This window comes from Marinobacter sp. S0848L (assembly GCF_023016065.1).
GTDB lineage: Bacteria > Pseudomonadota > Gammaproteobacteria > Pseudomonadales > Oleiphilaceae > Marinobacter.
On sequence record NZ_JALKAQ010000001.1, the window covers coordinates 226,685 to 342,027 of the forward strand.

The 115,343-nt window shown below is 55.2% G+C and carries 106 protein-coding genes and 1 pseudogene (2 of these 107 running past the window's edge); 62 read left to right on the forward strand and 45 right to left on the reverse strand.

The features are described 5' to 3' along the window. From urtD to urtA, 4 genes are all read right to left on the reverse strand, one after another. Positions 1–375, reverse strand: the start of a protein-coding gene (gene urtD / locus MWU64_RS01105; protein WP_247059545.1) for an urea ABC transporter ATP-binding protein UrtD. The gene continues 450 nt to the left of window position 1, outside the view; 375 of the gene's 825 nt are visible here — the first part of the coding sequence; it begins with the start codon at positions 373–375; its stop codon lies off the left edge, out of view. Beyond that, positions 372–1,511, reverse strand: a complete 1,140-nt coding sequence (gene urtC / locus MWU64_RS01110) for an urea ABC transporter permease subunit UrtC (protein WP_247059546.1) — start codon at positions 1,509–1,511, stop codon at positions 372–374. The genes urtD and urtC overlap by 4 nt, the downstream gene beginning before the upstream one ends. Positions 1,512–1,514: 3 nt before the next feature. Then, positions 1,515–3,119, reverse strand: coding sequence for an urea ABC transporter permease subunit UrtB (gene urtB / locus MWU64_RS01115; protein WP_247059548.1), 1,605 nt, complete (start codon positions 3,117–3,119; stop codon positions 1,515–1,517). Positions 3,120–3,192: 73 nt separating this feature from the next. Next, positions 3,193–4,491 carry an urea ABC transporter substrate-binding protein gene (gene urtA, locus MWU64_RS01120; protein ID WP_247059550.1) on the reverse strand — a complete coding sequence of 433 codons (1,299 nt, stop codon included), beginning with the start codon at positions 4,489–4,491 and terminating at the stop codon, positions 3,193–3,195. Positions 4,492–5,195: 704 nt separating this feature from the next. Here urtA and MWU64_RS01125 point away from each other — a divergent pair. Together MWU64_RS01125 and MWU64_RS01130 are read left to right on the forward strand one after the other, a co-directional pair. After that, positions 5,196–5,468 (forward strand): ComEA family DNA-binding protein, encoded by a 273-nt coding sequence (locus MWU64_RS01125; protein ID WP_247059552.1) that lies wholly within the window; start codon positions 5,196–5,198, stop codon positions 5,466–5,468. A 101-nt stretch (positions 5,469–5,569) separates the two neighbouring features. Continuing rightward, positions 5,570–6,514, forward strand: a complete 945-nt coding sequence (locus tag MWU64_RS01130) for a DMT family transporter (RefSeq protein ID WP_247059554.1) — start codon at positions 5,570–5,572, stop codon at positions 6,512–6,514. A 26-nt stretch (positions 6,515–6,540) separates the two neighbouring features. On the opposite strand, the gene gloA is transcribed toward MWU64_RS01130, so the two are convergent. Continuing rightward, a complete protein-coding gene (gene gloA / locus MWU64_RS01135) occupies positions 6,541–7,089 on the reverse strand; it encodes a lactoylglutathione lyase (protein WP_247059557.1) in 549 nt (182 codons plus the stop codon). 156 nt (positions 7,090–7,245) lie between these two features. On the opposite strand from gloA, the gene MWU64_RS01140 reads away from it, so the two are divergent. The 3 genes from MWU64_RS01140 to MWU64_RS01150 all read left to right on the forward strand — a co-directional run bounded on the left by MWU64_RS01140 (position 7,246) and on the right by MWU64_RS01150 (position 10,120). Continuing rightward, positions 7,246–7,902, forward strand: a complete 657-nt coding sequence (locus MWU64_RS01140) for a GntR family transcriptional regulator (protein ID WP_247059565.1) — start codon at positions 7,246–7,248, stop codon at positions 7,900–7,902. Positions 7,903–8,073: 171 nt separating this feature from the next. Continuing rightward, a complete protein-coding gene (locus MWU64_RS01145) occupies positions 8,074–9,087 on the forward strand; it encodes a DUF6160 family protein (protein ID WP_247059574.1) in 1,014 nt (337 codons plus the stop codon). A gap of 85 nt (positions 9,088–9,172) precedes the next feature. Next, positions 9,173–10,120: a DUF523 and DUF1722 domain-containing protein gene (locus MWU64_RS01150; protein ID WP_247059585.1), complete on the forward strand. Its 948-nt coding sequence runs from the start codon at positions 9,173–9,175 to the stop codon at positions 10,118–10,120. Positions 10,121–10,198: 78 nt separating this feature from the next. On the opposite strand, the gene MWU64_RS01155 is transcribed toward MWU64_RS01150, so the two are convergent. The 7 genes from MWU64_RS01155 to MWU64_RS01185 all read right to left on the reverse strand — a co-directional run bounded on the left by MWU64_RS01155 (position 10,199) and on the right by MWU64_RS01185 (position 17,479). Next, positions 10,199–10,933 (reverse strand): DUF481 domain-containing protein, encoded by a 735-nt coding sequence (locus MWU64_RS01155; RefSeq protein WP_247059586.1) that lies wholly within the window; start codon positions 10,931–10,933, stop codon positions 10,199–10,201. Positions 10,934–10,958: 25 nt separating this feature from the next. Beyond that, positions 10,959–11,978, reverse strand: a complete 1,020-nt coding sequence (locus MWU64_RS01160) for a rhodanese-related sulfurtransferase (protein ID WP_247059588.1) — start codon at positions 11,976–11,978, stop codon at positions 10,959–10,961. Between the two features lie 299 nt (positions 11,979–12,277). Next, on the reverse strand, positions 12,278–13,009 hold the full coding sequence (locus MWU64_RS01165; RefSeq protein ID WP_247059596.1) for a thioredoxin domain-containing protein: 732 nt from the start codon (positions 13,007–13,009) through the stop codon (positions 12,278–12,280). 13 nt (positions 13,010–13,022) lie between these two features. Continuing rightward, on the reverse strand, positions 13,023–13,604 hold the full coding sequence (locus MWU64_RS01170) for an ACP phosphodiesterase (RefSeq protein ID WP_247059598.1): 582 nt from the start codon (positions 13,602–13,604) through the stop codon (positions 13,023–13,025). 40 nt (positions 13,605–13,644) lie between these two features. Continuing rightward, on the reverse strand, positions 13,645–15,075 hold the full coding sequence (locus MWU64_RS01175; RefSeq protein ID WP_247059607.1) for a DUF5666 domain-containing protein: 1,431 nt from the start codon (positions 15,073–15,075) through the stop codon (positions 13,645–13,647). Then, complete coding sequence (locus MWU64_RS01180; RefSeq protein ID WP_247059609.1) at positions 15,056–15,976, reverse strand: DUF6502 family protein; 921 nt, start codon at positions 15,974–15,976, stop codon at positions 15,056–15,058. Before MWU64_RS01180 ends, MWU64_RS01175 begins: the two co-directional genes overlap by 20 nt. 78 nt (positions 15,977–16,054) lie before the next feature. Continuing rightward, positions 16,055–17,479 carry a DUF5666 domain-containing protein gene (locus MWU64_RS01185; protein ID WP_247059611.1) on the reverse strand — a complete coding sequence of 475 codons (1,425 nt, stop codon included), beginning with the start codon at positions 17,477–17,479 and terminating at the stop codon, positions 16,055–16,057. 283 nt (positions 17,480–17,762) lie between these two features. On the opposite strand from MWU64_RS01185, the gene MWU64_RS01190 reads away from it, so the two are divergent. The 8 genes from MWU64_RS01190 (at position 17,763) to MWU64_RS01225 (ending at position 26,460) form a co-directional block, all read left to right on the forward strand. After that, positions 17,763–19,640 carry an NAD(P)/FAD-dependent oxidoreductase gene (locus tag MWU64_RS01190; RefSeq protein WP_247059613.1) on the forward strand — a complete coding sequence of 626 codons (1,878 nt, stop codon included), beginning with the start codon at positions 17,763–17,765 and terminating at the stop codon, positions 19,638–19,640. A 2-nt stretch (positions 19,641–19,642) separates the two neighbouring features. After that, entirely contained in the window at positions 19,643–20,845 is a 1,203-nt protein-coding gene (locus MWU64_RS01195; protein ID WP_247059615.1) for a cytochrome c, read from the forward strand. 64 nt (positions 20,846–20,909) lie between these two features. Beyond that, complete coding sequence (locus MWU64_RS01200) at positions 20,910–22,124, forward strand: MFS transporter (protein ID WP_247059617.1); 1,215 nt, start codon at positions 20,910–20,912, stop codon at positions 22,122–22,124. A 98-nt stretch (positions 22,125–22,222) separates the two neighbouring features. Next, complete coding sequence (locus MWU64_RS01205) at positions 22,223–22,915, forward strand: DUF3348 family protein (protein WP_247059619.1); 693 nt, start codon at positions 22,223–22,225, stop codon at positions 22,913–22,915. Continuing rightward, entirely contained in the window at positions 22,912–24,672 is a 1,761-nt protein-coding gene (locus tag MWU64_RS01210) for a DUF802 domain-containing protein (protein ID WP_247059626.1), read from the forward strand. The genes MWU64_RS01205 and MWU64_RS01210 overlap by 4 nt, the downstream gene beginning before the upstream one ends. Next, positions 24,672–25,328, forward strand: a complete 657-nt coding sequence (locus MWU64_RS01215; protein ID WP_247059628.1) for an OmpA family protein — start codon at positions 24,672–24,674, stop codon at positions 25,326–25,328. Before MWU64_RS01210 ends, MWU64_RS01215 begins: the two co-directional genes overlap by 1 nt. Next, on the forward strand, positions 25,328–25,936 hold the full coding sequence (locus MWU64_RS01220) for a DUF2894 domain-containing protein (RefSeq protein ID WP_247059630.1): 609 nt from the start codon (positions 25,328–25,330) through the stop codon (positions 25,934–25,936). Before MWU64_RS01215 ends, MWU64_RS01220 begins: the two co-directional genes overlap by 1 nt. Positions 25,937–26,013: 77 nt before the next feature. Continuing rightward, on the forward strand, positions 26,014–26,460 hold the full coding sequence (locus MWU64_RS01225; protein WP_247059632.1) for a hemerythrin domain-containing protein: 447 nt from the start codon (positions 26,014–26,016) through the stop codon (positions 26,458–26,460). An 18-nt stretch (positions 26,461–26,478) separates the two neighbouring features. On the opposite strand, the gene MWU64_RS01230 is transcribed toward MWU64_RS01225, so the two are convergent. The 5 genes from MWU64_RS01230 to tkt form a co-directional block, all read right to left on the reverse strand. After that, entirely contained in the window at positions 26,479–26,745 is a 267-nt protein-coding gene (locus tag MWU64_RS01230) for a DksA/TraR family C4-type zinc finger protein (protein ID WP_247059634.1), read from the reverse strand. A gap of 173 nt (positions 26,746–26,918) precedes the next feature. Next, on the reverse strand, positions 26,919–27,983 hold the full coding sequence (gene fba, locus MWU64_RS01235) for a class II fructose-bisphosphate aldolase (RefSeq protein WP_247059644.1): 1,065 nt from the start codon (positions 27,981–27,983) through the stop codon (positions 26,919–26,921). 221 nt (positions 27,984–28,204) lie between these two features. Beyond that, positions 28,205–29,365, reverse strand: coding sequence for a phosphoglycerate kinase (locus MWU64_RS01240; protein ID WP_247059646.1), 1,161 nt, complete (start codon positions 29,363–29,365; stop codon positions 28,205–28,207). 44 nt (positions 29,366–29,409) lie between these two features. Further along, a complete protein-coding gene (locus MWU64_RS01245) occupies positions 29,410–30,438 on the reverse strand; it encodes a glyceraldehyde 3-phosphate dehydrogenase NAD-binding domain-containing protein (protein ID WP_247059648.1) in 1,029 nt (342 codons plus the stop codon). Then, a complete protein-coding gene (gene tkt / locus MWU64_RS01250; RefSeq protein ID WP_247059650.1) occupies positions 30,438–32,438 on the reverse strand; it encodes a transketolase in 2,001 nt (666 codons plus the stop codon). Before tkt ends, MWU64_RS01245 begins: the two co-directional genes overlap by 1 nt. Positions 32,439–32,619: 181 nt before the next feature. Between tkt and MWU64_RS01255 the strand changes: the two genes are divergently transcribed. From MWU64_RS01255 to ovoA, 8 genes are all read left to right on the forward strand, one after another. Then, positions 32,620–33,621, forward strand: a complete 1,002-nt coding sequence (locus MWU64_RS01255; protein WP_247059653.1) for a metalloregulator ArsR/SmtB family transcription factor — start codon at positions 32,620–32,622, stop codon at positions 33,619–33,621. Positions 33,622–33,764: 143 nt separating this feature from the next. Continuing rightward, the gene (gene metK, locus MWU64_RS01260) at positions 33,765–34,955 is read left to right on the forward strand and encodes a methionine adenosyltransferase (RefSeq protein WP_247059655.1); all 1,191 of its coding nucleotides are present in this window, start codon (positions 33,765–33,767) and stop codon (positions 34,953–34,955) included. A gap of 27 nt (positions 34,956–34,982) precedes the next feature. Then, positions 34,983–36,389 (forward strand): adenosylhomocysteinase, encoded by a 1,407-nt coding sequence (gene ahcY, locus MWU64_RS01265; protein ID WP_247059657.1) that lies wholly within the window; start codon positions 34,983–34,985, stop codon positions 36,387–36,389. A 12-nt stretch (positions 36,390–36,401) separates the two neighbouring features. Next, positions 36,402–37,271, forward strand: a complete 870-nt coding sequence (gene metF / locus MWU64_RS01270; protein ID WP_247059659.1) for a methylenetetrahydrofolate reductase [NAD(P)H] — start codon at positions 36,402–36,404, stop codon at positions 37,269–37,271. Positions 37,272–37,488: 217 nt separating this feature from the next. Beyond that, positions 37,489–38,244, forward strand: coding sequence for a transporter substrate-binding domain-containing protein (locus MWU64_RS01275; protein WP_247059661.1), 756 nt, complete (start codon positions 37,489–37,491; stop codon positions 38,242–38,244). Positions 38,245–38,315: 71 nt separating this feature from the next. Then, positions 38,316–38,987, forward strand: coding sequence for an amino acid ABC transporter permease (locus MWU64_RS01280; protein WP_247059663.1), 672 nt, complete (start codon positions 38,316–38,318; stop codon positions 38,985–38,987). A gap of 13 nt (positions 38,988–39,000) precedes the next feature. After that, entirely contained in the window at positions 39,001–39,747 is a 747-nt protein-coding gene (locus tag MWU64_RS01285) for an amino acid ABC transporter ATP-binding protein (RefSeq protein ID WP_281496194.1), read from the forward strand. Positions 39,748–39,881: 134 nt separating this feature from the next. Further along, complete coding sequence (ovoA, locus tag MWU64_RS01290; protein WP_247059665.1) at positions 39,882–42,044, forward strand: 5-histidylcysteine sulfoxide synthase; 2,163 nt, start codon at positions 39,882–39,884, stop codon at positions 42,042–42,044. Between the two features lie 82 nt (positions 42,045–42,126). Here the strand turns inward: ovoA and MWU64_RS01295 are convergent, their stop codons facing one another. Then, positions 42,127–42,615, reverse strand: a complete 489-nt coding sequence (locus tag MWU64_RS01295) for a DUF2505 domain-containing protein (protein WP_247059667.1) — start codon at positions 42,613–42,615, stop codon at positions 42,127–42,129. 250 nt (positions 42,616–42,865) lie between these two features. Between MWU64_RS01295 and MWU64_RS01300 the strand changes: the two genes are divergently transcribed. The 4 genes from MWU64_RS01300 to MWU64_RS01315 all read left to right on the forward strand — a co-directional run bounded on the left by MWU64_RS01300 (position 42,866) and on the right by MWU64_RS01315 (position 47,445). Further along, positions 42,866–44,215 carry an adenosylmethionine--8-amino-7-oxononanoate transaminase gene (locus MWU64_RS01300; protein ID WP_247059670.1) on the forward strand — a complete coding sequence of 450 codons (1,350 nt, stop codon included), beginning with the start codon at positions 42,866–42,868 and terminating at the stop codon, positions 44,213–44,215. Positions 44,216–44,230: 15 nt separating this feature from the next. Continuing rightward, the gene (locus MWU64_RS01305; RefSeq protein WP_247059672.1) at positions 44,231–44,965 is read left to right on the forward strand and encodes a 16S rRNA (uracil(1498)-N(3))-methyltransferase; all 735 of its coding nucleotides are present in this window, start codon (positions 44,231–44,233) and stop codon (positions 44,963–44,965) included. Positions 44,966–45,102: 137 nt separating this feature from the next. Continuing rightward, positions 45,103–46,332, forward strand: a complete 1,230-nt coding sequence (locus MWU64_RS01310) for a hypothetical protein (RefSeq protein ID WP_247059682.1) — start codon at positions 45,103–45,105, stop codon at positions 46,330–46,332. A gap of 75 nt (positions 46,333–46,407) precedes the next feature. Further along, positions 46,408–47,445 carry an HDOD domain-containing protein gene (locus tag MWU64_RS01315; protein ID WP_247059685.1) on the forward strand — a complete coding sequence of 346 codons (1,038 nt, stop codon included), beginning with the start codon at positions 46,408–46,410 and terminating at the stop codon, positions 47,443–47,445. A gap of 23 nt (positions 47,446–47,468) precedes the next feature. On the opposite strand, the gene MWU64_RS01320 is transcribed toward MWU64_RS01315, so the two are convergent. Further along, positions 47,469–48,791 (reverse strand): YihY/virulence factor BrkB family protein, encoded by a 1,323-nt coding sequence (locus MWU64_RS01320; RefSeq protein WP_247059687.1) that lies wholly within the window; start codon positions 48,789–48,791, stop codon positions 47,469–47,471. Positions 48,792–48,865: 74 nt separating this feature from the next. Next, positions 48,866–49,798, reverse strand: a complete 933-nt coding sequence (locus tag MWU64_RS01325; protein ID WP_247059695.1) for a D-2-hydroxyacid dehydrogenase — start codon at positions 49,796–49,798, stop codon at positions 48,866–48,868. Positions 49,799–49,871: 73 nt separating this feature from the next. Here MWU64_RS01325 and tmpT point away from each other — a divergent pair, with 73 nt between their 5' ends. The 5 genes from tmpT to MWU64_RS01350 all read left to right on the forward strand — a co-directional run bounded on the left by tmpT (position 49,872) and on the right by MWU64_RS01350 (position 57,076). Beyond that, entirely contained in the window at positions 49,872–50,531 is a 660-nt protein-coding gene (gene tmpT, locus MWU64_RS01330) for a thiopurine S-methyltransferase (RefSeq protein WP_247059702.1), read from the forward strand. A 175-nt stretch (positions 50,532–50,706) separates the two neighbouring features. After that, positions 50,707–52,629: a PrkA family serine protein kinase gene (locus tag MWU64_RS01335; RefSeq protein ID WP_247059704.1), complete on the forward strand. Its 1,923-nt coding sequence runs from the start codon at positions 50,707–50,709 to the stop codon at positions 52,627–52,629. A gap of 20 nt (positions 52,630–52,649) precedes the next feature. Beyond that, positions 52,650–53,945 (forward strand): YeaH/YhbH family protein, encoded by a 1,296-nt coding sequence (locus tag MWU64_RS01340; protein WP_247059707.1) that lies wholly within the window; start codon positions 52,650–52,652, stop codon positions 53,943–53,945. Further along, positions 53,942–55,498 (forward strand): SpoVR family protein, encoded by a 1,557-nt coding sequence (locus tag MWU64_RS01345; RefSeq protein WP_247059709.1) that lies wholly within the window; start codon positions 53,942–53,944, stop codon positions 55,496–55,498. The genes MWU64_RS01340 and MWU64_RS01345 overlap by 4 nt, the downstream gene beginning before the upstream one ends. Before the next feature lie 144 nt (positions 55,499–55,642). After that, on the forward strand, positions 55,643–57,076 hold the full coding sequence (locus MWU64_RS01350) for a wax ester/triacylglycerol synthase family O-acyltransferase (RefSeq protein ID WP_247059711.1): 1,434 nt from the start codon (positions 55,643–55,645) through the stop codon (positions 57,074–57,076). A 3-nt stretch (positions 57,077–57,079) separates the two neighbouring features. On the opposite strand, the gene MWU64_RS01355 is transcribed toward MWU64_RS01350, so the two are convergent. Beyond that, positions 57,080–57,703 (reverse strand): TetR family transcriptional regulator, encoded by a 624-nt coding sequence (locus tag MWU64_RS01355; protein ID WP_247059719.1) that lies wholly within the window; start codon positions 57,701–57,703, stop codon positions 57,080–57,082. Positions 57,704–57,902: 199 nt separating this feature from the next. Here MWU64_RS01355 and MWU64_RS01360 point away from each other — a divergent pair, with 199 nt between their 5' ends. Together MWU64_RS01360 and MWU64_RS01365 are read left to right on the forward strand one after the other, a co-directional pair. Then, positions 57,903–59,009: a ferredoxin reductase gene (locus tag MWU64_RS01360; RefSeq protein ID WP_247059721.1), complete on the forward strand. Its 1,107-nt coding sequence runs from the start codon at positions 57,903–57,905 to the stop codon at positions 59,007–59,009. A 48-nt stretch (positions 59,010–59,057) separates the two neighbouring features. Continuing rightward, a complete protein-coding gene (locus MWU64_RS01365; protein WP_247059723.1) occupies positions 59,058–60,131 on the forward strand; it encodes an acyl-CoA desaturase in 1,074 nt (357 codons plus the stop codon). Here the strand turns inward: MWU64_RS01365 and MWU64_RS01370 are convergent. From MWU64_RS01370 to MWU64_RS01385, 4 genes are all read right to left on the reverse strand, one after another. After that, on the reverse strand, positions 60,106–61,953 hold the full coding sequence (locus MWU64_RS01370; RefSeq protein WP_247059742.1) for a 7TM diverse intracellular signaling domain-containing protein: 1,848 nt from the start codon (positions 61,951–61,953) through the stop codon (positions 60,106–60,108). The two genes, MWU64_RS01365 and MWU64_RS01370, sit on opposite strands and share 26 nt — an antisense overlap. Positions 61,954–62,064: 111 nt before the next feature. Next, positions 62,065–62,505: an Rrf2 family transcriptional regulator gene (locus MWU64_RS01375; RefSeq protein WP_247059744.1), complete on the reverse strand. Its 441-nt coding sequence runs from the start codon at positions 62,503–62,505 to the stop codon at positions 62,065–62,067. A 16-nt stretch (positions 62,506–62,521) separates the two neighbouring features. Continuing rightward, a complete protein-coding gene (locus MWU64_RS01380) occupies positions 62,522–62,884 on the reverse strand; it encodes a YbaN family protein (protein WP_247059746.1) in 363 nt (120 codons plus the stop codon). 47 nt (positions 62,885–62,931) lie between these two features. Continuing rightward, positions 62,932–63,159: a hypothetical protein gene (locus MWU64_RS01385; protein WP_247060725.1), complete on the reverse strand. Its 228-nt coding sequence runs from the start codon at positions 63,157–63,159 to the stop codon at positions 62,932–62,934. A gap of 195 nt (positions 63,160–63,354) precedes the next feature. Between MWU64_RS01385 and moaA the strand changes: the two genes are divergently transcribed. Then, entirely contained in the window at positions 63,355–64,347 is a 993-nt protein-coding gene (moaA, locus tag MWU64_RS01390; RefSeq protein WP_247059748.1) for a GTP 3',8-cyclase MoaA, read from the forward strand. A 258-nt stretch (positions 64,348–64,605) separates the two neighbouring features. On the opposite strand, the gene MWU64_RS01395 is transcribed toward moaA, so the two are convergent. From MWU64_RS01395 to MWU64_RS01430, 8 genes are all read right to left on the reverse strand, one after another. Continuing rightward, positions 64,606–65,241, reverse strand: coding sequence for a nitrous oxide reductase accessory protein NosL (locus MWU64_RS01395; RefSeq protein ID WP_247059749.1), 636 nt, complete (start codon positions 65,239–65,241; stop codon positions 64,606–64,608). A 23-nt stretch (positions 65,242–65,264) separates the two neighbouring features. Beyond that, positions 65,265–66,095: an ABC transporter permease subunit gene (locus tag MWU64_RS01400; RefSeq protein ID WP_247059751.1), complete on the reverse strand. Its 831-nt coding sequence runs from the start codon at positions 66,093–66,095 to the stop codon at positions 65,265–65,267. Continuing rightward, positions 66,092–67,024: an ABC transporter ATP-binding protein gene (locus MWU64_RS01405; RefSeq protein ID WP_247059761.1), complete on the reverse strand. Its 933-nt coding sequence runs from the start codon at positions 67,022–67,024 to the stop codon at positions 66,092–66,094. The genes MWU64_RS01400 and MWU64_RS01405 overlap by 4 nt, the downstream gene beginning before the upstream one ends. After that, positions 67,021–68,289: a nitrous oxide reductase family maturation protein NosD gene (locus tag MWU64_RS01410; protein ID WP_247059771.1), complete on the reverse strand. Its 1,269-nt coding sequence runs from the start codon at positions 68,287–68,289 to the stop codon at positions 67,021–67,023. The genes MWU64_RS01405 and MWU64_RS01410 overlap by 4 nt, the downstream gene beginning before the upstream one ends. A gap of 224 nt (positions 68,290–68,513) precedes the next feature. Next, on the reverse strand, positions 68,514–70,409 hold the full coding sequence (gene nosZ / locus MWU64_RS01415) for a TAT-dependent nitrous-oxide reductase (RefSeq protein ID WP_247059773.1): 1,896 nt from the start codon (positions 70,407–70,409) through the stop codon (positions 68,514–68,516). Between the two features lie 73 nt (positions 70,410–70,482). Beyond that, the gene (locus tag MWU64_RS01420) at positions 70,483–72,594 is read right to left on the reverse strand and encodes a NosR/NirI family protein (RefSeq protein WP_247060727.1); all 2,112 of its coding nucleotides are present in this window, start codon (positions 72,592–72,594) and stop codon (positions 70,483–70,485) included. A 158-nt stretch (positions 72,595–72,752) separates the two neighbouring features. Continuing rightward, positions 72,753–73,502 carry a Crp/Fnr family transcriptional regulator gene (locus MWU64_RS01425; RefSeq protein WP_247059775.1) on the reverse strand — a complete coding sequence of 250 codons (750 nt, stop codon included), beginning with the start codon at positions 73,500–73,502 and terminating at the stop codon, positions 72,753–72,755. A 124-nt stretch (positions 73,503–73,626) separates the two neighbouring features. Further along, positions 73,627–74,868: an MFS transporter gene (locus MWU64_RS01430; protein WP_247059777.1), complete on the reverse strand. Its 1,242-nt coding sequence runs from the start codon at positions 74,866–74,868 to the stop codon at positions 73,627–73,629. Positions 74,869–75,056: 188 nt separating this feature from the next. Between MWU64_RS01430 and MWU64_RS01435 the strand changes: the two genes are divergently transcribed. The 3 genes from MWU64_RS01435 to MWU64_RS01445 all read left to right on the forward strand — a co-directional run bounded on the left by MWU64_RS01435 (position 75,057) and on the right by MWU64_RS01445 (position 78,175). Beyond that, positions 75,057–76,910, forward strand: a complete 1,854-nt coding sequence (locus MWU64_RS01435; protein WP_247059779.1) for a histidine kinase — start codon at positions 75,057–75,059, stop codon at positions 76,908–76,910. A gap of 29 nt (positions 76,911–76,939) precedes the next feature. Next, complete coding sequence (gene narL / locus MWU64_RS01440; RefSeq protein ID WP_247059781.1) at positions 76,940–77,599, forward strand: two-component system response regulator NarL; 660 nt, start codon at positions 76,940–76,942, stop codon at positions 77,597–77,599. Positions 77,600–77,668: 69 nt separating this feature from the next. After that, positions 77,669–78,175 carry an SCP2 sterol-binding domain-containing protein gene (locus MWU64_RS01445; protein ID WP_247059783.1) on the forward strand — a complete coding sequence of 169 codons (507 nt, stop codon included), beginning with the start codon at positions 77,669–77,671 and terminating at the stop codon, positions 78,173–78,175. On the opposite strand, the gene MWU64_RS01450 is transcribed toward MWU64_RS01445, so the two are convergent. Further along, positions 78,172–79,350 carry an L-lactate dehydrogenase gene (locus tag MWU64_RS01450; protein WP_247059784.1) on the reverse strand — a complete coding sequence of 393 codons (1,179 nt, stop codon included), beginning with the start codon at positions 79,348–79,350 and terminating at the stop codon, positions 78,172–78,174. The two genes, MWU64_RS01445 and MWU64_RS01450, sit on opposite strands and share 4 nt — an antisense overlap. A 55-nt stretch (positions 79,351–79,405) precedes the next feature. After that, entirely contained in the window at positions 79,406–79,768 is a 363-nt protein-coding gene (locus MWU64_RS01455) for a DUF488 family protein (RefSeq protein WP_247059786.1), read from the reverse strand. A 204-nt stretch (positions 79,769–79,972) separates the two neighbouring features. Between MWU64_RS01455 and MWU64_RS01460 the strand changes: the two genes are divergently transcribed. After that, a complete protein-coding gene (locus tag MWU64_RS01460; protein WP_247059788.1) occupies positions 79,973–80,419 on the forward strand; it encodes a hypothetical protein in 447 nt (148 codons plus the stop codon). Between the two features lie 26 nt (positions 80,420–80,445). Here the strand turns inward: MWU64_RS01460 and MWU64_RS01465 are convergent, their stop codons facing one another. After that, positions 80,446–81,339, reverse strand: coding sequence for a U32 family peptidase (locus MWU64_RS01465; RefSeq protein WP_247059796.1), 894 nt, complete (start codon positions 81,337–81,339; stop codon positions 80,446–80,448). Between the two features lie 12 nt (positions 81,340–81,351). Beyond that, positions 81,352–82,347, reverse strand: coding sequence for a peptidase U32 family protein (locus MWU64_RS01470; RefSeq protein ID WP_247059798.1), 996 nt, complete (start codon positions 82,345–82,347; stop codon positions 81,352–81,354). Between the two features lie 239 nt (positions 82,348–82,586). Here MWU64_RS01470 and MWU64_RS01475 point away from each other — a divergent pair, with 239 nt between their 5' ends. Then, the gene (locus tag MWU64_RS01475; RefSeq protein ID WP_247059806.1) at positions 82,587–85,313 is read left to right on the forward strand and encodes an EAL domain-containing protein; all 2,727 of its coding nucleotides are present in this window, start codon (positions 82,587–82,589) and stop codon (positions 85,311–85,313) included. Between the two features lie 60 nt (positions 85,314–85,373). Here the strand turns inward: MWU64_RS01475 and MWU64_RS01480 are convergent, their stop codons facing one another. From MWU64_RS01480 to hemN, 3 genes are all read right to left on the reverse strand, one after another. Further along, complete coding sequence (locus MWU64_RS01480) at positions 85,374–85,508, reverse strand: putative transporter small subunit (RefSeq protein ID WP_227664329.1); 135 nt, start codon at positions 85,506–85,508, stop codon at positions 85,374–85,376. Then, on the reverse strand, positions 85,505–87,184 hold the full coding sequence (locus MWU64_RS01485) for a sodium:solute symporter family protein (protein ID WP_247059808.1): 1,680 nt from the start codon (positions 87,182–87,184) through the stop codon (positions 85,505–85,507). Before MWU64_RS01485 ends, MWU64_RS01480 begins: the two co-directional genes overlap by 4 nt. A gap of 516 nt (positions 87,185–87,700) precedes the next feature. Further along, on the reverse strand, positions 87,701–89,110 hold the full coding sequence (hemN, locus tag MWU64_RS01490) for an oxygen-independent coproporphyrinogen III oxidase (RefSeq protein WP_247059822.1): 1,410 nt from the start codon (positions 89,108–89,110) through the stop codon (positions 87,701–87,703). 177 nt (positions 89,111–89,287) lie between these two features. Here hemN and MWU64_RS01495 point away from each other — a divergent pair, with 177 nt between their 5' ends. The 3 genes from MWU64_RS01495 to MWU64_RS01505 all read left to right on the forward strand — a co-directional run bounded on the left by MWU64_RS01495 (position 89,288) and on the right by MWU64_RS01505 (position 92,084). Further along, positions 89,288–90,820: a cryptochrome/photolyase family protein gene (locus MWU64_RS01495; protein ID WP_247059827.1), complete on the forward strand. Its 1,533-nt coding sequence runs from the start codon at positions 89,288–89,290 to the stop codon at positions 90,818–90,820. 63 nt (positions 90,821–90,883) lie between these two features. Beyond that, positions 90,884–91,345: a Cd(II)/Pb(II)-responsive transcriptional regulator gene (gene cadR / locus MWU64_RS01500; RefSeq protein WP_247059837.1), complete on the forward strand. Its 462-nt coding sequence runs from the start codon at positions 90,884–90,886 to the stop codon at positions 91,343–91,345. A 79-nt stretch (positions 91,346–91,424) separates the two neighbouring features. Then, positions 91,425–92,084 (forward strand): cation transporter, encoded by a 660-nt coding sequence (locus tag MWU64_RS01505; RefSeq protein WP_247059839.1) that lies wholly within the window; start codon positions 91,425–91,427, stop codon positions 92,082–92,084. Here the strand turns inward: MWU64_RS01505 and MWU64_RS01510 are convergent. Next, positions 92,081–92,998 carry an AEC family transporter gene (locus MWU64_RS01510; protein ID WP_247059841.1) on the reverse strand — a complete coding sequence of 306 codons (918 nt, stop codon included), beginning with the start codon at positions 92,996–92,998 and terminating at the stop codon, positions 92,081–92,083. The genes MWU64_RS01505 and MWU64_RS01510 overlap by 4 nt on opposite strands. Before the next feature lie 189 nt (positions 92,999–93,187). Here MWU64_RS01510 and MWU64_RS01515 point away from each other — a divergent pair, with 189 nt between their 5' ends. From MWU64_RS01515 to MWU64_RS01540, 6 genes are read left to right on the forward strand one after another with little or no spacing between them, the layout of a single operon-like run. Continuing rightward, complete coding sequence (locus MWU64_RS01515) at positions 93,188–93,637, forward strand: cytochrome c (protein WP_133004614.1); 450 nt, start codon at positions 93,188–93,190, stop codon at positions 93,635–93,637. Between the two features lie 10 nt (positions 93,638–93,647). Further along, positions 93,648–95,069 carry a cbb3-type cytochrome c oxidase subunit I gene (locus tag MWU64_RS01520; RefSeq protein ID WP_247059843.1) on the forward strand — a complete coding sequence of 474 codons (1,422 nt, stop codon included), beginning with the start codon at positions 93,648–93,650 and terminating at the stop codon, positions 95,067–95,069. A gap of 60 nt (positions 95,070–95,129) precedes the next feature. Next, entirely contained in the window at positions 95,130–96,080 is a 951-nt protein-coding gene (locus MWU64_RS01525) for a 4Fe-4S binding protein (RefSeq protein ID WP_247059845.1), read from the forward strand. 14 nt (positions 96,081–96,094) lie between these two features. Beyond that, positions 96,095–97,918 carry a VWA domain-containing protein gene (locus MWU64_RS01530; RefSeq protein ID WP_247059847.1) on the forward strand — a complete coding sequence of 608 codons (1,824 nt, stop codon included), beginning with the start codon at positions 96,095–96,097 and terminating at the stop codon, positions 97,916–97,918. Between the two features lie 14 nt (positions 97,919–97,932). Then, the gene (locus tag MWU64_RS01535; RefSeq protein ID WP_247059849.1) at positions 97,933–98,508 is read left to right on the forward strand and encodes a cytochrome c oxidase subunit 3; all 576 of its coding nucleotides are present in this window, start codon (positions 97,933–97,935) and stop codon (positions 98,506–98,508) included. Between the two features lie 12 nt (positions 98,509–98,520). Next, on the forward strand, positions 98,521–98,760 hold the full coding sequence (locus MWU64_RS01540; RefSeq protein ID WP_247059851.1) for a cytochrome C oxidase subunit IV family protein: 240 nt from the start codon (positions 98,521–98,523) through the stop codon (positions 98,758–98,760). 221 nt (positions 98,761–98,981) lie between these two features. Here the strand turns inward: MWU64_RS01540 and MWU64_RS01545 are convergent, their stop codons facing one another. The 4 genes from MWU64_RS01545 to MWU64_RS01560 all read right to left on the reverse strand — a co-directional run bounded on the left by MWU64_RS01545 (position 98,982) and on the right by MWU64_RS01560 (position 101,761). Further along, complete coding sequence (locus tag MWU64_RS01545; RefSeq protein WP_247059853.1) at positions 98,982–99,356, reverse strand: hypothetical protein; 375 nt, start codon at positions 99,354–99,356, stop codon at positions 98,982–98,984. After that, on the reverse strand, positions 99,328–100,110 hold the full coding sequence (locus MWU64_RS01550; RefSeq protein WP_281496196.1) for a CbbQ/NirQ/NorQ/GpvN family protein: 783 nt from the start codon (positions 100,108–100,110) through the stop codon (positions 99,328–99,330). The genes MWU64_RS01545 and MWU64_RS01550 overlap by 29 nt, the downstream gene beginning before the upstream one ends. A gap of 79 nt (positions 100,111–100,189) precedes the next feature. Then, positions 100,190–101,362: a cytochrome D1 domain-containing protein gene (locus MWU64_RS01555; protein ID WP_247060738.1), complete on the reverse strand. Its 1,173-nt coding sequence runs from the start codon at positions 101,360–101,362 to the stop codon at positions 100,190–100,192. Positions 101,363–101,413: 51 nt separating this feature from the next. Further along, positions 101,414–101,761, reverse strand: coding sequence for a cytochrome c (locus MWU64_RS01560; protein ID WP_247059854.1), 348 nt, complete (start codon positions 101,759–101,761; stop codon positions 101,414–101,416). A gap of 216 nt (positions 101,762–101,977) precedes the next feature. Here MWU64_RS01560 and MWU64_RS01565 point away from each other — a divergent pair, with 216 nt between their 5' ends. From MWU64_RS01565 to MWU64_RS01635, 15 genes and pseudogenes are all read left to right on the forward strand, one after another. Beyond that, positions 101,978–103,702, forward strand: coding sequence for a nitrite reductase (locus MWU64_RS01565; protein ID WP_247059856.1), 1,725 nt, complete (start codon positions 101,978–101,980; stop codon positions 103,700–103,702). A gap of 29 nt (positions 103,703–103,731) precedes the next feature. Continuing rightward, on the forward strand, positions 103,732–104,196 hold the full coding sequence (locus MWU64_RS01570) for an AsnC family transcriptional regulator (protein WP_247059876.1): 465 nt from the start codon (positions 103,732–103,734) through the stop codon (positions 104,194–104,196). Continuing rightward, a complete protein-coding gene (locus MWU64_RS01575) occupies positions 104,193–104,738 on the forward strand; it encodes an AsnC family protein (protein ID WP_247059877.1) in 546 nt (181 codons plus the stop codon). Before MWU64_RS01570 ends, MWU64_RS01575 begins: the two co-directional genes overlap by 4 nt. Further along, entirely contained in the window at positions 104,722–105,222 is a 501-nt protein-coding gene (locus MWU64_RS01580) for an Lrp/AsnC family transcriptional regulator (protein WP_247059887.1), read from the forward strand. The genes MWU64_RS01575 and MWU64_RS01580 overlap by 17 nt, the downstream gene beginning before the upstream one ends. Next, a complete protein-coding gene (locus MWU64_RS01585) occupies positions 105,197–105,721 on the forward strand; it encodes an Lrp/AsnC family transcriptional regulator (RefSeq protein ID WP_247059889.1) in 525 nt (174 codons plus the stop codon). The genes MWU64_RS01580 and MWU64_RS01585 overlap by 26 nt, the downstream gene beginning before the upstream one ends. 120 nt (positions 105,722–105,841) lie before the next feature. Further along, positions 105,842–107,041 (forward strand): heme d1 biosynthesis radical SAM protein NirJ, encoded by a 1,200-nt coding sequence (nirJ, locus tag MWU64_RS01590; protein WP_247059891.1) that lies wholly within the window; start codon positions 105,842–105,844, stop codon positions 107,039–107,041. A gap of 74 nt (positions 107,042–107,115) precedes the next feature. Next, positions 107,116–107,916: pseudogene (gene cobA / locus MWU64_RS01595) on the forward strand (uroporphyrinogen-III C-methyltransferase); the annotation flags it as partial. Positions 107,917–107,982: 66 nt separating this feature from the next. After that, complete coding sequence (locus tag MWU64_RS01600; protein WP_247060746.1) at positions 107,983–109,467, forward strand: cytochrome D1 domain-containing protein; 1,485 nt, start codon at positions 107,983–107,985, stop codon at positions 109,465–109,467. 118 nt (positions 109,468–109,585) lie between these two features. Then, positions 109,586–110,287 carry a Crp/Fnr family transcriptional regulator gene (locus tag MWU64_RS01605; protein WP_247059895.1) on the forward strand — a complete coding sequence of 234 codons (702 nt, stop codon included), beginning with the start codon at positions 109,586–109,588 and terminating at the stop codon, positions 110,285–110,287. Between the two features lie 96 nt (positions 110,288–110,383). Beyond that, positions 110,384–111,061, forward strand: a complete 678-nt coding sequence (locus tag MWU64_RS01610; protein ID WP_247059898.1) for a hemolysin III family protein — start codon at positions 110,384–110,386, stop codon at positions 111,059–111,061. A 35-nt stretch (positions 111,062–111,096) separates the two neighbouring features. Further along, a complete protein-coding gene (locus MWU64_RS01615) occupies positions 111,097–112,218 on the forward strand; it encodes an NnrS family protein (RefSeq protein ID WP_247059900.1) in 1,122 nt (373 codons plus the stop codon). Positions 112,219–112,285: 67 nt separating this feature from the next. After that, the gene (locus MWU64_RS01620; RefSeq protein ID WP_247059902.1) at positions 112,286–113,023 is read left to right on the forward strand and encodes a 5-oxoprolinase subunit PxpA; all 738 of its coding nucleotides are present in this window, start codon (positions 112,286–112,288) and stop codon (positions 113,021–113,023) included. Beyond that, positions 113,023–113,715, forward strand: a complete 693-nt coding sequence (gene pxpB / locus MWU64_RS01625; protein ID WP_247059906.1) for a 5-oxoprolinase subunit PxpB — start codon at positions 113,023–113,025, stop codon at positions 113,713–113,715. Before MWU64_RS01620 ends, pxpB begins: the two co-directional genes overlap by 1 nt. Continuing rightward, a complete protein-coding gene (locus tag MWU64_RS01630) occupies positions 113,712–114,656 on the forward strand; it encodes a biotin-dependent carboxyltransferase family protein (RefSeq protein ID WP_247059908.1) in 945 nt (314 codons plus the stop codon). Before pxpB ends, MWU64_RS01630 begins: the two co-directional genes overlap by 4 nt. Positions 114,657–114,742: 86 nt before the next feature. Further along, a protein-coding gene (locus tag MWU64_RS01635) for an ion transporter (protein WP_247059910.1) crosses the window boundary here: on the forward strand, positions 114,743–115,343 show its 5' portion. 215 nt of this gene lie beyond the right edge of the window; only the first 601 of its 816 coding nucleotides appear in the window; it begins with the start codon at positions 114,743–114,745; the stop codon falls past the right edge of the window.

A 115,343-nucleotide genomic window follows, 5' to 3' on the forward strand; every position in this document is an offset into this window, starting at 1 on the left:
GAACACGGTAAGGGCTTCGAACACGGTCGGCTTCTGAAACTTGCGGCCGATGCCCAAGCTGGCGATTTCCGGCTCGTTCATGGTCAGCAGGTTGTGGCGGCTGCCAAACCACACCGAGCCGTTATCCGGGCGGGTTTTACCGGTGATGATGTCCATCATGGTGGTTTTCCCGGCGCCGTTCGGGCCGATGATGCAGCGCAGTTCGCCGTCGTCGATGGTGAGGTTGAGGTTGTTGATGGCGTGGAAGCCATCGAAGCTCACGTTCACATCTTCCATGTACAGAATCGGGCCGTGGCGCACGTCCACCGGCGATTGCGCGGGCTCCAGAAATTCAAACACCCGCTCGCGGTTGGTCAGTTGCTCGAACATGCTCATGCAGTGGCCTCCTGTGCGGCTGGCGCGTCGTCTGTGGCGCTGGCTTTCCGGTCTTTTTGCAGCAGGCCGGCAATGCCTTTGGGCAGGAACACGGTGGTCAGCACAAACAAGGCCCCCAGGGCGAACAACCAGGCATCCGGCATCACGCCGGTGAACACGGTTTTCGCGTAGTTCACCAGAATGGCGCCAATGACGGCCCCATAGAGGGTTGCGCGGCCACCCAAGGCCACCCACACCACGATTTCGATGGAGAACAGCGGCGAGAATTCACTGGGGTTGATGATGCCCACTTGCGGCACGTACAAAGCCCCGGCCACACCGGCCAGCATGGCGGATACCACAAACACGAACAGTTGCACCCGCTCTACCCGGTAACCCAGAAAGCGGGTACGGGCTTCGGCATCCCGGCAGGCAATGCTCACCCGGCCCAGTTTGCTGGTGACAATGCCGCGGCAGATCACGTAGCCGATGGCCAGCGCCACGCCGGTAGCAATGAACAGCCCCAGCCTTGTGGCATCGCTGCGCAGGTTAAAGCCGAGAATGTCCCGGAAGTCGGTCAGGCCGTTGTTACCGCCAAAACCCATTTCGTTGCGGAAGAACGCCAGCATCAGGGCGAAAGTCAGCGCTTGGGTGATGATCGACAGGTACACGCCGGTGACGCGGGAGCGGAAAGCCAGGAACCCGAACACCAACGCCAACAGGCCAGGAGCCAGCAGCACCATGATGAAGGCGAACCAGGCCATATCGAAGCCGAGCCAGTACCAAGGCAGCTCCTGCCAGTTCAGGAACACCATGAAGTCTGGCAACAGCGGGTCGCCGTATGTGCCGCGATCACCGATCTGGCGCATCAGGTACATGCCCATGGCGTAGCCGCCGAGGGCGAAAAAGGCACCGTGCCCTAGGCTGAGAATACCGAGGTAGCCCCACACCAGGTCCACAGCGACCGCCAGCAGGGCGTAACACAAATACTTGCCCAGCAAGGTTACGGTGTAGGCGCTGACGTGCAGCGCGCTGTCTTGTGGCATGAACAAGTGCAGGAAGGTGACCAGCACCAAGGCGCTGAACAACACGCCAAGGAAGATCTGGGTGGAACGTTCCTGAAACGGCCGGAACAGCCAGGTTTGTGATGAAGCCATAACTCAGCCCTCCGCGGCCCGGCCTTTCTGGGGGAAGAGCCCCTTCGGCCGTTTTTGAATGAACAGGATGATCATGACCAACACCATGATCTTGGCCAGTACCGCGCCAGCCCAAGGTTCCAGAACCTGATTGATGGTGCCCAGCGTGAGCCCGGCCACCAAGGTGCCCCAGAGGTTGCCGACACCGCCGAACACCACCACCATGAACGAATCGATGATGTAGTTCTGGCCCAGGTTCGGCCCTACGTTGGTGATTTGTGACAGCGCCACACCGGCCAGACCGGCAACGCCGGAGCCCAAGGCAAAGGTGAGAATGTCGACTTTCGTGGCTTTGATGCCCATGGAGCGGGCCATGGCGCGGTTTTGGGTAACGGCGCGTACCTCAAGGCCGAGGCGGGTTTTGCGCATGATCAGCATCAGGCCTGCGAACACCACCAAGGCAAAGCCGATCACGTACAGGCGGTTCAAGGTGAGTGACAGGGCTTCGTTGATCATGATCGAGCCGCTCATCCACTCTGGCGTGACCACCGAACGGTTCAGCGGCGACACCAGGGTGCGCACCAGTTGCTGCAGAATCAGGCTGATGCCGAAGGTGGCCAACAGGGTTTCGAGCGGGCGGCCTTTGAGGTACTGGATAACACTGCGTTCGATGGCGATGCCCGCCAGCGCCGCCACCAGGAAGCCGGCCGGAATCGACAGAATCAACGCCAAGCCCGGCTGGCCGGGAAACAGTTGCTGCATGCCCCAGGTGGTGTAAGCGCCCAGCATGATCAGCTCACCGTGGGCCATGTTGATCACACCCATCACGCCAAAGGTGATGGCTAGGCCGATGGCCGCCAATACCAGGACCGAACCGAGGGACAAACCGAAGTAGAGGGTTTCGGCAGCGCGGTTCATTTTCAGTTTTTGCTCAATGCTTTCGAGCGCTTTGACCGCCGCTGCTGCTAGAACTGGGTCGTCGCTATTGCTGGCGTTGTTGAGCGCAGCGCGGGCGTTGGCATTCAAACTGCCAGACAGGGTTTCAACCGCGCTGACGTCGCCCTGCTCTAACTGGTGAATTGCCAGAGCGGTGGTGAGCATGTCGCGCACGGCGGTGCTGTCTTCCACCTGCGCACGCTGTTCAATTTGGGCTACCAATGCGCCATCGACTTCACCCAGTAAGTCCCGGGCTGCCGCTAACCGAACGTCGGGGTTCTGGGCGGCCAGGTCAATCACTGCAAGCAGCCCTTCCACCTCTTTACGCAGTGAGTTATTCACTCGAACGGTGGCCAGATCACGGCGCGATACTTTGCCCATGTCCTCGCCGTTCAGAGCACTGGCGATGTTCCAGTTTCGGCCTACGTTGTTCAGAACGAGCACTGTGGCGCCGCTCTCTTTAACGGTAGCGAGCTTCCCCGCGGAGAAGGCTTCCAGCCATCCTCGGGCGCGCTCGTCACCGCTTTCGGAAATGTGTTTCAGAACCGCCGTTCGCTCGGCGTTGCTGGCTTCTACGAGCCTTTGCAACAGCGTTTGCGCTGCGTCGTCCTGTACTTGGGCGGTCGCCAGTGACGGCCCAAAAGCGATACACCAGGCAATGACTAGCCCGGCGAGCAATCGAAAGATGCTCATGATTCATTCCTGTTGGCGATGAAATGAAATTAAAAAAACCGGGCACGCGTTAAAGCCTGCCCGGGTATAGGCTTTACTTGGAGGCTACGTCTGCCGAGCTGCCACAGGTGCCGGTGACCACATTGAAGTTGCCGCAGCGCAACGGCGCGCGCCAATCACTGATCAGGTCTTTTGAACCCGGCAGGAAATCAGACCAGGCATCGCCAGCCACGGTAGACGGGGTTTCCCAAACCACCGAGAACTGGCCGTTGTCCTGAATCTCGCCAATCAGCACCGGCTTGGTGATGTGGTGGTTCGGCATCATGGTGGCGTAGCCGCCGGTGAGGTTGGGTACGCTCACGCCGATGATGGCGTCTTTGACCGCATCTACCTCGGCGGTGCCTGCTTTCTTGACTGCCTCAACGTACATGTTGAAACCAATGTAGTGCGCTTCCATCGGGTCGTTGGTCACGGCCGCTTCGTCACCCTTGAACTCCACCCAGGCGTCGATGAAGTCGTAGTTGGCGTCGGTGTCTACGCTCATGAAGTAGTTCCAGGCGGCGAGGTGACCAACCAGAGGGCCGGTGTCGATACCCGCCAGCTCCTGCTCACCCACCGAGAAGGCCACCACCGGAATATCCGAGGCGGAAATGCCCTGGTTGCCCAGTTCACGGTAGAACGGCACGTTGGCATCGCCGTTGATGGTTGAGACCACCGCGGTTTTCTTACCGGCGCTGCCGAACTTCTTGATGTCGGAGACGATGGACTGCCAATCGGAATGACCAAACGGCGTGTAGTTGATCATGATGTCGCTGGCCGCCACACCTTTGTCTTTCAGGTAGGTTTCAAGAACCTTGTTGGTGGTGCGCGGGTAAACGTAATCGGTGCCCGCCAGCACCCACCGTTCAACGCCGATGTCGTTCATCAGGTAGTCCACTGCCGGAATCGCCTGCTGGTTGGGCGCTGCACCGGTGTAGAACACGTTTTCGGAAGACTCTTCACCCTCGTACTGAACCGGGTAGAAAAGCAGGCCGTTCAATTCTTCGACCACCGGCAGCACGGATTTTCGGGACACCGAGGTCCAGTTGCCGAAGATGACGTCGACTTCTTCTTTTTCCAGCAACTCCCGGGCTTTCTCGGCAAACAGCGGCCAGTTAGACGCTGGGTCAACCACCACCGGCTCCAGCTTGCGCCCCAGCACACCACCCGCCGCATTTTGTTTTTCGATCAGCATCAGCATGGTGTCTTTCAGTGCCGTTTCACTGATCGCCATGGTGCCCGACAGGGAATGCAGCACACCCACTTTGATCGGATCTTCCGCCGCCATCGCGTGGAAGGAAACCGACAGTGCCAAAGCAGACAGGCCAAGCTTTACGTTTTTTTTCAGGCTCATGGTGCACGTCCTTTTCGTTGGGTAATGAGTCGTTAATCGAATCTGACCTTTGCACCGGCCGTTCCAACCCACCAACAAACCAATAAAAAACAGACACTTATGATTTATAAGCCTGAGATTACCTATGTTTTAACCTCGGATGCTTACGATTTATGGCCTACTTTTGGTGCCATCCCCGGCGACCTCGCTCTAAGCTGGTGCACACCGATTTCGGGGTTTCGCTCTGCTCTGGTGCATACCTGCCAAAGCTGTGCATTTACGGTTCATCGGCACCAAAGAATGAATATCCATTCACCGCGAAACGCACACGTTTGTGAGATATATCGCACACGGCGGGGAGATTCTGTCCGATTCTTAATATACCGACCCTGCGTAGACTGGTTGTTGTCAGGGATGACAAGCCAGCACGGACGTTGGCTCAGGGATGGAAACTCAAGGATTTGAGAGTTGCCCGAAGGATTAGGGCGTACAGGGAAGAACCAGGGATGACGTGCTCAGGATGACGCACAGCCTGACGGATCAGGCAGGGGTCAGCCACGGAATTTCAGGGGGCACACGGATTGTGTCCTCTTCCGTGCATCAGTCCATCTGCTTTTCTCACTTTCTGCTTCCACGAAATACCAGCCACTTTGCAGCGCCAGCAACCTGCGGGTTGTCTCACCTGATTGATCGATAAAAACAGCCTCTACAATCAGGAATCACCCATGAAACACACCTCTTTTTTCGCTGCCCTTGTTCTGCTGTTCAGCTTGGTAACCGGCTTTGCCCACGCCAATGAGCCAACCGAAATCAACATCAATGCGGCAGATGTAACTACTCTGTCTGCTTTGAGCGGGATCGGCCAAAGCAAAGCCGAAGCCATTGTGGCTTACCGTGAAGCCAACGGCCCGTTTGCCTCCGTTGAAGATCTGGCCAATGTAAAAGGTATTGGCGCCCGCACTGTTGAGAAGAACGCTCAACGTCTTGCTGTAAAATAAGCCATTCCGGGGGGCGCCCTGCCCCCTTCCATTCGCCTATAGCGAAGTGTGCCTGCCACTGTTAGTCTGCTCGGTTGATTCTCTGTGGCTTGGCAAGCTTTATGATTCAAGGCGTTCTGTTAATTGCACTGGCGTCCCTGCTTTGGGCGACCACCAGCATTGTCGCGAAATTCCTATTCGGCGGCTCTGATCTCGCACCCATTACCCTCGCCTTCTTACGCTTGGTTGTGGCGCTGCCGTTTTTCTGGGTTTTAATGCGCCGGGAGCAGCGTCAACTTCGCCGGGATAATCCTGACGGCAATGCGGTGGGCAGTTCGCTGCGTTCGCTGAGCTGGAAAGCACTCCTGCCGTTAACCGCACTTGGGCTGTTTCAAGCCCTATACCAAGGCAGCTATCTGGTTGCGGTCGATTTGTCCGGGGCGGGTATCGCCACTCTGATTTCACTTTGTCTGCCGCCCGTCTTCGTCGCCATTCTGGCCGCCCCAATCTTGGGTGAGCGGCCAACACTCACCACCTGGATTGCCGCGCTGGGCGCGGTTATCGGCACCGGCATGCTGGTGCTGGGCGACATAGATACCACCGGCACCCTTCGGCTTGCCGGCATTCTTATGTCACTCTTGGCGGCTGCGGTGTACACCGGCTTCACGCTGACCAGCCGTTACAACTCGGTGGGCACACCCGCCTTCACAACGGCGTTTATCTGTTTCTTCACCGCGGCTCTGTTGTTGCTGCCAGTGGTGCTGCTCACTGGTGGCTTCGCGGCGCTGGAAACCATGGCACTGAAGCACTGGTTGATGGTGTGTTACATCGGCGTGGTGCCCACAGGCATTGGTTACCTGATGTTTTTTACCGGCATAAAAAGCACGCCGGCAACCCTGTCTAGCATTGTGGTTACGCTGGAGCCTTTGTTTGTCGCGCTGTTGGCGTGGCTTATTCTGGGGGAAATGCTGGGTACGGTGGGCGTGGCAGGAGCCATTGTGTTGGTGGTGGCGGTGATTGTTGCATCGCGCAGCAACACCGCGGCCGGAACCAACCAGAACGGTTGATTCCGGCACTCGGCGCGGGGTGAGGCTTAGCCGCCCTTACGCTGCTTTTCCAGCATGTTTGGCTGCAGGATTTCGATCCAGTAGCCATCCGGGTCTTTGATAAACGCCAAGCCTTTCATTTTGCCGTCGTCCGGGCGCTTCACAAACTCGACACCCAGTTGCTCGAAGCGTTCACAGGCACTGTAGACGTCCGGCACGGCAACGCCGATATGGCCAAAGCCTTGCGGCTGATCGTTACCGTTGTGGTACTCGAAATCGGCATCGTCTTCGGTACCCCAATTGTGGGTCAGCTCCAGCATGGCTTCGCGGCCGAAGGTGTAGGTTGTCCGGTGACCGTCATCAGCGGGCACCCGCTCGGCTTCGGCATCGTCCAGATACGCCAGAAAATACAACGTGAACTTCATTTCCGGGAAGTCCAGTTTACGCACCAAACGCATGCCCATCACTCGGGAATAAAAGTCCAGAGAACGCTCCGGATCTTTAATTCGCAGCATGGTTTGGTTAAACACGTAACCTTCGGTTTCGGGAACCGGCGCGTCATGCAGGCCAACGGCCTGTTCGAAATGCTTTGGCATAATGGGTCATCCCAATGTGGTTCAGACTTGAACCAAAGTATATGCGTGCATCCGGCGGCCTTTTCAAGCCCCCACGTGCAGTTACTTAGCCTATGTTAAGCTGTAGTGTTGTTAGTCCAAGCCAGCTTCGCAACCCGATTTAAAGAGTTTTCAACCATGGATTTTCAAGCCCCAAATACTTTGGCCGAACAGATTGCCGGCTACCTGGCCAAGCGCATCATGACGGGGCAGATTCAGCCGGGCGAGCGTATTCAGGAAGCCAATCTGGCAACCGAACTCAAGGTAAGCCGGGCGTCGGTAAAGGAAGCACTGTACACCCTTGAACGCTGGCATCTGGTTGAGATCACCCCGCGCAAGGGTGCATCGGCAACGCAGATTAACGCCGAGTATGCCGCTGAACTGTACGATGTGTACATGCACTTGCTGATCATGCTGGCCACCCGTTTATGCGAACGCTGGCAAGAAGAAGACAAGCCTGTGGTGATGACGGCTGTGCAACAGGTGATTAATCAGATTCAGAATCACGGGCGCGACTTGACCGCGGTTGTTGAAGCCAGCTTTGGCGTAATGGAAGCCTGCTGCGAGGTGGTGGGTAATCCCTACCTCACCGAATCTCTGTCTAACTTTAAACCTGCAGTCAGCCGAGCGTATTACCTGAGTGCCCAACGGTATCGGCAGGGGCTCGCACAAACCCGCCGCTTCTTCAGCGAATTGCAGCCCGCCGTGTTGGCCCGTGACACCGTTAAGGTGCGCGAGCTGATTGAAATATTCGCCGAGCACCAGAAACTGCTGATCCAGCAAGCTTTGGCTTAACGCCTTCTGTCACATTGCGACAAGCGTCACAGTTTGCTGGCGCCTCTCGCCCTACAGTATATCTGTTCAAATAACGTTCACCGCAGCCTTGGTTTTGTTGTCCCTGCGGGCAATCAGTTGGCGTTTTCGCCGCTGCTATAACAAAAACAAACCGTCTCAACCGGGGCCAACATGTTTACTCGTATTCCTCTCTGTCAATTTATTACCGGCTTGTGCTTTGCCAGTGGAGCCGCACTCCCGCTGTCTGCCTTCGCTGATTTCAAGCCGTTAACGGACTCCACCTTGTCATCGGTTACCGGACAAGCCGGTGTGACCATTGAGCTGGAAACCAAGCTTAATATCGATCGCATCACCTGGACCGACGAAGGCGCCCTCAGCGTTAATGGGTTTCGCTTATCGGGCCACAACGACACCACCCTCGACAACTTGAAGCTGACCGTCGATATCGCTGGCGACGGCGAAGTACTGGAGTACGGGTTTTCAGAAATAGCCCGCCGCGCCGCCGCGGGCCAACTGGATACGTCTAACCCCGATGTTGCTGACGCGCTGGCCAAATACTCGGTGGGCGGCAGTTTCGGCAAAGCCTTTAACAGCGGAGACATGGTGATTCATCTGGGCGCTACCGATTACGGTGACCCCGCCAACCTGAACGATTACCTGCGAGCGGTCGATTTTGAATTGGGCATAGACAGCCTGACCACTTCCGGCTCCGAAGGCAGCGCTAACCTGTTCTCGAACATTCTGTTGCAAGGCTACGTCGGCCCTACGGATCTGATCATTCGTAACGGCGGCACCTCTACCCGCACACTTGGCAACGGCAATACGGTGTCGGGCTCGGAACTGCAATTGGATACGCATTTTGAAATCACCAACGGAAGCCTGGATTGGGATGCCGCTGACCTGATCTTTATTTTCAATTTTGCTGCGGTGGGCATTGAAGGTTTGCAGATTCATAATCGCCGGGGTAACGACACCCTTGGCCACTTCGGTATGGCCAGCGCCACCGCAAAGCTGTCTCAGGGCACCAGTGCCGGTTCGGGCAAAAGCGGCCTATCCATTCACGATGTCGAGTTCCGAGCCGACATTGATATGCCTGTTTTCAAAGTGGGTGGCACCAGCATCGGTTCCGTTCAGTTCACCGACTTTGCCATTAAAAACACAACGATGATGGTTTACGGCCACTAACTGCTGGCAGTTATTATTGATCGGTTTACACTGTAATGACGTACTTTCTACGCCAGTTACTTCGGCGCAGCATAAGGAGCATTCAGTGAGCAATATTCCCGTTGGCATTAGCACTTGCCTGCTAGGCAAGGAAGTTCGCTACGATGGTGGCCACAAACATTCCCGTTATTGCACACAAGTGCTCGCGCAGCACTTTGATTTTCGCTCTATCTGCCCCGAGCTGGAAGCCGGTTTAGGGGTACCCCGCCCCGCGATTCACCTGCGCGAAAAAGACGGCGAACTGCGCCTGATCGATAACAAAGGCACCGCCGACCATACCGAGGCAATGGATGACTTCATTCAACAGGTGATGCCGTCGTTAGCAGATCTGCGCGGTTATATTCTGATGGCCAAATCGCCCAGCTGCGGCATGGAGCGCATCAAAATTCACGACGCCGATGGCAAGGTTATGAACCGGGATGGCCGGGGCTTGTTTGCCGAGGCGCTGATGAAAGCCTACCCGTTGATGCCGGTTGAAGAAGAAGGCCGCCTGAACGACAACGTGCTGCGGGAAAACTTCATTGAGCGGGTGTTTGCGTACGACGACTGGATGCTGAACGTGGCCGGCGACAAGCTCACCAAACAGTCCCTGCAGGATTTCCACAGGCGCTACAAGTTTGCCCTGTTGGCTCATTCCGAGAAAGTTTACCGCCAGCTGGGGCCCATGCTGGCTGATCTGAAATCCGAACCTTTGGAAGACATTGCCGAGCGTTACATCCACGGGTTTATGGAAGCCATGACCCAGCGCGTCAGCCGAGGCGCCCATGTGAACGCTATGAATCACCTGTTGGGTTATCTGAAAGATGATATGAGCGCCGCCGACAAAGCCGTGCTGCTGGAACAGATTGAGGCCTATCACCGGGAGGAAGTGCCTTTGGTGGTGCCGATGACGCTGTTGCGTCTGGCTCAGCGCCGGGAGCCTGTGGACTATTTAAGTACCCAGAAATACCTCACACCCTACCCTGACGAGCTGGGCTTGCGAAACAACGTATAAGCCCGGGGTTAAACGCAAAAGGGGCAGAGAGTTGTACAACTCTCTGCCCCTTTTTTATCCGCACACGGTTAGCTTCGCTTAGAAACCGTAGAGCAGTGATACCGCCAATTCGGTGTCGGTGCTTTCCGAATCATCAGGCGCATCCGATACGTGCTTGACCCGGTACGCAACCTTCATGGACAGGTTGTTCATAATGGAGCTTTGCAACGAGGTTTCCGATCTGGAGATCGTGTTGTTGTCATCCAGACCGATTTCCGTGCTCAGTTTCTGCCGGAACAGGGAGTTTTCCGACAATCCGTAGTCGAACTGGGCAGCTAGCCGCGCAATGGCGTCTTCTTCCACGTCGCGCCCGGTATCCGGATCAACTTCCATGCGCTTGTTGTAGCGATAACCGGCACCCGCAGAGAGGTCGAGGAACGAGCGCTCACCGGCTCGCCAAACCCGATTTCCATAACCGGTGGTGACCGACGATTCGAACTCGTAACCAGAGAAGCGGTCGTCTTCCCAGTTACCGCGCAAGAACCAGTATTGCTGTTCATCGAACTTATAGTTGGTTTCCAGTGCGGCTCTGTACTCTTCAGCGGTGGTTTCGTCGTCAGCTTCGGTGTACTTGGTGCTGAACTCACCGCTGTTGCGCCAGAATTCCTGTTCATTGATCAGGCCCAGGCGGCCGTTTATCTTGGTTTCGTCGGTGTTGCCTGACGTCATCAACACGCCCAGCTCGGCCTCGCCTTCCCAGTTTTCACTTTCTTGAGCTTGCACCAATGGTGCAAAGGCCAGACAAGCGATAACGAGCGGCTTCCTGATCAACATACTATCTCCTTAGTTTGGTTTAATCTTACGATGACGCCGATTTACGGGCGCGCTCGCCTTCCAGACTTTTCCGAGCCTGACGTTCACGCTCTGCCTGTTTGCGTGCTTTCCGTTCGGCAATAATTCGGGCTGCTTCGCCACCTACGTGGGCTTCACCACGTTGTTCCGCCAGGCGCATTTGGCGTTCGCGCTCTTTGAAGCGGGCCTTCTGTTCTTCCGTCAGTGACTCGATGCACTGATGGCAGCTCACCCCTTGTTCATACTCCGGGCGTAGCTTGTCGTCTTCAGTAATCGGGCGACGGCACGCGTGGCACTGGTCATAGTCTCCCCGCTCAAGATTGTGATTAACCGTGACCCGATCATCAAATACAAAACATTCACCTTTCCACAAGCTTTGCTCTTGAGGCACCTCTTCCAGATACTTCAGGATGCCGCCTTTCAGGTGGTAAACCTCGTCGAAGCCCTGCTCTTTCAGGTAGGCGGTGGACTTTTCGCAACGGATGCCGCCGGTGCAGAACATGGCGACCTTTTTGTGTTTGGCCGGGTCGAGGTTTTCTTTCACGTAGTCCGGAAATTCACGGAAGGTGTCTGTGGCGGGGTTTAGCGCGTTCTGGAAGGTGCCGATTTCGACTTCGTACTGGTTGCGGGTATCCACCACCAGCACTTCAGGGTCTGAAATCAGGTCGTTCCATTCTTTGGGATCTACGTAGGTGCCCACCACCCGTTTGGGGTCGATGCCTTCAACGCCCATGGTGACGATTTCTTTCTTAAGTTTAACTTTGGTGCGTTTGAAGGGCTGGAATTCTACGAAGGATTCTTTGTAGTCGATGCCGTCGAATCGCTCGTCGCTAGCGATCCAGGCTTTGACGGCGTCGATGCCTTCGCGGCTGCCGGCGATGGTGCCGTTGATGCCTTCACGGGCCAGCAACAGTGTGCCGTGCACGTCTTTTTCCAGCATCAGGTTTAGCAGTGGGTCGCGTAGGTCTTTGTAATCGTTAACAACTGCGAACTTATAGAGTGCGCAGACAACTACGTTGTTGCTCATGTTTTTCTCCTGCGGGCCGGATCGTAAATCCGGAGCATGATTGATGGTTTTCGCGGGCTTGGTACCAGCTTCGGGGGCGATTTTAACGCACTTTTGGTTGGGTTCAAGGTAGGGGTTACCGTGGACGGGTGCCTTGGCGCCGCCTTGCACGGGGGAGTCCCTTCCAAAATACGCTGTGGATACGTCCTTGTACGCTCGGCTCCGCCATCCATGGCTGCGCACGATTTTGGAAGGGACTCCCCCGCACAAGGCTACCGTTGTGCTAAACCGGGCCGCTGTTCGCAAGCCCGTCAGAAGCCTTAGTCTTCGGCTTTATTTAGTTCACGCTCTACCACTGCCGACAGCTGGCCCCAGCCGGGGCGGGTCAGTTGGATATTATCGACTAGCACCGTTGGTGTGCTGGCTACGCGCAGTTGCATGGCCACTTGCAGGCTTTGCTCGACAGCTTCTTTGTGCAGTTCTGTGGTCATGCAGCGGCGGAAGCGGCGCTCTTCAAGGCCTAGGTCGTTGGCGTAGCGGGTGAAGGTGGCAACCGGATCGTTTGAGCCGCTCCAGGCGGATTGCGAGCCGTAGAGTTTGTCGTGCATGGCCCAGTATTCACCCTGGTCACCGGCACAACGTGCCGCTTGGGCTGCGGGCATGGCGTTCGGGTGCTGGCGTAGTGGCAGATCGAAGTAGACGAAGCGGACTTTGCCGGATTCGACGTATTCTTTTTTCAAACGCTGGCTGGCTTCGGAGAAGCGGGCGCAGGCCGGGCACTGGTAGTCGGCGAATTCACGCACCACCACAGGGGCGTCTTCTGCACCGACCGAGGTGCCGTATTGATCGAAAATAGCCGGAAACTCGTCGGCGTTCTCGGCGGCCACCGGCAGGTTGCTGGAGGTAGGCGCAGGCGGCGTGGTCATGAAGTAGACCGCAGCAATCACAGCGACAACAACCACTGCAGCTATTGCGATATAAGCCGGTTTTTTGTTGCCTTGGTTACGCGGCGCAGGGGCGCCTGTTTGTTTGCGTCGCTTTGCTTCACCCATTTGGGGCTCCTTGTCAGGTGTCCGGATACTGGCGGGCGAAGGTTTGGAGTTCGGGGAAGAACTCCAAGAAATTCGCCTCTAGCACCCGCTCATTCTCCCGAATTTCATCAATTATTCCAGTAAATTGATTGGGAAAACGAATACGTTCGGCTACCCGATCCAGGGCGAATCCGATGTTGTCCAGTTCCTGATAGGCACTGAACCAGTCGTGTTCCACCATGCGTCGGGTAACCCTGATCATGGCCGGTGGCATGACCGGCTCTTGGGCGCTGAGTTCCCGATATACAGTGTGTATGAACGCGGTTTGTTCGAAATCGCTATAACGATGCCAGTGCCGCAACAGGAAGTGGTCGTAGAGGATATCCAGCGCGACACCGGCAAAGCGCCGGCGCTGTTTGGAGAAGAGCTGCTTGCTGGCCAGCACCTGTGGGTGTTGGTCGGTGAAGTTATCCACCGCCAGGTGGTGGCGGACGCCTTCCAGAACCGGTTTCGGCAGCCCTGCCCAGTCGATGCCTTTGGTGAAGTCGCCGAGAATGCTGCCCACACGCGCCTCGGCGGAATCCGGCGCGAGAAACGTATGGGCAAGATGGTTCATGGGTTAGTGCTCCCTCGGGCTAGTGCGAAATCACTTAGCCTTAATCATCGCATTCGATTCCGGTTGCCTGAAACCCGTCGGTGACTTTTTGGTATTCGACGCTTACAACGGCACAGTCGCGCCAGCCTTCGTTTTCACTTCCTACGTTTTGATCGTAGGTTATCTCGACGCCCAGGACAGTAAGTTTTCTGGAGCTTGGGTCGTCCGCGGTTAACTGCCCGGTTAGCTCATACTCACCGCTGTCATCAGACTCGATTTCAATGTTGAGCGCTTCGAGATAGCTGAAAACGCCATTCGCATCTTTTTGTTCGACACCTTCCACTTCCAGAAACTTCGCTTCAGAGAGCGGCGTTTGGTCGTCATCGTCTCTGTCGATCAACGTACTATTGGTAATCCGAACCCGAACACCTCCGACCTTCAACTCGTTTTCTGCCGAACCTTCAAAGGGGGTCAACACTGCAGCTTCCACTTCCGCATTGCCTTCGAACAGTTCAATTTCTTCGGCATACAGTCGGCCAGACTTGATCTCGCCCTCCACCTGAACCAGCAGGCTATCGGCGATGCGTGACCGGGCGAAATCGTCGAACTCGGTGTTGTCGTCATAGACAACCTGAATGCCGTTCAATGCGAAGGTTGAGCCGGACACGTTCAGGGACTGCACCGGGCCGGTCATTTCTATTTCGCCACTTTCATCTGAGAGGAAGCGGCGGTCGTCCGAGGCACGGATTTCGGCGGCGGTGACATCGCCGCCCTCGGAGAGGAAGCGGCCTTCCACCTCAACCAATGCTCCTTTCACTATGTCATTGATCGTGAGTTCACCGGGGTAGCTGACGTTCTGGCCACCGCGAATCCATTGATCGCCAATCCGGAACTTATCTAACTGAACCTCGTCGATTCGCCCTTCCAACTCCAAGGGGTAGTCAGAGCCCGTGGTTACACTACCTATATAGCTGGCTCGGTATCCATCAGCCGTGCGCCAGGCACTGACTCGAACCTTCATGCCCTCGGTAAGCTGGCCACTAGTAACACGCATCACCGTGCGGCTGTCGTAGCTGATACGTTGCCCCAGAACACGGAAGCTGCCCGATTTGCCTGCACTTTTGTCTGGCAAAACAACATCCGTCACCGGCCCGCGGAAGGTGTCGTCGTATTTCAGCGCTTCGGCTTTGCCGGAACCGTCTTTGTTCCACTCCCCTTCGATCCTTAGAATCATGCCTTTTTCAAGGTCGGCTTCGGTCGAAATATCGTCGTTGCTCTCAACACGCTGATTGACGATGTCGCGGGTTTCAAACTTCACGCCGTTTACAAACACGCTGCCAAAACCCGATACCGGACCGACACTGGAGCCCGTGCCTCGAATACCGCCATCCGCAATGCTGGTGCCACCACCGCCTCCGCAAGCGGCCAAAATGCCGAGCGCGATCGGCGTAAAGACTAGCGTCAGGCGTTTTTTAATGGATACCGGATTCATTAGGGTCTCCTGCCAGCGGTTCAGGCTGGTGATGGTCATCAGATAAAGTGGAATCCGCAGCGCTGCGCGCCTGAATCGGATCTTCAAAATAAAATACCCCCACACCAGTGCGCACCCGCTCTCCTGAATGACTGGAGGAAGGTTGCGAAAGGTCCTGGTCATACGGCGCCAGCCATTGGTCCAGCTCTTCCAGCAATCGCTGCGACCTCTCGGCCGCAAACTGGTGCCAGCGTGCGATCACTTCCGGGGGGATGTTGTCGTAGGTCAGTGTTCTTTGAAACAGCGGCGCACGGCCAGACTGGCTGTCGGTAAGGTTATGGTCAATCGTCGCGACGAGATCCGACACGTCTTCACCGAAGATCTGCAGCATTTCTTCACTGTCGCCTGCGGGCACGTAGGCGCGTTTCTGAAGGTGCAGTTTGCCGGTTTGTTCATCCGCGGAGACAACGCCTACCCGAAACAATTCGTCCAGAACGGCTCGAGGCGGCATATCGCCGCTGTATTTGCGCACCAGATCGGTGAAGCTGCCTTCACCTTCAAAGGGCAGCATGGCTGGCTGACCATCAGCCGATTGAAAGGCAGTATCCCGAACCCAACCAGACACCACACGGGACGCGCGGTTGGCGTGGGAGCGGCCTTCAGAGCCGGAATGTTCACCGGCCAGCAAATCACGCTGACGTTTCACTTCTTTACGGGTGAGCCCCGTCATCACGGCGGCTCGGGAATCGGTTGGTTTGCGTCGCCCATCGGTAAAATCTTCAAGGGCCGCTTCCACATAAGCACGCTTCACCAGATCAGCAAATTCGCTGAACGGAATACCATTGCGCAACAGCAATCGGGCCAGAGGTCGAAGGATGCGATACAGCGCTTTGTGGAGAGGATTGGTATTGGGTGTCGTCATGTTTGGGATTGTATTCCCATAGCTAGCCTGAAAGCCAGAAGGGGCTGCCTTTCGGCAGCCCCTTTCGTATCTGAGCGATTATTCACTCAGATCGCCGATCAGTACGAAGTCACCACCTGTGTTCTGGGTGTACTCAACTTCTACTTCGTCACCTTTGCTAATGCCCGTCACGCTGTGTTCGTTGAACAGAATCTCCAGGTTCATGATGGTGAGGGAAGTTTCCCCAATCGCATCAACACGCCCTTCGATCTCAGCCACATTACCCTCGTCATCGTCTTCACGCTCGATGGCAAAGGCTTCCAGGTAGCCGCCATCAGTATTGCGTTGGCGGCCTTCCACTTCCACGTAATCGCCTACCTGAAGTGCGTTCAGATCGTCTTCCCGGCTTTGGCGCTTGTCTGAATCGGTTTCGATGAGCGTGTTGTCGGTCAACCAGACTTTGACACCACTGACGGTCAGAATTTCGTTCTCGCGATCGAATTCCTCAATTTTACCACTCAGTTCAGCATCGCCTTCCTGACCTTCGATCTCCTCGGCGATGAGCACACCGTTACGGAACTCGCCTTCTACCTTCACGTAAGTGCCGTCCTGAAGGTTGCCGCTGTCCATGTCGTCGAATTCGGTGTCGTCAGAGAACTGCACTTGCACGCCGTTGATCATAAAGGTGCTGGCAGATTCATCGAATTCGAAGACATCACCCGAGATTTCAACTTCGTCGTCGTCTTCGAACAGGTCGTCTTCTTTGTCGATCTCTTTGGCCATCAATACGTCACCCTGAAGGTAACCTTCAACTTCAACCGCCATGCCGTTCTCGAGATCGGCCAGATCAAAGTCGTCGTCGCCGCTGGCCAATTCGTAGTTCACGCTGTAACCGCCGATGGTGAAGGTCTGCGCTATTGCATCAAGGCCCGCCACAATGCCTTCGAGTTCTGCTTGGTTGCCGTCGTCGTCAAATTGAATCCCGATTTTCTTGGCGCCTACGTAACTGGCACGGAACTGACCGTCATCGGTGCGCCAGCCGCTCACACGTACCCGGTAGTTCGTCGGGTTTGCGGCCAAATCACCAACGGCTGCGCCCCGGAATACGGTTTTGCCGTCAAGGGCGACATTCTGCCCCAGTAGAGTGAGGTGACCGGTTTTAGCGGCGCTATCCCAACTGGCTTCGGCAAGTGGGCCGCGAAGCGTGTCGTCGTAGGCGACCTCGCTGGCTTGGCCCTCTCCTTTACCATTCCAGCTGCCGCTGACTTTCAGCACCATACCTTTGTGCAGCTGATCTTCCCGTTCCAGGCCATCGTTGCTGGATACGGTGCCATCAGTTTTGAACCGAGTGCCATTGACATAAACACTGCCAAAGCCGGTAACGGCACCCACGCTGCGCCCCTCAGGGCCGGCACTTGCAGATGAACTGCTGCCAGAGCCAGAACCGCCACACGCGATCAGAGAACCAGCCACTGCACCCATCACGATCATCTTCACTGCTACGGAAAGTCCATTACGCTTCATCTCAATTCCCCTGTTTGCTCAGCTTTGTCACAAAAAACTTTATATGGGATTATTTTCCCAAAATCAATAATGGGAATTTAATCCCAAACTGGCAATTTAGCAAGCTCCTTCTGCTTACGTTTTGTAAATGTTTTAAGCCAAGCGACGAAAGTGAGAAAAAGTATCCGAAAAAACCGTGGTAACGCGCGTGACTAAAAGCAATTATCATTAGCAACCCAACCATTACTCACTCATCCACCCTGGTTGTATTTTTCCACCCTGGTTGTATTTTTGGAGACACTTGATGGCTATTTCCCGCCGGGACTTTTTAAATGGTGTGGCGCTTACAATCGCCGCCAGCATGACACCCCTCAGCATGCTCAGAGCAAATCCGGCGGCGGAGTATTTGTACCCTCCCTTACGCACAGGCATGCGGGGGAATCACCCGGGCTCCTTTGAAGCTGCTCACAAGCTGGCTCGCGAAGGCCACCGATTCGCCCTTGGCGGATTAGCGGTTAAAGAAACCTACGACCTCGTTGTGGTGGGTGCGGGCATCAGCGGCCTGGCGGCTGCCTGGTATTACCGCCAGCGTCATCCAGATGCCTCCATTCTGATCCTGGATAACCATGATGATTTTGGCGGCCATGCCAAACGCAACGAGTTTCACGTGGGTGACAATACGCTTCTCACCTACGGCGGAAGCGAATCCTTTCAGTCTCCGGAAGCCCTGTTCAGCGAACAGGTGAATTCGCTGCTCGAATCCCTGAATGTGGATATTGAAAAGTTCAAACGATATTTCGACCAGGACTACTACTATCGACAGGGCATGAGCCGGGGTGTGTTCTTCGATAAGGCTCATTTCGGGGTCGACAAAGTAGTTGGCGGTAGCCCTGAGATGGGTGTTGCAGACGATCTTCGGCCAGACCTGCTCAATGCGCGCTCTCTGGAGGAATACATCCGGGATTTCCCTCTGCCGGAGAGTGACATTCAGGCTTTGCTGACGCTGCACATCAACCCGCCACACTATCTGCAAGAGATGTCTGTTGACGACAAGGTGGAATACCTTAGTACGATCAGCTATCTGGACTTTCTGAAGAACATTGCCGGGCTTAGCGATAGCGCTTTGCTGTATTTCCGCTCCACCAGCACCGAATTTTATGGCTATGGTATCGATTCCATAGCGGCCATCGACGCCCATGAAGTCGGCTATCCGGGCTTCACCGCCATGGGGCTGCCCGAACCGGGCGAAGAAGTGGAAGCAGAACTGAACGAGCCGTACATCTACCACTTCCCGGATGGTAACGCGTCCGTCGCTCGGCTACTGGTACGGGATCTTATTCCCGAAACTGCCAGCGGCAACACCATGGAAGACGTGGTGATGGCTAAATTCGATTATCACAAACTGGACCTCGCCAGCAGTAAAACCCGGCTGCGCCTGAACAGCACCGTGGTCCGGCTGGACAACCCCGACGGCCCGGTCGACATTGGCTATCTGCAGGACGGGGTGTTGCATCGCGTGCAGGGGCGCCAGTGCATTCTTGCCTGTTACAACATGATGATTCCATCCATGGTGCCTTCCCTGCCAGCAGCCCAGAAAGAGGCGCTGCACCAAAACGTGAAAGCACCACTGGTTTACAGCAAGGTCGTGTTGAAAAACTGGCATGCTTTCAAGAAAGTCGGGGTGCATTCGCTGTATTCCCCAACAGCCCCCTACAGCTTGGTAAAACTCGATTACCCGGTCAACATGGGCGGTTACCAGCACGCCAAAGGCCCGGAAGAGCCGATCGTCGTTCACATGGTTCAAGTGCCCACCGCGGCCAATACCGGCCTGGACGTGCGCCAGCAATTACGCATGGGCCGAGCCGAATTGCTGGGTCGCTCTTTCGCGGAAATGGAGCAGGAAATCCGCGCTCAGCTTTCGGCAATCCTCAACCTGTCTCCGGGCGATCTGGACGGATTGATTGAGGCCATTACCATCAATCGCTGGTCTCACGGCTACAGCTATGAAGAAACCAGCCTGTTTGATACGGAAGAATCCACCGAGCGCACCATCCATCAGGCACGCCAGCGCCATGGTCAAATCTCTATTGCCAATTCAGATGCGGCCTGGAGCCCCTACATGCACGCAGCGATTGATGAAGCCTGGCGTGCTGTGAACGAACTGACCGGTCAGGAGATTTGAGCATGTCTATATCAAGAGCATTGGCCATCACCGTTGGCCTGTTCAGCACCCCGTTATTGGCGGCGGATGCGGACCTGATCGAGAAAGGTGAATATCTGGCCCGCGCCAGTGACTGCGTGGCCTGCCATACCAAGCCCGGAGGCAAGCCCTTCGCCGGGGGGCTGGCTATGCCCACGCCGGTCGGCGAGATCTACACAACCAACATCACGCCGGACCCGAAAACCGGGATTGGTCACTACAGTCTCGAGCAGTTCGATGCCGCCCTCCGCAAGGGTGAATCGCCAGACGGCCCTCTGTATCCGGCAATGCCGTACCCAAGCTACAGCAAGATGACGGACGACGATGTTGCCGCCCTGTACGCCTATTTCTTGAATGCCGTGCAGCCGGTACACCAGGAAAACACCGCGCCGGATATCCCCTGGCCGCTGAACATGCGTTGGCCCCTGAATATCTGGCAAAGCGCATTTCTTGAAGAGGGCGTCTTTCAAAAAGATCCAGCCCAGTCAGAGCAGTGGAACCGTGGCGCCTATTTGGTGCAGGGTGCCGGACACTGTGGTTCCTGCCACACCCCAAGAGGCATTGGGTTTCAGGAAAAAGCACTCACCGAAAAAGGTGACGCATTCCTTGCCGGTGCCGAGCTGGATGGCTGGTGGGCAACCAGTCTGAGAGGCGACCGACAGAACGGTATTGGCGCCCTCTCGGCACAACAAATTGCCGATCTTCTGAAAACAGGGATGGCGGGCCAGATAACGGTATCAGGCTCGATGGGGGAAGTGGTCAGCCACAGTACTCAGAATCTGACCGATGAGGATCTGATGGCAATTGGCGTGTACCTGAAATCTCTGTCGCCATCACCGGAAACATTTGTCACCAACGTTGAGCAACCAACCCTCAATGGCGCCGAGTTGTACAACGAATACTGTTCGACCTGTCATGGCCAGAACGGTGACGGGTTTGAGGGCGTAACACCTGCGCTTGCCAGCAACCCCACGGTGGTTTCCCGGAATCCGAGCTCCGCCATCCGCGTTGTTCTAAACGGCACAACCACGCCGGTCAGTGGCCCGGGACACACTCAACGAATCATGCCCGGATACGGTTGGCAGCTAAACAACGACCAGATTGCCAACCTGCTTACGTTTATGCGCACGCGCTGGGGCAACGATGCGCCGCCGGTTTCCGCAGAGGACGTAGAGCAACACCGGTAAGACATCGGGGCGATGAGCGTGCGGCCATCGCCCCTTTCCAATTCAACCTGTCCAAGAGGCCAGAATGCGCGCCCCAACTCACACCCCACCCTCCAGGTTTTCTACGTTCTTAATCGTTTTTGCGCTGGCCATGGGCGGATTTGGTATCGGTACTGGCGAATTTGCCATCATGGGTCTGATGCCGAACGTCGCGGCAGATCTTGGTATCTCCGAACCGCAAGTAGGCCACCTGATCTCGACCTATGCCTTGGGGGTTGTGGTAGGCGCTCCCTTGCTAGCCATTCTTGGCGCCCAGCTATTCCGGCGCCAACTGTTGATTCTTCTAATGATCTTCTACGCCCTGGGTAATGTTGCCAGTGCTTTGGCCAGCAACTACCAAACGCTTTTGTTCTTTCGTTTTGTTTCCGGCCTTCCTCATGGCGCCTATTTCGGGGTTGCCGCCTTAGTCGCCGCGTCACTGGTATCACCGGACCATCGGGCAAAAGCTGTTAGCCAGGTGATGATGGGGCTATCTCTGGCGCTATTGATTGGTAATCCCCTGGCAACTGTGCTCGGGCAATCCATGGACTGGCGCTATGCGTTCGGCTTCGTTGGCGCCATTTCCCTGTTAACAGTCGTGCTGGTGGCCTTATTGCTGCCGAAAGATCCGAGCGAGCAACGACACAGCGCTCTGAGCGAACTTCGAGCCTTCAACAAGCCAGACATCTGGCTTGCACTGGCCATTGGCTCCATCGGATTCGCTGGCATGTTCGCCGTGTTCAGCTACCTGGCTCCCACCTTGCTGCAAGTCACTCAGGTTGATGAAAGCTGGATTCCCGTTGCCCTGGTGGTGTTCGGGCTGGGCGGTTTTGTTGGCAATCTTCTCGGGGGCTGGCTGTTTGATCGCCTGCAATTTCGCGCCGTAGGCGTGGTGCTGATTTTCAGTGCCGTTATCCTAAGTGTGTTTCCATCAACCACCAGCTACCTACCCGCATTATTGACCGCCTGTTTCCTGACTGCGTTGATGGTTGCGCTGGGGCCGGCACTGCAGACTCATCTGATGGATGTGGCCGCTGGCGCTCAAACACTGGCGGCCGCCTCTCATCACGCTGCCTTTAATCTGGCCAATGCTCTGGGCCCTTGGCTGGGAGGGCTGGCTATCACCGCAGGATTTGGCTGGCAATCCACCGGATACGTCGGCGCTGCCACGGCGCTGGCCGGGTTATGTATTTTCCTGATAGCGTGGCGGCGGTCGGCGCCGGAATCCAGGGCCGAACCACAAACCGATGCAGCGGTTTAGGTAACCATTATGATTCGGCCCGGTTAGGCAGTAGAATAGCGAACTTTAATAAATATTCGTTCGTTATTCTTCCGATACCCTGACCCGGTGCGCCGCCTATGGATCCAATGGCCTCTGTACAATCCGGCAGTACTCATGCCCGGCTGTTGCAGCTTCTGGCCACCGGCGATGCACCTCGAAAACCTGACAACCTGCCCTGCTTCGCCGAGCGACTGAGCCGTTTATTCGGGCTTGGAGATACCATGTCATTGGATGCGGCGACCGCGTTTCGAAGCCGCCAGCCCGGCATGAATCAGGAGGCGGTTTTCGAGCAACTGACTAAAGAGTTGAGCAACATCCGGCGGGCATTGCGGCGCAAAATCGGACGCTACGGTGAGGAAGTCGAAGCCAGCGATAGTGTCACAGCCGAAACCTACCTGAATGCCTGGCTGGTGCTGCAGCGCAAGGTGGCGGCCTCCAGCCGCCAACTCCGGGACAAAGTGCGCAAGGCGATGAAAGAGCACAACCAAGATCTTGCTCGCCTGGCGGAACTGGATTCGGTTTTCGACCACACCATGGCCAGCTACACCAGCCAGTGTTTTTCTCATATTTCCAAGGTTCTGGAACAGCGATTCCACAGCCTGCAACCCTCCTCTGATTCACCCCCTAAAACCGGCCACACGCCGGATGACTGGCTCCACCGTTACTGCGAAGACGCGCAGAATCTTTTACTCGCTGAACTGGATGTTCGGCTGGAGCCGGTATTGGGGTTACTAGAGGCCTGCCACAACGAGGTAAATCACTCTCCATGAGCAGACTTTTCTTCTTTCTCGCATTCGTTACCGGTTTGGCGGTAACCGGCTGGATTGGCCAGCGTTTCATCCATTCCGACCTGCTGGCGCTGTCTGTCACTATGATCATTGCCGTGGTGTATACGCTGGGCTTTGTGGAGTTGATGGGCTTTCGCAGCACCACCCGAAAGCTGGCCGATAAACTGACTACGACTCCAGAGAACCGCGAGCAACTGTCGGGGTGGCTAGCCGGCCTGCCGGAGCAAGTACAGTTTGCCGTGCAGCGGCGTATTGACGGTCATTTTGCGGCCCTGCCCAGCCCGCAATTTACCCCTTATCTTGTCGGCCTGCTGGTTATGCTCGGCCTGCTGGGCACCTTTGCCGGCATGATCGTGACGTTGAGCGGTGCCGCGTCGGCCCTGGATGGCAGCACCGAGCTCAGCGCTATTCGCAGCGCTTTGGCTGCGCCCATTGCCGGACTCAGCCTGGCCTTTGGCACCTCCATTGCCGGTGTGGCAGCTTCCGCCATGCTGGGGCTGGCCTCAACCCTGAGCCGGCGTGAACGGTTACAGGTTTCCCGCCAGCTGGACAACACCCTGCGCCGGCGCTTGCACCATCTGTCCGCAGACTACCAGCGCCAGCAAGCGTTCAATGCGCTGGAGTCGCAAGCCGACGCCCTGCCGCAAATGGCCTCAGCCATGGAAAGCATGACCGCCCGTATGGAGCAGCTGGGCCAACAGCTGGAACAATCCCTGACCCAAAACCAGCAGGAATTCCACAGCACGGTGGGCAGTCACTACCAGTCGCTGGCAGACTCCGTGGCTGAATCGCTGGAAAAAGCACTGGAGTCCAGCACGCGCGTGACCGCAGAACGGATTGAACCGATTGTCGCCGACGCCATGACCAACTTGCAGTCCAGCGCTGGAAAGCTCCATGAGCAGTGGGCGGCCACCACTCAGCAGCAACTGGCCGGTTTGCAGAACACCTTTCAGGAATACCAAACGCAGTTCCGAAACGAGAGCGCCGGGATTGCCAGCCAACAGCAGCAAGGTTTGGATACACTGATCAACCGCATCACCGAGCAGCTTACGACGCTGCACGAACAAGAAGTCGCCCGTGGCGACGCCGCGCACAACCGGTTGGCGCAGCTGGAAGCCACCGTGACCAAACACCTGACAGAGCTGGGTTCGGGGCTGGAAGCGCCCATGACCCGCCTGATCGAAACGGCCTCGGAAACACCGAAAGCGGCGGCGCAGGTGATTGCCCAGCTGCAATCCGAGATGGCCCGCAACAGCGAGCGGGAAAACCAGTTACTGGAAGAGCGCCAGCGCTTGGTGCAAGAGCTGGACACTCTGCTGGAATCCCAGCGCAGCAATGCCGACAGCCAACGCCAGGCGGTGGATTCGCTGATCAGCGGTGCCGGCGATACGCTCTCGGACATCAGCGAACGTTTCAACCTGTTGATGGGGGAACAAAGCCAGCAGCTCAGCAAACTGGGTGAAGACCTCACTGGCAGCAGTCAGGAAGTGGGTGCGCTCAGCGAGGCCTTCCTCAAGGCGGTCGAACTGTTCAGTGCATCCAACGAGCAGCTTCAAGACAGTCTCGGCAACATCCAGAAAGCCTTGGATACCGCCAGCAACCGCCACGACGAGCAACTGGCCTATTACGTGGCCCAAGCCCGCGAAGTGATTGACCTGTCCGTCAGCTCCCAAAAGGATGTTATTGATGCCGCAGCAGCGCTTCGCCGCGGCGAGCTTGAAACCAGCGGAGCCGAGTGATGGAACATCTGGAGGACAGCGAACAGCAGTCCACGCCGATCTGGGCCATTTTCTCGGACCTGATGGCGGCTTTGGTGGGCATTCTGGTGCTGATACTGGTGTGGGTCATTGGGGTGCAACTGGAACTCAGCCAGTCTCTGGCGGAAGAAAAAGCCAAGCGGGAAGCCGAAGAAGAGCGCCGTATTGCATTGGAACAAGCGCTGGAAGACCCGCTCACCAAAGGTTTGGTGACTTTCAGTAATGGCCGCATTGGCATCAGCGGCAACGTGCTGTTCCAGTTGAACTCGGATCAACTGCAAGCCGATGGTGTTGAGGTGTTGGAATCGCTGGTGACCCCGCTGAAAACCTATCTGACCCAGCACGATGAATTGTTGATGGTCAGCGGCTTTACCGATGACTTGCCGATGCACCGGGGCAACCGGTATCAGGACAACTGGGGACTGTCAGCGCAGCGTGCGCTCACCGTGACCCGCACGCTGATGGAATTGGGGCTGCCGAACGATCGTGTTTTTGCGGCCGCGTTTGGCCCGCATCACCCTGCCGTGCCGAATGTAGATGCGGAATCCCGCGCCCAGAACCGGCGGGTGGAAATCAGCACTGTGCCCCGAGCTTCAAGCAGCCCCGCAGCCGACTCTCAACCGGACACCGAAATCTGATGTCTGGCCTGGCTGAATCGTCTCTGCTTGCTCCCCTGCAAGCCGCCGGCGCTGACCAAATAGATCCGGTGCGCTTTCACTATTTAGCGACACTGGAACAACGCCTGCGTGCGAAAGGCCTTCAGGGCAGCGCCCATTGGCACAAACTGGAGCAGGCCGTCGCTGAGTTACAAACCACAGAGCGGGAACAGGCCGAGCAATCTTCGGAGGCGGAGCCCCGTTCTCGCTCTCCCCTGCTCGAGTTGATCGACAAACTCAATCAAGCCGCAGGAAACACTCCGGCACAAGCGCCCCGCTCCCCGATCGAACAACTGATTTTCGGAGCAGAGGAAGAGCAAGAGTTTGAAGGTTCACAAGCCACACCAGAGAACCCGCAACCGTTAAAAGCCATGGCCCGCGCAACGGCTGACCACGGCGTGCAAGCCCTTCAAGAACGCATTCAACACGCCATCGAAGATATCCCTCAAGATGCCGGTCCAATGAATGCCCATCGACTAGTCAGCCGGGCTATTGCCGAAATGCAGCGACTGTCACCGGAATATCTCAACCGCATGGTGAATTACACCGACACGCTGATGGCGCTGGAAAAACTGGGGCGTAAAACCTAGATTAACAAGCAGAAATACAGCCTACCCGATTGTGTTCTACACTTTCCTCAGTGTTCAAGCTGATAAGGAGAACCATAGTGGACGTGTTCGAAGCGTTGAGACAAGATCACGACGTACAACGGGAATTATTGGAGCAACTGGCCGACACCTCAGGTGATGAGCAAGTTCGCCGGCAGGGGTTCGCACAGCTCAAAACCGAACTGACGGAACACGCGGCGGCTGAAGAAAAGCATTTCTACGCCCACCTGATGCAACACGAACAAACCCAGGACAAAGCCCGCCACAGCGTTGCCGAGCATCACGACATTGATGAATGCATCGAGCAGCTTGAACAAACCGATTATTCCAGCCCTCAATGGCTCCAGCTATTCAAGGAGCTGCAACACCTTGTCAGCCATCACCTGGAGGAGGAAGAACAGGAAGTGTTCCAGATGGGCGGCAAGGTACTGACCGATCAGCAGAAAGAAGATCTGGGCGGCCAGTACCGCAATGAGATGGAAAAGCGCAGGGGCACTTCTAACTAATCGAACTGGCCAGCTGACTTACCTCAGCTGGCTGTCTTTACTGCCACGCCGGTTAATGCCGCCGGTACTACTGTCTTTCGCCTCCAGTTTCGACTGGCAAGCGACGCACAGCTGTACACCGGGAATGGCTTCGCGCCTTGCTTCCGGGATGGGTTCATCACACTCGATACAGAACTCAGCGCTTTCTCCAGAGTGAAGGTTGCTACGCGCTTGTTCGACTGCATCTTCAATCGTGGCATCTATCTGATCTTGTACGGCTCCGTCTCGAGTCCAACCGCCGGCCATATCATCACCTGCTAGTTGCTATCTTTTACAGAAACACTTTGAAGCGTATCGGTATTGATTATAGCCGAGAACTCGTTCTCTGTTTACAGCGCGAGGGTGATGAAGAAACTTTCAGGAGGCAGGGACGAAACTAAATGCCCCGGATGATTCCGGGGCATTGTGCTACTGCAATCTTACTTTACTTTCGGGTCCAGCTCGCCAGCGTCGTAACGCTCGAACATTTGCTCGAGGTTCAGCGGCTTGATTTTGCTGGCCTGGCCGGCACAGCCGAAGGCTTCGTAGCGAGCAACACAGATGTCGGTCATCGCTACCATGGTGGCCTTCAGGAATTTACGCGGGTCAAACTCGGCTGGGTTCTGCGCCATGAAGCGACGAACCGCACCGGTGCTTGCCAGACGCAAGTCGGTGTCGATGTTTACTTTACGCACGCCGTGCTTGATGCCTTCAACGATTTCTTCAACCGGTACACCGTAGGTTTCCGGGATTTCACCGCCAAATTCGTTGATTACTTTCAGCCATTCCTGGGGTACAGAGCTGGAGCCGTGCATGACCAGGTGGGTGTCCGGGATGCGCTTGTGGATCGCTTTGATCTGCTCGATCGCCAGGATGTCGCCCGTTGGTGGACGGGTGAACTTGTAGGCGCCGTGGCTGGTGCCGATGGCGATGGCCAATGCGTCTACGTGGGTTTTTGCCACGAAGTCTGCCGCTTCTTCCGGGTCGGTCAGCATCTGGTCCATGTCCAGGGTGCCTTCAGCGCCAATGCCGTCTTCTTCACCGGCTTGGCCAGTTTCCAGAGAGCCCAGGCAGCCCAGTTCGCCTTCTACGGAAACACCGCACGCGTGCGCCATTTCGACTGTGCGACGGGTTACGTCTACGTTGTATTCGTAGCTGGTCGGGGTTTTGCCGTCTTCACCCAGTGATCCGTCCATCATGACGGAGCTGAAGCCAAGCTGGATGGAGCGCTGGCATACGGCCGGGCTGGTGCCGTGGTCCTGGTGCATTACAACCGGGATGTGCGGCCATTCTTCGATGGCGGCCAGGATCAGGTGGCGCAGGAAGGGCGCGCCGGCGTATTTACGGGCACCGGCGGAGGCCTGAACAATAACCGGGGAGTCGGTTTTGTCGGCGGCTTCCATGATGGCGCGCATTTGCTCGAGGTTGTTTACGTTAAAGGCTGGCACACCGTAACCATGCTCGGCGGCGTGGTCCAGAAGTTGCCGCAGCGATATCAGGGCCATGGGTTGTCTCCTTCATTAGACTATTAATGTTTGGAGCAGACTGTTATTCAGGAGTCTGCTGCGGAGGGAGGGGGCACGGTTTCGCGGAACCGCTACGAGCACATCCATGTGCGCTTCTCTCAGGCCATCCTTGGCCTTCGAAATTCCGCGAAACCGTGCCCCCTCCCTCCTTGCGATTCTTACTTGTTTCTAGGCTGTCCTTTATTCAGTTCTGACTGAAATCAGGCGCCTCTTTCTTCCAGTACAGCGACTGCCGGCAGGGTTTTGCCTTCTACGAATTCCAGGAAGGCACCGCCGCCTGTCGAGATGTACGAGATCTTGTCAGCTATATCGTATTTGTCAACGGCTGCTACAGTGTCTCCGCCGCCGGCCAGTGAGAAAGCGTCGCTTTGGGCGATGGCTTCAGCGAGGGCTTTGGTGCCGTTGCCGAACTGGTCGAATTCGAACACGCCGACCGGGCCGTTCCAGAGGATGGTTTTGGCGCTCTTCAGGAGTTCGGCGAACTGGCCGGCAGTCTCCGGACCTACGTCGAGGATCATGTCGTCGGCGGTTACGTCGGAGATGTTTTTGACGGTAGCAGTTGCGGTTTCAGCGAATTCGCTGGCAACAACTACGTCAACCGGCAGCGGGATTTCTACTCGGCTGGCGATGTCTTTTGCGGTGTCGATCAGGTCGTGCTCGCACAGGGATTTGCCAACCGGGTGGCCGGCGGCCGCCAGGAAGGTGTTGGCGATGCCGCCGCCTACGATGATCTGGTCGCACACTTTTTCCAGTGCGTTCAGTACGTCCAGCTTGGTGGAGACTTTGGAGCCGCCAACGATGGCTACAACCGGCTTGGCCGGGTTATCCAGCGCTTTACCCAGTGCGTCCAGCTCAGCCGCCAGCAGCGGGCCGGCGCAGGCTTCGGGGGCAAACTTGGCCACGCCGTGGGTAGAAGCCTGGGCGCGGTGTGCGGTGCCGAAGGCGTCCATCACGTAGATGTCGCACAGGGCCGCATATTGCCTGGCCAGGTCTTCGTTGTCTTTCTTTTCGCCTTTGTTGAAGCGAACGTTTTCAAACAGAACCACTTCGCCGTCGGCCACTTCCACGCCGTCGAGGTAGTCTTTAATCAGTCGTACGTCCTGCCCCAACATGGAGGACAGGTGGTCGGCGACCGGTTTCATGGAAGAGGCTTCGTCGTACACGCCTTCTTCCGGGCGGCCGAGGTGGGACATCAGCATGACTTTCGCGCCGGCGTCTTTCGCTGCTTTGATGGTGGGCAGTGAGGCACGGATGCGGGCATCGCTGGAGACTTTGCCGTCTTTTACCGGTACGTTCAGGTCTTCACGAATCAGAACCCGCTTGCCGGCGAGGTTCAGGTCAGTCATTTTTTTGATGGCCATAATCAAGGTCCGTAGTTATGGATTCAGTCGTATCTATCTGGAGATCAGGGTTTGCTTAGCCAGGCCTGGCTGACATTCAGCATTCGGTTGGCAAAACCCCATTCGTTATCAAACCAGCACAGCACCTTTACCATGGTGCCGCCGGTCACTCGTGTTTGTCCGCCATCAACCACCCCCGAATGGGAATCGTGGTTGAAGTCGGAACTCGCCAGCAACTCATCAGTATAGTCAAGGATGCCAGCAAGGGGGCCTTCAGCAACGCTTTTCAGGAGCTGGTTTACAGCCGTTACATCGGTGCGTTCACGTACATTCACCACCATGTCGATGGCCGACACGTTGAGCGTTGGCACGCGAATGGCCACCGAGCTGAAACGGCCTTCCATGTGCGGCATTAGCCTCTCGATACCGCGCGCTAACCCGGTATCAACGGGCACCATGTTGTGGAGAGCGCTTCGGGTGCGGCGCAAATCCTTATGGTGATAGGCATCAATCACGGGCTGGTCGTTCATCGCGGCATGAATGGTGGTGGTGCTACCCTGCTCCACTCCGAAAGCGTCATCCAGCACTTTGATCACCGGCACCAGGCAATTGGTGGTGCAGGAGCCGGCGGCCACAATCACTTCATCTTGCGTTAACGCCTGATCGTTGATGCCGTAAACCACAGTACGGTCTACATCGGCTTCGCCCGGCTGCGAGAACAGCAACTTCTTGGCCCCTGAGGCGATATGCTTTTCTGCGGTCGCTCGATCAGTGAAGGAGCCCGAACATTCGAGCACCAAGTCCACGTCCAGCAAGCGCCAGGGTAAATCATCCGGGTCCGGGTGGCGCAGCACCCGGATGCGATCGCCGTTCACGATCAGATCATCACCTTCCACCGCCACCTTGCCGTTGAGCCGCCCGTGGGTGGAATCGTATTTGGTCAGGTGGGCGATGGTGTCGATGTCTGACAACTCGTTAATCGCGACCACCTGCAGGTGGTCGCGAAAGCCGTTCTCATACAATGCCCGCAACACGCACTGGCCGATACGGCCGTACCCGTTGATAGCAATTCGATAAGGCTTTGAGTTGCTCATCAAGCGTCCAGAAGTTCAGCGGCCACTTCCAGGATGTTTTCGACGGTGAAGCCGAATTCCTTAAACAGTTCACCGGCCGGTGCAGACTCACCAAAGGTGGTCATGCCCACAACCCGTCCGTCCAGGCCAACGTACTTGTACCAGTAGTCTGCGATGCTGGCTTCGATGGCGATGCGGTTAGTCACTTCCAGCGGCAGAACTTGCTGCTTGTATTCAGCGCTCTGGGCATCGAATACATCAGTAGAAGGCATGGACACCACACGTACGGCTTTACCCTGCTCGCGCAGCTTGCCAGCAACGTCTTGTGCCAGACCGACCTCGGAGCCGGTGGCAATCAGGATCAGCTCAGGCGTGCCTTCGCTGTCGGACAACACGTAGCCACCTTTGGCCACGTTCGCCAACTGCTCGGCGTTACGGTCTTGATGCGGCAGTCCTTGACGAGAGAACACCATGGCCGTCGGGCCGTCGTTACGCTCAAGAGCAGACTTCCACGCTACCGCGGATTCAACGGCATCGGCCGGGCGCCAGGTGCTCATATTCGGCGTGGTGCGCAGGCTGGCCAGCTGTTCGATGGGCTGGTGCGTGGGGCCGTCTTCGCCCAGACCGATGGAGTCGTGGGTAAATACAAAGATGGAGCGCTGCTTCATCAGTGCCGCCATACGCACGGCGTTACGGCAGTATTCCATGAAGATCAGGAAGGTGGCTCCGTACGGAACAAAGCCTCCGTGCAGGGCCATGCCGTTCATGATGGCGGCCATACCAAACTCGCGCACACCGTAATAGATGTAGTTGCCGGAGGCGTCGTCTTTGGTCACGCCTTTACAGCCAGACCAGATGGTCAGGTTGGAACCGGCCAGATCGGCAGAGCCGCCCATCAGTTCCGGCAGCATGGGACCATAGGCGTTCAAGGCATTCTGGGAAGCCTTGCGGGAGGCGATGGTGTCGCCTTTGTCCTGGCATTCCTGAATGTAAGCCTGAGCCTTTTCAGCGAAATCAGCAGGCAGCTCGCCAGCCATACGGCGTTTGAATTCAGCAGCCAGTTCCGGCTCGGCTTGTTCGTAGGCGGCAAACTTATCATTCCAGGCTTGCTCGGCCGAAGCGCCTTTTTCTTTGGCATTCCAAGCGGCATAGATGTCGTCAGGAACTTCGAAGGCACCATGGTTCCAACCCAGCGCTTCACGGGTCAGAACGATTTCATCGTCACCCAGCGGGGCACCGTGGCAATCTTCTTTGCCTTGCTTGTTCGGAGAACCGAAGCCGATGATGGTCTTGCAGCAAATGAGTGTCGGCTGCTCGGTGTTTGCATGGGCCGCTTCTACGGCGGCACGAATCGCGTCAGCGTCGTGGCCGTCTACATTCGGGATAACCTGCCAGCCGTAGGACTCAAAACGCTGCGGAGTATTGTCGGTGAACCAGCCTTCCACTTCGCCGTCGATGGAAATGCCGTTGTCATCGTAGAAAAACACCAGTTTGCCCAAGCCCAAAGTACCGGCCAGAGACGCCACTTCGTGGGAAATGCCTTCCATCAGGCAGCCGTCGCCCAGGAAGGCATAAGTGTAGTGGTCAACAATGTCGTGACCCGGGCGGTTGAACTGAGCCGCCATCGCTTTTTCTGCCAATGCGAAACCGACGGCGTTGGCAATGCCCTGACCCAGCGGCCCCGTAGTGGTTTCTACGCCTGGGGTATACCCGTACTCAGGGTGCCCCGGAGTCTTCGAGTGCAGCTGACGGAAGTTTTTGATGTCTTCAATCGACACGTCGTACCCGCTTAGGTGCAGCAAAGAATACTGCAGCATGGACCCGTGACCGTTAGACAAGATAAAGCGGTCGCGGTTGGCCCACTGCGGGTTAGCCGGGTTATGGCTCAGGTAATCGTTCCACAATACCTCGGCGATATCTGCCATTCCCATGGGCGCACCCGGGTGGCCGGATTTGGCTTTCTGAACCGCATCCATGCTCAGCGCGCGTATGGCGTTGGCGAGATCTTTACGAGACGGCATTGACAATTCTCCAGTGTTTTTCAGGACAAGACTTCAAGCTGCAAAAACTGCTCAAAAAGAAGGCGCGTATTTTCGCCGATTAGGGTATCCGGGGGCAAATTTCAAACAAGAATAAATCTATATCAAAAAAATTTGATATGCCTATTGATCGATCAACCGAACCCCCCTAAACTCTTTCGCCATGACATCACTCAACACGCACGCCCCCGAAACCTCATCCGTAGAGGCTCTGGCACCGATCTTCAAAGCAAGCGGGGATCCTTTACGCCTTGAGATTCTGCGGGTGCTGCGCCGGGACACGTTTGGTGTGCTTGAGTTGAGCCAGCTGTTCGATATGCGCCAGTCCGGCATGAGCCACCACCTGAAGGTGATGCACAAAGCGGGCTTGCTGGAACCCCAGCGTGAAGGCAACGCGATTTTTTACCGCCGCCCACTGCATCTGGACAGCGTGAAACTGGCGGACCAGGCCATTCGGCAGATATTTGCAACGGTAGACCGGGTGCCTCTGCCCATCGCACTTAACGAAAAGATTGAGGCCATTCGGGCACAGAGGGCCGAGCAGTCGCAGGCGTTTTTCTCACGCCACTCGGCGCAGTTTCGGGAACAGCAGGAATTGATTGCCGCGTTTGATCTGTATGCCGACCCGACAGCGGAGCTGATTCGCAAACGAGTGAGCCAACAGAACTGGCAGAGCGTATTGGAGATTGGTCCGGGCGAAGGTGGCTTTCTGCCTGTTTTATCAGAGCTTTTCGAGCACGTAGTCGGGCTGGACAACAGCAAAGACATGCTCGCCAAGGCGACCCGAACGTGCATTGAAGAACGGCTGAACAACGTTGATTTGATAGAAGGCGTCACCGATACCGTACTGGCCAGCGGTGATGCGTTTGACCTGATTGTGGCCAACATGGTGCTGCACCATGTGCCCAGCCCGGCGGACATCTTTCTGGATGCCGCCGCCCTGATGAACAACGGCGGCTGTTTCATTATCAGTGACCTCTGCAGCCACGATCAGGACTGGGCCAAAGAAAACTGCGGCGATCTTTGGCTAGGCTTCGAGCCCGAAGAACTGACCGCATGGGCCGCCGACGCCGGGCTCAACGCGGGCGAACAATTATTTATCGGCTTGCGAAACGGCTTCCAGATTCAGGTTCGAGAGTTCTGGAAAACCACAAAAAGAGCCTAAAACGCACGCAGATCACGGAATATCTAAAAAAATTGATATAGAAGTAAGTACTAATACTTACACCCCGAAAACACAAAAAGAGCCGGTAGGTCATCCCTGACAGTGCCGGTACGAATTTGACAACGCTCACAGAGGACACACGTATGTCTGACTACAACATCTTTACCTCCGAATCGGTCTCTGAAGGCCACCCGGACAAACTGGCGGATCAAATCTCTGATGCGGTCCTGGACACCATCCTGACCGACGATCCGCACGCCCGCGTAGCCTGTGAAACTATGGTAAAGACCGGTGTTGCCATTGTCGGCGGTGAAATCACCACCAGCGCCTGGGTTGATCTGGAAGACCTGGTTCGCGGTGTGATCAAAGACATCGGCTACACCTCGTCAGACGTAGGTTTCGACGGCAACACCTGCGGTGTAATCAACATCATCGGTAAGCAGTCGGTCGAAATCGCCCAAGGCGTTGACCGCCAGAAGCCGGAAGACCAGGGCGCCGGCGACCAAGGCCTGATGTTCGGCTACGCCAGCAATGAAACCGACGTACTGATGCCTGCACCGATCACCTTCTCGCACCGCTTGGTGCAGCGCCAGGCTGAGGCCCGTAAAAGCGGATTGCTGCCGTGGCTACGCCCGGATGCCAAGAGCCAGGTCACCTGCCGCTACGAAAACGGTAAAGTGGTCGGTATTGACGCGATTGTACTGTCCACTCAGCACGATCCGGACGTCAGCCAGGCAGACCTGAAAGAAGCCGTGATGGAGCTGATCGTCAAACACACTCTGCCGGCAGAGCTGCTGCACAAAGACACCCAGTTCCACATCAATCCGACCGGAAAGTTCGTTATCGGTGGCCCGGTGGGCGACTGCGGCCTGACCGGCCGTAAAATCATCGTAGACACTTACGGCGGCATGGCGCGCCACGGTGGCGGCGCTTTCTCTGGCAAAGACCCGTCGAAGGTTGACCGTTCTGCCGCTTACGCTGGCCGTTACGTTGCCAAGAACATCGTTGCTGCGGGTCTCGCCGACAAATGCGAGATTCAGGTGTCTTACGCCATCGGCGTGGCGCAACCTACCTCTATCTCGCTGAACACCTTCGGCACCGGCAAGCTCAGCGATGAGAAAATCGTTGATCTGGTACGCGCACACTTCGATCTGCGCCCCTACGCCATCACCAACATGCTCGACCTGCTGCACCCGATGTACCGGGAAACCGCAGCTTACGGCCACTTTGGCCGTGACCCATACGAAATGACCGTTGGCGGTAAAACCTTCACCGCCTTCCCTTGGGAAAAGACCGACCGCGCCGCTGCACTCAAAGACGCTGCCGGCATCTAAACCATTTTCAGGCGCATGAACAATCTCATGCGCCTAAACAGAACAAACCGGAGAACACCTATGAGCAACTTCGACGATTACAAAGTACACGATATTGCCCTCGCCGATTGGGGCCGCAAAGAGATTCAGATCGCCGAAGGCGAAATGCCCGCACTGATGAAACTGCGTGAAAAATACAAAGCCGAGCAGCCGCTGAAAGGCGCCAACATCATGGGCTGTATTCACATGACCATTCAGACCGCCGTGCTGATCGAAACACTGGTCGAGCTGGGCGCGAACGTGCGCTGGTCTTCGTGCAACATTTTCTCTACCCAGGACCAAGCCGCTGCGGCCATCGCTGCGCAAGGCATTCCTGTTTTCGCCTGGAAAGGTGAAACCGACGAAGAATACGAATGGTGCCTGCACAAGACCGTTGGCGCAGACGTAGACGGCTGGGAACCCAACATGATCCTGGACGACGGCGGCGACCTGACCGAACTGCTGCATAAAGAATACCCTCAGATCATTGCCAACTGTCACGGTGTTACCGAAGAAACCACCACCGGCGTTCACCGCCTGCAGGAAATGCTGCGCGACGGCACCCTGAAGATCCCGGCGATCAACGTGAACGATTCCGTGACCAAATCCAAGAATGACAACAAGTACGGCTGCCGCCACAGCCTGAACGATGCCATCAAGCGCGCCACCGACCACCTGTTGTCTGGCAAGAAAGCTTTGGTTATCGGCTACGGCGACGTAGGTAAAGGTTCTGCCCTGTCCTTGCGCCAGGAAGGCATGATCGTAAAAGTCACCGAAGCGGACCCAATCTGCGCCATGCAAGCCTGCATGGACGGCTTTGAAGTGGTTTCTCCGTACATCGACGGCATCAACACCGGCACCGAGCAAGGCATCAACGCCGACCTGCTGGGCACCACCGATCTGCTGGTTACCACCACCGGTAACGTCAACGTGTGCGACGCCAACATGCTGAAAGCTCTGAAGAGCGGCGCTGTGGTGTGCAACATCGGCCACTTCGACAACGAAATCGACACCGCTTACATGCGTAAGAACTGGGAATGGGACGAGGTTAAGCCGCAGGTACACCTGATCTACCGCGACAAGGCTACCAACGACCACCTGATCCTGCTGTCCGAAGGTCGCTTGGTGAACCTGGGCAACGCAACCGGTCACCCGTCACGGATCATGGACGGCTCCTTCGCCAACCAGGTGCTGGCTCAGATGTACTTGTTCGAACGCAAGTTTGCCGACCTGCCGGAAGACGCTCGGGCCAAAGGCATCTACGTTCAGGTACTGCCCAAGCAGCTGGATGAAGAAGTGGCTCGCGCTATGGTTGAAGGCTTCGGTGGTGTGATCACCAAGATGACCCCGGACCAAGCCAAGTACATCGGCGTGCCGGTCGAAGGCCCGTACAAGCCAGAAACATACAGGTACTAAGCGGATAGAATCATGCAATCCCAAAAACAATTCAAACGTCGCTTCAGCTTCGAGTTTTTCCCGCCTAAAACAGATGCGGGAAAAGAAAAACTTCAGGTTGTCCGCGATCAGCTCGCCGAGGTGAACCCGGATTTTTTCTCGGTCACCTTCGGTGCAGGCGGCTCAACCCGTGACCGCACGATTGAAACCGTGCTGAACCTGCATCAGCAGGGGATCTCCACAGCGCCGCACCTGTCCTGCGTGGGCGGAAGCCGCGCCGAGATCGGCGAACTGCTGGACGAGTATAAAGCCAACGGCATCAACCGGATCGTGGCCCTGCGGGGCGACCTGCCCTCTGGCATGGGTGCTTCCGGCGAACTGCGTTACGCCAACGAGCTGGTCGAGTTCATTCGGGAACACAGTGGCGATCACTTCAACCTCGAAGTGGCCGCCTACCCGGAATTCCACCCGCAGGCTCGCAGCGCGGAAGATGATCTGAAGAATTTTGCCCGCAAGGTACAGGCTGGCGCCAACAGTGCGATCACCCAGTACTTCTTTAACGCGGACAGCTACTTCTATTTCATCGATCGTCTGGAGAAGATGAACATCACCATTCCGGTGGTGCCGGGCATCATGCCCATCGTCAACTTCTCCAGTCTGGTGCGTTTCTCCGACATGTGCGGCGCGGAAATCCCGCGTTGGATCCGCAAGCAGCTGGAAGCTTACGGCGACGACACCGTCAGCATCCGGAAGTTTGGTGAAGAAGTGGTGACCCGCATGTGCGAAGATCTGCTCAAGGCCGGCGCACCCGGATTGCACTTCTATACCCTGAACCAGACCGAACCCAGCCTTTCGATCTGGAAGAATCTGGGCATTACCGACCGGGAAAAGATCTCCTTCTGATCTTTTTTCAATCGACTCTCTCCCACCCCGGGAGAGAGTTTTTCTTTTAAATTCTGCCGAATAATCCTCCCTGATTACCTGAAACCCCTCGTTTTTTAGTCTAAAGTGTATCTGATGCAATCCCATTTACGTTCCCCGTGATGCGCAAACACAACCCTGCGTCATCGTGGTCTGTCTTACCGGGCAGAAGGAACCATAACAAGACTTAGGAGAAAGCATGAGCAGCAAATGGCTAAAAACACTGGGCGCAGGTTTGGCACTATCCGTGGCCGCATCGTCGGTCAGTGCAGAGACTCTTCGAGTCGTTACAGACCCCAGTTTCGTTCCCTTTGAAATGATGGATCAGGAAACCGGCGAAATGGTCGGTTTCGACATGGAAATCATCGCCGAGGTGGCTGAACGGGCAGGCTTTGACTACGACCTGAACACCATGGATTTCAACGGCATTATCCCCGCCCTGCAAACGGGCAACGTAGACATCGCCATCGCGGGTATCACCATCACCGAAGAGCGCGGCGAGATCGTTGATTTCTCCGATCCGTATTACGACTCCGGCCTTCGAATTCTGGTTCGTACCGACTCCGATATGGACGAGATGTCCGATCTTGAAGGCAAAAAAATCGGTTCGAAAATCGGTAGTACCAGTTACGACTACCTGATGAAAACCCTCGACGACGATGACGGCGTAACGCCCTACCCCGGCAGCGCCGACATGTACATGGCGCTGATGTCGCGCGCGGTTGACGCGGTTTTCTACGACGCGCCGAACGTCGGCTACTTTGCCAGCACCAAGGGTAAGGGAAAGGTCAAAGTTGTGGGCCCACTTTACGAAGGCCAGCAGTACGGCATTGCGCTGAAGAAAGGCAGCAAATGGGTTGGCCCGGTCAACGAAGCGTTGGCCGAAATCAAAGACGATGGCACTTACAAAACCATTTATGAAAAATGGTTCGGGCCGATGCCTGAAGACAAATAACCCTCCACTCGTGCCGGTCAGGGCGCACAACGCCCTGACCGGTTACTCCCAACTCAACGGAGACACCTACTGTGGAATTCCAGTTTCAATTTGACTGGCAGGCAGCAATACATTCCATCCCCTATCTCGCCAAGGGTATCCCTTACACTCTGATGATTTCCTTCGGTGGCCTAGCCATCGGGTTTGTTCTGGGCATCATTTTCGGCTTGTTGAGTATCAACAAGAATTGGTTTCTGCGCTGGCCGGCCACCGCTTACATCGAGATCTTTCGCGGTACGCCGATTCTGGTGCAGGTACTGTTCATCTTCTACGGCTTGCCCGACTTGGTCGGCGGCCCTATCGACCCACTCACAGCCGGTATTGCCGCCATTGCTCTGAACTCCGGCGCGTACATTTCGGAAGTGGTTCGTGGCGGCGTACAGTCGATCGCCAAAGGCCAAAGCGAAGCGGGCCTGTCTTTGGGCTTGTCACGTACCCAAACGTTCTGGTCGATCATCTGGCCGCAAGCCTTCCGGCGTATGATCCCGCCGCTCGGCAACCAGGCCATCGTGAGCATCAAGGACACGTCCCTGTTCTCGGTCATCGGTGTCGGCGAACTGGTGCGTCAGGGTCAGGTTTACATCGCCAACACCTTTACCGCATTTGAAGTTTATTTTGTGGTGGCGCTGATGTATTTGGCGATTACCTTGTCCTTGTCTCTGGTTCTGCGGCTAATGGAACGCCGCGGCCTTGCATCCGTCTGAAGGAATCCGAACCATGACTCAGATAGTCACGATGAAGGGCATGAACAAATATTTCGGCAAACTGCATGTCCTTAAAGATATAGACCTGACCGTTGAACAAGGTGAAGTGGTGGTGATCATCGGTGCCAGTGGCTCCGGTAAATCCACCCTGATCCGCTGTGTCAACGGTTTGGAAGAGTACGAATCCGGCTCATTAAGTGTTGATAACCAAGCTTTGGCCCCCAAAGGCGGCAACCAGAAAACACTGGCTGAGATCCGCAAAGAAGTGGGCATGGTGTTCCAGCAGTTCAATCTGTTCCCTCACCTGACCGTGAGAAAAAACATCATGTTGGCGCCAATGAAAGTAAAAAACACCTCCCAGGTTGTCGCCAACGCTACCGCCGAGCGGCTTCTTGAGCGCGTCGGCATTGGCAACCAAGCCGACAAATACCCAAACCAGCTATCTGGCGGGCAGCAGCAGCGAGTCGCCATTGCCCGGGCGCTGGCCATGGAGCCCAGGCTGATGCTGTTCGATGAACCAACATCGGCGCTTGACCCGGAAATGATCGGTGAAGTGCTGGATGTAATGCGGGAGCTGGCCAAAGAAGGCATGACCATGATGGTGGTCACCCACGAGATGGGCTTCGCACGTGAAGTGGCTGACCGGGTTATTTACATTCACGAAGGGCAGATTGTCGAAGAAGGCAAACCGTCAGATGTGTTCGACAACCCGCAAAACGAAAGGACGCAAGCGTTCTTATCCCGGGTATTGGCGCATTAGAACCCAGCGGCCAAAGAAAGCCCGTCAACATTGATCCACCGGTCTCAAAAGCTCGTAAATCAATGAGGCCGGGGGTTTTCTCCTGTGAATTCAAGAATTGAATAAATGGCATCAACAAACAGGACGAGTCCTAAATGAGCAAGCCCCCACACGAAGATCTTTCAGCAGCAGGCTCCCCTGAATCGGAAAAAACTTCCTTATCGCTGCTCCGAACACCCAAGCTCGATGGACACGATGTCGAGCAAAAACGACTGGAAATTGCACAGTACTTTACCAATACCTTTGATATTTACACCCGACTGTTCAACTGCTTGGCGGACGAATCTGCTTTCTACCAAAAACCCATTCCGCTGCGGCATCCACTCATTTTTTACCTGGGCCACACCGCCACGTTTTTTGTGAACAAACTGGTCTTGGCAAAGCTTTTACCTGAGCGGATTGATCCCTACATGGAGTCTGTTTTTGCTGTAGGTGTTGATGAGATGAGCTGGGATGACTTAGACGAAGATCACTACGATTGGCCTAGCCCCTCAGCCGTTTTTGAGTATCGTGCCAAGGTACGTAGCACCGTACTCAACCTGATCGAGACCCTACCCCTGAACATCCCTGTTGCCTGGGACACCCCTTGGTGGCCCATCGTAATGGGCATCGAACACGAACGAATTCACCTTGAAACAAGTTCGGTTCTAATCCGCCAGCATGAACTGGACAAGGTTCGGCCTCAAGCAGAATGGTTACCGATTCGCGAAACCGGAGAAGCGCCGGAAAACAGCTTGATGACGGTTCCCGCCGGCACAGTAGATATCGGTAAATCCCATGACGACGTCTACTATGGATGGGACAACGAATACGGGGAACATCATGCTGACGTGCATGAGTTCAAAGCGAGTCAGTACCTGGTCAGCAACCAGGAGTATCTGGCATTCGTAGAAGACGGTGGTTACGAGGAAAGTCAATACTGGACGGAAGAAGGCCAAGCCTGGCGTCAGTTTAGCCAAGCCAAGCACCCGACTTTCTGGCGCTGGCGGAATCGTTGGCACCTGCGCCTGATGACTGAAGAAATTGAAATGCCTTGGGATTGGCCAGTCGAAGTGAACTATCACGAGGCCAAAGCCTTTTGTAACTGGAAGAAAGAGCAGACTGGCCAGCCCATTCGGCTGCCCACCGAAGACGAGTGGTACCGGCTATGTTCAGAAGCTGGCGTTAACGAAATATCAGAACGGCCAGCCAACGCCAATCTGCATCTTGACCACGGCGCGTCTTCATGCCCCGTCACACGGTTTCGCCATGGCAAATGGTTCGATGTAGTGGGCAATGTCTGGCAGTGGACTGAAACGCCGACTTATCCGTTCGACGGCTTCAAAGTGCACCCCCTTTACGATGACTTCACCACCCCCACGTTTGACGGCCAACACAACCTGATGAAGGGGGGCTCTTGGGCTTCGTGCGGTAATGAAGCACGCTTGTCCGCCCGTTACGCTTTTAGAAAGCACTTCTTTCAGCACGCGGGCTTTCGTTATGTCTCGTCCGACACTGAAGTCGCGCAACCCGATGCCTACTATGAAAGCGACCGTTTGCTAACCGAATACGCTGAATTCCACTTCGGTGATTCCTGGCACGGAGTTCGCAATTTCCCCTTGGCTCTGTCTGAGCGTGCGCTCGAAGCCATGGCGGGAAAGCCTGCCCGAAAAGCCTTGGACCTGGGCTGTGCCTGCGGTCGCGCCAGCTTCGAGTTAGCCAAACATTTTGATGCCGTGGATGGTGTCGATTTTTCGGCCAACTTTATTCGGCTAGGCACTGAGATGGCCGAACAGGGCTCCGTGCGCTATGCACGAACGGAAGAAGGCGATCTGGTCAGTTATCATACCCGCTCCCTTAAAGACCTGGGGCTGGACAAGACCGCAAACAGAGTGTCCTTTCAGCAAGGCGATGCCTGTAATCTCAAGCCCCACCACACGGGGTATGATCTCGTATTGGCAGCAAATCTCATCGACCGGCTCTACAAGCCGAAACAATTCCTATGCAGTATCCACGAACGCATTAATGACGGTGGTGTTCTGCTGATCGCCTCACCTTATACCTGGATGGAAGAGCACACTCCGAAAGAAGAGTGGATCGGGGGATTCAAAAAAGACGGTGAAGATTACACCACCTTAGACGGTCTGAAAGAGTTATTGACCCCGAATTTTCGACTCATACAGGCGCCAGAGAAGGTGCCCTTTGTGATCCGCGAGACCCAGCACAAGTTCCAACATACCTTATCGGAAGTGACCCTTTGGGAACGACGGCCGCGGTAAGCGAGATTGGCGGGCCAGGCCTTCCGGCTCGCCAATACATGATGAGCCTGCCCCTATAACGGAGGCAGGCTCAATATCGCCTTCAAAGCAAAGACACTATGGCCTCGTGCTCCTCATTGATCTTGGTACGGGTGTCATCCGCCAGGAAGCGCGCAATCTTTTTACCTAGAAAAGGCACATCAGATTTCACCGTAAGGTTGATGTGGTTGATACAGCGTTCACCGTTCCCCTTAACCCGCATAACACCTTTGATCTTGGCCGGTACCCCTTCCACTTTCACCCGGAACTCGCAGTGCCACTCGTCATCATCTTTTTTGACCCAATGCTCTTCCTGACGGATTTCGTTCCACTCTCGGTGAAAACTCGCGAGCACTCCCGGCACCTGAGTTGACGCTGTCATTTCACGCTCGACAACCAGCTTTCCAGCGGCATCGTCTTTTTGCGCATCAACAACTTTTACGTTGCGAGCACCCAGTTTTTCGTTCTTGGCTAGAATGAGGTCCTCTGAAAAAAAGTGACTGATCACGTGATCCACGCCAGCATCGTATGAATGCTCAAGAGTCAGTTCCATAAATCCTCCATCGTATGATGACGCTATTGTTGCGACACGCGCGGCCTACAGCATTGGCCCAGAGGGCGGCGCGCTCTGGCAAGGAGGCCAGAGCGATCAGATCACATTTTAGCGATTTATTGCTGGCCTCTCTGCCAATGCTCTACCACGTTTGGCGGTGGCCAGTCGCCGCCGTTAACTGTATTATCTCTTTTGGTTAACAGCCGACAAATTTGATCTTACAACGACTGCCCTACTGGAGCCCCGCCCTATGCGTAATGCTGATCTTGTCGCCCGCGGCCTCAAATCTGTGTGGCACCCCTGCACTCAGATGAAAGACCACGAAACCCTGCCACTGGTGCCCATCAAGCGTGGTGAAGGTGTTTGGTTGGAAGATTTCGAAAACAATCGGTTTATAGACGCGGTCAGTTCATGGTGGGTCAATCTTTTCGGCCACGCCAACCCCAGAATCAACGCGGCGATTCAGCAGCAGGTGAGCGAGCTGGAGCATGTCATTCTTGCCGGTTTCACCCACGAACCGGTCGTGAACCTTTCCGAACGGCTTATTGAGGTAACGCCGGAAGGGCTCAACAAATGTTTCTATGCCGATAACGGTTCATCGGCCATCGAAGCGGCGCTCAAAATGAGCTTTCACTACTGGAAGAACCTGGGTAAGCCGGGCAAAAAGAACTTTGTAAACCTGAGCAACAGTTACCACGGTGAAACCTTGGGGGCTTTGGCGCTCGGCGATGTTGGCCTCTATAAAGACACCTACCAACCGTTGCTGATGGAAGTGATCACGGCCCCGTCTCCGGATGCTTACCACGCAGAGCCCGGCGAAACCGACGAAGAGTACGCGTTGCGTCAGTTCGAGGCGATGGAAAAGCTGTTGGCTGAAAAACACGATGAAATCTGCGCCGTTGTGGTGGAGCCGCTAATTCAGTGTGCCGGCGGCATGCGCATGCACCACCCGATTTACCACACCAAGTTGCGTGAGGCCTGTGATCGCTACGGCGTGCATTTGATAGCCGATGAAATTGCCGTCGGATTTGGCCGCACCGGCACTATGTTTGCCTGCGAACAATCCGGCATCACGCCTGACTTCATGTGTTTGTCCAAAGGCCTGACGGCTGGCTACCTGCCGCTCTCGGTCGTGCTGACCACCGATACCGTCTACGATGCGTTCTATGACGACTACGAAACTCTGAAAGCCTTCCTGCACAGCCACAGCTACACCGGCAACCCCATCGGCTGCGCCGTTGCTCTGGCCACGTTGGACATTTTTCGGGACGACAATGTCATCGAAAAAAACCGTCAGCTGTCTCGCTGCATGGCCGAATCCGTCGCCCATCTGGCCGACCATCCTCACGTTGGCGACATCCGCCAACACGGTATGACGCTGGCCATCGAAATGGTCAAAGACAAAACGTCCAAAACCCCGTTCCCGTGGCAAGAACGCCGTGGCCTGAAAGTGTACCAACACTCTTTGACACGCGAGGCCCTGCTACGACCATTAGGGAACGTGGTATATTTCATGCCCCCTTATGTCATCACTGAAGACCAGATTCGTCATTTGGCTCAGGTGGCTACTGAAGGCATCGACATCGCCGTAAAAGGCTAAGGAGCACCGAGCCCCATGCGTATACCCAGAATTTTCACCGACAGCCCGCTGAACGTAGGCAGCCAGTGTGAACTCGATGAAAACGCCGCGAATCACGTTGGCCGGGTACTGCGCATGCAAGGGGGGCAAGAGCTTCGGCTTTTCAACAACGATGGCTGCGATTACCGTGCGACCATCATTCAGGCCAGCAAAAAGAACGTCACGGTCGAAGTCTCGGGCCAGGAAGACAATTCAACAGAATCGCCACTCAAGATCATCCTCGGGCAAACATTGTCGAAAGGTGATCGCATGGACTACGCCGTTCAAAAGGCCGTAGAAATGGGCGTTACCACCATTGTGCCGCTCAGCACCCAACGCAGTGATGTAAAGCTGAAAGGCGACCGCGAGGAAAAACGCCTGCGCCACTGGCAGCAAGTGGCAATCAGCGCGGCGGAGCAATGCGGCCGCGCCAAGGTGCCGGACATCCTGCCAGTTATGTCAGTGCAAGAATGGCTGGAATACAGCCAATCCTGCGACCTGAGACTGGTACTACACCACCGCACGGAACAATCTTTGAACACGCTCGACAAGCCCGCCAACGTCGCTCTGATGATCGGCCCCGAAGGCGGATTAACCGCCGACGAGATTGCCCAAGCGGAACGAAACGGGTTTCTCCCCGTCGCACTTGGCCCCCGGGTTCTGCGCACAGAAACCGCTCCGGTAGCGGCCATGGCCCTGTGTCAGTGGTTGTGGGGAGACATCGGCGGTTAATCCAAGCATGGCCGTGGCACGCAATTTCAGCGGCAACTCAGTCATTGACAGAACCTGCCGTGCTCCACATCATTCATAGCTTATCGAAAGCCAGCCGAAACCCTTCTGGCAATAACAACTGACGATGCGAGCTCAGGATGACAGATTTATTTTCGACCCCGGAATTCTGGCAGTACCTCAGCATTCCTGTAATCGCCGCTATGATCGGATGGGGTACCAATTGGTTGGCTATCAAGATGACGTTCTATCCTTTGGAATTCATCGGCAAGCCGCCCCGGCTCGGCTGGCAGGGCATCATTCCCTCGAAAGCCAGAAAAATGGCTGCCATCAGCGTTGATGCCACTATCTCCAAAATCGGCACCGTTGAGGAGATTTTCGAGCAAATAGACCCGAACGTTCTCGCTGCCCACATCATCTACACCGTCGAACCGCGAGTTGAAGAATACGTCGACGAACTCATGCTCAGAGAACATCCCACCTTCTGGGAAAACTTGCCATCGTCGGCACGCAAACTGGTTTACGACCGAGTTAGAAAAGCCGCCCCGAAGCTAGTGGACAACCTGGTTCAGGACATCGCCAACAACATCGAAGACCTGCTCGACATCAAAGGCATGGTGATCGACCGTCTGGCCAAAGATAAACGGCTGCTGAACCGCATTTTCCTAGAGTGCGGAGATGTCGAATTTCGGTTCATCATCAACTCTGGCCTCTACTTTGGCTTTCTCTTCGGCCTCATCCAAATGGCCGTCTGGTACTTTTATCCAGCGATCTGGGTACTCCCTGTGTTTGGCCTGTTGGTGGGCTGGGCGACCAACTGGATTGCCCTCAACGTGATATTTCGCCCTTTGAAACCGCACAAAATTGGGCCGGTGAAGATCCAGGGACTGTTCCTCAAGCGCCAGCCGGAAGTGGCGCAAGCGTTCTGCCACATCGTCACCCATGAGATCCTTACTGTTGGCAACATCATCCAAGGGATACTTGAAGGCCCTAAAGGCGACCGTGCTCGCAACATGGTGAAGAAGCACATCAAGCCGCTGGTCGATGAAACAGCGGGTATGGGCAAAGCGTTTACACAAATGGCCTTTGGCCCCACCGGCTTTGCGGCACTGAAAAATCAGGTCGGTGAGAAAGCCATTAGCATTTCGCACAGTTCTTTCGACAACCCGGCCTTTGAAAAAGACCGGGCTCGCGCCGTTGAATCCATCATGGTGGAAAGGATGATCGCTCTTTCATCCGAAGAGTTTCAGGATCTACTACGCCCCTGCTTTCAAGAAGACGAAATCAAGCTGATTCTGGTGGGTGCTTTCCTCGGTATGGCAGCCGGTATCGGCCAGTTGGTCTTTATTTTCGGGGATACGCTGCTTTAAGACTGTGCATAGAAGCTGCACATATCTATACTCACGGGATACACCACTCAAGACATACCCGTTCGGAGGCATTGGATGCCGGGATTTTTTTCTTGGGTTTCCGGCTTGTTCTCGAAAAAACAGCCCGCGCGCCATGCGCAAGAAACTCGCCTGTTCAACCACGCGCCAAAGAGCTTGGCCGCCAGCGAAGAGACCGCAGCCAAACCTCCCCCCCGCTTGGAAGAGCATCTGTTTTGCTGGTTGCTGAACACTCAGCCGGCCCGGTTAAACAAGAAGCCATCCGGCTCTGACAAAGTTCTGGCCGAGTTAGAACGCCGCTTGCAAACCAACACCATGGAAGAGCTGCCACGCAAACCCGGCACCTTACCGATGCTCATGCGAGCGCTGTCTGCGGAAACCACCGACCGGAAGCACATCACCGACATCATCCTGAGTGACCCGTCCCTGACCGACCAGCTGCTTCAGGTAGCCAACAGTCCGCAGTTCAAGCCGGGAGACTATCTGATCGAATCGGTTGACCAAGCGGTTTTTGTACTCGGCTTGAACGGCATCCGTAACGTGATTGCAGCGGCGGTAATGCGCCCAATGATGGCAGCGAGAAACAGCTCGGAAGCGCTCTTCGCACAAAGGGCATGGCGTTGGGGCCTGACCTGCGCACGCTCCGCAGAGATGATCGCAAGAATTCATAACGAAGACACCAGCGCCCATTTCATGGTGGGTTTACTACCTTCTTTGGCCTACATCACGATTCGTCGTGAGATTGCCGCCATCTGCAGAGCCGGGAATTTGGATAGCGAACCGGAACCTGCGTTACTCAGGCTGGCTCTGGCCAGGCATCAATGGGCCACGTGCCAGTTGCTGGCCAACGTTTGGGCATTGCCGCCTAAGTATCACGCGTGGCTGCTATCGGCCGAGCGGCCAGCCCCTAAACAAGACAACTGGCCATTACTGGATGGGCTTTTGGTAGGCACCCGGGAAGTTCTTCGTCATGCCCGGCAGCGCAACCTGGCGGAGGAAGATCTGCTGAAGACTGTGCACATCTCGCCTCAACAACTTGACCAGGTTCGAGCCGCTGTGCTGTCCATGCTCAAAGAAGGCGGCAACGAACACTAGCCGCCGTTACCGAACGCGGCGGTCTAGTTCGCGTCACGGTCGGACGGCTGGCCAAGCAGCTCCGCAAAACTGACATCGTCACGCCCGCACGACACATCAATCAGCTGCGTGGGCAATGCGTTCGCGGGCAAGCGGTCAACCACCCGATCTTCATCGCGGCGCACCACCTTCAGAACCATCTCGATGGTGATCAGATCGAGTGCACGCCCGGGCACCAGTTGGTCGCCATTGCGCCCCGCCAAACTCAGTACTCCGGCCCGGATTAATTTGTCACTGACACGCCGGGTAACCTCACCGGGCACTCGCAATTCGTGTTCTAACGATTCCTGTTGTGGAGCGGGTTCACCCTGACTGAACGGCTTAGCCACCATCCACATCAAGGCCAGAGCGACCCGCTCTTGCAGTTCGGGCGCCATTTGCACGTTTCGTTTTTTGGCAACCGAGCCGGGATTTTGCATATAAAACGCTAAACTGGCTCCCAACAACAGAATCATCCAGTTCAGGTAGATCCAGATCAGCAAAATAATCCCGACCGCAAACCCTGAATAAATGGCTGCGTATTTGGCCGAACCCGCCACGAAAGACGCAAAAAGCATCCCGCCAGCCTGCCAGGAAATACCCGCCAGCAGGCCCGCGATAAAGGCATAGCGGAACTTGACGCGGGTGTTGGGGATGAAGATGTATACAAAGGTGAACGCAGCCACAACCAGAAAGAAAGGCGTAAAGCGGGTGGCTATGACAATGAGCGAGCCAAACGGCTCAATGGCTAATAGCGTTTGCACGATATCCGACGACAACACCGTGGCGGTTGCCCCCACTGCAGACACCATCAGCAGTGGCCCCACCATAATAACGCTAAGGTAGTTGCTGAATCGCTGTGCCATGGAGCGCATATCCGGCACTCGCCAGATCATATTGAATGATCGCTCGATCTTCTGGACCAGCGAGATCACGGTATACACCAGCATTGCCAGCCCCACCGACCCCAGCACGCCAACTTTGATGTTATCGACGAATCCGAGAATCTGCTCCGCGATCTCGATGCCTTGCGGCCCCATCGGCTGGAAAAACTGATACAGGAACGGTTCCATGCGCTGATGCACACCCAGTGCCTTCAGCACCGAGAAACTCAGCGCCAGCAAAGGCACAATACTCAGGAGCGTGGTATACACCAAGCTCATGGAATGCAAAGTCAGCTGACCACTGATGACATCCCGAACCAGGGCATACAGAGACCGGCCAGACTTATACAGCCAGGTCCACGGCCAGGACTGAGGAGGATTAGGGTTGGAAAGAATCCAGTCTTCTGCGGCCTGAAGCCGCTCCTTAAATTGTGTAGACGCCACGTAGAACCCTACTTTGTTGGTCTTTTCTACAGCTTATCAGGCAGATGGCCGTAAACAACCCGCTGTTCCTCATTTTAAACCGCTTTCAGGTTTTTCGCGGTAATGCCCACAATCCGCTGCCGGGCCTCTCGACTGGCCCAGGCGGAGTGAGGCGTCACGATCAGATTCGGAATATCCTCAGCCAGCAGCGGGTTACCGTTGCGCGGAGGCTCTTCGGTTAAGACATCGAACCCTGCCCCGGCAATTTGCCCCTGCCTCAACGCATTTGCCAACGCACGTTCATCAACCAAACCTCCCCGGCTGGTGTTTATCAGCAACGCTGTCGGCTTCATCAGCCCCAGCTCTCGCTCACCGATCAAGTTTCGGGTTTCTTCCGTTAGCAAACAATGCAGCGATAACACATCGGCCCGTGCCAACAGCTCGTCCAACGGAATACGCGGATAACCATCCACACTTCCCGCTTCCTGCCCGGGGCGGCACCCCAGAACAATGTTCATGCCAAACGCTTTCGCCCGTTCAGCGACACCCTGCCCCAAATCGCCGTACCCCAAAATACCCAGCGTTTTGCCTTCAAGCTCCATGATTGGATGGTCCATCAGGCAAAACATGTCGCTGCGTGCCCAAGTACCGTTGCGAGCATCGCGGTTGTAATCCAGAAGCCGTGTGGCCAACGCCAGAATCAACGCCATCGTGTGCTGGGCCACGGTGGAGCGGCCGTAATGGGTTACATTGAGCACCGCTATACCGTGTTCTTTAGCGGCGTCCAGATCAATATTGTTCAAACCGGTTGCCACCACCGCGATGGTTTTTAGTTCCGGGCACGCTTCAAAGTGCTCTCGCCCCAACACCACCTTGTTCACTAACACGGTGTCGAACCCGCGAATACGGCTCAAGATCTGTTCCGGTGCGGTGCGTTCATGGCAGGTTAATCCGCCCGTCACCGCCTCGATGGGGGACAAATCCACATCATCCCCGATTGTTTTGGCATCCAGAAAAACGGCTTTCATACTTTTCTCCTGTCTCAAGCGATGAACAGATTAAGCTAGACTGAAACAAATTGATCAATCCCGGAGGCGCACTATGGAACACGAATTCTGGCACGAACGCTGGGCCAAAGAGCAAATTGGCTTTCACGAAGGCACCGTCAACCAATACCTGTACGACCACTGGCCGGAACTGGCCGGCTCAGGAACCGAGGCGGTGTTTGTACCGCTGTGTGGCAAAGCCCACGACATGTGGTGGCTAAACGACCGGGGCCACCCCATCATTGGTGTCGAGCTCAGCGACGTGGCGTGCAAAGACTTCTTCGAAGAAGCTGGCGAAAAAGCCATGGTCAGCCCCGGCGAACCTTTCACCACATTCACTCACGGCAATCTGCAGCTTTGGTGCGGTGACTTTTTCCAGCTGGTACCACAAGACCTCAAACACATCCGTCTGGTCTACGACAGAGCTGCTCTTATCGCCCTGCCGCCGGAAATGCGCCAAGACTATGTCAATCACCTGACAGCCGTCACACCGGAGAACCTCACCGTACTACTGATCACCCTCGACTACGACAATCAGGAGATGAAAGGCCCTCCTTTTAATGTCAGCGATGACGAAGTTCGCAAGCTCTTTTCTGAAGACTACAACATTACGCTGATACACACGCAAGACATGGCACACGACAGCCCCTTCGCGAAGCGAAAAGGACTGAGCAAAGGAGCCACGGAAAGCGTGTTCAAACTCACCAAAAGATAATTTTAATGAACCCTTTCTGCACTCGGCCTGTCCAACCTCACGAGTCTGAACTAAGCTCAAATTAAACAACCCATTCAACCATTCACACGGCCCCGGATCACCACTGCCGGGGCACTGCGGAGACACTGCGTGAGTTAGAACTGTCCATAACAAGCGAATGTAAGCGAGGGTATCTATGAGCATTCTGCAGCATTTCAAAGACCGGTATGCACAAACTCAGGAAGAAGAGTTCTCTCTTGAGGAATACCTGGAGATCTGCAAAAACGATCCAACAGCCTACGCCACCGCCGCGGAGCGTATGTTAATTGCCATCGGCGAGCCGGAACTGATTGACACCTCTCGAGACCCTCGCCTCTCACGTATTTTTTCCAACAAAGTCATCAAGCGTTATCCGGAATTCGACGAGTTCTACGGCATGGAAGAAGCTGTAGAAAACATCGTGTCGTTTTTCCGGCATGCAGCCCAAGGCCTGGAAGAAAAGAAGCAAATTCTCTACCTGTTGGGCCCGGTCGGTGGCGGTAAATCGTCTCTCGCTGAAAAACTGAAAGCGCTGATGCAAAAAGTGCCTTTCTACGCCATCAAAGACTCGCCGGTGAACGAAAGCCCGCTGGGCCTTTTCAACCCCGACGAGGATGGTCCGATTCTGGAAGAAGAGTACGGCATCCCGGGCCGATACCTGAAAAGCATTATGTCGCCTTGGGCGGTCAAACGGCTGCACGAATACGGCGGCGACATCAGTCAGTTCCGGGTGGTGAAACGCTACCCATCCATTCTCGACCAGATTGCGGTTTCGAAAACCGAGCCCGGGGACGACAACAACCAGGACATTTCCGCACTGGTCGGTAAGGTCAACATCCGCATGCTGGAAGATTTCTCGCAAGACGATCCGGATGCCTACAGCTTCAGCGGCGGCCTGTGCAAAGCCAACCAAGGCTTGCTGGAATTTGTCGAGATGTTCAAAGCTCCGATCAAAGTGTTGCATCCGCTGCTGACGGCCACCCAGGAAGGCAACTACAACACCACCGAAGGCATGGGATCTGTGCCCTTTGACGGTGTGATACTGGCCCACTCCAACGAATCCGAGTGGCAAACCTTCCGCAACAACAAACACAACGAGGCCTTCCTCGACCGGGTGTATATCGTCAAAGTGCCCTACTGCGTACGGGTCACCGAAGAGATCGAGATCTACCGCAAATTGCTGAAGAACAGCTCACTATCGGGTGCACCTTGTGCCCCGGACACCTTGGACATGCTGGCCCAGTTCTCGGTGCTATCACGCATCAAAGACCCGGAAAATTCGAGCATCTTCTCGAAAATGAAGGTGTACGACGGCCAGAACATCAAAGACACCGACCCGAAAGCCAAATCCATTCAGGAATATCGCGACGCGGCCGGTGTGATGGAAGGCATGGACGGTTTGTCCACCCGCTTCGCGTTCAAGATCTTGTCGAAAGTCTTCAACTTCGACACCACGGAAATCGCGGCCAACCCGGTTCACCTGCTGTACGTACTGGAAAAACAGATTGAACAGGAACAGTACGCCGCGGATACCCAGGAAAAATACCTGCGCTTCATCAAGGAGTATCTGGCACCGCACTATGTCCAGTTCATTGGCAAGGAAATCCAGACAGCCTATCTGGAAAGCTACAGCGAGTACGGCCAGAACCTGTTCGACCGCTACGTCACCTACGCCGACCTGTGGATTCAAGATCAGGAATTCCGCGACCCGGAAACCGGCGACATTCTGGACCGCTCGTCCATCAACGACGAACTGGAGAAAATCGAGAAACCCGCGGGCATCAGCAACCCGAAAGATTTCCGCAACGAGGTGGTCAATTTCGTACTGCGGGCCCGTGCCAACAATCACGGCGAAAATCCGTCTTGGCTCAGTTATGAAAAACTGCGCAGCGTGATCGAGAAGAAAATGTTCTCGAACACAGAAGATTTGCTGCCGGTTATTTCGTTCAACCCGAAAGCCAGTCAGGAGGATCAAAACAAGCACAAACAATTTGTCGAACGCATGGTCGATCGGGGGTACACCGAGAAACAGGTCCGCTTGCTTGCCGAGTGGTATCTGCGTGTGCGTAAGTCCCATTAACGACCAGCGGGAGCAGTAACATGGGCATGACCCACATAGTCGATCGACGACTTAACGGTAAAAACAAGAGCGCGGTGAACCGGGAACGGTTCCTGCGCCGCTACCGGCATCACATCAAGAAAGCGGTTTCGGAAGCCGTACAGCGCCGCTCCATCACCGATGTGGAGCGGGGCGAGAAGGTCAGCATTCCCTCGAAAGACATTCAGGAACCCATCTTCCGACATGGCGCCGGTGGGCGCCGTGATGCCGTGCATCCCGGCAACCAGGAATGGGTGGCGGGCGATACCATCGCCAAACCCGAAGGCGGCGCCGGTCAAGGTCAAGGCCAGGGGCAAGCCAGCCCCGATGGTGAAGGCATGGACGAGTTCGTATTCCAGATCACTCAGGAAGAGTTTCTGGAATTCCTGTTCGACGATCTGGAATTGCCAAACCTTGCCCGTAAGAAACTCAAAGATACGGAAGCGTTCAGTTTCGTTCGGGCGGGCTTTACGAGCCAGGGCGTTCCGGCAAAACTGGACGTGGTGCGCTCCTTGCGTGGTGCCCACGCCCGACGGCTGGGTTTAAGCGGCGCTCGCAAGAGAAAAATTCGTGAGCTGGAGGCACAACTGCAGGCACTACAAACTGCGCCCGATGATCTGGACCCGGCGTTCAGCCACGAAGACCAGATCAAGGCGTTGATTGACGAAATTGCCGAGCTGAAAGCCAATGTCAGGCGCATCCCGTTCATCGATGAAATCGACCTGCGCTACCGGCAGCACCAAAAGCAACCGAAACCCGCGACCAGTGCAGTGATGTTCTGCCTGATGGATGTGTCTGGCTCAATGACTCAGATGCACAAAGACATCGCCAAACGCTTTTTCATTCTGCTTTATATGTTTCTGAAAAAGAACTACAAGAAAATCGACGTGGTGTTTATTCGCCATCACACCAGTGCGAAAGAAGTTACCGAAGAAGAGTTCTTCTATTCCCGCGAAACCGGCGGCACCATTGTTTCAAGCGCCCTGAAGTTGATGCGGAAAATTATCGAAGCCAGGTACTCTCCTGCCGAGTGGAACATTTACGCTGCTCAGGCTTCCGACGGTGACAACTGGAACGATGACTCCCCCACCTGCGGCAAGCTGCTGGCTGAAGGCATTTTGCCTCAAGTGCAATACTACTCTTACATCGAGATCACACCGCTGGATCATCAAACCCTCTGGTATGAATACGAGAAATTGATGGCAGAACACCCGCAAAGTTTTGCCATGCAACAGATTGCTGACCCAGCGGACATATACCCGGTTTTCCGGAAGCTGTTCGAGAGGAAAGCTGCATGAATGAATCCATTGATCGGCCCAACGATCTGGACGGCCGTGAACCCAACGTCGGTACCCCCATTTCGACCAGCTCGGAATGGACCTTCGAGCTGATCCAAAAATACGACGAAGCCATCGCGGAATGTGCCGCCGAATTTGGCCTGGATACCTACCCCAACCAAATCGAGGTGATCACCGCAGAACAGATGATGGATGCCTACAGCTCGGTGGGCATGCCGGTGGGTTATAACCATTGGTCGTTCGGCAAGCAATTTCTACAGACATCCAAAGGTTACCAACGAGGCCAGATGGGGCTGGCCTATGAAATCGTGATCAACTCCAACCCCTGTATCGCCTACCTGATGGAAGAGAATACCTTACCCATGCAGGCGCTGGTTGTTGCTCACGCCAGCTATGGCCACAATTCTTTCTTCAAGGGCAATTACCTGTTCCGTACCTGGACCGATGCCAACGCTATCATCGATTATCTCGTGTTTGCCCGAAACTATGTATCTGAATGCGAAGAACGCTACGGCATTGATGCCGTGGAAGAGATTTTGGACTCCTGCCATGCCTTGATGAACTACGGCGTAGACCGCTACAAGCGGCCGTCCCCTATTTCTGCGGAGGAAGAAATTCAGAGACAAACCGAACGGGAAGAGTATCAACAGCGTCGGATTAACGACCTGTGGCGTACGATTCCAAAACCGGAAGAGGACGACCCGGTCAAGCGCAAACCGCGATTCCCCTCTGAGCCACAAGAAAACCTGCTGTACTTCATCGAAAAGAACGCGCCTTTGCTGGAAACCTGGCAACGGGAACTGGTGCGTATCGTGCGGAAACTGGCGCAATACTTCTACCCGCAGCGCCAGACTCAAGTGATGAACGAAGGCTGGGCCAGCTTTTGGCACTACACGCTGCTGCACCGTTTGTACGAAAAGGGGTTGGTGAACGATGGCTTCATGCTGGAATTCCTGCAAAGCCACACCTCGGTTGTTTACCAACCTCCGTTCAACAGCCCTTGGTATTCCGGCATTAATCCCTACACGCTCGGGTTTTCCATCTACACCGACTTACGGCGGATGTGCGAAAACCCCACCGATGAAGACCGCGAATGGTTTCCGGAGATCGCCGGCACCGACTGGCTGGAAACCCTTCATTTTGCCATGCGAAACTTCAAAGACGAGAGTTTCATACTGCAATACCTTTCACCCAAAATCATGCGGGATCTCAAACTGTTCGCCATCGAAGACGACGACAACCAAAACCACTACACGGTAACCGCGATTCACGATGAAGCCGGCTACCGAACGCTTCGCGAAAAACTGGCCGCACAATACAACCTGAGCTATCGGGAACCGAACATTCAGGTTTGGAACGTGGATGTGCGGGGCGACCGCTCGCTCACGCTCAGACATATTCCGACTGACCATATCCCTCTGGGCAAGGAAACCGATGAAGTGCTGAAACACGTTCACCGGCTTTGGGGTTTCGACGTTTTCCTCGAAACGGTGGACAACGGCAAGGTACAAAACACACACCGCTGCCCGCCGCTCTCTGTCGATGACGATTAAAGAAGGCTCCCGCTCCTTAGCTTATAGCTTAAAACACTAAAAAAGAGCGTTCTCAACGGAACGCTTTTCATCGAGGTGTCGCCTTCTAGTCGGTATACTAACGCTCATAATTAGAAATAACACATTGACGGAGAGTACAAAGGAATGGCACGCCTCAACACCCTGGATGCGTCTTGGTTAGCCGTAGAATCTGAAGACACCCCCATGCACGTGGGCAACCTGCAGATTTTTTCATTACCCGAAGGGGCACCTGACACCTATCTGCGAGACATGGTTCTTCGCATGAAGGAATCCCATACTGTGGCGGCCCCCTGGGGAGACAAACTGGCTTGGTCCGGTTTTCTCGGGCGTGTGATTGCGCCCACGTGGAAAAAAGACAAAGACATTGACCTCGATTATCACGTCAGACATTCGGCGCTCCCCCGCCCCGGCGGCGAGCGGGAGCTCGGTATTCTGGTATCGCGCCTTCACTCCAACCCGCTGGACTTTTCCCGCCCCTTGTGGGAATGCCATGTTATTGAAGGGCTGGAGAACAACCGGTTTGCGCTGTACACAAAAATGCACCACTCGATGATTGATGGCATCAGCGGAGTGCGCTTGATGCAGCGGGTGCTGACAACCGATCCGGATCTTCGGAACATGCCGCCACCCTGGTCGGTTCAGCCGAAAAAACGCAGAGCCCACAAAGGTGACCGGGAGGCCAGCGTACCCGGCGCTTTCTCTCAGGCTTTGGATGCTTTGAAGCTACAAGTCGATATGGCACCGCGGCTATGGCAAGCCGGCAATCGCCTGGCGCAATCTGCCTTGCACCCGGAAGATGGTCTGACGGCACCGTTTACCGGGCCGGTATCCATTCTGAACCACCGGGTGAAAGGCCAGCGTCGGCTTGCTACCCAGCACTACCCGGTGGACCGTATTAAAGCTTTGGCGCACGCTTCCGGCGGCTCGCTGAATGATATCGTTTTGTACCTGTGTGGAACCGCTTTGCGCCGCTTCCTGCTTGAGCAGAACAGCCTCCCTGATACGCCGCTGACAGCGGGCATCCCGGTTAACATCCGCCCGGCCGACGATCAGGGAACCGGCACTCAGATCAGCTTTATGATTGCCTCACTGGCAACCACCGAGGCCGACCCGCTGAATCGTCTTCAGCAAATCAAAGAGTCCTGCCGCCGTGCGAAGGAACACTTGCAGAAGTTGCCAAAGAAAGCATTGACGCAATACACCATGCTCCTTATGTCGCCTTACATTCTGCAGCTGATGTCAGGGTTGGGTGGGCGCATGCGCCCGGTATTCAACGTGACTATTTCTAACGTTCCGGGGCCGGAGGAAACCTTGTACTTTGAGGGCGCAAAACTCGAGGCAACCTATCCCGTTTCGCTGATTGCTCATGGCGGTGCTTTGAACATCACCTGCCTGAGCTATGCGGGCACACTGAACTTTGGTTACACCGGTTGCCGGGATACGCTTCCGAGCATGCAGAAAATTGCGGTGTTCACCGGCGAAGCGCTGGATGAACTGGAAGCACTGATTCTGCCCCCAAAGCCCGGGAAAGGCAGCGCTGGCAAGAAAAAGCAGTAAAGCCTAGTCACTTTGCCAGTGGCCAGCCCCAATCAGGATTAGCTGCAAAAATCGGGTGGTGCGCTTGCGCACCTGCTCGATTTGGTAATCGTCTTCTGGCGAAATACTGAGAATATCCGTCAAGCTGAAGGCGACTGTCCGCACCACCAGATCGCAGGTCATATCGAGATCCGAATCACTCAGATGCTCCAGCAGTTTAAGCCGACGTAAATCGTTGGCCAACTCACTGGCAAAAAACCGCATTTCACTGCGAATTCCCTCCTGGACAGCCCGGCTTTCGCCCGCCAACCCTTGTGCCATAAACATGAAGAAATTGCGGTTGGCTAACGCATGGGCGACAAAGATACCTACCGATTCTTCTATCAACTTATCAGCTTGCAGCACGTTTTCCCGAGCTTCACGCATCATCCGGCGTAACACCAACCCCAGCTCATCGACCAGCTGTAAGCCCAGATCATCAACACTGCGAAAGTGTCGGTAAAAGGATGTGGGCACCACACCTGCCTGCCGGGTCACTTCCCGAATACCGATGCTGGCAAAATGCCGGCCTTTGCCCACCAACGTCAACGCTGCCGTCATCAGCTTTTCGCGGGTTTCTCCCGGCCGTCGTCTTTGTCCACCTGCCATAGCTTTATCCGCACCTCATAGTCAGGTTCACAAGTGTACACATTCAGCTGATAAAAAACCGTTCCCGCTTGTCATTACGTGCCAGCTTGCCATCCAAGCCATTGCTCGGCCAAAGCCTAATGTGTACAGTCGTACACATCTAGTGAACAACTGTACACATTGAAACCAATTGATCGCCTTGCATTCTTGGAGACTTACCATGCTGGCAACGATTACACGCTCCAAAGCGGCGCACTGGCTAGGCCGGCAATTGCTGAACCGCGAAGACCCTAAAGCATTTTTCGACCCTCTGACCACAGCCATCAACCCCATGTGGGTACAACAGTACACACCGGCTCGGGTAGAGCGCATCACCGAGGAAACCGCAGATACCAAAACCTTTGTGCTGAAACCCGCCCGCCGCTGGGGCGGTTTTCAGGCGGGGCAACACTTGAACGTGCGCATCGACATCAACGGTGTCCGGCATACCCGAACCTTCAGCCTGTCCAGCTCTCCCGCCCTTTGGGAAGATAATGGGCTTATCACCTTAACGGTTAAGCGTTTACCGGGAGGGTTGGTCACGAACTGGCTGCACGACGAGTTGAAATCTGGCGATGTCATCGGGCTGACAGAAGCCTTTGGCGATTTTCTGATCCCGAACGGGAAGAAACCGGTTCTCTTCATTGCCGGCGGCAGCGGTATTACGCCTATTTTGAGCCAACTCGACACTATGGCACGGGAACAGTATCCAGAGCCCATAACGCTGCTCTATTACGTACGAACGCCAAGCGATGTGATCGGAGAACAAAGGCTGACAACGCTGAAAAATCGCTACCCCACTTTCTCATTGCATATCATCACCACCCACGAAAACGCCACACCTCGCTATTTGAGTGATCAGGATTTGGACTCTGTCCCCAATCTGGCCAACCGGGAAATCTTTCTATGCGGACCTAAAGGCTTGATGGACCTGGCGACCGAAAAACTTGGCCAACGCGGCCTTAAGGACGAACAGCTGCACAGTACGTTCTTTGCCCCACCCGCTCCGGTTCGGCTTTCATCTTCTGACACAGGCGGTGAAGTCACGTTTAGCGCCAGCAACCTGTCCGTGGATTCAACAGGCGACACCAATCTGCTGGAGATCGCAGAAGCCGCCGGCCTGTCGCCTCAGCATGGCTGCCGGATGGGCATTTGCCACCAATGCACCTGCAGGAAAACCAGCGGAACAGTCGTAAACCGGCTGACGGGCCAGGTATCCGGAGCCGGTTCCGAAAGCGTGCAGCTATGCATTTCTGTCCCCCAAGGCCCGGTGGCTTTGGCGCTATAACCCTTTTTGTTTTGCACTGCGGCCAAAGCGGCCGCCAGGAGTACACCAATGAATACGCTCAATGAACAACAGCTGAACGAGCTGCAAACTGACCTGGATGCCATCCGCGACGAGGTCCTGGCCGATTTAGGGGAGCGAGACGCCACCCACATTCGCAACATGGTTCGCCTGCATCGCAAACTGGAGATCGGCGGGCGGGTGTTGATGCCCTTCGGTTTCATTCCACCCGTTTTTCTGGCCGCCACGGCCTCTTTGGGGCTGGCCAAGATTCTTGAGAACATGGAAATCGGCCACAACGTAATGCACGGCCAATACGACTGGATGAACGACCCCAGCCTGAACTCTCAGACCTACGAGTGGGATACCGCCTGTTCCAGCGAATCCTGGCGCCGTACTCACAACTTTGAACATCACACTTATACCAACGTGATTGGCAAAGACCGGGATTACGGTTACGCGGTGCTCCGGTTGAGCAACGACGAGCCTTGGCGGCCCCGTCACACCTTCCAGGTTCTGAACTATGCGGCGTTAAGCGTATTGTTCCAGTGGGGTGTCGCGCTGCACGAACTCGAGGCGGAAAAGCTAAGCAATGGCAAAAGTCATCTGAAAGAGAAACGCGCGTTCCTGAAACTGGCCGCCAAAAAAGCGGGCCGTCAGGCGTTTAAAGACTATATTTTCTTCCCTGCTCTGACCCTGCCCGTGGCCCCGATCGTGCTTGCCGGCAATGCCGGCGCTAATCTGATTCGCAACCTTTGGTCATCGACGGTGATCTTTTGCGGGCACTTCACACAGGATGCCGAAACCTTCACCGAAGAAGAAGCGGAAGGGGAAAGCAAAGGCCATTGGTATCTGCGGCAACTGACGGGGTCGTCCAACTTTACCGGCGGGAAATGGCTGCATATCATGAGCGGGCATCTGAGCTTTCAGATTGAACACCACGTCTTCCCGGATCTGCCCGCTCATCGCTATCCGGAAATATCTGAGAAGGTTCAAACCGTGTGCCGTAAACACGGCATTCACTACAACACCGGCAGTTTTGCAAAGCAGTACGGCACGGTACTAAAACGCATCCTTCGCTACTCGTTGCCGGAGCGGATTACTCGCCGGCCAGCTGTGGCTTAACGCCGGTTACATCCGCCGAGTGGCCGCTTACTTGCAGAGCGGTCACTCTGTTCCGACCCCGAGTTTTGGAGGTATAAAGCGCCTCGTCAGCTGCCGCCACCACCGCGTCCGGCTCCACGGTTGTACCGGTTCCAACCACGGCCACACCAATGCTCACGGTGACTGACTGTGGCTCACCTTCCCATTCAAACCAAAGATCCGATTCAGTTCCCGCCCGAATTTTCTCCCCGACCTGCTTCGCGCCGGCCAAATCGGTGTAGGGCAAGACGATTGCAAACTCTTCGCCGCCATAACGACAAATGATGTCGGTTTCGCGCTGGACAAGGCTGATCAGTTTGTCCGCCAACTTGCGCAGGCACTTGTCCCCGGCTTGATGCCCCAGGTTGTCGTTAACCGCTTTGAAATGGTCAACGTCCAACAGGATGAGCGCCAACGACCCTCTGCGCCGGCACCGAAACACTTCTTTTCGCATGTGCGTATCGAAATAACGTCGATTGAACAATCCGGTTAGCCCATCGGTTGAGCTCAGCATTTCCAACTGACGGTTGGCAGATTCCAATTCGGCTGTACGCTCTGCAACGCGGGACTCAAGCACCGTATTCATTTCACGTTGAATTCTTTGCGTTTTTTGGGCCATGTGCCGCAAACGGTCTGCCAGTGCGATTGACAGCAAAATAACCTCGAACGCCGAACCAATCTGAATGGCATATTCAGTCACCACGTTGGTGGGTAGCACGCCAAACGTTTTGAACAAATACAGCAACATGCCCGCCAATAAAGCCGTCCACGCCAACATAAAGTAGCGCGCTGGCCGGTAATTCCGGTACAGGCACAAGCCACCGGCACAGATCACCAATATGGCTGCCAGAACCGCAAAAAAGCTGTTAAAGCGGATCACAGGCGCGTAGTTCGGCGAAATGATCGGCGCGACCGCCGCGAGCGCGAAGATTCCCATCATGACAAGGAAAGTACGATTCAAAACCGGCGCATTGGTTTTCAAAGCCAAAAATGAGCGGGAGAACCCCAACACAAAAACCATGCCCGAAGCGATCAAAACAGCGACCGAGCGGTTATTCCACCACGGAGAATCTGGCCACAGATGCTCGAAAGCCAGGCCGTTCAAGCTAAATTGCAGGATGCCGTAATTGAGTATGTAGCCCGAATACCAGAGATAGTTGGTGTCGCGAATGGATAAAAAAATCAGAAAACTAAAAACCAGCATCGCCGCCAGCAGGCCATAGAATAGACCAAGAACAAACCGCTCTTGGTGATCGGCGTTGCTGAAGCGGTCCAGACTCCAGAGCTTGGTCCGCATTTGCACGGCACCGCTTGTTTTCACACGGAAATACAAGTCGACGCTTTCACCCCGACTCAAGTTCAGATCAAAATTGATGTTGTGATGATCTATGGCGCGCCGGTAAAAGGGTACGGAATCACCTGCGATCTGACGTTCCATAGGCCCGGCGGCACGGACAAGGTATAACTCCATTTCATCAATGATCGGGTACAGCCCTTCAATCACCCATTGCTCGTTCGGGCTGGAGACGTTCTCAATACGGGTATGAAACCAATAAGTCGAGTCGGTGAAACCGAAGTTGTACGCTTTTTCGGGTATTTCCTGAGAGCCAAGTTCTTGCCAGTGCTGTTTGATATCGTAAATCGTAAGACTGGAAGCAGGGTCTTCATAGAAGGAGAGTTTTCGGGAAATATCAATTGCTTCGCTTGTTCTATCCAGCTTAACAAACGCGTGATCGATAGCCCCTGCAGCCATTGTCTGCAAAGAGCTCAAAACCAGCATTGTGATTAAAAGCAGACGAATCAAACGGACTCCGAGTCAAAATAAGGTTCAAAGGTGCGAACCTAAATAATAGCTGACTCGGAACGCATTAAGCGTAAGGAATGGCGTTTGTTCGTTACTATGTGTATCGCGCTACTACACAACCTGTAGCAAGCGAAGCAATTTCGGCCGGTCCTTACTTTGAACGATATCTGCAAGCGTGTACTTATCGAGTACATGAAGAAATGCCTGCAGCGCTTCATCAAAGATGTTTTTCAAACCACACACCGGCGTGATCGTACAAGCACCCTCCCCTGAGAAGCATTCGACAATGTCGAGGTGTTGCTCGGTTTCACGCACTAGGGCGCCGATATTGATATCGTTAGGCGCCCGGTATAAACGCATTCCGCCGTTTTTTCCGCGTATTGTTTCTATGTACTGTTTTTTGTTGAGCTGGTGCACCACCTTCATCAAGTGGTTCTTCGAAATCCCGTAGCTGTCTGCGATTTCCTGAATCGTCGCTAACCGGTCTTCTTCCAGAGCCGCCAGATAAATCAGTACCCTCAGGGAGTAGTCTGTGTAGCGGGTAATGTGCATGCAAGGCTCCAGAGCATTAGTAGGAAGGACGGGTAACCATGTAGGTAGCAACACCCAGCAGGCATAAGCCTGAAATTGTCAGGACCATAACCGGAAACCCCGCCAATAACAAAATAGTCCAGCTTACGGCCATCATACTGCAAGCCAGTATTTTTGCCCGGGCGGGTATCGCACGCCGGTGTCGCCATTGTTCGATAGCGGGTCCGAAACGAGGATGGCCCTCAAGCCATTGGGCAAAGGCCGGGGACCCCTTACTGGCAAAATAGGCGGCCAACAAGACAAACGGTGTTGTTGGCAGTAGCGGCAATACCACGCCGACAACCGCGACCGCAGCCGAGAGATACGCAAGAACACGAAACCCGGTTCTGCCTAGTTGCACCGCTATTGCTCCACAATAGTTTCCACTTGCACCTATTATACCGTGGTTCAGTGGACAGGTCTTCCCAGCTTGCTAAGGAATGTCAGCCTTGCTACGTAGGAGACTTTCACGCCCACTGCGAAAAACAAGGTTCCCATATGGGCCATGATCTGGATCCCCAGCGAGAACGCATTTGCCAATGGGTAAGCAATAAGAACGGTTAAAATTAACCCTCCGATGGAGGCCAGTATGCTGTTATTCGCTACGGACAACCATTTCTCATATTGTTCCATCATCACAACCTCACCTCATAACATTTATTTCACATCTATGTTATAGGGTGCCACGGTTCCGGTTACAAGGAGCACAGATAATTTAGATCAACTGGCGCTTTGCTCAATTATTGATCCGGGCGGGTATCGAATTGCCCGCAGGCTTTGCCATAATGATCGCAAGGGTCACAACTCATCTACGCTGTAGAGGTGTATGCAATGTCGCAATCCGTGCTGACAGACCGTTTTGGTCGCACAGTGAATTATGTTCGCCTGTCGGTGACGGACCGCTGCGATTTTCGGTGTGTGTACTGTATGGCGGAAGAGATGACGTTTCTCCCCCGCGCCAAGATCATGTCTCTTGAGGAGATCGCTCAGGTAGCCCGGAACTTTGTGTCACTTGGTACTCAGAAAATTCGTCTGACCGGTGGTGAGCCTCTGGTTCGCAAGGGCGTTGTGGATCTGGTTCGGGAGATCGGCAGTTACGGTTTGCGTGATTTTGCGATGACCACCAATGGCAGTCAGTTGCCTGCGTTGGCGGAGGATTTGCGCAAAGGCGGGCTGGACCGGCTCAATATCAGTCTGGATTCTTTGGATGCGGAGAAGTTCAGTACGATCACGCGCACCGGGAAGCTGAGCCAGGTTTTGGACGGTATTGATGCGGCAAAAGAGGCTGGGTTTAAGCGGATTAAGCTCAATACGGTGGTGATGAAGGGCCGTAATGAGGAGGAGATTCCGGAGCTGGTTGAATTTGCTCGCGGGAAGGGTTTGGATATTACGTTCATTGAGGAGATGCCTCTCGGGGAGATTTCCGAGCATGATCGTGGCTTGGCTTTGTGTACGAGTGAGGAGGTTCGGGCGATTATTGCCCGGCATCATGAGCTTGAGCTGACGGATGATGATTCTGGCGGGCCTTCGCGTTATTACCGGATGCAGGACAGTGCTTCGCGCATTGGGTTTATTTCTCCGCATTCGCATAATTTTTGTTCGACGTGTAATCGGGTTCGGGTGACGGTGGAGGGGCGGCTTTTGTTGTGCCTCGGGAATGAGCATTCGGTGGATTTGTTGCCGTTGTTGCGGGAGCATCCGGGGGATGATGAGCGGCTTCGGGAGGCGATTATTGCGGCGATGGATTTGAAGCCGGAGCGGCATCATTTTTCCAGTGATGGGGAGGTGGAGATTCTTCGGTTTATGAATATGACTGGGGGGTGATTACTAGCTACCTCACCAGCCTTCATTTTTGGAATTATTATCCGTGGCTCCGAGCCAGATCCGCTGAGGGAATCCCTTCCAAAAACCGCTCCTGCGGCACATCCATGTGGCGCTTCTGCTCCGCCATCCATGGCTCCGCACATTTTTGGAAGGGATTCCCTCACCGGCTCTTTCTAACCTCGGAGTAGCCGCCGACAAACAGGCCTTTAGAGCCGCACTCAAACCCTCTTCCGCATCATAAAGACCTAAATAGCAGTCTTAATGCTCCATACCGTGACCATCATGGCTTTGATCCATGATCTCGCTCTCCGTCATTTGGCCCATTTCATGCCCCTCGTGCATTCCGTCCATGGGTTCCATGCCACCCATGTGATGCGCACTGTCCATCGACATGCCGGTATTCAGGTGATCCAGAGTGATGTCTGCGAACGCGATTACTTGGCCGCCGTATTCCGCTGCGAAGTCGTTGGCACTGCTTTGGTTTGCGAAGGAAGCCAGAGTTGGGCCCATGGCGCCGGTGCGGGATGAGCCGGCTACGTAGTAGGCTTCTCGGGCGTCGATCAGGTGGGCATCTTCAGGGTGTTCCCATTCGGTTTGGGCCATGTCGTGTACGTAGAGGGTGTGGTCTCGGTTTTCGTTTTCGGGTTGCAGGAACCACGCGAGCATGTCTTTGGTTGAGCAGAATTTGCGGATGTTTTGTTCCCGTTCGGTGAAAGCTTGGCCTTTGGGGCCCGGGAAGTTGGAGATGGCCATGCCGCAGACGTGGCATTCGTCGCCGGATTCAAAGTGGACCGGGTCAGGTTTGGCGAGTACTTGCTGTTCGGCATCGGAGCAGCCGGTGATTGCGATGGCGGCCAAGGCAGCGAGTAGCCAGGCTTTGGTTGTGTTTACCATGTTTGGTGTGTCTCCGGTCTGGGTCATATTTTTCGGTTTCTAAACAGTAACAGCGCGCCGGTCAGCGGGATGGCGCACCATAGGCCGAGGCCTAACCACAAGCCGCCGGTGCCGATGGGCAGGTCGGAGCCGAGGCTGAGTACGCCGCTGAGTTGGGTGCTGTCGCCGAAGGCGACGATGTTGAGCAAGCGGTAGATGTCGGTGGGGTTCAGCATCAAGAGCCACGGCAATAATTCAGGGTTGAGCTTGCCTTCGCTGGCCACCAGTGCGCCCAGCAACACCAAATCAAAGATCAATACAAAGAAGAACCAGATGGCCAGTGCCATGCCGGCAGCGATAGGTTTTTCGCTCACTCGCACGCTGACCAGATAGGCCAATGCAATAAAGCCCCACCCCAATAAGATGGTTGATCCAATGAATCGACCCATGGCTATCGCCAGCGCACCGACGGCCACGCCGTCTACCAGTACGGCAATGGCAATACCTGCAACGCCGAAGCCTATCAGCGTTGCCAAGGCCAAAGTGAGGCCGTGGCCAAGGAACTTGCCGAGCAGCAGCTGGCTTTTGCTGAGTGGATAGGTCATGAGCAACAGTAATGTGCCGCCCTCTTCCTCACCGACGATGGCGTCGTATGCCAGTAGCAATGCAATCAAAGGAATGAGGAAGATGCCCAAGCTGGCGAGGCTGGCGATGGTGGCCGGTGTGGAGCCGTAGCCCACTTGCCCGGATGCGGCAGCACCAAACCAGGCGATGCCGAGTGCCAGTGTGGCAAACACCAGCGAAATAGCTACCAACCAGCGGTTGCGAAAGCTGTCACTGAGTTCTTTTCGAGCGATGGTCCATATTGAGTTCATTGGCTGCCTCCCCGATGAGCCAAGCCGCCCGAGCCGATAAAGTGAACGTAGATATCCTCGAGGCTGGGCTGGTGAATGCCGAGGTCAGCCACTTCGCCGGATTGGAGCAAGGTTTCGATTAACGCCATTTTGTCGCTGGTGCGCACGTCCACTTGCAGGGTTCCGTGGACGTTTTTCATCATTAAGCCGGTACTTTGTTTTGCTTGGTCAATCACTTTCTCCAACCCCAGTATATTGCCGGCTGGCTTAACGGTGAGCGTCACAGGCATGTTGGCTTGGCGCCGCAGTGACGGCAGGTCGCCCGCTGCTTTCAGGGAACCGCCGGTGAGAATCGCCGCGCGGTCGATGTAAGGCTCGACACCGGGCAGCACGTGGGAACACAGCACAATGCCGGTGCCTTCGTCCCGTAGATCACGCAGCAAACGGTACAGATCTGCCGTAGCAACCGGGTCCAGCCCTACGGTGGGTTCGTCCAGCATTAACAGCCTGGGTTTCCCCAACAACGCCTGAGCCAGCCCCAAACGCTGGCGCATGCCTTTGGAGTAGGTTTTGGTACGGGCGTTCATGGCATCGCCCAAGCCCACTTGTTCCAACAACTTGGGCACTTGGCTCAAAGGCGCGCCTTTTAGACGGGCAAAATGGCTCAGAATCTCACGCCCAGTCAGTTGTGGGTAAAACATTACGTTCTCAGGCAAATAACCAATGTGCTGACTGACGTGAGGATCACCGGCTTCGCCGCCCAGCACCGTCACCTTGCCTTCGCTTGGCTTCATTAGCCCTAGTATCAATTTAATCGACGTGGTTTTACCCGCCCCGTTGTGGCCGAACAACCCAAGGATTTCTCCCGGGTTCAAGCGCAGATCAATACCACGAAGCACCGTTGTCTTGTCGTAACGGTGGCTGACATTCTCAAGCTGAAAACAGTTCATCGGATCTCCGATTGCAGATACTCGGGAATTCGCATCAAGGGATGGGGGTCGCTCACCCCGGCGGATTTCACCACCGGGAAGGCATCTTGCACCCAACGCAACACATCAACCGACGGGCTGAACATCAACACCTTCGCTTCCGGGTACTTCCAAAGCAGCCGATCTACGTTGTCATTGGGTTCATAAGGCACATCGCCCAGACCGTCCTGATCCCGATCCCAGCCCAGGTAATCACTCCAGAAATTCCCTCGTCCGTCCTTGGCCCAGGACTGAGTGCGCGTTGCCACGTACTTCACCTGGCGCTCGTTATTCACGAAGGCATTGTTAAACACCTCGTTGTCCTCTGAACCTGCGGTCAAGTGAATGCCAATATTGCTGTCCGCAAACAAATTACCTTCAAACACGTTGTACAAGGAGTTATAGATAAACACCGCCTTGCCTTCGCCGCCTGAAATCATCACCCGACCGGTCTGCCCTTCCGACACCCCGATCACCACATTGCCCCGCAGCGTCGAATTGGTGATGAAATTCATCAAAATGCCGTAGTTCTCATCATTTTCAGAGCGGTTATTAATCACCTTCAAATACTTGCTCTGCATCAGCGCATACCCCGTACGGGTGCCGCGGGTAACATTCCCTTCAAGCAGATTGTGCATCGAATACATGTAATGAATGCCGTAACGCAGATCCGTCATCACATTGTTGCGAATCTCGTTCTTATTCGCCGTCTCGATATAAATCGCATCCCGGGTCTGGGAAATGTCATTCCCTTCAATCAACGCCCCGGTGGTATTAAACAAATGAATACCATTACCCCGATCCTGCGACCGAATACTCACCTCACCCCGAATATGATTGTTCCGCACCGTCACATCCGGCGTCGCATCCAACCAAATACCAAACGCCGGCCCCTGCAACCGGTTATCCGCAACCACCGATCCTTGCGCCTCCCGGGCGATAAAAATCCCGGCATCCAACTGATTCAGATCCTTGCCCCAATTCCGCACGGTACAACCTGAAAAAGTCACCTTCTCGGCCAAAATATCCACCGCATTACCCTGCCCACCACCATCAATCACCGTCTCCGGCGAACAGGACACACTTACCCCGGGCACCCGGATAGCCAGAGGCGATAATGTTTCTGGTGGCAGTTCGATGGACGAACCCGGCTGCAGGTTATCAAGCCGTTCTTGCAGATCCGCGTTGGCTGCGAGCGATAAAAGAGCGACTGACAGGGCCACCCCATAACGCAATATTTGGTACATCTATGATTCTCTAAAAAGTGAAAACCGAAGGCACGCAACACTGTGCGGCAATCCAAGCGGAAAGCCCTTTCCAAAAATGTGCGCAGCCATGGATGGCGGAGCAGAAGCGCCACATGGATGTGCCGCAGGAGCGGTTTTTGGAAAGGGCTTTCCGTTTGGGTTGCTACTCCCAAGTAAAGATACAGGGGCCCCAAAAACGAGGCCCCAATCGAGAGAAACGCTAATTAAGCCTTCTCTACCAACATACGACCACCCATCTCCATGTGCAGCGCATGGCAGAACCAGTTGCAGTAGTACCAGTACACACCAGGCTTACCAGCAGTAAAGGTCACAGACGAAGTCTGCTGCGGACTAATCTCCATACTCACACCATGGTTCACCATACAGAAACCGTGAGTCACATCCTCGATGGTATCAAGGTTGGTTACACACACAGTAACCTCGTCACCTTCCTTCACCTTGAACTCAGTAGTACCAAACTGAGGCGCAACAGAAGTCATGTAAACACGAACCTTATTGCCATCACGGATTACCTTGTTATCTGCCTCCAAAGTAACGCCGTCTTTCTTGGCCTGCTCCACCGTTGCAGCAAAGTACGGATCCTGACGATCATAAATCTTCTTAGTCTTGATCTGATCACGACGGACCAAAATACAGTCGTGCGGCTCCGCGAACGTCGGACCATCGTGAACCAGCTTCATCTCGTCACCGGAAATATCGATCAACTGATCGTTCTCCGGGTGCAGAGGACCAACCGGCAAGAAACGGTCCTTCGAGAACTTCGACAGAACCACCAGCCACTTACCATCCGCATCACGCGACTCCGTCAACGACGCATGGTTGTGACCCGGCTGGTAATGCACATCCAGCTTCTGGCGAATGTAATTCACCTTCTCGCCGTTGTAGTGCTTGATCGCATCCGCAATGTTCCACTTACACACCTGACTGTCGATAAACAGCGTGGTGTAAGCGTTGCCACGACCATCGAAGGTAGTGTGCAGAGGCCCAAGGCCCAGCTCTGGCTCCGCCACAATGGTGTCACGCAGCTCAATCTTGTCGTCAAACAGATCGTCCAGTTTGTCGATCGCGATGACAGAAGCCGTCGGAGACAGCTTGCCGTTGGCAATGAAGTACTTACCATCCGGAGAAGTGTTTAGCCCGTGCGGGTTCTTCGGAACCGGGATGTAACGAGTGAACTCGGACTTACCACGGCCATCAACAACCGGAACTTTGGAATCGCCAATTGTCTTGAACTTACCGGCCTTAACCGCGGCCGCGATGCGCTCAATGTTGAACACAACCACCCAGTCGCGGTCGTTGCGCATAGTACCCGCCAAATCCAACGCACGTTCGGAGTTGTAACAGGTAGAAGCAGCGTACTTGCCGGTGTAGTCAGCGTCGGTGTTGTCCAGGTTGCCGTCTACCAGCACCTGCCAGGCTACTTCCATAGTTTCCGCATCAATCGCGCTGAACATGGTGTAGCTGTTTTCCAGGCTGTATTCACTGCCATCGTTTGGCTGTGGAATCACAAACTCGGCGTTGCAGAAAACATAGTTTGTGCGAGGCACTTTCTGCAGACGCAGACCGTGAATCGCCTGAACGTTTGGTACGTGCGTAATCTTATCCGTCTTCATGATATCCAGACGAATACGCGCTACACGAGTGTTGGCCTTGTCGTTGATGAACAGGTACTTACCGTCGTAACGACCGTCTTCCATGGAAATGTGCGGATGGTGACAGTCGCCATTCAGGTACTGCTGGTCGCCGCCAAGAATCGCCTTACTTTCGTTGGTAATACCCCAGCCGGTCGCAGAATCTACGTTAAATACCGGGATACGCATCAGCTCACGCATGGACGGCACGCCGAGAACACGCACCTCGCCTTGGTGACCACCACTCCAGAAGCCGTAGTACTCATCCAGCTCACCGGGCTCGATGTGAATCTTGTTCTTCGCTTCCTGGGCGGCGGCCGCAAACGCTTCACGGCTCATGATCGACGTGCCAAGGCCGGTTGCACCTGCAACGCCCGCCAAAGCGGCAGCGCCCATAAAACGACGACGGCTCAGACCACTTTCAGGGACCTCGGCGGTGTCCTTGCTCAGTTCATCTCTTTTCTTCATAGCGTCCAACTCCATTATTGGTATGGCGGTTTTGCTTCTCATTCCGTCCGGAACATCGTGACGGCTCCGGTACTTACTCGTGCACCTGAACGACTGGAATTTCTTCCGGGCGCCCGGGGGCGTTTCGGCCTCGACGTTTACCACGGCGCTTCACAATCAGCGGCGGGCACTTGTGGTCGTCGAAATACGTCATCTGGCAATCCAGGCAGTAATGGCATTCCATGTAGTTAATGTGGCCATCCGGATGGATCGCCTGCACTTCACATTCGTGGTCACACAAGCGGCAGGGGTTACCACACTCCTTGCGCCGCTTGAGCCAATCGAAAACCCGCAACTTGGTGGGCAGCGCCAGTGCAGCGCCCAGCGGGCACAGGTAGCGGCAGTAAACTTTGCGTGTGAAGATATTCACGATCAGTAGCAACACGGCGTAAGTAACAAATGGCCAGCTGCGATCAAAACGCAAAGTAATGGCCGTTTTGAACGGTTCCACTTCCGCCATTTGTTCAGCCGTACCCAATGACTCAAGCGACACACCAAACAGCACCAGCAAAATGATGTATTTGATCGCCCATAAGCGTTCATGCCAGGCAAAGGGCACGGTGTACTGAGGCACTTTCAACTTGCGGGCAATTTCATTAATTAATTCCTGCAAGGCTCCGAACGGGCACAGCCAACCGCAGTAAACCGCACGCCCCCAAAGCAAGACGATGCCCGCGACCACCGACCAAAGCACAAACAGCATCGGGTCGATCAGGAAGGTTTCCCAGGTAAAGCCAGAGATCAGGCTGTTCACAAAGGTCAGCACGTTCACGATGGACAGCTGGCCCAGCGCATACCAGCCGATAAAGAACAGGGTGTACGTGAGAAAGGCATGGCGAATCCAGCGCATAACTCTCGGCTTTTTCACCAGCCAATCCTGGAAGAAAAGGATGAACAACAGCACGCCAATGCCCAACGCCAGGAAGATGATCTGGAATTCTTTCTGGTACCACACCTGCACCCATAGAGGCTGCTCTTCCAACCACTCTTCCTCGGACAGTTCCACCTCGGCACGGGTGTAATACTGTTCCGGCAACTGGTACTCCAGCGGTACCACCGCGAACTCACTGTCCAGCGGACCGGTCTGACGTTTGATGGTCAATTCCAGTGACCAAGGCGTACCGGGGTCAAAGTTGTACTGCTGGCGAATAATGTAGATGGCCATTTCCGGCAAGCGCGGCATACCTTCAAGATAGACATCGCTCAAGCGGTGATAGTCGAGATCACGGAAGTTAAAGGTGTCGCCAAACTGACGGATCTGAACCCGGTCAAAAATTCCACCGCGCACATAGCCTGAACCCCGGAAGGAATAGGTACCTTTGGCCATAACGGCGATGGCATGTTCGCCGTCTTTCAGTTCCGACATCAGCCATTCATATTGGCTGTCGCCCAATAGATTGCGGCCAATGGTGGGCGCATCCAGATAGGCGGCGTACAGGTCAATGAAGGTATCGTCACGTTGCTCAGGGGCTGCCGTTTCAATGCCCTCGGCCGGGCCACCTTTGAAGGCATCGTCCACCATGCCCCGGGTCAGGTGCATCCGGCGGATCGAGCCATCTCCGGTGAGTTCTTCCCAGGTTTTTTCTTCAAACGCGTTTTGATCAACCTCGGCCAGTGGCGGCCGCTTGCTGCCGGTAGTAACCTCAACCAGTCCCAGTTCACCGCCCACCCGGTGGGCGGTTTTCATGATGACTTCGTTGATGACCATGACCGTGACCGTGGCACCGGACAAACCATCCACCGCCACCCGGCGTTCCGATGATTTTCCGCCTACTGTGACACGCTGGTCTGCTTTCAAACCAGTGTATTGGTCGGTAAAGAGGTGCATTTTGGCTTCTGGAATACCGATCAGAAGAATCGGTTCGTCGTGGTGAATCACTCGGGCACCGGCAATTTCGCCCTCGGTATCAAGCACCACCATGGCATTGATTGGTTTTCCGGAATAGGCTGGGGTTTGTACAAAATCCAGGGTCTGGTAGGCATACCCAACCAACTCGTCGCCCGCGTAGAGTTCCTGGATGGCGCGATTCGATTCACGGGGCTGAATATCCGTGACTACAGGCATCGCTTTTTGGATGACCTGACGGCCCGAAACGGGCTCATAATCTTTCAGAGGCATCGCCATCACCGCTGATGACACCGTCATCAGCAAAGCAAAACAAACACGTAAAACGGTAGTCACTTAAACCCCCAAATTCTCAACGAATACAGCACAGGGTGGATCAAAAATGAGAAAAATCAAATACCTCTAGTTGAATAGCTCTAGAGGAGCGAGCCACCTGAACCCACTGAAATCTCAGGTCATTAATGACTGGTTTCGATCAAACGCTGGGGGTCAGCGATAAACAGCCGACTCCGGTTTACCCGTACCAGGCCACTGGCTTTCAAATCCGCCAAAATGCGTGAAAAGGTTTCCGGCTGCATGGCAAGACGAGACGCCACCAAACACTTCGGCAAAGGCAACTCAATCTCTCCACCCTTTGAAACACCCTCCGGAAGCAGGTCGATGAGGTAACGGATCAACCGCTCGCGCGCGCTCTGGACGGTCATGATTTCAAGGTCATGAAAACGAGTCACAGCTCGCATGGCGAAGTGGCGCAATGCTGCTTGCGCATAGGCCGGTTTTGCATCCAACAACGCTTTGTAGGCCGAAACGGGAATCATCAAAACATCGCTGGACTTGAGGGCTTCGGCGTAACAGGCGTACTCAGCCGGGTCTGCGTAAATCATGGTTTCCGCAAAACAGTCGCCCGGCGCAATGCTGTCTAAAGTTCGGTCCACGCCAGAAGAGTCCAGCCGATACAAACGAAGGCGACCGGAGATCACGAAAAAGAAGTGGTGAGCGGGCATACCCTGACGATACAAAAGTTGGTGATGACCCAACCGGATACGGCGTGACTGCTGAATTAAGGCATCCACATCATCCGGCTGCATTGACCGGAACAGCGTATGGGCTCGCAGAGCTTGCGTGCCCTGTTGCGCATTAATGGAATTATTTACAGCAACCAATACCGGCTTTTTTGTTCGATTAACGGCGGCTTGCGTTATCACCATGGACTCGTCCTCTGGGCGCATTCATGCATTCAAAATCTTGTTTTAGATGTTAGGAGCATGCCAGCCGAAAATCGCTCCCTCTATGGGGGTAGTTCCGCGCATCCTTGCGGCCATTTGATTTAACTCAATAGTTTGCAAAGCGATGTAGATTTTTGACCAGCAGGATCAGGCTGGCGCTTAATAGCAGCAGGAGAATCGTAAATACCGCCCCCGAAGCGCCCAACCACTGGTAAATTGCTGCAAAGACAACCAGCAAAACGAAAGCAACTGAACAGGCCGCTACCAGCAGGAAACCAGCGAACAAAGCTGCTTGGTCCCGGTTTGCAAGGATAACCTTTCGCTGAAGTCCTCCCATGGCACAGCCCATCGCAATGCCCAAGATGACCACCATCAGACTTTCCAACATCAGGGGCAGCGCAAACTGCATGGCCACCACACCCTCGCCCCCCGAAACGAACAATGTCGCGGAAGGCAAAGCCAGGCCTGCAAGCGCCAATAAGCAAAGGGTCAATGACCGTGTGACGACTTTCACACTACCGTAAATATCGGACAAACCGCCCCCGGCGATTTGCGCTAACGCTCCCGGAATCACGAACCACTGCGCTAAGCCCGCGCCAGCTCCCGGATCCACACGAAGCTGTGCCGATAGAAAATCCGGTAACCAAAGAGCCAATGAGAAAAAGCTGCCAGCCACCACGCCAAAATAGAGGCAGAACCACAATGCTTTGCCTTGGCGCAGCATCAGGAGCAAGTGTTGTAACGGGGGGATTCGCGCAGATTCCTGACGATCAGCTTCGGTGACAAGCACCAACAACGTGATCACCAACAGCAAAACAACAAGGTAAGCCAACGGAACGCCTTGCCAGGTGTACGCGTAATGAAACAGAGGAACGAGGTAATAGCTGAGTCCGGCGCCAGTCACTCCGGATCCGAAAAGGCCCAAAACGAGTCCCATTTGCCTCGTCTCACAATGACTGGTTACAAACTGCAAACCCGCGCTGTAGAAGCCCCCGGCCAGTCCTAGCCCGCTGGCGACAATCAGGTAGCTGATAAAATGATTGGCAACCAGGAATAGCACCATGCACAACGCAAGGCCCGTCAGGCACGCAAGCATCACCGCCCGGGCGCCATACCGCTGGGCAGCCAAACCGGCTGGTATTGCCAACAAGGCACCTGAAGCCATTGGTGCCGCCAGCAAAATGCCAAATTGCACACCGGTTAACGCCAGCTCCGCCCTTAGATGGACACCCACCACCGCAAACAGGGTCCAGCACCCCGCGGCGACGATGAATCCGGTTACCGCCAATGGCAGAATAATAGCGAGCGAGGCGCGTTTTTCTTCATCCCTTTCTTGTTGTTCAAGCATCTGGCGACCCTTTTCCATGCCATTCGCTAGTTTCAGCTTTTTGCAGTTTTCGGGTCAAAGGCTATGATGGGATACAGCCTGTTGAGGTAATTGACTATCCTCAAAGAGGTATCGGGAATCCGGTTTTAGAGTCATACTCTAAGACTGTCGCGCTTTTTTAAGATACAACACGGCCCCAGTTTCTAATCATGGTAAAAAGCCCCTTAGTAAACCGGATTATTCTGGCTGTCAGTGCCATTGTATTGACCTCCATCGTCAGCATGAGCGCCACGCTCGCCATATCGAAAAGCATTGAGGGAAGCGCAACGGCCATCAACGCAGCCGGTGCGTTGCGCATGGGGGCCAACCAAATGCTGACCCGGCTGAGTGTTTTACCGACGCGGCCTGACGCATCGCAAAACGCCAAACTCTTTAACGCGTATGAAAATCAGCTCTCTGGCAGAGCCATCACTTCATTAATACCCGCTGGCAGCGAGCACCCCCTGACACAGCAACATCGCCTTATTATTAAGCTCTGGAAAACCAACCTGCTACCCATGATGGAAGCCCATCCGCAAGGCTCGCAGATAACCGCTCAAATGATTGCCGAAGTGAACCGTTTTACCGAAGAAGTCAATAAACTGGTACTCCTGCTTGAAGAGCGAACCGAAGCACGGATAGATCTTCTGCATCTGATCCAAATCACCAGTCTGGTGTTCTCTGTGCTCATCGTGATTGCACTTTTTCTCGACCTCAAAAATCGGGTTTTACGGCCGCTTCGAAAACTGGTTCGAGTCGCCAGCGCGGTTGGTGATCAAGATTTCACTCAACAAGCTAATCTGAAGGGCTCTGATGAACTGGCTCAGCTTGGCCAGGCCTTTGACCAGATGACCAGCGAACTGGCTTTGACCTATCAGGAACTGGAAGACCGTGCACGGGAAAAAACCGAAGAGCTGGAAGTAAGCCACACCGCGCTGCAGGTGATGCACGCCACAAGCCGCAATCTGTTTGCCAACCACGACCTGTGCAGCGGCTCGATCCCGATGCTGCAGGAACTCGAGAAACTCTTACGCATTGGCCCGATCAAACTGTACCTGCACGACAAAGAAACCGACGAGCCCGTGGAAGCAGTAACAACCGCCAGTCAAAAGCGCCCGTTCTATTGCCGTGACCACCACTGCAATGCTTGCCTGGTCACACCCGAAGCGTTTGACGACCTGCCCGCCCAAGATAATGACGGGCGGAGACTGCTGTTGCCGATTCGAATACCCGGGCAGATTCTTGGCACACTGGAAGTGTGGTACCCCGCCGGCAAAAACTTGCCTGCTACGACACGCCGATTGCTGGAAACCCTCACGGACCAACTGGCCACCGCCATTTTCCTCGAAAAACAAATCACCGAAGAGCAGCAGCAAACACTGGTGGAAGAACGCACCGTGATTGCCCGGGAGCTGCACGACTCCCTCGCTCAATCACTGTCCTACCTGAAAATGCAGGTAACGCGGCTTCGCAGGCTTAATATTACCGGGGAACATAAAGCAGCCCATGACGATATCCTGCATGAATTCAGCACCGGCCTGAACAGCGCTTATCGCCAGTTACGGGAACTGCTGGCCACCTTCCGGCTAAAACTGGACACGCCAGACCTGGCCACTGCCCTGAACAAGACCATCGATGAATTTTCCGAGCGTTTGGGCAAGCGAGTGGAATTTGAATACACGCTCCCACCACAAACCCTGTCTCCAAACGAAGAGATCCATTCTCTGCAGATTGTCCGGGAAGGTTTGGCGAACGCCGTCAAACACGCGAACGCTACCGAAATTTCAGTGCACATCACGTTCGAATCCCCGGAGGTCAGGGCCTTCATTCGAGACAACGGCAAAGGGCTGCCCGACGACAATCAGCCTATCAACCACTACGGCCTTATCATCATGGCTGACCGGGCCCGTACTTTGGGCGGCGATCTCAAGGTACAAAATCGAGCTACCGGTGGCGTTGAAGTTTCCTTAACATTTATTCCGAAAAGTCGTAGCCTCATCCCGAGCCAAACAAGCTACGCCTGAAACCAGACAGACTTTCAATGAGACCCTCTATGGCTGAAACACCTGCAAGCATTCTTTTGATTGATGATCACCCGCTGTTACGCCGGGGCATCAAACAGTTAATCGAGCTGGAACCCGACATGAACGTAGCCGGTGAAGCCAACAGCGGCGCTGAAGGTATTGAACTGGCGTTAAAAATAGAGCCGGATCTGATCCTTATGGATCTGAACATGCCGGAAATGGATGGCATTGAGGCTCTGAGAAAACTGCGTGAACACAACATCAGTTCCCGCATCATCATGTTTACCGTATCGGATCAGGAAGACGACGTGGTGGCCGCTTTACGTGCCGGTGCCGATGGTTACTTGCTGAAAGACATGGAGCCCGAAGATATGATCGCCCAACTGCACCAGGCTGCGGTTGGTAAACTGGTGATCAGCGATCGTCTGACCACTCTGCTCGCAGAAGCTTTGCGTTCAAACAAACCGCATAAGTCGTCTCGCCCGGACTACGACAGCCTGACACCACGCGAAAAAGACATCCTCAAGCTGATCGCTGAAGGCCTGTCAAACAAAATGATTGGCCGCAAACTGGACATCAGCGACGGCACCGTAAAAGTGCACGTGAAACACCTGCTAAAGAAACTGAACCTGCGCTCTCGCGTGGAAGTTGCCGTGTGGGCTGTCGAAGAAGGTTTGCACCGGGGCTGAGTTATATCAAATCGATCAGGCACGTGTTCGGATATTCTGCACCGGTCAAATCTACCGATGGAGTTCGACATGCGCCTGAGCCTGCCCCGGTTCCCTACCCCTTCAAGTTTACCGCCACTCCCGGCGCGCGACTTGGTCGCGTTAGTTCAGGAATATCTGCCCTCTCCCAGCCCCCTGCTCGGTGCCGTCGACAACGCTATTCCAGTGCCAATCAAACAACTGGTTGCTGAAGCGCCGCTGAACCGGCTGTTCGCCGATGCGATAGCAGAGGGGGAATTTGATGAGTTTGAAGGCCGACGAATTCGCCTTGAAATAAACGGGGGGCAACCGGGTATCACCCTTGGGTTCTGGGCAGGCCGTCTGCGTGTCATCGATGGTGCTGGCGAAGCCACCATTCGCGGCTCAATTTCCGCGTTCAGAACCTTGGCCGAACGAAAGCAGGACCCAGACCAACTGTTCTTCCAACGTCGTTTGGTGATTGAAGGGGACACCGAACTGGGGCTTGCGCTGAAAAACCTGCTCGACAGCCTGGAGTGGAACCTGCGGCTGCGGGAGCTTCTGTTGCGAACACGCTAAACACCGCTCACCGACTGCACTTCGGTCGGCGACAGTAAATCTGAACGGCTGAGTTGACTGATCGACGTTTTGCCCATGAGTGACAGGGTAAGTTCGGTTTCCAGCCGGATATTGTGCAACAGGTTTTCGACTGCGTTCTGCCCGCCGGCTGCCAGCGCATACCCCCACGGCCGCCCCATCAAACAACCATCCGCACCCAGACACAACGCACGCACCAGATCCTGCCCGGTTTGAACACCACCATCGACCAACACCTGGCATTTGCCCTCAACCGCTTCGGCTATCGTCGGCAACACATTCAAACTGGCCGGCGCGCCTTCCAGTTGTCGACCTCCGTGATTGGAAACCACAATGGCATCGGCACCAACCCCAATGGCCGCGCGCGCATCGTCGCTTTCCATAATGCCTTTTATAACCAACTTACCGGGCCAGTTTTCGCGAATCCAACCCAGATCATGCCAAGTCACCGAAGGATCAAACTGGCTTTCTACCCACGCCTTGAAATCCTCCGGTTTGCGGCCGGATGGCACCACACTAGCGAGATTGCCGAAAGTCAGCGGTTTTCCGCCGATGGCAACATCGGCCAACCAACGGGGATGGCTCACTAAATCCAGAGCTTTACGGAGTTTTGCGGGCACCGACAGATTGCCATTCATGCCGTTCCGGACATCACGATAACGCAGCCCAAGGCGCGCCAAATCTACCGTAAATACCAACGTTTTAAAGCCCGCTTGCCAGGCACGGGCCAGCAAGTCTGCGGAGAAGCCCCGGTCTTTCAACACATAGAGCTGAAACCAGAGGTTGGCATTCGGAGCCTCCCGAGCCACTTCTTCCACTGAACAAATGCCCACGGTACTTAAACAAAAAGGGATGCCTGCACTCGCACCTGCCTTGGCCGCCTGAGCCTCTCCGCGCTTGGCTAACATACCGGATAACCCCATCGGCGCCATGACCAAAGGCAAGCTGACTGGCGCGCCGACTAACTCCGTAGCGGTATCAACCTGAGCAACATCGGTCATTACCCGCTGGCGAAAATACCATTGGTTATAGGCCCGGCGGTTGTCCGCCAAAGTCTGTTCAGAGAAGGCACCGCCGTCGAGATAATCAAACAGCATGCGCGGTAGCTTTCGCCTGGCCAACAAGCGATAGTCAGAAACAGATGCGGGAGCGAGCATGGCTGGCACTCTTATTATTGGGATTACAGTCCGTTGTTTTTAGTAGAGATAACGCTTACAGCTTATCTTCTTGCACAAAGGCTTTCAGAGCAACCGCATTATTGTGCTCGGTGTCTTTTGCAGCAAAGACTAAAGTGATGCGTTTCTGTTCCGCCAGCAGGTTTTTAAAGGTTTTAAGATCATCAGAGGCTTCGTCTGCCTTTAACTCTTTGAGGTAACGCTTTTGAAATTCGTCCCATTTGTCGGGATCGTGATCGAACCATTTCCGCAGCTCGGTAGACGGTGACAGTCCTTTTAACCAATGGGCAATGTCCGCATCCTCTTTCGAGACACCTCGCGGCCAGATACGGTCAACCAGAATTCGTGGGCCGTCTGAGCGAGCAGCTGCGTCGTAGGCTCTTTTTAGTCGAATATCCATAACAGGCTCCAAACTAAAAACACAGCCCAGAGACTACTCCGTGCGCCGCCTTGTTTCAAAATTCGCCCCGAACCGCACAACCCCAAGACTGGCCCAAGCTGACTATTATCAGCCTACCCGTTCTGATAGATTTCAAGCTTTAAGAACGCATAACAACCTACCTCGCCACGATGCCCTCATGGCCCCATGCAAGGACTGAGTTCAATGAGTCTGGCCGAAAAGCTTTGTCTCACCGCCGCTTTTATCTTTTTTATGACAGGGTTATTAACCGGCATCTGGAAATACTGGTGCATGGCCACCAGCCCGAAAGCCGCCGCGCCAAGATACGTGGACATCGCGCACCGTAGCTCGCTGATGTACAGCTTTGCCGCCCTGCTACTGGGGTGGTTCGCCAGTTATAGCGTGTATGCAGATTGGGTGAATACTCTGGCAGCTCTTGGCGCTCTGGGCTTTTTCAGTTTGGCCATTGGCACCTACATCATTCACGGCATTTTAAGAGACACCAGCAACCAACTGCGCAAGCCCCACAAACTGGGCCAATCAACCCTGCCGGGGTGGCTGGTTCACGGCTTCATGATTGCATTGGTTGTTGCCGAAGTGGGTGGGTCGTTCGTGCTGGGCTCCGGTGCTCTGCTCGGGGTCTGGCAATAAAGCCAGCCCCTGTAGTAAAGGCTGCGTCAGCGTCTGACCTGATCCATGCCGGGGCGCCCGTACCAGTAACCATCGCAGGGCGGCGCTTCCACCAGCTGCAACGGATCCGTGTCTGGCATCCCGCCTCGCCGAACCTGATCGAAACGCTTCACAACCTCATCCATTCCTTGATGTTCCGGGCTCAACCGAACCGTTGACACCCCCATCCGCTCCATCTCGGGCAGTTCCCGCATCAGGTCGTAGCGTGCCCCGGACAGTGTGGAAATGCCGTTCAAACGGAAGAGCTCCTGACTCTCTCGGGAGCGCAGCTCCATGCCATCCGGGTGTTCCAGGCACCGAAATTCGCAGTTGTCTTTCGGCAAGTTGTAATGCCGTGCCGTAAAGCATCGAGACGACCAAGCTAATGGCAGGAACCCCCACGAGAAGACTTCCGCAGGTAAATCCAGCCCTTCCTGCTCCAGCTCACAAATCAGTTCGCCCAGTGTGTCCCGGCCTAATTCAACCGGCAGATTCCAACCTTGCAGGCCCTGATTGGCCAGAATCTTCAACGTGGCCGTGTTGTAGATATTCATGGAAGGCCCGGTGACAAACGGTATGCGATTCCGAACCGCCACCTGCAAGGCGCTTTGGTCATTGGCTTCCACCATGAATTCGCCCTGCTCGCAAAATCGGCGTAGCCGTCTCAAGTCGGCTTCGGACTCAATCAGCGTCAGGGTTGAGAGCACCACGTCTTTGCCGCAGGCTTTTAAATCCCTGGCAAGATCAATCCAGTCATCCGGTTTCAGTTCTCGCCGTCGGGAGCAAACGACTTCCCCCAGATAAATCGTATCAACCGGCCATTCCGCCGCCTTGGCATAAAAATCAAAGACACTTTGCTTGGACCAAAACCAAAGAATCGGGCCCAGAGATAGTTTCATCATAATCACAGCCCCTCATTTCCATTTTCGATGGTAAGCACCAATGGTGGTCAAGCCTCCTTCGGAAAGGCCAGACAAAGTATTGCGCCATGCAGGGTCAACCGTAAACATATCGGGGTGTGTATCCAGCCCATCTAAAGCCTGGCGCCAGGTACGGGCCACATCGGCAATGTAAGCCGGGCTGCGTTGCCGCCCTTCGATTTTGACCGCGCTGATGCCCAACGTCTTCAAGTCGGGCAGCAAATCCATGGTATTGAGGCTGACCGGCTCTTCGATGGCATGGTAGACACTGCCTTCAACGTCAAACCGGCCCTTACACAACGTCGGGTAGCCGGCCGATTCGCCCGGGCCATAACGGTCAATCAAAACGTCGTTGAGCCGCGATTCCAGGCCTTCACCGGTTTCTTGCCAACGCACCGCTTTGGCAGGCGAACAAGCACCGCGGGTGTTGGGAGATTCATCGGTCAGGTAGGACGACAGATAGCAGCGCCCTTCTGCCATGATGCACAGACTGCCAAAGGCAAAAACTTCCAGTTCAACAGGGCTATGCTTAGCCACGCCCCGAACCTGATCCAGCGAGAGAACCCGAGGCAACACCGCTCGGCGGATATCGAAATTGTCTTTATAAAACGAAAGCGCTTCGTAACTGGTGGCAGAGCCCTGAACCGAAAGGTGCCGTGGTATGTGCGGGTATTTATTCGCGGCGTAGTCCAGCAACCCCATATCCGCCAGGATTATGGCATCCACCCCCAGACTGGCCGCGCGATCCACAGCCGATTTCCACTGCTCCCACCCATCGGGTTGGGGATACGTGTTGATTGCGCAAAAAACTCTGCTACCTTTCGAATGAGCGTATTCGATTCCTTCACCGGCACGCTTGTCGTTAAAGTTAAGGCCGGCGAATTGGCGAGCGTTGGTGCTGTCTCGGAAACCGAGATACACCGCATCTGCGCCATGATCCACTGCGGTTTTCAGAGCGGGCAGACTTCCGGCGGGGCAGACAAGTTCCATGGCTTTCTCCACTGAAAAACGTTTCGGCACAGTAGCGTCGCATCCGCGAAATCACCTTGACCGATATCAGCGAGCCCCGCGGAGTACGTAAAGGTACGTACAAGAGATCGGTTAATACCAAAGATATCCACGATATCGGTGACCCGAATCGACTGAATCCGTACCATTAACCACAAATTAAAAATGGTTATTGAAACAACTGTCACGTAATTCACGTTGGGCTCAGGGTATCCGGATACATGTTCTTCAGACACTGCATTGAAAAGGCGATCCGGCGGTTCGACAAACTCCCCTTGGCGACCCGTGCCTTTCTGACGTTTACACCGTTGTTTATCGCCGTGGCGTGGTTATCGCTGACCAATGGTTTAGCGCTTTATCAAAGCGCTCAAAGGCTTGCCGCGCTTGAGGAAGATACCCAACACGCTGTAGATGCTGGCTTTTTGGTGAGTGCACTGCAAAACGAACGTGCCGCAAGCAGCGTCTATGTTGCAAGCGGAGGAAAACTTCACACCGAGAAAGTGATAGAAGCGCGCACAATTACAGACCAGAAGCTGGTGACGCTTAAAGCCGCTCTGGCTGAGCCCGGCCATTCCTCAGCGGAATCGAATTTTAAAGACAGCCTACAACGCCGGGCGAAAGCGCTGGCACTCTTGCCAGGCTTCCGGCAGCGCATCGATTCACTGAGCATTTCCAGCAGCGAGGTCCGTAACTACTTAACGCACCACGTTGACGCGCTGAACGAACTGATCAGCCACCTTTCAGAACAAACCAGCTTGAATCACGTTGGCCGGAAACTGCGGGCTTACTTCCTTGTCAGCCGATTAAAAGAGCTTGCCGGGCGAGAGCGTGTGCTTATTTCTGGCGCCCTGATCAGTCATTCAATTAACGAGAGTCAGTTTCAAGAGCTAATCTTTAACGCAGGGCGTCAGTTCAGCGCTCGCATGATGCTGGATACACAAACGGATTCGAGCGAGAGCCTGCAAGCGCTTTCCATTACTCCTGAAAGCCTACAATTCCGCGATCAACTGATCAAAGCACCGGACAAGACCGCTGTTTTGAAAAGCGCATCACTGCAGGATTGGATTAGCCACCAAAACAAGCGTATCGCCAATCTCAGCAAAACCGAATCCGCACTCGCGCAGGATATTCTCCAGGAAACATCACGCATGCGCGCCAATGCTCAGCGGCATTTGTGGCGCTACATTATCTTGTCGCCGCTAATTTTGGTGGGCAGTCTGGGCTTTGCGTATCTGGTATTCCGGCACATCAAAACCCAACTGCAACTCGCTGAAGCAATCTTCGATCACAGCCATGACCGAGTGACGATCGCGGATCGAAACGCCAACATCGTTGAGGTAAACAAAGCCTTTACCGACATTACCGGCTACACCCGGCGCGAGGTTCTGGGCAAAAACTCCCGGATTCTGCAGTCCGGGCGGCAAGACAAGGCTTTTTACAAGCGCCTGTGGGAACAACTAACACGCACCGGCAGCTGGCAAGGCGAAATATGGAACCGCCGGAAAAACGGTGAGTTTTACGCAGAATGGACCACCATCAGTGCCGTTAAAAGCCGAAAAGGCATCACAGATTATTATGTATCGGTGTCTTCAGACATCACGGAAAGAGCCCGGCAACACGAGGCACAACTGGAGTTCAGCGCCTACCACGACCCCCTTACCAAGTTGCCCAACGAGGCCCTGATTCGAGATCGCCTGAGGCACGCCCTGAATCTATCGTCACACAGAGGAAAAGGAGTGGTTGTGGCGGCGCTGGATATCGACCATTTCAGACAGATCAACGAACGCCATGGCCACCATGTGGGCGACCAGTTGCTCGAGATCGTTGGCGAACGCTTGCTGGCCAATTTACGCGAGGTCGATTCCCTGGCACGTACCGGCGGCGATGAATTCCTGCTGGTGTTGGAATCCGTTAGTAACATTACACTGGTCGGTCAGATTCTTGAGCGTGTCCAGAATGATCTTGCCAAACCCATCAACCTCGACGGTCAGTCAATTTCGGTGGGAAGCAGCATTGGCGCCACCTACTTTCCGGAAGACAGCTCTGACGGCGACGCCCTCATCCGTCATGCCACTCAAGCTCTGCATGATGCAAAGCGAAACGGTCGCGGGCGCTTGATCTGGTTTGACTCTGAAAAAGAGCGAAGCGAAAGCGCCTTATCCAATCTCTTAGAACAGCTAGAGAATGCACTGGAAAACGATGAACTCATTTTGCACTTCCAGCCCAAGGTCAATATGCAAACCGGTGACGTGCTTGGTTTCGAGGCCCTGCTCCGGTGGCAAGACCCCAACCGGGGATTGGTACCGCCCGGGGAGTTTCTTCCTCACATTGAGCAGCATCCGATTTCCATCACCGTGGGCAATTGGGTCATTCAAACGGCTATTGCCCAGATCGAACGTTGGAAGTCCGAGGGCATACGCACCTCCGTTAGCGTAAACATCAATTCTTTGCAGTTGCTGGCTCCGAACTTCGTGCCGCTACTGGAAGAGCAGATTCAAAGCCATCCGGGGTTTGACCCCGCAGGTCTCGAGCTCGAGATTCTGGAAAGCGCCGCAATCAACGACATTCAGCTTGCCAGCAATGTGCTTGAGCAGTGCCGGGCACTGGGCATTCGCGCCTCATTGGATGATTTCGGGACGGGCTATGCGTCGTTGAATTATTTGAAGCAGCTTCCGGCTGAAACCCTGAAAATCGACCAGTGCTTTGTCCGCGACATGCAGCATGAGGCGGGTAGCAAAGCGATCGTACGAGGCATTATCGGGCTGGCGGATGCGTTTGGATTTCAGGTCATTGCAGAAGGGATAGAAACCGAGGAACAGGGTAAAGAACTGGTCGCACTCGGTTGCCTTGCCGGACAAGGCTTCGGTATTGGCCGGCCCATGCCTGCTGCGCAGGTTCGCGAATGGCTGGCACGCTGGCACAGCGCTCAAAGCTGGTTTGATAAATAGTGGGTGTAAAAAAAAGCAGCCCCGAAGGGCTGCTGTGTCGTAACGACTGCCTGATACTAATCAGATCAAATCTTCATCCGATTTGCGGCAGTTACGGGCATCCCGCGCTACTGCGCCACAGATAACCGCCAGCACGCCTAACGTCAGAGCCGGCCATACCAGGATATACGCGCCATAAACCAATTCGTTTGTCATTTTGCACCCTCCGGGATCATATCAACAGTTTCGTCAGTGTCTGCTTCGTCGTAGCAACCGACCCGTTTTTCGATCAAATCAAAGTCAAAACGCTCTTCTTTGCTGAGCAGTGTCATTGCTGTGCAAACCACAGCGCTGGCACCGTATGCGGTGAGCGATGCCACCAATACCATGTAGTCTCGCAGGAAGCCGGTCGCAAAAATCAGCATTAGTACCAAGGTGATTGCACCCGCAATCAATCCGGCCGCACGGCCGAAGAAACCGAACACCATCATGCCGATCACCACAGCGCCGCCTGCAGACGCCAGAACTTCAAACAGCAGCACGGTCAGCCCTGTCATCTCTACCAACTCGAAACGGGCAATGCAGAAGAACGCCATGGCCACCACAACCGACCAGGTGAAGGCCGCGTTGGTGACCCGGTCCCAGAAGCAGCTGACGATGACCGGGAATACAATTGCACCCCACAAGGCACCCACAAACACCAGCATCACCAGAATATCCAGCGAGAAGCTGGCGAAAATCAGGCCAGCAACCGTGGCCACGATCATGGTGATCCGGCCAACCATCATCATGATTTTCGGGTTAGGGTTGTTCTTGGCGATATTCTTGCCGTAAACATCGGCCATCATAATGGTGGACAGCGCCGACAGGTCGGAGTCCGCCGTTGAAGACAGAGAACCGATTACCAGCACAAAGAACAGCGCCACGAAGAACGGCGACAGATAAGTGGACACCATCTGCGGAATCAGGTTGTTCATTTCGCCATTTAACGGCTCAACACCCACCGACAGCGCCATCAAACCGATCATGCCCAGCCCGATCACAATGGCACCGTAGCCGATCGTTGCGGTTACAAACGTCGATTTGATGTTCTTCTCACGCACCGCAAACAGGCGCTGGGAAATGGTCTGGTTACCAATGGCATAAGCCAATACGGCCACGAAGAAAGGCGCGCCCTGATTCATGATCGCGTCTACCGAGAACAAGCTGGCCTGCTCGTCGGTCATGCGGCTCAGGCCTTCTACCATCACACTTGGGCCACCCGCGGAAAACAGCACGGCCGGAATGATCACGACAGCGATGGCCATCAATGCCACCAGCTGGGCAAAGTCGGTAAACACCGAGGCACGGAATCCAGAGGTCAAGGTGTAAGACAACACGCCCACGCCTGCCACCAGCACACCGATTTCAAACGATAAGGGCGACAGCACAGACACCAGAGCACCTGCCGCTGTGAAGTTCACCATCAAACTGATAATGCTGCCCAACACGTTGGAGCCGGCCAGAATCAGCTGACTGGAGGAGCCGTGACGGGCATGAATAAGCTCGCCCAAGGTATGTCCGCTAGGGGCTAGTTCGCGAAAACGGCGACCGAACGGATAGATGAACAGAATCATCAGCGCGCCCCAGAAGCCGTAGTGAATCGGCCCCGACACGCCGTAGGTGTAACCAGACGTAGCCGCCGCGTAGAACGACGCAGCCCAGATCCAGGTGGCGGTCATACTGGCCGCACCCATTCCGAAACCGACCTGGTGGCCTGCCACCATAAAGCCGGACGTATCTTCCTTGTCTTTGCGGATGAGCAAAGTCAACAAGTAGGTACCGCCATAGAAGGCAGCAAGCAGTAACAGCACGGTTACTGTAGAAAACTGGGTAAATCCGTTCTCGTTCAAGACTCAACCTCTTTTCGAAGAAACAAAAATCCGCTGTCTGCCCGAACGTTTAATTTCGGTCGCCAAGAATCGAGCAGGGAGCTGTAGTTTCCGCTCAAGCGGGGCTGTTGCTTGGGGCAACAGGACGCGGGCAAAGGTGCCCGGTAGCTAAACGTAGCTAAGGAATACTAAGGCGAGGCAAAAGCTCAGAAAATTCTTTAGATGTCATGGTATTTTCAATCCTTTTAACCAGAAGCAAAACAAACTGACGACCGTTTCGGAATCCAGAGGTTGCTCTGTCTCTTGAAACGAACGCCTTCTATGTATTGAGTTTCAGGTTAATCACATAGAAGCCCAGACGTGAGGCCCAAAAACCATACGCATTTTACGGCACATTGTCTAGTCTGTAGAGGGCAGAATATTAGTGTACGACACAAACACTAACTCATATTCTTTTCCAGACTGTTCAATGGCCCAACGCAAACAGGGCCACCCGAAGGCAGCCCTGTTTATTGATTAACATCAGGTTTGTTGTGTTCAGATGATCCGGGAAAATCGCTGGCTGGCACCCTCTTTCCGGTACAGATCGAAAATCTGACAAATAGCACGAATTAACAATCTTCCTGCTGGCTGTACCTGCAAAACAGAGCCGTCGTCGGCAATCAGTTCGTCCTGGATCATGGGCTTTAAGCGCGCCAGTTCATCCGCGAAGTAGCGGTCGAAGTCTTCATTCCATTGGTCGGAAAACTGTTTGCGATCCAGGCGGAACTGGCAAATCAGTTGGCCGATAACCCAGCGACGAATACGGTCGTCCCGGCTCAGCCCCACGCCGCGTACGATGGCCAACTGCCCGGCATCAATCGAGGCTTCCCAGGACGGCAGATCATGATTGTTCTGGAAGTAAGCATCGTCGGTTTGACCAATGGCCGACACGCCTAACGACACCAGGTCGCAATCGGCGTGGGTGGTATAGCCCTGGAAGTTCCGGTGCAGCCGCCCCTCGCGCTGGGCAACCGCCAAGCTGTCATCAGGTTTGGCAAAGTGGTCCATGCCGATGTATTCGTAACCCGCTTCGAGCAACCGGTTGATGGTGTTGTGAAGAATGGTCAGCTTTTGCTGAGGGGTCGGCAGGGTGTCGGCCAGTATCCGGGTTTGCGGATAGAAGCGATCCGGCAGGTGTGCGTAGCTGAATACCGACAGCCTGTCTGGCGACATATCGATCACCGCCTCCAGCGTTTCGGCGAAGCTTTCCGGCGTTTGGTGCGGCAATCCGTAGATCAGGTCCAGATTGATTGAACGGAACCCAAGGCGGCGCGCTTCATTCAGCACACCCTCGGTCATTTCCCGCGGCTGAATGCGGTTAACCGCTTTTTGCACTTCCGGGTTCACGTCCTGCACGCCCAGGCTGATTCGGTTGAATCCCAGTTTCCAAAGGGTTGGCAGAGTGTCTTCGTCGACTTCACGCGGGTCAATTTCAACGCTGTAGTCCCGGTCGTCCCCGGACTGCAGGTTGAACAGCTCACCATAGCCTTCCATCAGATGCTGCATCACATCTTTCGGCAGGAATGTCGGCGTGCCTCCGCCCCAGTGCAGCTGTTGCACTGGCCGGTTGGCACCAAACAACTTCGATTGGATAGCCGCTTCTTTCAGAACACGCTCGACATAAGGCATGGCTTTGTCGCGCTTTTTGGTGATCACTTTATTGCAGGCACAGTAGTAACAAAGGTGCGCACAAAACGGCAGGTGGGTATACAGCGAAATCGGCCCGCCCGCAGCTTTACTGCGACCGGCAGCCTTCACCATGTCTTCGATAGAGTATTCCTGCGTAAACTCCACCGCCGTTGGATAGGATGTGTATCGCGGGCCACTGAGATCGTAACGACGAATCAGCGCCTCGTCCCAAATAAAGGCGGGCAGGTTGCTGTCTGCAGAAATCGATGAAGCCATAGTGGTCACTCTAACGTCAGGTAAAGCGGTAAACCGGAAGACAGGGATTATGCCTCAGCGGCCCGTTGTATCTATTGATACGGATCAGTGAAGCTTATCACTCGGCGTTTTAAACCAAACTTGTGCTCATGGCGTAGTTCATCTACCCCTTAAGGATAAACTTTGCCGGAGAGCCCTATGGCCAACCTCATTTTGATTCTTGGTGATCAGCTCACGACAACCCTGTCTGCCCTTGAAGGCGCTGACCAGGAAAACGACCTGATTGTGATGGCCGAGGTTCATGATGAAGCCAGCTACACCAATCATCACAAGAAAAAGCTGGTGCTCGTGTTCAGTGCCATGAGGCACTTCGCCCAGGTGTTAGAAGAGCACGGTTGGCGGGTTCAGTATCAACCCTACCACCCGAATAACCCTGCGCAGTCTCTGCAACAAGTCATCGCCACTGCGGTGCAACAGCACCAGCCGAAGCGCCTGATTACCACCGAATGCGGTGAATGGCGTTTACATCGCCAAATCAGCCAGTGGCACAAAGCTCTGGGCATTCCCGTCGAAATTCGTCCGGACACCCGGTTTATCTGCAGCCACAAAGAGTTTGCCGAATGGGCGGACGGCAAAAAACAATTGCGCATGGAATTCTTTTATCGGGAGATGCGCAAGAAAACGGGCCTTTTAATGACGCCAGACGGGCAACCGGAGGGCGGCCAGTGGAATTACGATGCAGACAACCGCAAGAAGTGGACCGGCAAGCCTCCCGCCCCCGGCCCGTTTCGGGTCGAACCCGACGACATTACCCAAGCCGTTATCAAGCAAGTGAATGAGCACTTTTCAGACCATTTTGGCACAACCGACGATTTTCACTTTGCCGTTACCGCTGATCAGGCTCAACAGGCACTCGCGCACTTTGTTGACTTCGCCCTGCCCTGCTTCGGCGACTATCAGGACGCAATGTCGGATCAGGAAGACTGGCTGTTCCACGCCATTCTTTCGCCTTATATCAACACCGGATTGCTGGCCCCATTGGATGCCTGCGAAGCCGCCGTTCGCGCCTGGCACTCCGGCCAGGCTCCATTGAACGCCGTTGAAGGATTTGTGCGTCAGATTCTTGGCTGGCGTGAGTTTGTGCGCGGAATTTACTGGCGCTTAATGCCCGATTACGCCCGTGAAAACCGCTTGGGCAACACCCGCTCGTTGCCATGGTTTTACTGGACCGGTGACACAAAAATGCGGTGCATGCACAAGGCGATCGATGCCACCCACCGAAATGCCTATGCCCACCACATACAACGCTTGATGGTCACCGGCAACTTCGCTCTGCTGGCCGGGGTCAAACCCGAGGAAATCTGTGACTGGTATCTTGCCGTCTACGCCGATGCCTACGACTGGGTGGAGCTACCGAATGTGCTCGGCATGGTGATGCACGCTGATGGCGGATATCTGGGTTCCAAGCCCTACGCAGCCAGCGGCAAGTACATCCAGCGGATGTCAGATCACTGCCAGAACTGCCACTACCGCGTTCAGGATGCCACAAGCGAAGATGCCTGCCCGTTTAACAGCCTGTACTGGCATTTCATCGATCGCCACCGGGACGATTTCGCAAACAATCATCGCATGGGCATGATGTATCGGAACTGGGACAAACAGAAACCGGAGCGGCGCGAGGCGCTGATAAAGCGGGCTGATTGGATTCTGGAGCACATAGAGGAGATATAGCGATGGTTTACCTGACGCATAAAGTGGGTAACAGTAAGCCCATTATGGTGAACGAGGTATAACATGAAAATCGGCGCACTTTCCCAACAGGCCAACGTGCCCGTCGAAACCATTCGCTACTACGAAAAGATCGGGCTCATGCCAGCCCCGGAGCGCGGGGAAAACGGATACCGAAGTTACGCCAAAGCACACCTGGAACGCCTGCTGTTTATCCGGCGGTGTCGCAATCTGGATATGGCGCAAGAAGAAATTCGTGAATTGCTTCGGCTGGCCGAAAAGCCCACCGCCGACTGTTCGGAAGTCGATGCGCTGCTCGCAAGCCACTTGTCCCATGTGCGTGCCCGCCTGAAGGAGCTGACCAGCCTTGAACAAACTTTGGTAAGCCTTCAGCGTGCCTGCGCATCCCCCGGGGCCATCAGCGATTGCGGCATTCTTGACGGCCTCAATACCGAGTTGGACAAACTCTCCGATGCGGAGCCTCACAATCATGTGCCGGGTACTCATGGGGCCGGTAACGGTCACTAAGCAGACCGTTGTTTAAAGGGCTTGACCCTGTAGCAACTACAGGGTTTTAAATAGTGACATTGATTCATTGGAGGTCACTATGGCTTGTTCCTGCTCTGCTCCTACACCCAAAACACCCGCTCCCGGCTTTCGTCGCGCTTTGTGGTTTGCCTTGTGGGTGAATCTTGCCATGTTCCTGGTGGAAGGCGTGGCCAGCCTTTCGTCCGGTTCAGTTTCACTCATGGCCGACGCCATCGACTTCTTCGGTGATAGCGCCAACTACATTCTTTCGCTTACGGTTCTTTCAATGGGCATGCTGTGGCGTGGCCGTGCGGCCATGGTCAAAGGCATTACCATGGCCCTGTTTGGCGCAGTCGTCTGGGCCCGGGCACTGTGGGTGCTGGAGGCAGGCACCACACCGGAACCTTTCACCATGGGTAGTGTCGGTTTCCTCGCACTGGTGGCCAACGTTTGCGTGGCGGTTGTATTGTTCAAGTTTCGGGAAGGCGATTCCGATATGCGCTCGGTGTGGCTCTGCAGCCGTAACGATGCCATCAGCAACATCGCCGTTATGGGCGCGGCACTGGGCGTGTTCGGCACCGGCACCGCATGGCCGGATTTAATCGTGGCCGCGATTATGGGCACCTTAGCCATCACTGCGGGGATCAGCGTGATGCGCCATGCCAAGAAAGATATTACAGAGGCCCGTGCTGAGAATCTGGCGCACGAGGCGGCAACATCGCCCTCACACAGCCACTAAAACACCCATGAAACCATCACCGGAATGAAGCCAAGGGCAAATAATGTACTGAGCAGTGTGGTACCAGCCGCCTGCTGGGGTGATGCGTCCAGCAGCGTGGCAATGACCACGGTATTGGCTGCAATCGGGGTGATGGAAATCAGAAAAATCGCCTGATGTACGGCTTGGTCGTAGATGCCCAGCACACTGGCATCCAGCCACCAAAACGCCAGTGCCAGCACCGGCCAGGACACAAACTTGCCGAAAAACGCGAGCCCGGTAAACACCGGGTTTCCGGCCAGCCCTTTGAAGCTCAGGATACTCATCCCGATAATCATCATGCCCAAGATGCTGTATGCGCCCCGCAGGTTATCAAACAGCGGCACGAACGGGTCGGGAATCCCCATCCCCGAAAGGTTCAAACCTACCGCCAGCAGAAACGCATACACCGATGGCAGTTTGGCAACACGAATCAAGGCATCGCGGATGCTGTATTTGCCCCGGGCCGCCAGATAAAACCCCACGGAGTTTTCGAACAACGTCGTGCCCAGCATGCAAACGATATAGATCGCCAGCCCATGCTCTCCAAACAGCAGAAGCGCAACCGGGATACCGAAATAGCCGGTATTACCAGTCCCCACCGTCAACGGTATGACCGCTTCACTGCCATCGTTCAGAATCTTGCGAGCGAAAACCATATGCAGCAAAGCAGTCAGCGTGCAAAACCCCATCACCAGAAACGGTAACAGAATCACCTCTGCAGACAGCGGGGCTGCCATCACCCCCGAGAACACCACAGAGGGTGTCACGATGTACAACATCATGCCCGCAATGTGCCTGCCACTGACCTCCAGATAGCGCCCCGCCACCCAGCCAAGAGCCACCGTTACGTAAAGGGGTAGAAGTTTTATAAACAGGGCCAGCGCTGCTGCCATCGTGCCTCCCGGGCAAACACAAACGAATACTACAAGCGGGGCAGTCTACCACCTACCCATGTGGAGGTAACTCCCCGGCGCAATAGAGAAACTGCTGGTCATCTTTGATAATGATCAACAGCATCACAAATACATCTTTATATCCTAGTGCCGCAGTCAGTTATTTCTAACAACCAAGGAGAGAAACCCATGGCCGAGCGCTTTACCAAAAGCATGGCCAGGAACATATACCTGGGAGGAAGTGCATTCTTCATCCTGTTGTTCTTGGCCCTGACTTTTGACACACAGCTTCGGGCTATGCCCGAGCGGGATAACCGCGACCAGATCACCGAGCAAGTCGTACACGGCAAACACATTTGGGAGACCAATAACTGCGTGGGCTGTCATTCGTTGATGGGTGAAGGTGCATATTTTGCCCCCGAACTTGCGAACGTGTTTGACCGCCGCGGCGCTAGCGATACCGAAGTATTCAAGTCTTACATGCGCGCGTGGATGAACGCGATGCCGACGAACATCCCCGGCCGCCGCCAAATGCCGAACTTCAATCTAAGCGATGAAGACATCGATGCTCTGGCCGCGTTCCTGGAATGGACGTCCAAGATCGACGACAACAACTGGCCGCCAAACATCGAAGGCTAAGGAAGCAGACATGAAATACGAATCTCAACGGGTAGCGATGCCCTACTTCATTTTTGCCCTGGTTCTGTTTGCCGGTCAGATCCTGTTCGGCCTGATTCTCGGGCTCCAATACGTTGTTGGCGACTTCCTCTTTCCGGAAATCCCGTTCAACGTCGCGCGGATGGTGCATACCAACCTGCTGATTGTCTGGCTGCTATTCGGTTTTATGGGCGCAACCTACTACATGGTCCCGGAAGAAGCTCAAACTGAATTGCACAGCCCGCTGCTGGCCTGGATTCTGTTCTGGGTATTTGCCGCTGCCGGTACGCTGACCATTCTGGGCTATCTGTTTGTGGACTACGCCACTCTGGCGGACGTAACACTCAACAAACTGCTGCCTACCATGGGTCGGGAATTCCTTGAACAGCCCACTATAACCAAGATCGGTATAGCGGTTGTGGTCGTGGCGTTCCTCTACAACATTGCCATGACAGCCCTGAAGGGCCGTAAAACCGTCGTCAACATCGTGCTGATCACCGGTTTGGTCGGTTTGGCAGTACTGTGGTTATTCTCTTTCTACAACCCGAGCAACCTCACCACAGACAAGTACTTCTGGTGGTTTGTTGTTCACCTGTGGGTTGAAGGCGTGTGGGAGCTGATCATGGGTGCCATTCTGGCCTACGTTCTGATCAAGCTCACCGGTGTAGACCGTGAAGTCATCGAAAAGTGGTTGTACCTGATCATCGCCATGGCACTGATCTCCGGCATCATCGGTACCGGTCACCATTTCTTCTACATTGGGCCGCCCGAGTACTGGCTGTGGCTGGGTTCTGTGTTCTCGGCAATCGAGCCTTTACCGTTCTTCATGATGGTGGTGTTCGCTTTCAACATGATCAACCGTCGGCGCCGGAACCACCCGAACAAAGCCGCCACTCTGTGGGCCATGGGTACAACGGTTATGGCGTTCCTCGGCGCGGGTGTTTGGGGTTTCCTGCACACGCTTGCTCCGGTGAACTACTACACTCACGGTAGCCAGATCACGGCAGCTCACGGCCACATGGCTTTCTACGGCGCCTATGTCATGATCGTGCTGACCATCATTTCATACGCGGTGCCCATTATGCGTGGCCGTCCTTACGGCAATAGCAACACTGCACAAATCGTTGAAATGTGGGGTTTCTGGTTGATGACCATCTCCATGGTGTTCATCACTTTGTTCCTGACCGGCGCTGGCGTACTGCAGGTTTGGCTGCAACGCATACCGGAAAGTGGCAGTGCTATGTCGTTCATGGCAGGCCAGGATCAGATTGCCATTTTCTACTGGATGCGTCTGGTGGCTGGCTGCTTCTTCATGGCTGGTCTGGTGGTGTACCTCGGCAGCTTCTTCATCAAGGGTCAGGCTGGCCCGGCCGAAGAGGTCCGTGGTGCGGTACCGTCTCCAGAAGAAGCCTGATAAGGCATAACCGCCGGGGTCTTCGGACCCCGGCACTCACATCAACTTCGGACCAATTCCGTGCATGCGCAAACCTTCAACCCTGAAGACACCCTCCAGCAGAAGCGCCTGATAACCCGCGGTGCCTTTTTCCTGCTCTTTTTGCTTGCGCCTGTACTCAATATTTTCCGCTACGACCTGACCGAAACCCATTTTGTTCTTTTCGGTTTTCCGCTTTCGTTTAATCTGCACCTCGATTGGGTGGCGCAAAGCTCGCCCGCCGAAGTCGCCGGGCAGATTCTGTTCTGGTTCATCCTGCCCATTCTTGTGTTAGTGCCCCTCGCGCTCTGGATCGCGTTCAAATGGGGTCGTTTGTACTGCGGCTGGCTGTGCCCACACTTTTCGGTGGTTGAAACCATTAATAGTTTAATGACTCGCATTACCGGCCGCCCAACTCTGTGGGAAGCCCTGAACAAAGGCCGTACCGGCAAAGCCATTCACTGGGCGGGCCTGACGCTGGTATGTGCGCTTATCGGTTTTTCATGGGCCTTGGCGCTGCTGTCCTATCTGTTGCCTCCGCTTCCGTTGTATACCGATCTGGTAACCGGCCAAATCGATTTGTATCCGGCTATTTTTCTCGGCGTAGCCACCGCAGCCTTCACGTTTGATTTCCTGTTTGCACGCCATTTGTTCTGCAAATACGGCTGCGCCGTCGGTCTGGTACAGAGCATTGCCTGGATGGCCAACGGCAAAGGCAAGGTCGTGACCTTCGATACCAAACGCGCGGCGGCTTGCCGTGACTGCACCAAGGCCTGCGACGAAGCCTGCCCTATGCGGCTGCCTACTCGCAGCCATAAACGCGCCAAGTTTTCATGCACGCAATGCCTGCAATGCGTGAGTGCCTGCCGCGAAGTGCAGAAAGACAATCCGGAAGGCTCCCTGTTGACCTGGGAGCCCGGAATACCGGGCAAGCAAACGGTATTAATCCCGGTGCGAGAAATTGAGACCAAGCCGCGTCAACCGCGAGCCTGAATTAAGGAGTCGATATGGAAGAGTGGGTCGGATTAAAGTGGCACGATTATGTGACCCGCCAGGCCATGGGCGAATTCCCGGAATACGCCGTACACCTGAAAGACGAAGCCCGCACGCTGGGCGTGCTGTTCCGCGCCATGGGCGGTGACCCGGCGCTGAGTCTGGTAACGGCAGAGCCCCGTCATTTTCAGATTCGCCGTAAGTTCCTGCAAAAACTTGCGGGCACTCACCGTAAGTTCGAACTGGCCTGGCGGGATGACGAAAGCTTGCGCTTGCCCGACCAACTGGGCCTGTTTCCTTCGAAAAAACTCAACCGGGAGCTTTATCTTTGGCTGGCTGCTTTGGCTTCGTTAGGCGAGGTCAGCAACTACAGCTGGCTTAAAGGTAATCAGGCTATGGTGCTGGAATTGCTAGCCCGTTGGCCGGGCCTTGAGCCTATGTACCAGAGGCTGGTAAAGCACACCCTGCAATGGCGACCCACCCCCGAGAGCCTGTCAGGCAATGAGGCCAAGCGTGAATCAGCGATTCGACAAGCCCTGATTCACCCCGGCAGCGTGGATGAGCTGCCGGACGCGCTCACCGACCCCTGGCCTGTAGTGCTTTGGCTATACCCGGTTCTGGGGCGCGGCAAAGTAACGGGGCAGATTCTGGGCGACGACAACACTCAGTCCAAATCCGGTGGTTTGGCCAAAAAACGCAAGCGCCGCCGCGCTGAACGCGTGGATGCTTTCGATAAAGATCAGGGAATCATGCTGTTCCGGCTGGAAAATCTGTTTACCTGGTCTGAATTTATTCCCGTTGATCGAGCCGGTGATGACAGCGACGAAGACGATGCCGATGCGGTGGCGGAAGACATGGATATGATTTCGGTATCGAAAGACCGGCGCGAGGCTTCGTCTGCGATCAAGTTTGATCTTGATCTGCCATCGGAAGAGAACGACGATCTTTACCTTGGCCCCGGCATTCATCTTCCCGAATGGGATTGGCGCCGCCAGGCTTTTCGGGAAAAGTTCTGCTGCCTGCAACCTATGCTCAGCAAAGAGGCGGTTCCGTCTCCGTTGCCCGAACACTTGATGCGTTCGGCGCAAACGTTGCGCCGCCAGTTCAGCGCACTGAAGCCCTTGCGCCAATGGGAGCGCAGGCAGCTAGACGGTGAGGAGCTGGATTTGGATGCGTGCCTGGATCGCACTGTTCAGATCCGGCGTGGGAGCGGTGAAGTGGACCAAAAGCTGTTTCGCCAGTGCAAACACAACCAACGTGATCTGGCATGCCTGGTGCTGACCGATGTGTCCTTGTCTACCGACACTTACATCAACAATAACCAGCGGGTCATCGATGTCGCCCGGGACGGGCTTCAGTTGCTGAGCGAGGCTTTAACTGCCAGCCGCGATCCGTTTGCCATTTTTGCGTTTTCGTCGCGCCGCCGGGACCATATCCGGTTCCATCACATCAAGTCGTTTGACGAACCCTACAACGATACAACCCGGGGCCGAATCCAAGCTCTGGAGCCGGGCTACTACACGCGCATGGGCGCTGCGATTCGCCAGTCTGTCAAGCTGCTGCAGGGCCGGCCCGAGAACCAGAAAATTTTGCTTCTGCTAACCGACGGCAAGCCTAACGATTTGGATTTGTACGAAGGCCGATACGGTGTTGAAGACACACGCATGGCGGTTCAAGAGGCCCAGAAAGCGGGGATTACGCCATTTTGCGTGACCATCGATGAAGAGGCCAACGAGTACTTACCTTATGTGTTTGGCAGCGCGAATTTCGTGGTGATCAAAGACCCGACTCAGCTTCCGGCCCAGCTGCCCAAGCTGTATCTGAATCTGACACGTTAACGGAGTATTTAATCATGGCGGATGGTCTGGCCGTTCGTAATCGGCATTTACCAGGAGATATTGCTGTCTGGTTCTTTATTTTTGCGGAACTGGCGGTGTTCGGCATTATGTTCATCGGCTTCGGCGTTGCCCGAAGCATGGACCCGGCCACTTTCTCTGCGGGCCGAGAGGCGCTTCACCCTTGGACAGGTCTGGTGAATACCATTGGTCTGATCACGGCCAGTTATTTTGTCGCTTTGGCGGTGCATCGTTTCCGTGATCACCGGGCGGGCACGGCGGGGCTGTTGTGGTGGGCGGTGGCGGCTTCGTCTATTTACACGTTCGGGAAGGTTTGGGAATACGCGCAGCTTTATTCTAACGGCTACAACCTGGGAACCGATGCGTTCTTTATGTTCTATTTTTTTCTGACGTTTTTTCATTTTATGCATGTGGTGTTGGGTCAGATTATTTTGGTGGTGTTGGCGGTTAAGGTGAAGAAGGGTGAGTACACCGGCGATGATATGAATGGTATGGAATCTGGTGCCTCGTATTGGCACATGGTGGATTTGGTGTGGTTGGTGTTGTTTCCGATGCTTTACGTTTTGGCTTAAGGAGTCTGGCTGATGTTGGCGGTTTATATCATTCTGATGCTGTGCACCATGGGGCCGGTTGTGGCTATGCAGGCGGGTGTTGAGCCAGGGATTTTGGTCTGGATGGTGTTTGGTTTGGTGTTGGTGAAGGCGGTGCTGTTGGTGGATCACTTTATGGAGATGAAGCATTCTCCTTGGGGGTGGAGGCTGGCGTCTCAGGGGTGGGCTATTGTTGTTGTGGCTGTGTTAGCTGGGATTCATTTGGCGGGCTGATTGTTTGGAGTTAGGCAAGTGGGACGGTTGTTCCAAAAACCGCTCCTGCGGCACCCCTTCGGGGTCCGGCCCGCAATCACAGATTGCGGTCGTTCGGCTGTCGCATGAAGCTTCGCTTCATAAGCGCTCGGCCGAACCCATGTGGCGCTTCTGCTCCGCCATCCATGGCTGCGCACATTTTTGGAAGGCCGCCCCCACCTCTGTGCTCTAAACTCTGATCGTTACATCAACTTCTTCGGAAAATACGGCGGTTTATTGCCGATCGCCTGCGCCAAGGCGATCATGCCCCACAGCACGAACGATGTGTGCAGAACGATGGCCCACACGATGGCGAAGGTCCAGAAGTTACCGGTGTTGCCGAACATCATCCAGGATATGCCCACACCTGAGCCGATCAATATTGCGCCGAGAATGGACATGTATACGGCGGCTTTGCTGTGGGCTCGCCGTAACGGGCTGGCGTCTGCTGATTTCAGCATGATGCCGAGCAGAACCAAAAAGCCGATGATCGGCAGGGCCAGCAAGTTCAGCAGGTACCACGCGACCGGAGCAATGGCTCCGGGGGATTCACTCTTCCGACTGCCCGAATAAGGCATACACCACCTCCATGAGCGCATTTACTGTGACCGCGTCGTCCGACAACGGTTCGATCATCGCAGCTCGACAGGCTTCCACAGCGGGCATTCCGGAATGAATCAGGTAAGCCGTGTGGATCAGTAGCCGTGTTGAAGCCGCTTCTTCCAAATCGTGATCTTTGAGTTTCCGTAGAGAAGTCGCCAAATCCACCAGTTGCTTGGCCAAGGCACTGTCACAACCGGACTCTTTTTGCACAATCACTTGTTCGACTTCCGGTTCCGGATAGTCGAAGCTCATAGACACAAAACGTTGCCGGGTGCTTGGCTTCATGCCTTTCAGCAGGCTCTGATATCCCGGGTTGTATGACACCACGAGCATAAATCCGGGGGCGGCTTGCAGGAGTTCGCCGGTGCGTTCGATTGGCAGTTCTCTTCGGTCATCCGCCAGCGGGTGCAATACAACCGTGGTGTCTTTTCTTGCCTCGACCACTTCGTCAAGGTAGCAGATGGCACCTTCTCTAACGGCTCGCGTAAGCGGCCCATCCTGCCAATAAGTGCCTTCCGGGCCGATCAGGTGGCGGCCTACAAGATCAGATGCGGTGAGGTCGTCGTGGCAGGCTACGGTGTAAACCGGGCGCCCCAGCTGCTCGGCCATGTAGCGCACGAAACGGGTTTTACCGCATCCTGTCGGGCCTTTGATTAGCACGGGCAAGCTGTTTTCAGCGGCAGCACGGAACAGCTCTACTTCGTTTCCTGCTGGTTGGTAAAACGTCATGGATAAGATTCCTTATGTCTCTTGGCTTTGGGAGCAACACAACACCACGCCATGGCGCACGATGCCACTTAGCCTTTATTTACAGCCCCAGCGCATGAGCCCGGTTGGTAAAGAAGATGCCGCTGGGTTTTTGTGCTGACAAGGTCTTCACTTTTTCTAGCGTGCGGGTGTTGTAAACGGTAATGCGATTGCTGTCCCTTGAGGACACCCAGACTTCCTCGCCGCGGGGGGTGAACTCCATGTGCAACACAGATTTACCCGGTTCCAGGGTTCGGATGATTTCGCGGCTCTGGGAATCGATAACCTGCACTACGTTGTTTTTCGGGTGGGCAAAGCTGACCCATATCTGGCGATTATCCGGGCTGGCCATCACAAACACCGGCTGGCCCTGAACGGGTATGCGCTGCACCATGCTCCAATCGCTCATGTCTGCGACCAGCACTTCATGTCGGCCCACCGCGGGCACAAATGCGTGGCCATCGGCAATCGCCCAACCTTCCAGATGCGGCATTTTGTACACAGGCAAGCGTTGTTCACCTTTGCCATAACCCGGAAGGATGGTTTTGGCGCTCTGTTCCGGGTGCCATAAATCCATCATCGATAAACCATCTTCCCCGAACAGCCCGGCAATGTAGTAACGGCCATCCGGGGTAATCAGGGAATCGTACGGCTGTTTACCGGCATCGAAGCGTGTGACCTCCGGCGGCGTTGCCATCATGTCTACGGTCCAGATTTCACCCGCTTCAAACAGGCTGAAGACAAATTGATTGCCCGGTGCGTCCACCAGGCCGACGGTTTTGGATTGGTCTTTTTCACCCTGCTCATTGATGTAGTACGCGGGTATTTCCAGCACGGTTTCGAGGGTTTCACTATCGAAGACGTTCACACCGCCGGGTTCGTAGTTGGATACCGCCACATAGCGCCCGTCCTGAGAGATGGCGCCACCAATGCTGTTGCCGGACTGGATCACGCGGTTCGCGATTGTCATGGTCAGTAAATCGACTTTGGTCAGCCCGCCATCGCGACCGAACACATAGCCATAACGGGCATCCCGGGAATACACCACGGAAGCGTGAGACAAATCCCCCAGACCTTCCACACGCCCCAGCACATCGCGTTCGGAATGATCGACCACCTGAACAGAACCGGTGGCCCGCTCGATGATCAGCCCCAAATCTCCGGTACCTCGCAGAGGCAGATTCTGCTCAGGTTGCAGCGCCTGACAGCCGACCATCGCAACCGCGGCGATCATGGTCACTACCCGAAACATCAACTTTGTCATGGTCAATCCTTGCTCATTTAATTAGCGGGTCTTTTCAAGCAGCGCGCCGGATTTCAGCTGGCGGCTAATCCACGCCATGTCGTCATCGGTCAGCAACGCTTTCCAGGGAGGCATGGCCGTTCCGGGCACACCTTCGCGAATAATCGCTTCGATCGCAGCCACTGGCAGCTGCTCGATATCGGAAGGTCGCAACGGCGGCCCCAGACCACCTTTGAACGTTAACCCATGGCATGAACCACAATCCTGAACAACAAAGTTACGAAGCTCGGCCTCCGTTTTCGTTTCTGCAGAATGGGCAAAAGCCGGCCATAGGGTCAGCACGACCATAAGCAGCAAATACCTGAACGTGTCACCCATCCTACGAGCCATTCGAAAACCTCCGGGAACCTGCAATGGCATGCTGAAACGCCTACAAAATCTCAGCCTTGATATTGCTTAAATTCTGCAGAGGTAGCTAGTGATCTTTGGGCATACCCATGGGGAGGTACTCTCTTGCATAACCTAACTTTTCTGACATAAATCAATGTCCATAAGTCCTAATAAGAGAACCCTAGCAGTACTCGCAAAGCCCAAGGAGAGAACCCGATGAGAGTGACCAAAATGATTATGAAACCACTGGCTCTGGCCGTGGCCGTTACGTCGCTCGGCGTAATGTCTGCCCACGCAGCCGAGAAGCACGTGGAAGGTACCTCCCTCGCTTATGAGGGAACTGCTAGCGCCGTTGACGCGGATTCCGCGAAAGTTGTTCGCAGCCCCGGCGCGCCGGATCTGACCGATGCCGAGTTTGAAAAAGCCAAGGAAATTTACTTCCAGCGCTGCGCCGGTTGTCACGGTGTTTTGCGTAAAGGCGCCACCGGTAAGCCGCTGACCCCGGATATTACCCAAGAGCGCGGTATCGATTACCTGAAAGCGTTTATCAGTTATGGCTCACCGGCCGGTATGCCCAACTGGCTGACCTCCGGTGACTTTGATGAAGCAACCGTAGAGCTGATGGCCAAGTACATCATGCACGAGCCACCACAGCCTCCCGAGTTCAGCCTGGCTGACATGAAGAACACCTGGGAAGTGATCGTGGCACCGGAAGATCGCCCCACCAAGCAGATGAACGATCTGGATCTGGAAAACATCTTCAGTGTCACCCTGCGTGACGCCGGAAAGATTGCTTTGATCGATGGTGATTCCAAGGAAGTCGTGAAGATCATCGACACCGGCTACGCGGTCCACATCTCCCGGATGTCTGCCTCTGGTCGTTACGTAATGGTGATCGGCCGTGACGCCCTGATCAACATGATCGACCTGTGGATGGAAGAGCCGCAAACCGTTGCCAAGATCAAAGTAGGCATGGAAGCGCGCTCGGTCGAAACCTCCAAGTACAAAGGCTGGGAAGACAAGTACGCCATTGCCGGCACTTACTGGCCGCCCCAGTTCGTGATCATGGATGGCGACACCCTTGAGCCCAAGAAGATTGTCAGTACCCGTGGCATGACTGTAAGTAACCAGGAATACCATCCTGAGCCACGTGTTGCTGCGATTGTTTCTTCCCACGAACACCCCGAGTTCATCATCAACGTAAAAGAAACCGGCAAAATCCTGCTGGCGAACTACGAAGATCTGGGCAACATGAACATCACCTCCATTGATGCAGCAGAATTCCTGCACGATGGCGGTTGGGACGGCAGCATGCGTTACTTCATGTCTGCGGCCAACAACTCCAACAAGATTGCAGTGGTTGATGCCAAAGACCGTAACCTTGAAGCCATGGTTGAAGTGGGCAAGATCCCTCACCCGGGCCGCGGTGCCAACTTCGAAGACCCCGAGCACGGGCCTGTGTGGGCTACATCTCACCTGGGTGACCAAACCATCCAGATGATTGGTACCGACCCGGAAGGCCACCCGGACAAAGCCTGGAAAGTGGTACGCACCGTTGATGGCCAAGGTGGCGGTTCACTGTTTGTGAAAACCCATCCGAAGTCCACCAACCTGTGGGTAGACACTGCTCTGAACCCCTCTGAAGCGGTCAGCCAGAGCGTAGCGGTATTCGACATCAACAACTTCGATGCTGGCTATGAAGTGCTGCCAATTGCCGAGTGGGCCGAGCTGGGCGAAGGGCCTAAGCGTGTGGTTCAGCCGGAATACAACAAAGCGGGCGACGAAGTCTGGTTCTCTGTCTGGAACACTTCTGACAAGAACTCCGCCATTGTTGTAGTTGATGACAAAACCCGCGAGCTGAAGAAGGTCATCAAGGGCGACTTCATGGTTACCCCGACCGGTAAGTTCAACACTTACAACACTCAGCACGACGTGTACTGATCCGGCCCCGGCCCGGAGGAGATCGCCTGATGCGACTGGACACTGTAGACAAGCAACTGATCGATCACTACCAGCGTAACCTGCCGGTGTGTGAGCGCCCTTACCTGGAAATGGCCCGTAGCCTGGGCATTTCCGAGGACGAAGTGATCAGCCGGCTGTCTTCCCTTCAGGAGCAACAGGTGCTCAGCCGGGTTGGACCGGTGTTTGAACACAGCCGGGCAGGTGCAAGCCTGCTCGCTGCCGTGGCTGCCGACCCCACCGAAATGGATGCGGTTGCAGCCCGGATCAACGAAGCTCCCGGCGTAAATCACAATTACGCGCGGGAGCACCCATTTAATCTCTGGTTCGTGATGACCGCCCCGGATGAACACACTCTGAACGAGCGGCTGGACGAACTGGAGCAGCGCTTGAAGTTGCCCATACTCAGGCTTCCCATGGTTGAGGGTTATCACATCGACCTGGGCTTCGACATCGACTGGGACGCACTATCATGAACACCCCAGCCCCACAGCCGAACCTCCAAACCGGCAACTTTCTGTTTAACACCGAAGCCTTCAGCGCCTGGGGGTTATTACGGCTGCGCCAGCATCTTGAAGAAGGCCTCCCGCTGACACCGCGCCCCTATCTGGAACTGGCTCAACGAACCGGCCTGACCGAGCAACAGGTGCTGGGTGCGGTCGAACACTGGCAACAACAAGGCCTGATCAAGCGTAACGGCCTGATTGTGAAGCACCGCACCCTTGGCTATACCGCCAACGCCATGGTGGTGTGGGATGTTCCCGACGAAAACGTGAGCCAACTCGGAAAAACACTGGCCGCGGTCCCCTTCGTGACCTTGTGCTACCAGCGTCCAAGGCGATTGCCAGACTGGCCCTACAACCTGTTTTGCATGATTCATGGCGTTAACCGGGAGCGTGTATTGGGGCAGCTTGAGCAGATGATCGAAACACACGATCTGGGCGACATTCGCCACGCCGTCCTGTTCAGCAACAAAGCTTATCTTCAACGGGGAGGGCGCTATGTCAGCAATCGCTGAGCCATCCAACCACCGAGACACGTCGTCCGACACTCCCGAATTCACCAGCACCGAACGGGCCGTTATCAATCGCTTGCAATACGGTCTGCCGCTCACTCCGGCACCCTACCGTGATGTTTCGGAAGAACTCGGCATCAGCGAGCACGTGCTGCTGGACACCCTGAAAGCGCTATTAGCCAACGGCACGTTGACTCGATTTGGCCCGATGTTTCACGCCGGCGAAATGGGTGGCGGCCTGACCCTGGCCGCCATGCGCATTCCGGCCGAAGCGTTTGACCGAGTCACGGAACAAGTGAACAGCTTTCCGGAAGTGGCCCATAACTACCGCCGGGAACACGAACTGAACATGTGGTTCGTGCTGGCAACGGAAACCCCCGAAGGCATTACCGACACCATCCAGCGTATCGAAGCGCTCACGGGCCACCCCGTTTACAACATGCCCAAGGAGCAAGAGTTTCATGTCAACCTCCACTTTGAAGTCTGAGCAGACTCTCCTCACGCAGCAAGATCGCGAACTGATCATGGCCACACAGGAAGGGTTGCCGCTGGTTTCAGACCCTTGGGCCGAACTTGGCCGCCAGCTCAATATGGCCCCCGAAGACGTGCTGGCCCGGTTTCAGGAAATGCAAAACAGCGGTGTAATCCGGCGCGTCGCTGCGGTGCCCGACCATTACAAACTGGGCTACCGCTACAACGGCATGACGGTTTGGGACGTGAACGATGAAGCCATCGCGGAAATGGGCCAGCAAGTCGGTGACCTGCCCTTCGTCAGCCACTGCTACCGACGCCCCCGCCACCTGCCTTATTGGAGTTTTAACCTGTTTGCCATGGTGCACGGCACCAGCCGCGAAGAGGTTGAAGAAAAAGCACAACGGATAAAAGCGCTGCTGGGCGATACCTGTTCAGGCAACACCATTCTTTACAGCTCTGCGATCCTGAAAAAAACCGGATTACGGTTAAGAAAACAGCAACCTACCCCTTGAAGTACTCCATCAAAGGTATAGATACCACCGGCACCAGAGGGGATAGTGAACAGTATAGAGAGCCGCTAACGGCCAGCCCGGAGGGCCCGCAACGCCCCGCCTGATGAAAGAGAGAATTTTATGTTCCGCATGACCCGTTACATCAAAACCCTGATGAACCCGACTCCGGTCCGCGCGATCCCTAAGCCCAGCGGTCCGGTGGTAATCTGGAACCTGATCCGACGCTGCAACCTGACCTGCAAACACTGCTACTCGATCTCCGCCGACATCGATTTCAAAGGCGAGTTAAGCACTCAGGAAGTCTACACCGTGATGGACGACCTCAAAGCCTACGGTGTGCCGGTTCTGATTCTGTCGGGCGGCGAACCTCTCATGCGACCGGACATTTTTGACATCTCGCACCGGGCCAAGGAAATGGGCTTTTACGTGGGGCTATCCACCAACGGCACGTTGATCACCGAAGACAACATCGACAAGATCAAAGCCGTTGGTTACGACTACGTGGGCATCAGCATTGACGGTCTTGAAAAGACCCACGATGAATTCCGCCAGAAGAAAGGGGCCTTCCGTGAATCCATGCACGCGGTGGCGCTGTGCAAACAAGCGGGCATCAAAGTTGGCTTGCGCTTCACGCTGACTCAGGACAACTACCCGGAACTTCCGGCCATGCTGGAAATGCTCGATGAACACGACATCGACAAATTCTACCTGTCGCACCTGAACTACTCCGGCCGCGGGGGCCGAAACCGCAAGCGCGATGCCTGGTACGACATGACGCGCGACGCCATGAGGCTGCTGTTCAACCATTGCCACAACGAACTTCAGCGCGGCATTGAGCGGGAATACGTCACCGGCAACAACGATGCCGACGGCCCGTTCCTGATTGAGTGGGCGAAAGAGCATTACCCGGATCAGGTCGATGCACTGACCGAACGCCTGACCAACTGGGGCGGCAACTCTTCCGGCGTGAACATTTCCAACATCGACAATCTGGGCACCGTGCATCCCGACACCTTCTGGTGGGACTACAACCTCGGAAACGTGCGGGAAACGCCGTTCTCGGAAATCTGGTCCGAAACCAAAGATCCGTTGATGCAGGGTTTCCGCCAATACCCTCGCCCGGTCAAAGGTCGCTGCGCCGAGTGCAAGTTCCTGAACATCTGTAACGGCAACACCCGGGTAAGGGCATACAACATGTCCGGTGATTTCTGGGAAGAAGACCCTGGTTGCTACCTCACCAACGAAGAAATTGGTGTTGTAGAAAGCATGCCTAGGCGGGTGGCTGCAGGGGCTATCGAGATTCCGGTCAACAATCTGTAAGGAAAGACACCATGAACACAGCTCCACGACAAAAGTGCCTGGTGGAATTCCAACTGGCCGAACAACCTCTTCGCCCCGGAGAAGTCGCCATTGTTGGCGCCGGCCCCGGTGACCCGGGCTTACTCACACTCAGAGCCTTAATGCTGATCCAACAGGCCGACGCCATCGTTTACGACCGGCTGGTGTCGCCCCAGATAATGGAGCTGGTAAAACCCGGAGCAGAACGAATCCACGTTGGCAAAGCCAGCGGTTGTCACTTTGTGCCACAAGACGAAACCAACGATTTGCTGGTGAAACTGGCCATCCAACAGCGTCGCGTCGTTCGTCTGAAAGGAGGCGACCCGTACATCTTCGGGAGAGGCGGTGAAGAAGCCGAGTTTTTGGTGGAAAACGACATCGACTTTCTCGTGGTACCGGGCATCACCTCCGCGGCCGGATGCTCGTCTTACTGCGGCATTCCCCTGACCCACCGGGACTACGCCCAAAGCGTCACCTTTGTTACCGGTCACCGCAAAGCCGATCATGCCCTGGAGCTGAACTGGCAGGTTCTGGCCGCACCGGGACAAACCCGGGTGTTTTATATGGGCTTGCACAATGCCCCCACCATCGTGCGTGAACTGACCGCTCATGGGCTTGACGGCAACTGTCCGGTTGCTCTGGTTGAGCGCGGCACCACCCCCCTTCAACACATGACAGTGACCACGCTGAACGACCTCGTGGACACCATTGATCGTGAAGATTTCCAACCGCCAACACTGATTATTGTGGGTGAAGTAGTCCAACTGGCAGAAAAGCTCGCCCGTCCGGCGCAAGCTGGCTGGCACAGCGCTCTGACCGACCGCACAGCAATAACCGGCAGCCGCTTACCTGCCTGAAACCGACCTACATAGCCTGACCGGGAGCCTCTGCTGGTGATGTGTTATCAAACCCGAGCAAACCTGATGAAAAGCCTGCTGCTGGCAGGCGCATTTCTTGCCTTGCCGTGGCAAGCCGCTAATGCCGAAGATTCCGGCACCGAGACGCTCTACCTTCAACAATGTGCCGCATGTCATGGTCCTGACCGCTTGGGTGGAATGGGCCCGGCCTTGTTGCCAGAGAACCTTGGGCGCTTGAAAAAAACCGAAGCCGAGCGAGTGATTCGCGAAGGCCGGCCAGCTACCCAGATGGGCGGCTACAAGGACATTCTCAACGACCAGCAAATCGCTGATCTGACCAAATACATCTATCAGCCGCCGAGCCACGAACTCAAATGGGGCCGCCCTGAAATCCGGAATAGTCAGATTGTGAATCATGCCGCCGGCACACTGCCGGATGACCCGGTCTTTGAAGCAGACATGATGAACCTGTTTCTGGTGGTCGAAATTGGCGATCACCATGTCACCTTGCTGGACGGTGACAACATGGAGCCAATTCACCGCTTCCCCAGCCGGTTCGCATTGCACGGCGGGCCTAAATACAGCCCGGATGGTCGTTTTGTCTATTTCGGATCCCGGGACGGCTGGATCACCAAATACGACATTTACAATCTGAAAGTGGTTGCCGAGGTTCGTGCCGGTATCAACATGCGTAACATCGCCGTCTCTGCGGATGGCCAATATGTCATGGCCGCCAATTACCTTCCCCACACGCTAGTGCTGTTTGATGCCGACAATCTCGATCTTCTCGATTTCATTCCGGTAGAGAACGCTCAGGGCGAAAGCTCGCGAGTCAGCGCGGTTTATACCGCTCCGCCCAGAGGTAGCTTTATCGCAGCCCTAAAAGACATTCCCGAAGCCTGGGAAGTCACGGTGCAAGACAACAAAGCCCAACTCCGCCGGATGACCACCGACACCCTGCTGGACGACTTTTTCTTTGACCCCGGCTACCAGCACCTGATCGGCGCAGCACGAGACGGCAAGCACGGCGTGGTGATTGATCTGGACACCGGAAAGACAACCGCCGAATTGCCATTGCCGGGCATGCCACATCTGGGGTCAGGCATTACCTGGGAGTATCAAGGCCGACGCGTGATGGCCACCCCGCACTTCCGTGCCGGAGCCATTTCCATCATCGACATGGACACCTGGGAGGTTATCAAAACCCTGAAAACCGAAGGCCCCGGGTTCTTCATGCGCAGCCATGAAAACTCTCGCTATGCCTGGGCTGATGTGTTCTTTGGGCCCAATGCCGACAAGGTGCACATTATCGACAAACAGACGCTGGAAATCGTCAAAACCCTGCAGCCTGAGCCCGGCAAAGTCGCGGCACACGTGGAGTTCGATCGATACGGCGAGAAGCTTCTGTTGAGTGTCTGGGATAACGACGGCGCGATCATCGTGTATGACGCGGACACCCTGGAAGAAGAAAAGCGTATTCCGATGAAAAAGCCCTCGGGCAAGTACAACGTATGGAACAAGATCAATTACGAAGAAGGCACCAGTCACTGACCGATGAAGGCCCCGCGCCTTCATCGGCCGAATGAAATTCCTTTAACCATTAAAGTCATTTGGAATATTTGTTCTATGGTAGGATAATTGATCTAAGTCACTTCAAAGGGGTTAGAAAATGAACAGCAGACTCAAGCCGCCACTGGCATCTGCCCCCTGCCTGCTAGGCGATGATGATCCGGAGATAATTCATCAGGATGCGGCACCTTCGGAAGTCGCCCTGTTGAACGGACTGAGTCGTGCCTTTGGCATCTGTCTTAGCGAAAAACAGAACACCAACGAAGCGCTGTTTCTGAGCGACATAGCTCGCCTGTTTCATCAGCGTCGTGTTGATGCCGAAACTCCACTGGAAAAGCACGACCGCTCCTGGTCAAACGTCTATCTGATCCAGTACGGAATCCTGCGTTTATTTCGCGAGTCTTCATCCGGAAAAGTGGCGGTGCATCACTTCTTCGCAGAAGGCGATTTGGTTTGGCCAGTGTTTGGTCGAACCAGAACCGTCCGTAACACCCTGTGCCTGACCAGCGTTGTTCCGGCAACGCTCTGGGTAGCCGATTTCGCAGCTTTTCGCTCAGCCATACAACGCCATGGCGACGGTCTGTGGGCGAAGTTTGCATTGATGCTGACCGAAGAAATTGCAGAGCTGACCAGCATGCGGGAATTTCGGAAACAAACCATGCCCGCTCAGGAACGGTACGGGCTTTTGCTTGAGGAATACCCGGAACTCGTAAAGCGAGTGCCCGACAACCAGTTGGCAGCATGGCTTGGCGTGGTGCCAGCGACTTTCTCCCGGCTCAAATCCGCCAGCAAGAACAGCTGAGAACAGCTGAGAACAGCAACGATTATTCGTGGAAAATTTGTGCGTACACCTGTACGCTGAACCGAACCCATTCTTGAGCGGATTCAGGCAGCACAGATGACACACGAAACTCACTACCCGAACGTAACCACAAGCACCACTCACGCCCACATCGAAGAATGGATTAACAGTGCCACGCACGGGCTGGGTGCCGCGCTGAGCGTCATCGGCACGATCGCCTTGATTGTCGGTGCAAGCCAACTGGGCGACATCTGGAAAATCATCAGTTTCAGCGTGTTTGGCACATCGCTGATCCTGCTGTATATGGCTTCAGCCCTGTATCACGGCGCTCGCAGTCCACAACTGAAATCCCTCTACAAAACCATGGACCACTGCGCCATATTCCTGCTGATTGCCGGCACCTATACCCCGTTTTTATTGGTCAACATGCGCGGCACAACCGGCTGGACATTATTCGCGGTGATCTGGTCGCTGGCCTTTACCGGCGTGGCCTTAAAAATCATCTTCAAGAATCGTTTCAAACTCGCCCGGGTAGGCATCTATGTAGCCATGGGCTGGCTGATCACGTTTGCCTCTGGCGATCTGGCTGCCAGCCTGAGTGAGACGGCCCTGTACCTGACCGTGGCCGGCGGTGTCGTTTACACCGCGGGGGTGGTGTTTTATCTGGCAGATCGCGTCCCTTATATGCATGCGGTTTGGCATCTGTTTGTACTTGGGGGAAGCGCCTGCCATTTCGGTGCCATCTACGTTGGCGTACTTCCTTACACCTTATAAACTCGTTCACTTAAGCCAGAAACGGAGGTTTTTCTTTGCCCGGCAAACCCTTTCATGCGTTCTGGCTGTTCTTTCCTGCAGCCTCGTTATGGGCGGCACTCTCCGTACCTCTGTCGATTTTTTCAGCCACCTCGGGATGGCCGCCCGGGTTTATCGGTGCCGGGCACGGCCACGAACTTATTTTCGGCTTTGCCCTTGCTCTGGTGGCGGGGTACACCCTCGGCCCCCAGCCCTGGCGAGTCCTTACGCCTATTTTTCTGGCTTGGTGCTTGGCTCGGGCATTCTGGCTCATCGCGCCGGAACTGCTGGTGAGCCAGGCTCTTAGCATTGCCTTTGGCCTGATGGTTGCCCGCCAAGTCGTCCCCCGTTTTCAAGCCGCAAAAAAATGGCGCAACAAAGTAGCCGGGCCACTGATTCTTGCTCTGTGTCTGGCTGCCTTGGCGTACACCCTGTCCCATTACGGGCTACCGCTACCCAGTGTTCGCCGCATCATGCTGGCAACCATTATCGGCTTGCTACTGCTCATGACCTTCATCGGTGGCCGGGCCATTGCGCCCGCCATCGCAGGCATATTGGAAAAGCGAGGCATTCCGTTAAACGCCCGAGTGCAGCCCCGAATCGAGGGCACACTTCTGGTGCTTCTGTCCCTTGCGACCCTTCTCATGCTGTCACCGGCAACAGACCGGATAACCGGACTACTGTTGATCGTTAGTGGCGGATTGATCGCGCTGCGCGCGGTACGCTGGAAACTCTGGCTGTGCGGGCACCGCCCGGATTTATTGGTATTCGGGCTGGGTTATTTTTGGTTAGCCGCCGGCTCCACCGTCACCGGAATCGCCTTGCTGCGCGGGCAGCCACCTCTTCCGGCGATGCATCTTATTACGGTCGGTGCCTTGGGCACCCTCTCGTGCAGCGTTATGTTGCGGCAAGCGTGGCAGCGCGCCCACAGACACTTCCCGCCACGCTGGCAGGTGCTCACTTTTGCTGTATCCATCGGGCTTGCCGCCATCACCCGCTTCAGTGCCGGGACAAATCCTTACGCCCAAACGGATCTGCTGTGGATTTCGGCCATCGCCTGGAGCGCTACCTACGCTGGCGTTTTCATCCAGTTGCTGCTGCTTTTCAGGCACGCTCAGACTAAACGAATACAGCGTTAAACGGTCACAATCAGGTAACCTATGTAAAACAACCATTCAGGTGACGAGTTCACTTCCGGAGACAGCAATGTTACTGAACTGCGATTTAGGTGAAAGCTTTGGAGCCTGGACTATGGGCATGGACGAGCAGGTCATGCCGTTCATCGACCAGGCCAACATTGCCTGCGGTTTCCATGCCGGTGACCCGGTTACCATACAGCGCACTGTGTGTTTAGCGCTCCAGAACGGTGTGGCCCTTGGCGCACATCCCTCGTATCCGGACCTGCAAGGATTTGGTCGCCGTTCCATGGTGCTTCAGCCGGAAGAAATCACCGCCATGGTCAGCTATCAGATCGGCGCGCTCAGTCACATTGCCGCTTGTCAGGGCGGCCTTGTAAGTTACGTAAAGCCCCACGGCGCTCTGTATAACAACATGATGCGCGACGAAGCCATTCTCGAAAGCATCCTGGAAGCGCTCAGGTGCTCGCCCTATGACCTCGCGCTGATGGCCATGTCTACCGCAGACAACAGCCAACTGAAATCCCTGTGCGGAAAATATGGCGTGCCACTTATCTTGGAAGCCTTTGCCGACCGGGCCTATGACGAACAGGGCTTTCTTGTTCCGCGCACTCAACCCGACGCTGTGCACAAAGACTCCGCCGCCATTGTCGAGCAGGCCCGGCGGCTTGCCACCGGCACACCACTGCGAAGTATCAGCGGCAAACCATTGCGACTTGAAGCCGATTCTTTGTGTGTCCATGGCGACAACCCCGATTCAATCGCCGCTGTTGAAGCGATCCGCAAGGCACTGAAGGACACCCACTGATGCGCTGGCAGTGTCAGGTGACCGGCATAGATACGCTTACCCTGTATTTTGGCGACCGTATTGATATTGCTCTCACTGAACAGATTCGTGTTGCGGCCGAGGCGTTATCAAATCGGCTTGGGGCATGCCTTGTGGACTTGGTTCCCTCTTATACATCGCTGATGCTGCGCTATGATCTTCTGAAAACGGATTACCCAAACCTGCTCGCCGATGTCACCGCCGTTCTGGATAACTTATCGGATCACCCGGTAAAGGACGAAAGCGCCGGCACCCTCGACATCCCTGTGTTTTACCACCCCAGTGTCGGCCCGGATCTTGAAGCCGTTGCCGCACGAGCCGGCCTATCCGTCGAGCAAGTCATTCATCGCCACAGCCGCCAGGCTTACCACGTGTTTGCGATTGGGTTCGCACCCGGATTTGCCTATCTGGGCGAAGTTCCACACGATCTGGAAACACCTCGGCTTGCCACCCCGCGCGCCAAAGTCCCCGCCGGCAGCCTTGGCATTGCCGATCGGCAAACTGCCATTTACCCACTGGCATCACCAGGCGGCTGGAACCTGATTGGCCGCACGCCAGTCACCATGTTTGATCCCCACCGGGAGCAGCCATCGTTGTTACGCGCCGGGCAACAGGTGCGGTTTCGAGCCATTACACGCGACGAATTTCTTGCATTGGGCGGGCAGATCGAATGAGCGCTCAGGCCGGCTTTTATGTCACCAAACCAGGCTTCTTCAGCCTGCTGCAAGACGCGGGTCGCCGGGGCGTGATGCACATGGGGCTTGCTTCCGGCGGTGCCATGGATCGCCATGCATGGGCCTGGGCGAATCACCTGCTCGGCAATGACTATGGCGCAGCCGCGCTGGAAATCACTTTTGGCGGTGCCGAATTCAGCTGCGGACTGAACACCCAAATTGTTGTCACCGGTGCCGACGTAAAGCTCACGGTGAATGGTGAACCAACCCCCCTGTGGACCACCCTTCATGTAAGCGCCGGAGACAGCGTGGCGTTAAGTGCGCCCCGTACCGGTGTCCGCGCCTATCTCGCCGTGCGAGGTGGTTTTTTGGTGGGGCCCGGTTTGGGCGGCAGCTGCGCCACCGTTGTACGTGAAGGCACCGGCGGCTTGCAGGGCAACGGCCATGCCATTAAGGAAGGCGACCTTATACCCTGCGGGGCCATCTCGCAACTGGCCATAAATCGCAAAATCCCCAACCAATGGATTCCGGATTACCGCAAGCCGTTAACGCTGGATGTCCTGCCTTGCGCTCAGGTTGAACAGTTTTCCGAACGGGCACTGGCAACCTTCTTCTCGAACGCTTATACCCTAAGCCCCCAATCTGACCGAATGGGCGCTCGCCTGACCGGCCCCGCGCTGGAGGTGTCGGTCCGCCAGCTGGCCTCAGAGGGCACGAGCCTCGGTGCCATTCAGGTGCCTGCGGACGGCCAGCCGATTATTTTACTGCAAGACCGGCAAACCATCGGCGGCTATCCGAAACTGGGCGCTGTTACGCCCCGCAGTCTCGATGCTCTGGCCCAAAGGCCGCCCGGTACAAGCCTGCGTTTCAGGGAAATATCCCTGGTAGACGCGCAACAGCAGGAGCGTCAATTGCTGGCGTTTTTCAATACCGCTCGTTAACGGTTTGTCAGATCTGAACACAAAACTACCACCGACCTCGCCGGACCATTAGAATTGCCCCGATTCTTTTACCCGGAGCCTTAGTGATGTCTGTTGAACTGTCTTCTTCTAACAGTTTTGAACAACTCAAGCGCATTGAATCCAGCAAAGTTTTTCAAGGCGCAGTCATTGCCATCATCATTTTGTCAGCCTTGACCATTGGCGCGAAAACCTACGATCTGCCACCGATTGTCGAGCAGTCCCTGACGGTACTGGACAACGCCATCACGCTGTTTTTCCTGATTGAAATTCTTTTCCGGTTTGCCGCCTGCCCCGCCAAACGACGGTTTCTGATGGATGGCTGGAACCTGTTCGACACCTTGGTGGTAATCGGCAGTTTGATCCCGCTCGACAATTCCGAGGCCGTGCTGCTGGGCCGATTGCTTCGGGTATTCCGGGTCTTGCGACTGGTATCGGTCGTACCCGAGCTGCGTTTTTTGATCAACTCGCTGCTCAAAGCCATTCCTCGCATGGGCTACATCGCCCTGCTGATGTTCATCATCTTTTATATCTACGCGGCGATTGGCTCCATGTTTTTTGCCAGCGTGGATGAAGAACTCTGGGGCGATGTCGCCATATCCATGCTCACCCTGTTCCGGGTGGCCACGTTCGAGGACTGGACTGATGTGATGTACGCCACCATGGCGG

Excerpts from the sequence above, each read along its gene's own strand:
- MWU64_RS01605 (WP_247059895.1), top strand. The coding sequence starts at position 109,586 with ATGAACAGCAGACTCAAGCCGCCACTGGCATCTGCCCCCTGCCTGCTA.
- MWU64_RS01535 (WP_247059849.1), top strand. The coding sequence starts at position 97,933 with ATGGCGGATGGTCTGGCCGTTCGTAATCGGCATTTACCAGGAGATATT.
- MWU64_RS01130 (WP_247059554.1), top strand. The coding sequence starts at position 5,570 with ATGATTCAAGGCGTTCTGTTAATTGCACTGGCGTCCCTGCTTTGGGCG.
- urtB (WP_247059548.1), bottom strand. The coding sequence starts at position 3,119 with ATGAGCATCTTTCGATTGCTCGCCGGGCTAGTCATTGCCTGGTGTATC.
- MWU64_RS01210 (WP_247059626.1), top strand. The coding sequence starts at position 22,912 with ATGAGCAGACTTTTCTTCTTTCTCGCATTCGTTACCGGTTTGGCGGTA.
- MWU64_RS01470 (WP_247059798.1), bottom strand. The coding sequence starts at position 82,347 with ATGGAACTTGTCTGCCCCGCCGGAAGTCTGCCCGCTCTGAAAACCGCA.
- MWU64_RS01520 (WP_247059843.1), top strand. The coding sequence starts at position 93,648 with ATGAAATACGAATCTCAACGGGTAGCGATGCCCTACTTCATTTTTGCC.
- MWU64_RS01200 (WP_247059617.1), top strand. The coding sequence starts at position 20,910 with ATGCGCGCCCCAACTCACACCCCACCCTCCAGGTTTTCTACGTTCTTA.
- MWU64_RS01365 (WP_247059723.1), top strand. The coding sequence starts at position 59,058 with ATGAATACGCTCAATGAACAACAGCTGAACGAGCTGCAAACTGACCTG.
- MWU64_RS01575 (WP_247059877.1), top strand. The coding sequence starts at position 104,193 with ATGAACACCCCAGCCCCACAGCCGAACCTCCAAACCGGCAACTTTCTG.
- MWU64_RS01245 (WP_247059648.1), bottom strand. The coding sequence starts at position 30,438 with ATGAGCAACTCAAAGCCTTATCGAATTGCTATCAACGGGTACGGCCGT.
- MWU64_RS01545 (WP_247059853.1), bottom strand. The coding sequence starts at position 99,356 with ATGCCTTATTCGGGCAGTCGGAAGAGTGAATCCCCCGGAGCCATTGCT.
- MWU64_RS01395 (WP_247059749.1), bottom strand. The coding sequence starts at position 65,241 with ATGGTAAACACAACCAAAGCCTGGCTACTCGCTGCCTTGGCCGCCATC.
- MWU64_RS01400 (WP_247059751.1), bottom strand. The coding sequence starts at position 66,095 with ATGAACTCAATATGGACCATCGCTCGAAAAGAACTCAGTGACAGCTTT.
- tmpT (WP_247059702.1), top strand. The coding sequence starts at position 49,872 with ATGGAACACGAATTCTGGCACGAACGCTGGGCCAAAGAGCAAATTGGC.
- MWU64_RS01600 (WP_247060746.1), top strand. The coding sequence starts at position 107,983 with ATGAAAAGCCTGCTGCTGGCAGGCGCATTTCTTGCCTTGCCGTGGCAA.
- MWU64_RS01310 (WP_247059682.1), top strand. The coding sequence starts at position 45,103 with ATGACAGATTTATTTTCGACCCCGGAATTCTGGCAGTACCTCAGCATT.
- MWU64_RS01315 (WP_247059685.1), top strand. The coding sequence starts at position 46,408 with ATGCCGGGATTTTTTTCTTGGGTTTCCGGCTTGTTCTCGAAAAAACAG.
- MWU64_RS01140 (WP_247059565.1), top strand. The coding sequence starts at position 7,246 with ATGGATTTTCAAGCCCCAAATACTTTGGCCGAACAGATTGCCGGCTAC.
- MWU64_RS01305 (WP_247059672.1), top strand. The coding sequence starts at position 44,231 with ATGCGTATACCCAGAATTTTCACCGACAGCCCGCTGAACGTAGGCAGC.
- fba (WP_247059644.1), bottom strand. The coding sequence starts at position 27,983 with ATGGCCCTGATATCGCTGCGGCAACTTCTGGACCACGCCGCCGAGCAT.
- MWU64_RS01540 (WP_247059851.1), top strand. The coding sequence starts at position 98,521 with ATGTTGGCGGTTTATATCATTCTGATGCTGTGCACCATGGGGCCGGTT.
- cadR (WP_247059837.1), top strand. The coding sequence starts at position 90,884 with ATGAAAATCGGCGCACTTTCCCAACAGGCCAACGTGCCCGTCGAAACC.
- MWU64_RS01405 (WP_247059761.1), bottom strand. The coding sequence starts at position 67,024 with ATGAACTGTTTTCAGCTTGAGAATGTCAGCCACCGTTACGACAAGACA.
- urtA (WP_247059550.1), bottom strand. The coding sequence starts at position 4,491 with ATGAGCCTGAAAAAAAACGTAAAGCTTGGCCTGTCTGCTTTGGCACTG.
- MWU64_RS01460 (WP_247059788.1), top strand. The coding sequence starts at position 79,973 with ATGAGTCTGGCCGAAAAGCTTTGTCTCACCGCCGCTTTTATCTTTTTT.
- gloA (WP_247059557.1), bottom strand. The coding sequence starts at position 7,089 with ATGCCAAAGCATTTCGAACAGGCCGTTGGCCTGCATGACGCGCCGGTT.
- MWU64_RS01420 (WP_247060727.1), bottom strand. The coding sequence starts at position 72,594 with ATGACGGTGTCATCAGCGGTGATGGCGATGCCTCTGAAAGATTATGAG.
- MWU64_RS01515 (WP_133004614.1), top strand. The coding sequence starts at position 93,188 with ATGGCCGAGCGCTTTACCAAAAGCATGGCCAGGAACATATACCTGGGA.
- metK (WP_247059655.1), top strand. The coding sequence starts at position 33,765 with ATGTCTGACTACAACATCTTTACCTCCGAATCGGTCTCTGAAGGCCAC.
- MWU64_RS01195 (WP_247059615.1), top strand. The coding sequence starts at position 19,643 with ATGTCTATATCAAGAGCATTGGCCATCACCGTTGGCCTGTTCAGCACC.
- ovoA (WP_247059665.1), top strand. The coding sequence starts at position 39,882 with ATGAGCAAGCCCCCACACGAAGATCTTTCAGCAGCAGGCTCCCCTGAA.
- MWU64_RS01475 (WP_247059806.1), top strand. The coding sequence starts at position 82,587 with ATGTTCTTCAGACACTGCATTGAAAAGGCGATCCGGCGGTTCGACAAA.
- MWU64_RS01255 (WP_247059653.1), top strand. The coding sequence starts at position 32,620 with ATGACATCACTCAACACGCACGCCCCCGAAACCTCATCCGTAGAGGCT.
- MWU64_RS01510 (WP_247059841.1), bottom strand. The coding sequence starts at position 92,998 with ATGGCAGCAGCGCTGGCCCTGTTTATAAAACTTCTACCCCTTTACGTA.
- MWU64_RS01285 (WP_281496194.1), top strand. The coding sequence starts at position 39,001 with ATGACTCAGATAGTCACGATGAAGGGCATGAACAAATATTTCGGCAAA.
- MWU64_RS01480 (WP_227664329.1), bottom strand. The coding sequence starts at position 85,508 with ATGACAAACGAATTGGTTTATGGCGCGTATATCCTGGTATGGCCGGCT.
- MWU64_RS01220 (WP_247059630.1), top strand. The coding sequence starts at position 25,328 with ATGTCTGGCCTGGCTGAATCGTCTCTGCTTGCTCCCCTGCAAGCCGCC.
- MWU64_RS01445 (WP_247059783.1), top strand. The coding sequence starts at position 77,669 with ATGCGCCTGAGCCTGCCCCGGTTCCCTACCCCTTCAAGTTTACCGCCA.
- MWU64_RS01175 (WP_247059607.1), bottom strand. The coding sequence starts at position 15,075 with ATGAATCCGGTATCCATTAAAAAACGCCTGACGCTAGTCTTTACGCCG.
- MWU64_RS01185 (WP_247059611.1), bottom strand. The coding sequence starts at position 17,479 with ATGAAGCGTAATGGACTTTCCGTAGCAGTGAAGATGATCGTGATGGGT.
- ahcY (WP_247059657.1), top strand. The coding sequence starts at position 34,983 with ATGCGCCTAAACAGAACAAACCGGAGAACACCTATGAGCAACTTCGAC.
- MWU64_RS01355 (WP_247059719.1), bottom strand. The coding sequence starts at position 57,703 with ATGGCAGGTGGACAAAGACGACGGCCGGGAGAAACCCGCGAAAAGCTG.
- nosZ (WP_247059773.1), bottom strand. The coding sequence starts at position 70,409 with ATGAAGAAAAGAGATGAACTGAGCAAGGACACCGCCGAGGTCCCTGAA.
- MWU64_RS01530 (WP_247059847.1), top strand. The coding sequence starts at position 96,095 with ATGGAAGAGTGGGTCGGATTAAAGTGGCACGATTATGTGACCCGCCAG.
- MWU64_RS01505 (WP_247059839.1), top strand. The coding sequence starts at position 91,425 with ATGGCTTGTTCCTGCTCTGCTCCTACACCCAAAACACCCGCTCCCGGC.
- MWU64_RS01190 (WP_247059613.1), top strand. The coding sequence starts at position 17,763 with ATGGCTATTTCCCGCCGGGACTTTTTAAATGGTGTGGCGCTTACAATC.
- MWU64_RS01240 (WP_247059646.1), bottom strand. The coding sequence starts at position 29,365 with ATGGCCATCAAAAAAATGACTGACCTGAACCTCGCCGGCAAGCGGGTT.
- MWU64_RS01275 (WP_247059661.1), top strand. The coding sequence starts at position 37,489 with ATGAGCAGCAAATGGCTAAAAACACTGGGCGCAGGTTTGGCACTATCC.
- MWU64_RS01585 (WP_247059889.1), top strand. The coding sequence starts at position 105,197 with ATGTCAACCTCCACTTTGAAGTCTGAGCAGACTCTCCTCACGCAGCAA.
- nirJ (WP_247059891.1), top strand. The coding sequence starts at position 105,842 with ATGTTCCGCATGACCCGTTACATCAAAACCCTGATGAACCCGACTCCG.
- MWU64_RS01570 (WP_247059876.1), top strand. The coding sequence starts at position 103,732 with ATGCGACTGGACACTGTAGACAAGCAACTGATCGATCACTACCAGCGT.
- MWU64_RS01620 (WP_247059902.1), top strand. The coding sequence starts at position 112,286 with ATGTTACTGAACTGCGATTTAGGTGAAAGCTTTGGAGCCTGGACTATG.
- MWU64_RS01160 (WP_247059588.1), bottom strand. The coding sequence starts at position 11,978 with ATGAGCAACAACGTAGTTGTCTGCGCACTCTATAAGTTCGCAGTTGTT.
- MWU64_RS01300 (WP_247059670.1), top strand. The coding sequence starts at position 42,866 with ATGCGTAATGCTGATCTTGTCGCCCGCGGCCTCAAATCTGTGTGGCAC.
- MWU64_RS01375 (WP_247059744.1), bottom strand. The coding sequence starts at position 62,505 with ATGCACATTACCCGCTACACAGACTACTCCCTGAGGGTACTGATTTAT.
- MWU64_RS01360 (WP_247059721.1), top strand. The coding sequence starts at position 57,903 with ATGCTGGCAACGATTACACGCTCCAAAGCGGCGCACTGGCTAGGCCGG.
- tkt (WP_247059650.1), bottom strand. The coding sequence starts at position 32,438 with ATGCCGTCTCGTAAAGATCTCGCCAACGCCATACGCGCGCTGAGCATG.
- MWU64_RS01145 (WP_247059574.1), top strand. The coding sequence starts at position 8,074 with ATGTTTACTCGTATTCCTCTCTGTCAATTTATTACCGGCTTGTGCTTT.
- MWU64_RS01295 (WP_247059667.1), bottom strand. The coding sequence starts at position 42,615 with ATGGAACTGACTCTTGAGCATTCATACGATGCTGGCGTGGATCACGTG.
- MWU64_RS01230 (WP_247059634.1), bottom strand. The coding sequence starts at position 26,745 with ATGGCCGGCGGTTGGACTCGAGACGGAGCCGTACAAGATCAGATAGAT.
- MWU64_RS01345 (WP_247059709.1), top strand. The coding sequence starts at position 53,942 with ATGAATGAATCCATTGATCGGCCCAACGATCTGGACGGCCGTGAACCC.
- MWU64_RS01335 (WP_247059704.1), top strand. The coding sequence starts at position 50,707 with ATGAGCATTCTGCAGCATTTCAAAGACCGGTATGCACAAACTCAGGAA.
- MWU64_RS01495 (WP_247059827.1), top strand. The coding sequence starts at position 89,288 with ATGGCCAACCTCATTTTGATTCTTGGTGATCAGCTCACGACAACCCTG.
- MWU64_RS01165 (WP_247059596.1), bottom strand. The coding sequence starts at position 13,009 with ATGGGTGAAGCAAAGCGACGCAAACAAACAGGCGCCCCTGCGCCGCGT.
- hemN (WP_247059822.1), bottom strand. The coding sequence starts at position 89,110 with ATGGCTTCATCGATTTCTGCAGACAGCAACCTGCCCGCCTTTATTTGG.
- MWU64_RS01155 (WP_247059586.1), bottom strand. The coding sequence starts at position 10,933 with ATGTTGATCAGGAAGCCGCTCGTTATCGCTTGTCTGGCCTTTGCACCA.
- MWU64_RS01435 (WP_247059779.1), top strand. The coding sequence starts at position 75,057 with ATGGTAAAAAGCCCCTTAGTAAACCGGATTATTCTGGCTGTCAGTGCC.
- MWU64_RS01125 (WP_247059552.1), top strand. The coding sequence starts at position 5,196 with ATGAAACACACCTCTTTTTTCGCTGCCCTTGTTCTGCTGTTCAGCTTG.
- urtC (WP_247059546.1), bottom strand. The coding sequence starts at position 1,511 with ATGGCTTCATCACAAACCTGGCTGTTCCGGCCGTTTCAGGAACGTTCC.
- moaA (WP_247059748.1), top strand. The coding sequence starts at position 63,355 with ATGTCGCAATCCGTGCTGACAGACCGTTTTGGTCGCACAGTGAATTAT.
- MWU64_RS01455 (WP_247059786.1), bottom strand. The coding sequence starts at position 79,768 with ATGGATATTCGACTAAAAAGAGCCTACGACGCAGCTGCTCGCTCAGAC.
- MWU64_RS01630 (WP_247059908.1), top strand. The coding sequence starts at position 113,712 with ATGAGCGCTCAGGCCGGCTTTTATGTCACCAAACCAGGCTTCTTCAGC.
- narL (WP_247059781.1), top strand. The coding sequence starts at position 76,940 with ATGGCTGAAACACCTGCAAGCATTCTTTTGATTGATGATCACCCGCTG.
- MWU64_RS01425 (WP_247059775.1), bottom strand. The coding sequence starts at position 73,502 with ATGGTGATAACGCAAGCCGCCGTTAATCGAACAAAAAAGCCGGTATTG.
- MWU64_RS01430 (WP_247059777.1), bottom strand. The coding sequence starts at position 74,868 with ATGCTTGAACAACAAGAAAGGGATGAAGAAAAACGCGCCTCGCTCGCT.
- MWU64_RS01555 (WP_247060738.1), bottom strand. The coding sequence starts at position 101,362 with ATGATCGCCGCGGTTGCGATGGTCGGCTGTCAGGCGCTGCAACCTGAG.
- MWU64_RS01465 (WP_247059796.1), bottom strand. The coding sequence starts at position 81,339 with ATGATGAAACTATCTCTGGGCCCGATTCTTTGGTTTTGGTCCAAGCAA.
- MWU64_RS01410 (WP_247059771.1), bottom strand. The coding sequence starts at position 68,289 with ATGTACCAAATATTGCGTTATGGGGTGGCCCTGTCAGTCGCTCTTTTA.
- metF (WP_247059659.1), top strand. The coding sequence starts at position 36,402 with ATGCAATCCCAAAAACAATTCAAACGTCGCTTCAGCTTCGAGTTTTTC.
- MWU64_RS01325 (WP_247059695.1), bottom strand. The coding sequence starts at position 49,798 with ATGAAAGCCGTTTTTCTGGATGCCAAAACAATCGGGGATGATGTGGAT.
- MWU64_RS01565 (WP_247059856.1), top strand. The coding sequence starts at position 101,978 with ATGAGAGTGACCAAAATGATTATGAAACCACTGGCTCTGGCCGTGGCC.
- MWU64_RS01180 (WP_247059609.1), bottom strand. The coding sequence starts at position 15,976 with ATGACGACACCCAATACCAATCCTCTCCACAAAGCGCTGTATCGCATC.
- MWU64_RS01205 (WP_247059619.1), top strand. The coding sequence starts at position 22,223 with ATGGATCCAATGGCCTCTGTACAATCCGGCAGTACTCATGCCCGGCTG.
- MWU64_RS01350 (WP_247059711.1), top strand. The coding sequence starts at position 55,643 with ATGGCACGCCTCAACACCCTGGATGCGTCTTGGTTAGCCGTAGAATCT.
- MWU64_RS01170 (WP_247059598.1), bottom strand. The coding sequence starts at position 13,604 with ATGAACCATCTTGCCCATACGTTTCTCGCGCCGGATTCCGCCGAGGCG.
- MWU64_RS01340 (WP_247059707.1), top strand. The coding sequence starts at position 52,650 with ATGGGCATGACCCACATAGTCGATCGACGACTTAACGGTAAAAACAAG.
- MWU64_RS01450 (WP_247059784.1), bottom strand. The coding sequence starts at position 79,350 with ATGCTCGCTCCCGCATCTGTTTCTGACTATCGCTTGTTGGCCAGGCGA.
- MWU64_RS01580 (WP_247059887.1), top strand. The coding sequence starts at position 104,722 with ATGTCAGCAATCGCTGAGCCATCCAACCACCGAGACACGTCGTCCGAC.
- MWU64_RS01215 (WP_247059628.1), top strand. The coding sequence starts at position 24,672 with ATGGAACATCTGGAGGACAGCGAACAGCAGTCCACGCCGATCTGGGCC.
- MWU64_RS01385 (WP_247060725.1), bottom strand. The coding sequence starts at position 63,159 with ATGATGGAACAATATGAGAAATGGTTGTCCGTAGCGAATAACAGCATA.
- MWU64_RS01610 (WP_247059898.1), top strand. The coding sequence starts at position 110,384 with ATGACACACGAAACTCACTACCCGAACGTAACCACAAGCACCACTCAC.
- MWU64_RS01550 (WP_281496196.1), bottom strand. The coding sequence starts at position 100,110 with ATGACGTTTTACCAACCAGCAGGAAACGAAGTAGAGCTGTTCCGTGCT.
- pxpB (WP_247059906.1), top strand. The coding sequence starts at position 113,023 with ATGCGCTGGCAGTGTCAGGTGACCGGCATAGATACGCTTACCCTGTAT.
- MWU64_RS01560 (WP_247059854.1), bottom strand. The coding sequence starts at position 101,761 with ATGGCTCGTAGGATGGGTGACACGTTCAGGTATTTGCTGCTTATGGTC.